This is a genomic window from Onishia taeanensis (genome assembly GCF_900100755.1).
Lineage (GTDB): Bacteria > Pseudomonadota > Gammaproteobacteria > Pseudomonadales > Halomonadaceae > Onishia > Onishia taeanensis.
In genome coordinates, this window is record NZ_FNCI01000010.1 from 1 (window position 1) to 114,651 (window position 114,651).

The 114,651-nt window shown below is 62.5% G+C and carries 106 protein-coding genes, 1 pseudogene and 1 riboswitch (1 of these 108 only partly in view); of the genes and pseudogenes, 62 read left to right on the forward strand and 45 right to left on the reverse strand.

Features of this window, described 5'->3' with window-relative positions; genetic code table 11:
* The 3 genes and pseudogenes from BLR71_RS12105 to BLR71_RS12115 form a co-directional block, all read right to left on the reverse strand.
* Positions 1-445, reverse strand: a pseudogene (locus tag BLR71_RS12105) (IS3 family transposase); the annotation flags it as partial.
* Positions 430-957, reverse strand: a complete 528-nt coding sequence (locus BLR71_RS18115; RefSeq protein WP_092526667.1) for a helix-turn-helix domain-containing protein — start codon at positions 955-957, stop codon at positions 430-432. The pseudogene BLR71_RS12105 and the gene BLR71_RS18115, both read right to left, overlap by 16 nt.
* Positions 958-1,085: 128 nt before the next feature.
* On the reverse strand, positions 1,086-1,796 hold the full coding sequence (locus tag BLR71_RS12115) for a glutathione S-transferase N-terminal domain-containing protein (RefSeq protein ID WP_092526670.1): 711 nt from the start codon (positions 1,794-1,796) through the stop codon (positions 1,086-1,088).
* 274 nt (positions 1,797-2,070) lie between these two features.
* On the opposite strand from BLR71_RS12115, the gene BLR71_RS12120 reads away from it, so the two are divergent.
* Positions 2,071-3,768, forward strand: a complete 1,698-nt coding sequence (locus BLR71_RS12120; RefSeq protein WP_092526673.1) for an L-lactate permease — start codon at positions 2,071-2,073, stop codon at positions 3,766-3,768.
* 12 nt (positions 3,769-3,780) lie between these two features.
* Here the strand turns inward: BLR71_RS12120 and BLR71_RS17930 are convergent, their stop codons facing one another.
* Positions 3,781-6,096 carry a diguanylate cyclase domain-containing protein gene (locus BLR71_RS17930; protein ID WP_245696434.1) on the reverse strand — a complete coding sequence of 772 codons (2,316 nt, stop codon included), beginning with the start codon at positions 6,094-6,096 and terminating at the stop codon, positions 3,781-3,783.
* A gap of 341 nt (positions 6,097-6,437) precedes the next feature.
* On the opposite strand from BLR71_RS17930, the gene glcD reads away from it, so the two are divergent.
* From glcD to BLR71_RS12145, 4 genes are all read left to right on the forward strand, one after another.
* Positions 6,438-7,937 (forward strand): glycolate oxidase subunit GlcD, encoded by a 1,500-nt coding sequence (gene glcD, locus BLR71_RS12130; protein ID WP_092526676.1) that lies wholly within the window; start codon positions 6,438-6,440, stop codon positions 7,935-7,937.
* A gap of 109 nt (positions 7,938-8,046) precedes the next feature.
* The gene (gene glcE / locus BLR71_RS12135) at positions 8,047-9,147 is read left to right on the forward strand and encodes a glycolate oxidase subunit GlcE (RefSeq protein ID WP_092526679.1); all 1,101 of its coding nucleotides are present in this window, start codon (positions 8,047-8,049) and stop codon (positions 9,145-9,147) included.
* A 78-nt stretch (positions 9,148-9,225) separates the two neighbouring features.
* Complete coding sequence (gene glcF, locus BLR71_RS12140) at positions 9,226-10,458, forward strand: glycolate oxidase subunit GlcF (RefSeq protein WP_092526682.1); 1,233 nt, start codon at positions 9,226-9,228, stop codon at positions 10,456-10,458.
* Between the two features lie 49 nt (positions 10,459-10,507).
* The gene (locus BLR71_RS12145; protein WP_092526685.1) at positions 10,508-10,909 is read left to right on the forward strand and encodes a GlcG/HbpS family heme-binding protein; all 402 of its coding nucleotides are present in this window, start codon (positions 10,508-10,510) and stop codon (positions 10,907-10,909) included.
* 116 nt (positions 10,910-11,025) lie between these two features.
* Here BLR71_RS12145 and BLR71_RS12150 read toward each other — a convergent pair whose 3' ends face one another.
* Positions 11,026-11,922: a LysR substrate-binding domain-containing protein gene (locus BLR71_RS12150; protein WP_092526689.1), complete on the reverse strand. Its 897-nt coding sequence runs from the start codon at positions 11,920-11,922 to the stop codon at positions 11,026-11,028.
* A 115-nt stretch (positions 11,923-12,037) separates the two neighbouring features.
* On the opposite strand from BLR71_RS12150, the gene betC reads away from it, so the two are divergent.
* Complete coding sequence (betC, locus tag BLR71_RS12155) at positions 12,038-13,570, forward strand: choline-sulfatase (RefSeq protein WP_092526692.1); 1,533 nt, start codon at positions 12,038-12,040, stop codon at positions 13,568-13,570.
* A 176-nt stretch (positions 13,571-13,746) separates the two neighbouring features.
* Entirely contained in the window at positions 13,747-15,384 is a 1,638-nt protein-coding gene (locus BLR71_RS12160) for a BCCT family transporter (protein WP_092526695.1), read from the forward strand.
* 196 nt (positions 15,385-15,580) lie between these two features.
* On the opposite strand, the gene BLR71_RS17655 is transcribed toward BLR71_RS12160, so the two are convergent.
* A complete protein-coding gene (locus BLR71_RS17655) occupies positions 15,581-15,754 on the reverse strand; it encodes a hypothetical protein (RefSeq protein WP_175491670.1) in 174 nt (57 codons plus the stop codon).
* 281 nt (positions 15,755-16,035) lie between these two features.
* On the opposite strand from BLR71_RS17655, the gene BLR71_RS12165 reads away from it, so the two are divergent.
* From BLR71_RS12165 to BLR71_RS12175, 3 genes are all read left to right on the forward strand, one after another.
* Positions 16,036-16,326, forward strand: a complete 291-nt coding sequence (locus BLR71_RS12165; RefSeq protein ID WP_092526698.1) for a hypothetical protein — start codon at positions 16,036-16,038, stop codon at positions 16,324-16,326.
* A gap of 126 nt (positions 16,327-16,452) precedes the next feature.
* Entirely contained in the window at positions 16,453-17,073 is a 621-nt protein-coding gene (locus BLR71_RS12170) for a flavin reductase family protein (protein WP_092526701.1), read from the forward strand.
* A 222-nt stretch (positions 17,074-17,295) separates the two neighbouring features.
* Entirely contained in the window at positions 17,296-17,562 is a 267-nt protein-coding gene (locus BLR71_RS12175) for a DksA/TraR family C4-type zinc finger protein (RefSeq protein ID WP_092526704.1), read from the forward strand.
* Between the two features lie 53 nt (positions 17,563-17,615).
* Here the strand turns inward: BLR71_RS12175 and BLR71_RS12180 are convergent, their stop codons facing one another.
* Positions 17,616-18,461, reverse strand: coding sequence for a DMT family transporter (locus BLR71_RS12180; RefSeq protein WP_340147972.1), 846 nt, complete (start codon positions 18,459-18,461; stop codon positions 17,616-17,618).
* 376 nt (positions 18,462-18,837) lie between these two features.
* Between BLR71_RS12180 and ftsH the strand changes: the two genes are divergently transcribed.
* The 8 genes from ftsH to BLR71_RS12220 all read left to right on the forward strand — a co-directional run bounded on the left by ftsH (position 18,838) and on the right by BLR71_RS12220 (position 29,645).
* Complete coding sequence (ftsH, locus tag BLR71_RS12185; protein ID WP_092526710.1) at positions 18,838-20,727, forward strand: ATP-dependent zinc metalloprotease FtsH; 1,890 nt, start codon at positions 18,838-18,840, stop codon at positions 20,725-20,727.
* Complete coding sequence (locus BLR71_RS12190; protein ID WP_217629328.1) at positions 20,714-22,450, forward strand: PHA/PHB synthase family protein; 1,737 nt, start codon at positions 20,714-20,716, stop codon at positions 22,448-22,450. Before ftsH ends, BLR71_RS12190 begins: the two co-directional genes overlap by 14 nt.
* A 174-nt stretch (positions 22,451-22,624) precedes the next feature.
* Positions 22,625-24,196: a carbon-nitrogen hydrolase family protein gene (locus tag BLR71_RS12195; RefSeq protein WP_092526716.1), complete on the forward strand. Its 1,572-nt coding sequence runs from the start codon at positions 22,625-22,627 to the stop codon at positions 24,194-24,196.
* A gap of 3 nt (positions 24,197-24,199) precedes the next feature.
* Complete coding sequence (locus BLR71_RS12200; protein WP_092526719.1) at positions 24,200-25,006, forward strand: M90 family metallopeptidase; 807 nt, start codon at positions 24,200-24,202, stop codon at positions 25,004-25,006.
* A gap of 546 nt (positions 25,007-25,552) precedes the next feature.
* Positions 25,553-26,371: a glycosyltransferase family 2 protein gene (locus tag BLR71_RS12205; protein ID WP_092526721.1), complete on the forward strand. Its 819-nt coding sequence runs from the start codon at positions 25,553-25,555 to the stop codon at positions 26,369-26,371.
* Positions 26,368-26,655, forward strand: a complete 288-nt coding sequence (locus BLR71_RS12210) for a lipid-A-disaccharide synthase N-terminal domain-containing protein (protein WP_092526724.1) — start codon at positions 26,368-26,370, stop codon at positions 26,653-26,655. The genes BLR71_RS12205 and BLR71_RS12210 overlap by 4 nt, the downstream gene beginning before the upstream one ends.
* Before the next feature lie 105 nt (positions 26,656-26,760).
* The gene (locus BLR71_RS12215) at positions 26,761-28,545 is read left to right on the forward strand and encodes an ArnT family glycosyltransferase (RefSeq protein WP_092526727.1); all 1,785 of its coding nucleotides are present in this window, start codon (positions 26,761-26,763) and stop codon (positions 28,543-28,545) included.
* Positions 28,542-29,645, forward strand: a complete 1,104-nt coding sequence (locus BLR71_RS12220) for an NAD-dependent epimerase (RefSeq protein WP_092526730.1) — start codon at positions 28,542-28,544, stop codon at positions 29,643-29,645. Before BLR71_RS12215 ends, BLR71_RS12220 begins: the two co-directional genes overlap by 4 nt.
* On the opposite strand, the gene BLR71_RS12225 is transcribed toward BLR71_RS12220, so the two are convergent.
* The gene (locus tag BLR71_RS12225) at positions 29,591-30,454 is read right to left on the reverse strand and encodes a LysR substrate-binding domain-containing protein (protein ID WP_092526733.1); all 864 of its coding nucleotides are present in this window, start codon (positions 30,452-30,454) and stop codon (positions 29,591-29,593) included. The genes BLR71_RS12220 and BLR71_RS12225 overlap by 55 nt on opposite strands.
* Before the next feature lie 139 nt (positions 30,455-30,593).
* On the opposite strand from BLR71_RS12225, the gene BLR71_RS12230 reads away from it, so the two are divergent.
* Together BLR71_RS12230 and BLR71_RS12235 are read left to right on the forward strand one after the other, a co-directional pair.
* Complete coding sequence (locus tag BLR71_RS12230) at positions 30,594-31,775, forward strand: TauD/TfdA family dioxygenase (RefSeq protein WP_092526736.1); 1,182 nt, start codon at positions 30,594-30,596, stop codon at positions 31,773-31,775.
* Between the two features lie 211 nt (positions 31,776-31,986).
* The gene (locus tag BLR71_RS12235) at positions 31,987-32,760 is read left to right on the forward strand and encodes a TVP38/TMEM64 family protein (protein ID WP_092526739.1); all 774 of its coding nucleotides are present in this window, start codon (positions 31,987-31,989) and stop codon (positions 32,758-32,760) included.
* A gap of 160 nt (positions 32,761-32,920) precedes the next feature.
* Here BLR71_RS12235 and BLR71_RS12240 read toward each other — a convergent pair whose 3' ends face one another.
* Positions 32,921-34,261: a glycosyltransferase gene (locus tag BLR71_RS12240; protein ID WP_245696437.1), complete on the reverse strand. Its 1,341-nt coding sequence runs from the start codon at positions 34,259-34,261 to the stop codon at positions 32,921-32,923.
* Between the two features lie 197 nt (positions 34,262-34,458).
* Positions 34,459-35,430 carry a LysR family transcriptional regulator gene (locus tag BLR71_RS12245; protein ID WP_092526742.1) on the reverse strand — a complete coding sequence of 324 codons (972 nt, stop codon included), beginning with the start codon at positions 35,428-35,430 and terminating at the stop codon, positions 34,459-34,461.
* A 111-nt stretch (positions 35,431-35,541) separates the two neighbouring features.
* On the opposite strand from BLR71_RS12245, the gene BLR71_RS12250 reads away from it, so the two are divergent.
* Both BLR71_RS12250 and BLR71_RS12255 read left to right on the forward strand, forming a co-directional pair.
* A complete protein-coding gene (locus tag BLR71_RS12250; RefSeq protein WP_092526745.1) occupies positions 35,542-36,618 on the forward strand; it encodes a tartrate dehydrogenase in 1,077 nt (358 codons plus the stop codon).
* An 82-nt stretch (positions 36,619-36,700) separates the two neighbouring features.
* A complete protein-coding gene (locus BLR71_RS12255; RefSeq protein ID WP_092526748.1) occupies positions 36,701-37,273 on the forward strand; it encodes a lipocalin family protein in 573 nt (190 codons plus the stop codon).
* An 86-nt stretch (positions 37,274-37,359) separates the two neighbouring features.
* Here BLR71_RS12255 and BLR71_RS12260 read toward each other — a convergent pair whose 3' ends face one another.
* Positions 37,360-38,892, reverse strand: a complete 1,533-nt coding sequence (locus BLR71_RS12260) for a methyl-accepting chemotaxis protein (protein WP_092526751.1) — start codon at positions 38,890-38,892, stop codon at positions 37,360-37,362.
* A 353-nt stretch (positions 38,893-39,245) separates the two neighbouring features.
* Here BLR71_RS12260 and BLR71_RS12265 point away from each other — a divergent pair, with 353 nt between their 5' ends.
* From BLR71_RS12265 to BLR71_RS12290, 6 genes are all read left to right on the forward strand, one after another.
* Positions 39,246-40,292 (forward strand): SMP-30/gluconolactonase/LRE family protein, encoded by a 1,047-nt coding sequence (locus BLR71_RS12265; protein WP_092526754.1) that lies wholly within the window; start codon positions 39,246-39,248, stop codon positions 40,290-40,292.
* A 337-nt stretch (positions 40,293-40,629) separates the two neighbouring features.
* Positions 40,630-41,619 (forward strand): succinylglutamate desuccinylase, encoded by a 990-nt coding sequence (locus BLR71_RS12270; protein ID WP_092526757.1) that lies wholly within the window; start codon positions 40,630-40,632, stop codon positions 41,617-41,619.
* A gap of 300 nt (positions 41,620-41,919) precedes the next feature.
* Entirely contained in the window at positions 41,920-42,690 is a 771-nt protein-coding gene (locus tag BLR71_RS12275) for an ABC transporter ATP-binding protein (protein WP_092526760.1), read from the forward strand.
* 28 nt (positions 42,691-42,718) lie between these two features.
* Complete coding sequence (locus BLR71_RS12280; protein ID WP_092526763.1) at positions 42,719-43,423, forward strand: ABC transporter permease; 705 nt, start codon at positions 42,719-42,721, stop codon at positions 43,421-43,423.
* The gene (locus BLR71_RS12285; protein ID WP_092526766.1) at positions 43,423-44,154 is read left to right on the forward strand and encodes an ABC transporter permease; all 732 of its coding nucleotides are present in this window, start codon (positions 43,423-43,425) and stop codon (positions 44,152-44,154) included. The genes BLR71_RS12280 and BLR71_RS12285 overlap by 1 nt, the downstream gene beginning before the upstream one ends.
* 139 nt (positions 44,155-44,293) lie before the next feature.
* Complete coding sequence (locus BLR71_RS12290; RefSeq protein ID WP_422730778.1) at positions 44,294-45,064, forward strand: transporter substrate-binding domain-containing protein; 771 nt, start codon at positions 44,294-44,296, stop codon at positions 45,062-45,064.
* A gap of 76 nt (positions 45,065-45,140) precedes the next feature.
* On the opposite strand, the gene BLR71_RS12295 is transcribed toward BLR71_RS12290, so the two are convergent.
* From BLR71_RS12295 to cadR, 5 genes are all read right to left on the reverse strand, one after another.
* Positions 45,141-46,181: a GlxA family transcriptional regulator gene (locus BLR71_RS12295; protein WP_092526769.1), complete on the reverse strand. Its 1,041-nt coding sequence runs from the start codon at positions 46,179-46,181 to the stop codon at positions 45,141-45,143.
* Between the two features lie 190 nt (positions 46,182-46,371).
* A complete protein-coding gene (locus tag BLR71_RS12300) occupies positions 46,372-47,658 on the reverse strand; it encodes a TRAP transporter large permease (protein WP_092526772.1) in 1,287 nt (428 codons plus the stop codon).
* Positions 47,655-48,086: a TRAP transporter small permease gene (locus BLR71_RS12305; protein ID WP_245696438.1), complete on the reverse strand. Its 432-nt coding sequence runs from the start codon at positions 48,084-48,086 to the stop codon at positions 47,655-47,657. The genes BLR71_RS12300 and BLR71_RS12305 overlap by 4 nt, the downstream gene beginning before the upstream one ends.
* Before the next feature lie 98 nt (positions 48,087-48,184).
* A complete protein-coding gene (locus BLR71_RS12310) occupies positions 48,185-49,192 on the reverse strand; it encodes a TRAP transporter substrate-binding protein (RefSeq protein ID WP_245696439.1) in 1,008 nt (335 codons plus the stop codon).
* Positions 49,193-49,412: 220 nt separating this feature from the next.
* Positions 49,413-49,889 (reverse strand): Cd(II)/Pb(II)-responsive transcriptional regulator, encoded by a 477-nt coding sequence (gene cadR / locus BLR71_RS12315; protein ID WP_092526781.1) that lies wholly within the window; start codon positions 49,887-49,889, stop codon positions 49,413-49,415.
* 339 nt (positions 49,890-50,228) lie between these two features.
* On the opposite strand from cadR, the gene BLR71_RS12320 reads away from it, so the two are divergent.
* The 4 genes from BLR71_RS12320 (at position 50,229) to BLR71_RS12335 (ending at position 54,826) form a co-directional block, all read left to right on the forward strand.
* Positions 50,229-52,394, forward strand: coding sequence for a heavy metal translocating P-type ATPase (locus BLR71_RS12320; RefSeq protein WP_245696440.1), 2,166 nt, complete (start codon positions 50,229-50,231; stop codon positions 52,392-52,394).
* Positions 52,395-52,619: 225 nt separating this feature from the next.
* Complete coding sequence (locus BLR71_RS12325; protein WP_175491671.1) at positions 52,620-53,315, forward strand: YbaY family lipoprotein; 696 nt, start codon at positions 52,620-52,622, stop codon at positions 53,313-53,315.
* A gap of 211 nt (positions 53,316-53,526) precedes the next feature.
* Positions 53,527-53,925, forward strand: a complete 399-nt coding sequence (locus BLR71_RS12330) for a gamma-glutamylcyclotransferase family protein (protein ID WP_175491672.1) — start codon at positions 53,527-53,529, stop codon at positions 53,923-53,925.
* A 91-nt stretch (positions 53,926-54,016) separates the two neighbouring features.
* Positions 54,017-54,826, forward strand: a complete 810-nt coding sequence (locus BLR71_RS12335; RefSeq protein WP_092526962.1) for a TraX family protein — start codon at positions 54,017-54,019, stop codon at positions 54,824-54,826.
* 120 nt (positions 54,827-54,946) lie between these two features.
* On the opposite strand, the gene BLR71_RS12340 is transcribed toward BLR71_RS12335, so the two are convergent.
* Positions 54,947-55,504 (reverse strand): NUDIX hydrolase, encoded by a 558-nt coding sequence (locus BLR71_RS12340; RefSeq protein WP_092526793.1) that lies wholly within the window; start codon positions 55,502-55,504, stop codon positions 54,947-54,949.
* Positions 55,505-55,588: 84 nt separating this feature from the next.
* On the opposite strand from BLR71_RS12340, the gene BLR71_RS12345 reads away from it, so the two are divergent.
* Both BLR71_RS12345 and BLR71_RS12350 read left to right on the forward strand, forming a co-directional pair.
* Positions 55,589-56,308: a CoA pyrophosphatase gene (locus BLR71_RS12345; RefSeq protein WP_092526795.1), complete on the forward strand. Its 720-nt coding sequence runs from the start codon at positions 55,589-55,591 to the stop codon at positions 56,306-56,308.
* Positions 56,305-56,961: a 2OG-Fe(II) oxygenase gene (locus BLR71_RS12350; RefSeq protein ID WP_092526798.1), complete on the forward strand. Its 657-nt coding sequence runs from the start codon at positions 56,305-56,307 to the stop codon at positions 56,959-56,961. Before BLR71_RS12345 ends, BLR71_RS12350 begins: the two co-directional genes overlap by 4 nt.
* Positions 56,962-56,992: 31 nt before the next feature.
* Here the strand turns inward: BLR71_RS12350 and BLR71_RS12355 are convergent, their stop codons facing one another.
* From BLR71_RS12355 to BLR71_RS12365, 3 genes are all read right to left on the reverse strand, one after another.
* The gene (locus BLR71_RS12355; protein WP_092526801.1) at positions 56,993-57,832 is read right to left on the reverse strand and encodes a flagellar motor protein MotB; all 840 of its coding nucleotides are present in this window, start codon (positions 57,830-57,832) and stop codon (positions 56,993-56,995) included.
* On the reverse strand, positions 57,825-58,625 hold the full coding sequence (locus tag BLR71_RS12360) for a MotA/TolQ/ExbB proton channel family protein (RefSeq protein WP_092526804.1): 801 nt from the start codon (positions 58,623-58,625) through the stop codon (positions 57,825-57,827). The genes BLR71_RS12355 and BLR71_RS12360 overlap by 8 nt, the downstream gene beginning before the upstream one ends.
* A gap of 153 nt (positions 58,626-58,778) precedes the next feature.
* A complete protein-coding gene (locus BLR71_RS12365) occupies positions 58,779-59,726 on the reverse strand; it encodes a LysR family transcriptional regulator (protein WP_092526808.1) in 948 nt (315 codons plus the stop codon).
* Between the two features lie 202 nt (positions 59,727-59,928).
* Between BLR71_RS12365 and BLR71_RS12370 the strand changes: the two genes are divergently transcribed.
* A complete protein-coding gene (locus tag BLR71_RS12370; protein ID WP_092526811.1) occupies positions 59,929-60,927 on the forward strand; it encodes an NADP-dependent oxidoreductase in 999 nt (332 codons plus the stop codon).
* A gap of 165 nt (positions 60,928-61,092) precedes the next feature.
* Here the strand turns inward: BLR71_RS12370 and BLR71_RS12375 are convergent, their stop codons facing one another.
* Positions 61,093-61,434: a zinc ribbon domain-containing protein YjdM gene (locus tag BLR71_RS12375; RefSeq protein WP_092526814.1), complete on the reverse strand. Its 342-nt coding sequence runs from the start codon at positions 61,432-61,434 to the stop codon at positions 61,093-61,095.
* A 331-nt stretch (positions 61,435-61,765) separates the two neighbouring features.
* Positions 61,766-62,221 (reverse strand): redox-sensitive transcriptional activator SoxR, encoded by a 456-nt coding sequence (gene soxR, locus BLR71_RS12380; RefSeq protein ID WP_092526817.1) that lies wholly within the window; start codon positions 62,219-62,221, stop codon positions 61,766-61,768.
* 135 nt (positions 62,222-62,356) lie between these two features.
* Here soxR and BLR71_RS12385 point away from each other — a divergent pair, with 135 nt between their 5' ends.
* Positions 62,357-63,562 carry a cyanate transporter gene (locus tag BLR71_RS12385; protein WP_092526820.1) on the forward strand — a complete coding sequence of 402 codons (1,206 nt, stop codon included), beginning with the start codon at positions 62,357-62,359 and terminating at the stop codon, positions 63,560-63,562.
* Here BLR71_RS12385 and BLR71_RS12390 read toward each other — a convergent pair.
* A complete protein-coding gene (locus tag BLR71_RS12390) occupies positions 63,541-64,455 on the reverse strand; it encodes a LysR family transcriptional regulator (protein WP_092526823.1) in 915 nt (304 codons plus the stop codon). The genes BLR71_RS12385 and BLR71_RS12390 overlap by 22 nt on opposite strands.
* An 87-nt stretch (positions 64,456-64,542) precedes the next feature.
* Here BLR71_RS12390 and BLR71_RS12395 point away from each other — a divergent pair, with 87 nt between their 5' ends.
* The 4 genes from BLR71_RS12395 (at position 64,543) to BLR71_RS12410 (ending at position 67,453) form a co-directional block, all read left to right on the forward strand.
* On the forward strand, positions 64,543-64,974 hold the full coding sequence (locus tag BLR71_RS12395; protein ID WP_092526826.1) for a DMT family transporter: 432 nt from the start codon (positions 64,543-64,545) through the stop codon (positions 64,972-64,974).
* A gap of 10 nt (positions 64,975-64,984) precedes the next feature.
* Positions 64,985-65,455, forward strand: a complete 471-nt coding sequence (locus tag BLR71_RS12400) for a DMT family transporter (RefSeq protein WP_175491673.1) — start codon at positions 64,985-64,987, stop codon at positions 65,453-65,455.
* A 152-nt stretch (positions 65,456-65,607) separates the two neighbouring features.
* Complete coding sequence (locus BLR71_RS12405) at positions 65,608-66,171, forward strand: type 1 glutamine amidotransferase domain-containing protein (protein ID WP_092526829.1); 564 nt, start codon at positions 65,608-65,610, stop codon at positions 66,169-66,171.
* Positions 66,172-66,367: 196 nt separating this feature from the next.
* Positions 66,368-67,453, forward strand: a complete 1,086-nt coding sequence (locus tag BLR71_RS12410) for an App1 family protein (RefSeq protein ID WP_340147974.1) — start codon at positions 66,368-66,370, stop codon at positions 67,451-67,453.
* Positions 67,454-67,591: 138 nt separating this feature from the next.
* On the opposite strand, the gene BLR71_RS12415 is transcribed toward BLR71_RS12410, so the two are convergent.
* Entirely contained in the window at positions 67,592-68,005 is a 414-nt protein-coding gene (locus BLR71_RS12415) for a hypothetical protein (RefSeq protein ID WP_092526832.1), read from the reverse strand.
* A 233-nt stretch (positions 68,006-68,238) separates the two neighbouring features.
* Here BLR71_RS12415 and BLR71_RS12420 point away from each other — a divergent pair, with 233 nt between their 5' ends.
* The 4 genes from BLR71_RS12420 to BLR71_RS12435 all read left to right on the forward strand — a co-directional run bounded on the left by BLR71_RS12420 (position 68,239) and on the right by BLR71_RS12435 (position 70,800).
* Positions 68,239-68,574 (forward strand): hypothetical protein, encoded by a 336-nt coding sequence (locus tag BLR71_RS12420; protein WP_092526835.1) that lies wholly within the window; start codon positions 68,239-68,241, stop codon positions 68,572-68,574.
* A 159-nt stretch (positions 68,575-68,733) separates the two neighbouring features.
* Positions 68,734-69,204, forward strand: a complete 471-nt coding sequence (locus BLR71_RS12425; RefSeq protein ID WP_092526838.1) for a copper chaperone PCu(A)C — start codon at positions 68,734-68,736, stop codon at positions 69,202-69,204.
* Positions 69,205-69,225: 21 nt separating this feature from the next.
* Positions 69,226-69,804: an SCO family protein gene (locus BLR71_RS12430; RefSeq protein WP_092526841.1), complete on the forward strand. Its 579-nt coding sequence runs from the start codon at positions 69,226-69,228 to the stop codon at positions 69,802-69,804.
* A 105-nt stretch (positions 69,805-69,909) separates the two neighbouring features.
* Positions 69,910-70,800 carry a DMT family transporter gene (locus BLR71_RS12435; RefSeq protein WP_092526844.1) on the forward strand — a complete coding sequence of 297 codons (891 nt, stop codon included), beginning with the start codon at positions 69,910-69,912 and terminating at the stop codon, positions 70,798-70,800.
* 105 nt (positions 70,801-70,905) lie between these two features.
* Here BLR71_RS12435 and BLR71_RS12440 read toward each other — a convergent pair whose 3' ends face one another.
* The 5 genes from BLR71_RS12440 to BLR71_RS12460 all read right to left on the reverse strand — a co-directional run bounded on the left by BLR71_RS12440 (position 70,906) and on the right by BLR71_RS12460 (position 77,323).
* Positions 70,906-71,679 carry an enoyl-CoA hydratase-related protein gene (locus tag BLR71_RS12440; RefSeq protein WP_092526847.1) on the reverse strand — a complete coding sequence of 258 codons (774 nt, stop codon included), beginning with the start codon at positions 71,677-71,679 and terminating at the stop codon, positions 70,906-70,908.
* A gap of 194 nt (positions 71,680-71,873) precedes the next feature.
* Positions 71,874-72,722, reverse strand: coding sequence for a 3-hydroxybutyryl-CoA dehydrogenase (locus BLR71_RS12445; protein WP_092526850.1), 849 nt, complete (start codon positions 72,720-72,722; stop codon positions 71,874-71,876).
* Positions 72,723-72,875: 153 nt separating this feature from the next.
* Positions 72,876-74,675 carry an acyl-CoA dehydrogenase gene (locus tag BLR71_RS12450; RefSeq protein ID WP_092526853.1) on the reverse strand — a complete coding sequence of 600 codons (1,800 nt, stop codon included), beginning with the start codon at positions 74,673-74,675 and terminating at the stop codon, positions 72,876-72,878.
* A gap of 133 nt (positions 74,676-74,808) precedes the next feature.
* Positions 74,809-76,242, reverse strand: a complete 1,434-nt coding sequence (locus BLR71_RS12455; protein WP_092526856.1) for an MFS transporter — start codon at positions 76,240-76,242, stop codon at positions 74,809-74,811.
* Between the two features lie 424 nt (positions 76,243-76,666).
* Positions 76,667-77,323, reverse strand: a complete 657-nt coding sequence (locus BLR71_RS12460; RefSeq protein WP_092526859.1) for a class I SAM-dependent methyltransferase — start codon at positions 77,321-77,323, stop codon at positions 76,667-76,669.
* Positions 77,324-77,394: 71 nt separating this feature from the next.
* Here BLR71_RS12460 and BLR71_RS12465 point away from each other — a divergent pair, with 71 nt between their 5' ends.
* The 5 genes from BLR71_RS12465 (at position 77,395) to BLR71_RS12485 (ending at position 83,703) form a co-directional block, all read left to right on the forward strand.
* Positions 77,395-77,775, forward strand: a complete 381-nt coding sequence (locus BLR71_RS12465; RefSeq protein ID WP_092526862.1) for a VOC family protein — start codon at positions 77,395-77,397, stop codon at positions 77,773-77,775.
* A gap of 89 nt (positions 77,776-77,864) precedes the next feature.
* The gene (locus BLR71_RS12470) at positions 77,865-78,233 is read left to right on the forward strand and encodes a DUF4870 family protein (protein ID WP_092526866.1); all 369 of its coding nucleotides are present in this window, start codon (positions 77,865-77,867) and stop codon (positions 78,231-78,233) included.
* A gap of 7 nt (positions 78,234-78,240) precedes the next feature.
* Positions 78,241-79,170, forward strand: coding sequence for a lysophospholipid acyltransferase family protein (locus BLR71_RS12475; RefSeq protein WP_092526869.1), 930 nt, complete (start codon positions 78,241-78,243; stop codon positions 79,168-79,170).
* Between the two features lie 531 nt (positions 79,171-79,701).
* Positions 79,702-81,642 carry a glucans biosynthesis glucosyltransferase MdoH gene (mdoH, locus tag BLR71_RS12480; RefSeq protein ID WP_092526872.1) on the forward strand — a complete coding sequence of 647 codons (1,941 nt, stop codon included), beginning with the start codon at positions 79,702-79,704 and terminating at the stop codon, positions 81,640-81,642.
* A 540-nt stretch (positions 81,643-82,182) separates the two neighbouring features.
* A complete protein-coding gene (locus tag BLR71_RS12485) occupies positions 82,183-83,703 on the forward strand; it encodes an OpgD/OpgG family glucan biosynthesis protein (RefSeq protein ID WP_092526875.1) in 1,521 nt (506 codons plus the stop codon).
* Between the two features lie 28 nt (positions 83,704-83,731).
* On the opposite strand, the gene BLR71_RS12490 is transcribed toward BLR71_RS12485, so the two are convergent.
* On the reverse strand, positions 83,732-84,808 hold the full coding sequence (locus tag BLR71_RS12490) for a glycosyltransferase family 4 protein (protein WP_092526971.1): 1,077 nt from the start codon (positions 84,806-84,808) through the stop codon (positions 83,732-83,734).
* A gap of 215 nt (positions 84,809-85,023) precedes the next feature.
* On the opposite strand from BLR71_RS12490, the gene tenA reads away from it, so the two are divergent.
* Positions 85,024-85,692 carry a thiaminase II gene (tenA, locus tag BLR71_RS12495; protein ID WP_092526878.1) on the forward strand — a complete coding sequence of 223 codons (669 nt, stop codon included), beginning with the start codon at positions 85,024-85,026 and terminating at the stop codon, positions 85,690-85,692.
* 68 nt (positions 85,693-85,760) lie between these two features.
* A riboswitch (TPP riboswitch) is annotated at positions 85,761-85,881 on the forward strand.
* Positions 85,882-85,955: 74 nt separating this feature from the next.
* Complete coding sequence (thiC, locus tag BLR71_RS12500; RefSeq protein ID WP_092526881.1) at positions 85,956-87,884, forward strand: phosphomethylpyrimidine synthase ThiC; 1,929 nt, start codon at positions 85,956-85,958, stop codon at positions 87,882-87,884.
* A gap of 191 nt (positions 87,885-88,075) precedes the next feature.
* On the opposite strand, the gene BLR71_RS12505 is transcribed toward thiC, so the two are convergent.
* From BLR71_RS12505 to cyoA, 7 genes are all read right to left on the reverse strand, one after another.
* A complete protein-coding gene (locus BLR71_RS12505) occupies positions 88,076-88,759 on the reverse strand; it encodes a CBS domain-containing protein (protein WP_092526884.1) in 684 nt (227 codons plus the stop codon).
* Between the two features lie 447 nt (positions 88,760-89,206).
* On the reverse strand, positions 89,207-89,818 hold the full coding sequence (locus BLR71_RS12510; RefSeq protein WP_092526886.1) for a Yip1 family protein: 612 nt from the start codon (positions 89,816-89,818) through the stop codon (positions 89,207-89,209).
* A 188-nt stretch (positions 89,819-90,006) separates the two neighbouring features.
* Positions 90,007-90,894: a heme o synthase gene (gene cyoE, locus BLR71_RS12515; protein WP_092526889.1), complete on the reverse strand. Its 888-nt coding sequence runs from the start codon at positions 90,892-90,894 to the stop codon at positions 90,007-90,009.
* 11 nt (positions 90,895-90,905) lie between these two features.
* A complete protein-coding gene (gene cyoD, locus BLR71_RS12520; RefSeq protein ID WP_092526892.1) occupies positions 90,906-91,235 on the reverse strand; it encodes a cytochrome o ubiquinol oxidase subunit IV in 330 nt (109 codons plus the stop codon).
* 1 nt (position 91,236) lies between these two features.
* Positions 91,237-91,866, reverse strand: a complete 630-nt coding sequence (locus tag BLR71_RS12525; protein ID WP_092526895.1) for a cytochrome o ubiquinol oxidase subunit III — start codon at positions 91,864-91,866, stop codon at positions 91,237-91,239.
* A gap of 2 nt (positions 91,867-91,868) precedes the next feature.
* Positions 91,869-93,887 (reverse strand): cytochrome o ubiquinol oxidase subunit I, encoded by a 2,019-nt coding sequence (cyoB, locus tag BLR71_RS12530; protein WP_092526898.1) that lies wholly within the window; start codon positions 93,885-93,887, stop codon positions 91,869-91,871.
* A 3-nt stretch (positions 93,888-93,890) separates the two neighbouring features.
* A complete protein-coding gene (gene cyoA / locus BLR71_RS12535; protein WP_092526901.1) occupies positions 93,891-94,916 on the reverse strand; it encodes a ubiquinol oxidase subunit II in 1,026 nt (341 codons plus the stop codon).
* Between the two features lie 67 nt (positions 94,917-94,983).
* On the opposite strand from cyoA, the gene BLR71_RS12540 reads away from it, so the two are divergent.
* The 6 genes from BLR71_RS12540 (at position 94,984) to BLR71_RS12565 (ending at position 99,857) form a co-directional block, all read left to right on the forward strand.
* Positions 94,984-95,376, forward strand: coding sequence for a hypothetical protein (locus tag BLR71_RS12540; protein WP_139172628.1), 393 nt, complete (start codon positions 94,984-94,986; stop codon positions 95,374-95,376).
* Between the two features lie 87 nt (positions 95,377-95,463).
* Positions 95,464-96,282, forward strand: a complete 819-nt coding sequence (locus BLR71_RS12545; protein ID WP_281241773.1) for an outer membrane protein OmpK — start codon at positions 95,464-95,466, stop codon at positions 96,280-96,282.
* A gap of 60 nt (positions 96,283-96,342) precedes the next feature.
* Positions 96,343-97,611, forward strand: coding sequence for a NupC/NupG family nucleoside CNT transporter (locus BLR71_RS12550; RefSeq protein WP_092526910.1), 1,269 nt, complete (start codon positions 96,343-96,345; stop codon positions 97,609-97,611).
* A gap of 188 nt (positions 97,612-97,799) precedes the next feature.
* Positions 97,800-98,234 (forward strand): cytidine deaminase, encoded by a 435-nt coding sequence (gene cdd / locus BLR71_RS12555; RefSeq protein WP_245696443.1) that lies wholly within the window; start codon positions 97,800-97,802, stop codon positions 98,232-98,234.
* A gap of 207 nt (positions 98,235-98,441) precedes the next feature.
* Positions 98,442-99,428 carry a J domain-containing protein gene (locus tag BLR71_RS12560; RefSeq protein WP_092526917.1) on the forward strand — a complete coding sequence of 329 codons (987 nt, stop codon included), beginning with the start codon at positions 98,442-98,444 and terminating at the stop codon, positions 99,426-99,428.
* A complete protein-coding gene (locus tag BLR71_RS12565; RefSeq protein WP_175491674.1) occupies positions 99,429-99,857 on the forward strand; it encodes a J domain-containing protein in 429 nt (142 codons plus the stop codon).
* Positions 99,858-99,946: 89 nt separating this feature from the next.
* Here BLR71_RS12565 and BLR71_RS12570 read toward each other — a convergent pair whose 3' ends face one another.
* Positions 99,947-102,301, reverse strand: coding sequence for a mechanosensitive ion channel family protein (locus tag BLR71_RS12570; protein WP_245696444.1), 2,355 nt, complete (start codon positions 102,299-102,301; stop codon positions 99,947-99,949).
* A 215-nt stretch (positions 102,302-102,516) separates the two neighbouring features.
* Between BLR71_RS12570 and BLR71_RS12575 the strand changes: the two genes are divergently transcribed.
* Together BLR71_RS12575 and BLR71_RS12580 are read left to right on the forward strand one after the other, a co-directional pair.
* On the forward strand, positions 102,517-103,524 hold the full coding sequence (locus BLR71_RS12575) for an amidoligase family protein (RefSeq protein WP_092526920.1): 1,008 nt from the start codon (positions 102,517-102,519) through the stop codon (positions 103,522-103,524).
* Positions 103,521-104,180: a gamma-glutamyl-gamma-aminobutyrate hydrolase family protein gene (locus tag BLR71_RS12580; protein ID WP_092526923.1), complete on the forward strand. Its 660-nt coding sequence runs from the start codon at positions 103,521-103,523 to the stop codon at positions 104,178-104,180. The genes BLR71_RS12575 and BLR71_RS12580 overlap by 4 nt, the downstream gene beginning before the upstream one ends.
* Before the next feature lie 233 nt (positions 104,181-104,413).
* On the opposite strand, the gene BLR71_RS12585 is transcribed toward BLR71_RS12580, so the two are convergent.
* From BLR71_RS12585 to BLR71_RS12605, 5 genes are all read right to left on the reverse strand, one after another.
* Entirely contained in the window at positions 104,414-104,845 is a 432-nt protein-coding gene (locus BLR71_RS12585) for an OsmC family protein (RefSeq protein ID WP_092526926.1), read from the reverse strand.
* 269 nt (positions 104,846-105,114) lie between these two features.
* Positions 105,115-105,615, reverse strand: coding sequence for a thiol peroxidase (tpx, locus tag BLR71_RS12590; RefSeq protein ID WP_092526929.1), 501 nt, complete (start codon positions 105,613-105,615; stop codon positions 105,115-105,117).
* Positions 105,616-105,714: 99 nt separating this feature from the next.
* Positions 105,715-106,335, reverse strand: coding sequence for a DUF1415 domain-containing protein (locus BLR71_RS12595; RefSeq protein WP_092526932.1), 621 nt, complete (start codon positions 106,333-106,335; stop codon positions 105,715-105,717).
* Between the two features lie 132 nt (positions 106,336-106,467).
* Positions 106,468-107,172, reverse strand: coding sequence for a deoxyribonuclease V (nfi, locus tag BLR71_RS12600; protein ID WP_092526977.1), 705 nt, complete (start codon positions 107,170-107,172; stop codon positions 106,468-106,470).
* A 31-nt stretch (positions 107,173-107,203) separates the two neighbouring features.
* Positions 107,204-107,620, reverse strand: a complete 417-nt coding sequence (locus BLR71_RS12605; RefSeq protein WP_217629329.1) for a DUF1499 domain-containing protein — start codon at positions 107,618-107,620, stop codon at positions 107,204-107,206.
* A 190-nt stretch (positions 107,621-107,810) separates the two neighbouring features.
* Here BLR71_RS12605 and BLR71_RS12610 point away from each other — a divergent pair, with 190 nt between their 5' ends.
* Genes BLR71_RS12610 through BLR71_RS12620 form a run of 3 tightly spaced genes read left to right on the forward strand, consistent with a single transcriptional unit; the run spans position 107,811 to position 113,337 of the window.
* Positions 107,811-109,100, forward strand: coding sequence for an exonuclease SbcCD subunit D C-terminal domain-containing protein (locus BLR71_RS12610; protein WP_092526983.1), 1,290 nt, complete (start codon positions 107,811-107,813; stop codon positions 109,098-109,100).
* On the forward strand, positions 109,097-112,420 hold the full coding sequence (locus BLR71_RS12615) for an AAA family ATPase (RefSeq protein ID WP_092526935.1): 3,324 nt from the start codon (positions 109,097-109,099) through the stop codon (positions 112,418-112,420). The genes BLR71_RS12610 and BLR71_RS12615 overlap by 4 nt, the downstream gene beginning before the upstream one ends.
* A gap of 53 nt (positions 112,421-112,473) precedes the next feature.
* A complete protein-coding gene (locus tag BLR71_RS12620) occupies positions 112,474-113,337 on the forward strand; it encodes an SDR family oxidoreductase (RefSeq protein WP_092526938.1) in 864 nt (287 codons plus the stop codon).
* Between the two features lie 216 nt (positions 113,338-113,553).
* Here the strand turns inward: BLR71_RS12620 and BLR71_RS12625 are convergent, their stop codons facing one another.
* Both BLR71_RS12625 and BLR71_RS12630 read right to left on the reverse strand, forming a co-directional pair.
* Entirely contained in the window at positions 113,554-114,477 is a 924-nt protein-coding gene (locus tag BLR71_RS12625) for a phosphatidate cytidylyltransferase (protein ID WP_092526941.1), read from the reverse strand.
* Positions 114,474-114,651 carry the 3' end of a lysophospholipid acyltransferase family protein gene (locus BLR71_RS12630; RefSeq protein ID WP_092526944.1) on the reverse strand. It continues 461 nt past the right edge of the window, so only the last 178 of its 639 coding nucleotides appear in the window; the start codon falls outside the window, past its right edge; it ends in the stop codon at positions 114,474-114,476. Before BLR71_RS12630 ends, BLR71_RS12625 begins: the two co-directional genes overlap by 4 nt.

Sequence of the window (114,651 nt, forward strand, 5' to 3'; positions counted from 1 at the left end):
CGCCGTTGTATAGATCCATGACCGGTGACAAGTAGAGTTTCTGATCCTTGATCTTGAACTCGGTAATGTCTGTCACCCAACGCTGATTGGGTCGCTGGGCCTGAAACCGACGCCGTAGCGTATTCGGAGCCGCGTAACCCTCGGCTCCTCGATACGCCCGATACCGTTTAGGACGAACCAGGGACTTCAAGCCCAGCTGTTGCATCAGCCGCTGGATGGTCTTGTGGTTGACCATCTCGCCTGCCTGGCGCAACACGGCGGTGATGCGCCGGTAGCCATAGCGCCCTCTGTGGTGGTCATAGATCGCGCGGATACGCGCCTTCAGAGATGCGTACCGGTCGTCAGCGCCCAAGGCCTGAGTCTGATAGTAGAACGTGCTGCGCGGCAGCTCAGCTGCACGCAGCAGCAGAGCCAGAGAATGGTCATGCCTTAATCCTTGGACGGTCTGGGCTTTTTGCCCCGCGTTGCTGCTTCTTGCTCCCGGATTAAGGCATCGAGCTTTTTTAGATAGGCATTTTCCGCTCGCAGATAGGCGAGTTCCTCAAGCAATTCCTTATGAGAGCGCTCATCATCCGGGAGCGGGGAAGACGGTTTCTTGGTCATCGGGGGGCACCCCTTGCGCTTTGGCTCTAGTGCCGTCAGGCCACCACTATGGTACTGATCCGCCCATCTGCCAATGGCGCCGCTCTCGCGGATATCGAATAGGGCCTCCGTCTGACGTCGTGACAATCCCTCTCGCCACATTGTCTCTAGGACCTGTAGCTTGAACCCCGCGCTGCGGTGAGTGTATGACTTGCGTAGGCCCTCCACGCCATGCTGACGGTAGCTCTCCCGCCATGTCCGTACCAAAGAATGGTCCAAGCCATGCTGCCGGGCGACCTCTCTCAAGCTGGTGCCATCGTGCAAGCACTGCTGTGCCACCTGGAGCTTGAACCACTCGTCGTATCGTTTGCTCATAAAAACACCCCGAAGGTTGGATTGGGTGTCCAACTTTCGGGGTGCAGTTCACTCAGAGCGGGGCGTTTTTCTATCCACGCCTGATGGCGTTGCAGTGCTGAGCGCCTCGCCTGGCGCTCGGGGCGGCCTCACTGGTCGTAGGCACCCTGAATATCGACGATGCGCTTGGCGCTGCGACCCAGGCCGCCATGCGTATCCAGCATGCGCTCCATCCAGCCATGCACGGGGTCAGCGTTGGACAGCAGGTCCGCCGTCGACACCGTGCGTGCCCACATGAAGTTGCCAAACAGCAGGTAGTCCGCGGCACCGGGTGCCTCGCCATCCATGAAGTCACTTTCCTCCAGGCGCCCACGCAATGGCGCCAGCGCCTGATCGAGCATGCTCAGACCCTTAGCTGGCGAATGCATTTCCTCCAGGGTGCGCCCGAAGCGCTTCTCGCGGGTAGTACGGAAGTACTCCCGGTCACCGGGGTCAATCGCGTTGTAAAGATCCATGACGATGGTGCGCATCATGCCCGGCGCCAGCGAGCGCTCCGCGTAGTGCTTGAAGAAACGCGCCCTCGCTTCGGCTTCCGGGCTTCCCAGTAGCGGCTTGTCGGGATAGACCCGGTCCAGATAGCGCATGATCTCGAAGCTGTCGCTGACCACCTCATCGCCGTCGACCAGTACCGGCACCAGCCCTTGCCCCGAGAAGGCGATGGCGTCTTTCTCGGCAAAACGCCATGGCCGGGTCTCTGCATCGAGCCCCTTATGCGCCAGCGCATAGCGCACCCGCCAGCAGAAGGGCGAAAAGAGCAGCTCGTCATCTATCCCACACAGTTCATAAAGCACTCGGCTCATGGAGTCTCCTACCTGTCCATTAGTCTAAAAATCGCGCCCCAAAACACCGCAAACTTTTGCAAAAAGGGGCCACACTGAGGAAAACAATTCTTTTATATCAATGGGATGGGCCTACTTATCGAGCCAAATACCCATTGGTCATACCAATTACCCAACAGTAGCCAGCCACGCCATCCGGCCTTATGGTGCCAAGCCGTAGTATCGGTTACTAACCTAACCATCTTATGTCCTCGGCACCTCCCTTCCACCCAACGAAAACAAGGATTGCTGCCTCATGAGTCAAACCCTACTCGCCCTGCTCGCCTTCATGCCACTGCTGTTGGCTGGCGTGTTGCTGATCGGCTTTCGTATGCCGGCACGACAGGCCATGCCCATCGTCTATGTGGTGACTGCCGCCATCGCCCTGTTCGCCTGGGACATGACGGCCAACCGTGTCTTGGCATCGACCCTGCAGGGTTTGATGCTGACGGTAGCGATCCTGTGGATCATCTTTGGCGCCATCCTGCTTCTCAACACCCTGAAGCATTCCGGTGGCATCGCCGCAATCCGCAACGGTTTCTCGGGCATTAGCCCGGATCGCCGGGTGCAGGCGATCATCGTCGCCTGGCTGTTTGGCTGCTTCATCGAGGGCGCTTCGGGCTTCGGCACACCGGCTGCCGTGGCGGCACCGCTGATGGTGGCCCTCGGCTTCCCGGCGCTGGCCGCGGTCATGGTCGGCATGATGATCCAGTCCACGCCGGTCTCCTTCGGTGCCGTGGGCACGCCGATCGTGGTCGGGGTCAGCGGCGGCCTGGACAAAGCCGGCATCACCGAACAGTTGACCGCCAGCGGCGGCAGCTGGCTCGAATATTTCCGGCTGATCACCTCTGAGGTGGCGATCATTCACGGCATCGTCGGGCTCTTGATGCCGCTGCTGCTGGTGCTGATGATGGTGCGTTTCTTCGGCGCCAACCGCTCTTGGAAGGAAGGCCTGTCGATTGCCCCCTTCGCCCTGTTTGCCGGTGCCTGTTTCGTGGTGCCTTACATGCTGGCCGGCGTTCTTCTAGGCCCGGAGTTCCCGTCCATGATCGGTGCCATGGTCGGCTTGGCCATCGTCGTACCGGCTGCGCGACGCGGTTTCCTGCTGCCTCAGGACACCTGGGACTTCCCCGAATCCAGCTCCTGGCCTGACGAGTGGATCGGCAAGCTCGAGATCAAGCTCGATGACGTCACCGGCAAGGCGCCGATGTCCACCTTGATGGGCTGGGTGCCCTACGTGCTGCTGGCCATCTTCCTGGTCGCCTCGCGCACCATCGACCCCCTCAAGCAGGCACTGACCTCGCTGAGCCTGTCCTGGAGCAACATCCTTGGCGAGGCCGGCGTTTCCGGTAGCATCCAACCGCTCTACCTGCCGGGCGGCATTCTGCTCGCGGTGGTACTGGTCACCATCGTCCTGCATCGCATGCGTGGCTCAGAGGTCAAAGCCGCCTTCCATGAGTCCTCGAAGACCCTGCTGGGCGCTGGCTTCGTGCTGCTGTTCACCATTCCCATGGTACGCATCCTGATCAACTCCGGCGTCAATACCGCCGATCTGGCCTCGATGCCGGTGGCCATGGCGCAGCTGGTGGCCGATAGCGTGGGCCATGTCTATCCGCTGTTCGCACCGGCCGTTGGTGCCCTGGGGGCCTTCATCGCCGGTTCCAACACCGTCTCGAACCTGATGCTGTCCGACTTCCAGTTCAACGTCGCGCAGCAGCTGGGGCTGTCCACCGCCATGATGGTGGCCCTGCAGGCGGTCGGCGCCGCCGCCGGCAACATGATCGCCATCCACAACGTGGTCGCCGCCTCGGCAACCGTCGGCCTGCTGGGTCGTGAAGGCATCACCCTGCGCAAGACGATCCTGCCAACGATCTACTACGTGACCGCGGCGGGTCTGATCGGCCTGTTCGCCTTCTATGGGCTACACATATCCGATGGCCTACTGGGCGGTTGATGCCAGACACCGTCAGTGCTGGACCGCGCCGACCTTGGCGCGGTCCATCAAACAGCTGATGACGCGATTACGTCCCTCTTGCTTGGCGCGATAGAGCGCACTGTCCACGGCGGTAACGAAGTCCTCCACTTCATCATCGACTCTCGGCACCATGCTGCCCACCCCAACGCTAATCGTGATGTTGCCTAGCTCCGCCGAGGCGATATGTTCAATCGCCGCTTTATCCACATGCCGCCGACAAGATTCGGCAATGTCCTGTGCCACTTCCGGCCCACATCCCGGCAGCAACAAGACGAACTCCTCGCCCCCATAGCGGGCCAGCAGGCCTTCGGAGCAAGCCTCTCCCAGCAATTTAGCAACCCGCCTAAGGCAATCGTCGCCAGCCAAATGGCCATAGTGGTCGTTGTACTGCTTGAAATGGTCCACATCCACCAGGATGAGTGACAATTGAGAGGCCTCTTTTTGCGCCGCTAGCCATTCATCCATCAGCTGCCCATCGAACATGCGTCGATTCGCAATTTCGGTCAGGCCATCCTGGAAGGAAAGGGTTTCTAAACGGCGCTGCAACGCCAGTCGCTCCTGCTCACCGAGCTTGCGATCATGGATGTCGAACATGAATCCGACCAGCGCTTCTACCTGCCCCTGTTTGTCGCGCACCACATGCACGACGTCACGCACCCAGCGAAAATCCCCACTCTGGGTCAAGGCACGGTAATCCGCTTCATGGTCAATACCTGAGCGCGACTGCATCACGCAATAATCGACGACATCATCGCGGTCTTCAGGATGCATACGCTCGGCCCAGTCCTCTATCGACTCCCAGCTGTCGGCCGGCCACCCCAGCAGCTCAGCGATCTGTGGACCCACATAGGTAAAGCGCAAGGTTTCCCAATCGATACGCCAGGGTATCGCCTGAGTCGACTCGAGCAGCGCACGATAAATGTCGGTGTCGTCATCGAGCAGCGGCGCGAGTGCATCATTGCCACTTTCCTGAGACGGTGAGTCCTCCCTGCCCCAAGACACTGACGGCTCGGCATGACTCGCCTGGGCGCGGCGATAAAGGGCGAGCAGGGTGTCGGGGTCATCATAAAGAAGCGGCGATCCGCGTCGAATCTCGCGACGCATCAGTCGCATCATCTCCAACAGGTGCGAAGCGCCAAAGGTTTCCATTGACTGGCCGGTGACTTCGGCCAAACGCCCCGCGATGACTTCGGTATCACTGACTTGTGGGCAGAGGCGGTAGCGATAGCGTCCGCCGATGCGCTCCGGAGGCAAGTCCATGAATCGCCCATTGCGTTGCCGGAAATCGCTCAGCGGAAGACGGTAGGCGTTGTCGCCGATGATCGGCCAGTCCACGGGTGTATCGCCCTCGAGTTCGCGGCGCAGCGCCCGGGTCAAAGGCAACAGCCGCTCGAGACGAAAGCGCTCACCTAGATGCGGGTTGCCCAAGCGCACAAGATTAGCGATCAGCTCGCTGGAAGAGGCATGCCCGATGACGGCCGCCTGCTTGGAGAGGGCTCCCCAAACACCATCAGCCCCCTTTAGCAACGCTTCAATAGCGGCGGCATTTTCCATGCCGTTGCCTGCATGAAGGTGCACCAGCAATTTTAGAGGGGGAGGCGTGAACGCCCTGGCCATCTCGACGAAAGCGCCTACCTGAAAAGGCAGAAAAGTGCCTCGAGGGTCTTCGAAACTAACGCCCTCGATGGCTTGTCCGGCAAGCCAGTCAAACACCCAACACATGGATTCTGCATCAGTGACAAAGCCGTCACAGCCATCTATCACGTTGACGATGATGCGCGGCGGCCCGCCATCTTCCCCGACGACATTGTCGTGCAGCCAGGCGATAGAAGCCGCCAGGCGTGACGCCAAGGCTTCGCGCTGTTGCTCAGTCTGGCGGCCGCGCCAGCCCAGGGCTAACTGATGCAAGGTATTGGGTACCGCGTAATCCCGCAGTTTGTATTGCGAATGATCGGGCAAGAAGCGGCCATCATCATCCAAGGTGCCCACCTGGGTGAAAGCGAAGCAGCCGCGTCGATCGACATCATGATCACGCAGATAAACCATGAAATCGTCATCGACAGTCGGTTCGTCAGGCATCGCGTAGTCGAGGGTACCCAACAAGATGTCATCGAAGCCGAACTGGCGCAGGCGCGAGAGTATGGTGATTTTCGCATCGAGCGTTTGCCCACGACTGGCGCCCACGGCGTTTTCGCGCAGTGACAAATCGATGAAGAAGGGGCGCATGGCTCGCAACCTCGCGAGCTTTTCCGCCATCTCGCGCTGCACGCCAGCAAGCGAGGCATACAGCTCGGCGAAGTCGGTCATGGGGCGGGCTCATGTTTCACGGTGACAACTCCAAGATAGGATTCATCAAACTGGCCTGTCGATACTCAAGCTAAAAGTACTATCAACGTAATTATCGCAGACCCTCGCTCTGGCACTAGCAAAACCGCTCGACCGCTCACCGCTGCCATGCCGCTATCGGTAGCCAACTATCTACATGGAATTAATTTCCACAATTAGACTAAAGATTGGCCAAACCAATGTACCAACCACTAGACAGTCGACGTCAGAATCCTCAGATTGAGTGATATGCGGCAATAAGCCAGCGGTGGCCCAGACCGGCAAACTCTGTGAGCCAATGCCTGGATGATCGGAGACTGACCATGAACATCCTCTACGATGAACATCTCGACGGCGCGATTGCGCCCCATGACAAGGCCGACGTGCTCGCCGACCTGAGTCGGGCCATTCCGGATCTGACCCTGCTGCACCACGAGGAAGACCTGCGCCCCTTCGAATGCGACGGCCTATCGGTGTACCAGGTGTTGCCCATGCTGGTGGCACTGCCCGAGACCCTCGACCAGGTCGAGACGCTGCTGCGCCGCTGCCATGCGCTGGGTGTGCCGGTGGTCACCCGCGGTGCCGGCACCGGCCTTTCCGGCGGTGCCCTGCCACTCGAACAGGGCGTGCTGCTGGTGATGTCGCGCTTCAAACGCATCCTCGAGGTCGACCCCGAGGCCCGCGTCGCGCGCGTTCAGCCCGGCGTTCGCAACCTGGCGATCTCCGAGGCGGCCGCCCCCCATGGGCTCTATTATGCGCCCGACCCTTCCTCGCAGATTGCCTGCTCGATCGGCGGCAACGTCGCCGAGAACGCCGGCGGCGTACACTGCCTGAAGTACGGCCTGACGGTGCATAACGTGCTCAAGGTCGAGGTCATGACCATCGAAGGCGAGCGCATGACCCTAGGGTCCGAGGCCTTCGACACACCGGGCTTTGATCTGCTGGCCCTATTTACCGGCAGCGAGGGTATGCTCGGCGTGATCACCGAAATCACCGTCAAGCTGCTGCCCAAGCCCGAGACCGCCAAGGTGCTGATGGCCAGCTTCGACGACGTCGAGAAAGCCGGCCGCGCCGTTGGCGAGATCATCGCCGCAGGCATCATCCCTGGCGGCCTCGAGATGATGGACAAGCTGGCGATCCGCGCCGCCGAGGACTTCGTCAAGGCCGGCTATCCGGTCGAAGCCGAAGCCATTCTGCTCTGCGAGCTCGACGGCGTGGAAGCCGACGTCGCCGATGACTGCGAGACGGTGCGAAGCGTGCTCAAAACCGCCGGCGCCACGGATATCCAGCAGGCCCGCGACGAAGCCGAGCGGGCGCGCTTCTGGGCCGGTCGCAAGAATGCCTTCCCCGCCGTGGGCCGCATGTCGCCCGACTACTATTGCATGGACGGCACCATCCCGCGTCGCGCCCTGCCAGGCGTGCTCAAGGGCATCGCCCGGCTTTCCGAGGAATCGGGGCTGCGTGTTGCCAACGTCTTCCATGCCGGCGACGGCAATATGCATCCGCTGATCCTGTTCGATGCCAACCAGCCGGGCGAGCTCGAGCTTGCCGAAGAAGTCGGCGGCAAGATTCTCGAACTCTGCGTCGAGGCCGGGGGCAGCATCACCGGCGAACACGGCGTGGGGCGCGAGAAGATCAATCAGATGTGCGCCCAGTTCCAGCCCGATGAGATCACGGCCTTCCATGCGGTCAAGGCGGCCTTCGACGAGCACCGGCTACTCAACCCGGGCAAGAACATCCCGACCCTGCAGCGCTGTGCCGAGTTCGGCGCCATGCACGTGCACAACAACGAGTTGCCACATCCAGAGCTGCCGCGGTTTTAATCGATAGCTGCCGCGGTTTTAAGCGCACGCTTTCCCGGTTCCGATCAAGGCAGCCACGGCGACTTAGAGGCTAGCACCGCGGCGCAGGCGAGACGCACAAGGACTCATCATGTCTGAACACTACACATCACCCCGCGATCAAGACGCGAGCGCGGAACTCGGCGAGCGCATCCGCCAGGCAGACGCCGCGGGCTCGCCGCTGAGAATCGTCGGAGGCGACACCCGAGGCTTTTACGGCCGAACGGTGGAAGGCACGCCGCTGTCACTGGACGCCCATCGCGGTATCACCCATTACGATCCGGTCGAGCTGATCGTCTCGGCGCGTGCCGGCACGCCGCTTGAGGAGCTCGAGGCGGCACTCGACGCACAGGGCCAGATGCTCGGCTGCGAACCGCCTCGCTTCGGTGCCGCCAGCACCGTCGGCGGCATGGTTGCCACCGGGCTATCCGGCCCACGCCGCCCCTGGTCTGGCGCGGTGCGCGACTTCGTGCTCGGCACCCGCGTGATCGATCGCGCCGGCCGCGAACTGCGCTTTGGCGGCGAGGTGATGAAAAACGTCGCCGGCTACGACCTCTCGCGCCTGATGGTCGGAGCCCAGGGCACCCTCGGCGTCGTCAGTGAAGTGTCGATGAAGGTGCTGCCCAAGCCCGCCGCCAGCGCCAGCCTGCACCTGGACATGCCGCTGGGAAAAGCGCTGGACCGGCTCACCGAGTGGGGCCGCCAGCCACTGCCGATCACCGCCGCCACCTACCTGGAGGGCGCCCTGCACCTGCGTCTGGAGGGCGGTGCTAGCTCAGTGGCCGCGACCCGTGAGCGTCTCGGCGGCGACGAGCTCAAGGATAGCTTCTGGCAGGCGCTGCGAGACCTGCGTTTACCCTTCTTCGCTGGCGATACCCGGCCTCTCTGGCGGCTTTCTTTACCCAACCATACCCCGCCGCTTTCACTGGAAGGCGATACCCTCTTCGATTGGGGCGGTGCCCAGCGCTGGGTGAAGACCGATGCCGATGCCGAGGAGGTGCGCGCCGCCGCCAGCAGATACGGGGGTCATGCCACCTGCCTGGGCGCCAGCGACGCACAGGGCCGCCCCCAAGGTGCGGCAGAGCCCTTCACGCCGCTGGCCCCGGTCATCGCCAAATACCACCGTCGCCTCAAGGCCAAACTCGACCCGAACGGAATCTTTAACCCCGGCCGCCTCTACGGCGACTTCTGAACTCGGTCACCGCTCGAACGGCTCCCGGAAAGCAGCACGCCGGGAACGCCTGATGAGACAGCCCGAAGAGAGAGCCCGATGCAGACGCATTTCAGCCAAGATGATCTCCAGAAGCCGCATATCCGTGAAGCCGACCGGGTATTGCGCAGTTGCGTGCACTGCGGCTTCTGCAACGCCACCTGCCCGACCTATCAGCTGCTCGGCGACGAGCGCGATGGGCCTCGCGGTCGCATCTACCTGATGAAGGAACTGCTGGAGAGCCGCGATGACGACGATCAGGTCACCGAGGAGACCCGGCTACACCTAGACCGCTGCCTGACCTGCCGCAACTGCGAGACGACCTGTCCCTCCGGCGTCGAATACCACAAGCTGCTCGACATCGGCCGCGCCGAAATCGAACGTCGGGTACCCAGAAGCCTGCCGGAGCGCAGCCTGCGCTTCGGGCTGCGCAAGGCACTGGTCGAGCCGGCTCGATTCAAGGCCCTGCTGACCCTGGGCACCGCCTTCAAACCGCTGGTGCCGGGGCGACTCAAGAGCAAGATGCCGCCGGCGCCGGTGGATGCCGGCAAGCGCCCCGAGGGCAAGCGCCATGCCCGCCAGATGCTGATTCTCGAGGGCTGCGTGCAGCCAGGCCTCTCGCCCAATACCAATGCTGCCACCGCCCGGGTGCTGGACAAGCTCGGCATCGGCCTGACCCCGGCACCCGAGGCGGGCTGCTGTGGCGCCATCGATTTCCACCTGAATGCTCAGGACGCCGGCCGAGAGCGCATGCGCGCCAATATCGACGCCTGGTGGCCGCACCTGGAGGCCGGCTGCGAAGCCATCGTGCAGACTGCTAGCGGCTGCGGGGCCATGGTCAAGGAATATGGCGAAGCACTGGCCGACGACCCCGCCTATGCCGAGAAAGCCGCCCGCGTCAGCGCGATGGCCAAGGACCTCGGCGAGCTGCTGGCCAACGAGGACCTGGACGACCTGAGCATTCAGGATAAGAAGCGGCTAGCCTTCCACTGCCCTTGCACCCTGCAGCACGCCCAGAAACTTGCGGGCAGCGTCGAGGGCGTGCTCACCAGGCTAGGCTTCTCGCTCACCCCGGTGCAGGATGGCCATCTGTGCTGTGGCTCGGCGGGTACCTATTCGATCACCCAGCCAGAACTGGCCACCCAGCTGCGCGACAACAAGCTCGACGCCCTGGAGGCCGGCGACCCGGAAATGATCGTAACGGCGAACATTGGCTGCCAGACCCACCTGGCCGGTGCCGGCCGCACCCCGGTTCGCCACTGGATCGAGATCGTCGATGAGGCGCTAACATGAGCCTGCGCCGCTCAACCATCCACTTTCACACACCCCATAGGAGCATTCCATGCAGACCAAATCCGTACTGACCCTCGCCGATGCCAACACCATCCTCGACGCCGCGCAGAAAGAAGCGGAAGCCAACGGCTGGGCCGTGGCCATCGCGGTTGCCGATGACGGCGGCCACCTACTGGCCCTGCGCCGCCTCGATGGCGCCGCACCGATGACGCCTTCGGTAGCCTCCGAGAAAGCCCGCAGCTCGGCACTGGGCGGCAAGGAAACCCAGGCCTTCGAGGAGATGATCAATAACGGCCGCACCGCCTTCCTGTCCGCTCCGCTGACCGCCACCCTGTCAGGCGGGGTTCCGGTGCTACACGACGGCCGCATTGCCGGCACCGTGGGCGTGTCCGGCGTCAAACCAGACCAGGATGTACAGATCGCCAAGGCAGGCATCGCCGCCCTGGGCTAAGCCCCGCCGCCGGACCTACCGTTTCTCCCTTTGCCCCCGCCGCCGAGAGGCCAAGCGGGGGCTTTTTGTTTATGAACAGCGCCCGTGCCCCGATCTTGCTGCTCAGTCACCGATCATCAGTCGCTGGTCAGAATCCACTCCAGAAAGGCCTGCTTGGCCGGGCTTTGATCCTCCGCGTGGATATCGATCACCCCATAGCCGTTGTCGGTGCTCAGGCTGAGCGACTCAAGTCCCACCAGCATGCCGCGCTCGAGCTGGTTCTCAACCATACCCCGCCAGCCAAGCCCCACTCCCTGGCCGGCGATGGCCACCTGCAGCAGAAGCGGATAGTTATTGAAGGTCAGCTCCGAGGGCGCCTGATGCAGCGGTCCTCCCATGCGCTCGAAATACCCGGGCCAATCCAACCACTTCTGGCCCTGGTCGGCGGTCAGCGTCAACAGCGGCACCTCGCCAAGACTCGCCAGGTCATCTATCGGGCCGTACTCGGCCAGAAATCCGGGGCTGCAGACCGGAAAGACCTCCTCGTCGAGCAGCCGCGGTATCCCTTCAAGCCCACGCTGGTCGGCGAACACGATGGCGATATCGACCTCCTGCTCCCGCCAGTCGAAGCCCCCCTGATTGGTCATGATCCGCACGTCGATGTGCGGGTGTCGCTGACGAAAGGCCGGCAGGCGCGGCAACAGCCAATACGAGGCCAGGGAAAAATCGGTGAGTAAGGTAAGGCGCGGATTGCGATGCCGCTGCTGCAGGCGCTCGATCGTGCTTTCGATGGTCGCGAACCCGGCCTGCACGGCCTCGCACAGCGCTTGACCCGACTCGGTCAAGCGGACGCCGCGATAAATGCGATCGAACAGTTGCAGGCCAAGCTGCTCCTCGAGGGCCCGCACCTGCTGGCTGACGGCCGACTGGGTGGAGCGTAGCTCCTTGGCGGCGGCGGTGAAGCTCAGGTGTCGGGCAGCCGACTCGAAGACCCGCAGCCCATTGGGGGATATCCGCTTGCTGGTTAATAACATTGTCTGAACTAATCCCAACCATTAAAAAATAGCCCGTTTACGGGAAATGAGATTAGCATAGAGACTGTCAACCGACCGCAAGCATTCCCCTGCGCCTCTCGGGAGACACCTTTCAATGTCCGATAAAAAGCCGAATATCCTCTTCCTCATGGCCGACCAAATGGCCGCGCCATCACTCGCCTTCTATGGACACCCGGTTACCAAGACCCCGCACCTGTCACGCCTGGCGGAAGAAGGCGTGGTCTTCGATTCGGCCTACTGCAACAGCCCGCTGTGCGCTCCTTCACGCTTCACCCTGATGGCTGGTCAATTGCCCTCCCGCATTGGCGGCTTCGACAACGCCGCCGAGCTGGCCGCCGATACGCCGACCTTCGCCCACTACCTGCGCGACGCCGGTTACCTCACCGCGCTGACCGGCAAGATGCACTTCTGCGGCCCGGACCAGCTGCACGGCTTCGAGGAGCGTCTGACCTCCGACATCTACCCGGCCGACTTCGGCTGGTTCGTCGACTGGGAGAACGTCGAGGAGCGCCCGAGCTACTACCACAACATGTCATCGGTCACCCAGGCCGGGCCCTGCGTGCGCTCCAACCAGCTCGACTTCGATGACGAAGTGACCTTCCGCGCTCAGCGCTTCCTCTATGACTACGCGCGCAGCGACCGGGAGCGGCCCTTCTGCCTGACGGTCTCGCTGACCCACCCCCACGATCCCTACACCATTCCGCAGGAATACTGGGACCGCTACGATCACGACGAGATCGACATGCCCAAGGTGCCCTACTCGCGCGAGCTGATGGACCCGCACTCCAAGCGACTGCGCCAGGTCTATCAATGCGACGAGGACACCATCAGCGATGCGCAGATCCGTAACGCACGTCATGCCTACTACGGCGCCATCAGCTACGTCGATGACCAGCTCGGCAAGGTACTGACGGCCCTGAGGGAGAGCGGCTTAGAAGAGAACACCATCATCGTCTTCTCTGGCGACCACGGCGACATGCTCGGTGAGCGTGGCCTCTGGTACAAGATGAGCTGGTTCGAAGGCTCCGCCCGGGTACCGATGATCGTGCATGCGCCGGGACGCTTCACTCCCGGCCGCGTCAAGCAGTCCGTCTCCACCATGGACCTGCTGCCGACCTTCGCCGAATGGGGCAACGACGGCCAGGCCCCTCAGTACGCGGTGCCCATCGATGGCCGCAGCCTGAACCCGCACCTGACCGGCACGGGCGGCCACGACGAGATAATCGGCGAATACTGCGGCGAAGGCGCCATCGCTCCGCTGCTGATGATTCGTCGCGGCCGCTACAAGTTCGTCCACTCCACCCCGGATCCGGACCAGCTGTTCGACCTCGAGGCCGACCCGCAGGAGCTGACTAACCTCGCCGAGGATCCCGAGCACCAGGACCAGTGCAAGCAGTTCCGTGATGAAATCGCGAGCCGCTGGGACCTCGAACAACTGCACCAGGACGTGCTCGACAGCCAGCGCCGCCGCAAGCTGGTCGCCCGCGCCAACATGAAGGGCAAGGTGACGCCCTGGGATCACCAGCCGTTCTTCGATGCCAGCGTCCAGTACATGCGCAACACCATCGATCTGGATGATCTCGAGGCGCGGTCACGCTTCCCGAGAGTTGGAACCGAGCGAGCCTGACCCCACAGCGACGCCGGGCTTCCGACGGCGCTGCTGGACCTGCCTCACTTTCCCCATGAGGCCACGCCGAAATAGGCTTTGATACGCGGCCGGACCGCCCTGCGTTGAAACGATCCGGCCGACGTATGAGAGACTCTTTCAGTTTTTTCGCTTCCCCTAAGCAGGAGCAGTCTTTCATGAGCGATACACAAGAGCCGGCGCCACCTCCCGTGGCGAGCGACATGCAGACGGACTATACCGTCGGCCAGGACAATATCGAGGGAAGCCTGGGGCCCTTCGGTTTCGACATCCATAACCGCGTCTTCGCCATCTCAGCGCTGTCCTCGGTCGTCTTCATCATCCTCACCCTGGTGTTCCCCGGCCGGGCCGCCGGCATCTTCCAGTCCATCGTCAGCTTCTCCACCGGCACCCTCGACAGCTACTTCATGATCGTGGTGGATTTCTTCATCGTCTTCAGCATAGCGCTGGCCGTGCTGCCCTACGGCAAGGTCCGCCTGGGCGGTCCCGATGCCAAACCGGAATACGGCTACCTCTCCTGGTTCGCGATGCTGTTCGCTGCCGGCATCGGTATCGGCCTGCTATTCTTCGGCGTACTGGAGCCGGTCTACCACGCCAACGTCTCCTCGCCGCTGAACGTACCCTCGCCCTTCGGTGCCGACGGCACCCTGAATCCGGGCGCCATTGCCGACGCCACCGCAATGGGTCTAGCCGGCACCTATCTGCACTGGGGCATCCACGGCTGGGCCGTCTACGTGGTCATGGCGCTGGCGCTGTCGATCTTTACCTACAACAAGGGCCTGCCCTTCTCCATCCGCTCGGCCTTCTTCCCGATTCTGGGCGACCGCGTTTGGGGCTGGTGGGGCCACATCATCGACATCTTGGCGGTGTTCTCCACCCTGTTCGGCCTGGCCACCTCGCTTGGCCTCGGCGCCCAGCAGGCCAACGCGGGGTTGAATTTCGTCTTCGGACTGGAGGTCAACAACTTCACCCAAGTCGCCGTCATCGTGATGGTCACCGCGGCGGCCCTAGTCTCGGTGTGGCGCGGCCTGGACGGCGGCGTGAAGCGGCTTTCCGAGATCAACATGCTGATGGCGGTGGTATTCTTCCTGTTCGTGCTCTTCGCAGGTCCGACCCTGGCGGCGCTCGCCGGTTTCTGGAACGGGCTAGAGGCCTACGTCACCGAGTTCATCCCGCTGTCGGCGCCCTTCGGCCGCGATGACGATGCCTTCCGCCAGTCCTGGACCATCTTCTATTGGGCCTGGTGGATCAGTTGGGCACCGTTCGTCGGCATGTTCATCGCCCGTGTCTCACGCGGCCGTACGGTACGTGAATTCGTGATCTGCGTGCTGCTGATCCCGAGTATGTGCATCTTCCTGTGGATGGGCGTGTTCGGCGCCACGGCCCTCGAACAACTCTATTCCAACCCGGCCGGCAGCCTGGTCAAGGAATACGTGATCGACAACTACAGCCCCGAGCTATCGCTGTTCGGCATGCTCAACGAGCTGCCGCTATCTGGCCTGACGTCGACTCTGGGCATCATCCTGGCGCTGATCTTCTTTATTACCTCGTCGGACTCCGGCTCGCTGGTAATCGATACCATCACCGCCGGCGGCAAGATCGATGCGCCGCGTCCCCAGCGCATGTTCTGGGCCACGGTGGAAGGCCTGATCGCCATCGTACTGCTGCTCGGAGGCGGGCTCTCGGCACTGCAGGCCGGCGTGACCGCCACAGCGATTCCGTTCTCCGTCGTGATGCTAGTGATGTGCTACACCATCGTCAAAGCCTTGAACGGCGAGCTACAACGCATCAAGTAGTAGCTTATAGCTTAGGGCTAACCTAGCCTGCTCCTCCTGGATATCCGACGTCCGTCAGACGAAAAGATACCAGGGGGAGCCTCTACCCCTCATTCCCCCTTCCTGCACGGCCTTCTGCACCGATGATCGCCTGAGCATCACCCATGCAGGCATCGTTCGAGCGTGCCAATCGCAGCCTGCTATCCCGGGATCAGGGTCAGTCGCTCCCGCTGGAACCACCGGCCATCAGCATCAGCCCGGCGCCCAGCCCCGACATCAAGGCCCCCAAGAACGCCAGCCCCGACTGCTCCATAAAATACAGGCCCAAGCCGACTCCCAGCAGCACCGCGCCGCCTAACGTACAGCTTCCCTTGCTTAGCATGTCTCTCATGATCGCCTCCTCGCGCTTCAAGGCATGAATGTGCGCTGATCAAGGACGTCGCGCCGAACCAAGAGCCTTCGCTGACCACCCCTTGATGGTGGAATTCTCACCCGCTCTATTAGTCTTAGACGGTGTGACGCCGAGCGCCATTACCGTGTGCAATTCCGATTATAAAAATCTGTCATGCATGAAAAGGTTGCACGCCACCAAATTTTTGAATAATTTGTGTATAGCATTCGTACAGCAATATGAATGTTTTGAAGTGCCATTCACTGGATGAGAGGTACCTTATGAAACGCATTATGGCCACAGCTTCTGCCCTGACACTCACCATGATGATGTCTGGAGCCGCTCTTGCCGAGCACCATGAAGATGAAATGGCAACCCATAACGGCGTCGACTCCGCCAATGAAGTCAGCGATATGACATCTGAGAGTGACGCAAAGCTTGAAGATGGCCAGATCGTCAAGGATGGTGGCAATGACAGCGCCAATCACCTCGACGAGCAAGACAGCGATGCGATGTTGAAAGACGGCGAAGTCGCACCGGATAGCGGCGTGGACTCCGCTAACGAAGACTAAGCTCTGCCCCCTGCGAATATTTTGACCCCGGCCATGCCGGGGTTTTTTCGTTTTGCCCACCTTGATATCCAGCGGCATACTGACGGCTCGCCTTGAGCTCTATCCGCCCACGCCCGGAGAGGTTCCATGCCCGATAACGTGCATTTCTATCGCCCTGATGACGGCCACGGCCTGCCCCATAACCCCTTCAATGCCATCATCGGGCCGCGCCCTATCGGCTGGATCTCCTCGCAGAGCGCCGATGGCATCCGCAACCTGGCGCCCTATAGCTTCTTCAATGCCTTCAACTACACGCCGCCGATCATCGGTTTCGCAAGCGTCGGCTACAAGGACAGCGTGCGCAACATCGAAGCCACCGGCGAGTTCTGCTGGCAGCTGTCGACTCGCGAACTGGCCGAGCCCATGAATCAGAGCTGTGCGGCGGTCGATGCCGATGTGGATGAATTCACCCTGGCCGGTCTGACTCCGGCGGCTTCTCGGGTGGTCAGCGTGCCCCACGTCGCCGAGGCGCGGGTGGTCTTCGAGTGCCGGCTCAGCCAGCTTGTGCAGCTCACCTCTGCCGCGGGCGATGCCGTCGACACCTGGCTGGTGCTCGGCGAGGTGGTTGGCGTGCATATCGATCAGACTCTGCTCAAGGATGGCGTCTACCAGACCGCCGACGCCGGCCCCATCCTGCGCGGCGGTGGCCCGGCGGACTACTTCGAGATCACCCCCGAACAGCGCTTCGAGATGTATCGCCCGGGATAACAACTCGCCCTAGATAGCGCTCATATGCACTAGCCCCGGGCCGTCGTGCACAGGACAGTGGACGGCGCGCCGGCCCATGGCATGCCGCCGGACGATACGCCAGACTGAAGAAATAGCGAAGGGAAGGCAGCAGCCGATAGCCGCCGTACAAGAACCCGAGAGTCGAAAAATATAGCGCGAGCGAAATATCTGGCCGGCGCAGTCGCGCCGAAGGAGACGAACATGGCCGGTGGATGGTCGAGAGATGGCGCCGTGCAGGAGCAGATCGACAGCACGATAGAAGATGCCCTGGAACGCGCACGCAGTGAGCTTCCCCGTGGGGAAAGCCTCAAATACTGCGAGGAATGTGACGAAGCGATTCCACAGGCACGGCGCGAGGCGGTGCCGGGCGTGCGCCTGTGCATCAACTGCCAGAGCGAGCGCGACAAGCACCGCTCAGCAGTCAGCGGCTATAACCGTCGTGGCAGCAAGGATAGCCAGCTTCGCTAGGGTTGAACGACATAGGCGGCAAGGCAGGCCAAACCGCCAATACCGGGCCGGGGCTAGTCGCCGCCTGACACGGCCTGTCGCACCCTGAGCTCCAATCGCCGCTCATAAAGCCCCTTGGCCACCAGGGTGCCCAGCACCAGGGCGCCGCCGACGAAGGCGATGGGCGTGGGGCGCTCGCCGAGAATGCCCCACGCCCATAGCGTGCCCACCACTACTTCAAGCAGTAGTAGCAGCCCCACCTCGGCGGCGGGCAAGTACAGCGGCCCGCGCTGCAACAGCGTCACGCCCAACGGCACGATCCCCAGACACAGCCCCACGATCATCAATAAGCGCTCGCCATCCGGCAGCGCAAGCTCGCCCCCGGCACTGGCCACCAGCGCGCCACCCAGCCCCACGATCAGCCCCGCGAAGGTCAGCATCGGGCTCATGTCCACGCCCGGCCGGCGGCGACACAGAGTAAAGTTCAGCGCCAGGGTTGTGGCCGCCAGCAGGGCAAAGCCATTGCCCACCAGCGAGCCGGTGCCGGCGTCATCCGCCACGATCATCGTGATGCCTGCCATACACACCCCGATCGCGAGCCAGGTGCGACGCGGCAGGCGCTCCTTGAGGATCACCCAGGAGAGCCCCGCCGCAATGATCGACGACGAGGCGAGAATGATCAGCACATTGCCGGCGCGTGTGTACTGATTGCCGAGCACGAAACCACAGGTGGTCAGGCTGAACAGCAGCGCCACCATGATGCCGGTGCCGCCGCAGCGTCGATAGGCTGCGACCGTATTGCGCCCGTGACGCGCCACCACCAGCAGCAGAAAGCCCAGCGCCGAGATCAGGCCTCGCCACATCAGCATCTGCGCATCCGGCAGGTCGATCAGCTTGATCAGCAGTGCATCAGGGGACATGACCAAGGCTCCGCCGCCCGTCAGCAGCAAGCCCTGTTGGCGGTATGAGAGCCCCGGGTGAACAGGCATGGAAAGACCTCTTGGATTCAGTAAGAAACGCCACTGCAAGGGCGCTCATCACGCCGGCCGTCAAGCCGCAACGACCGTGTCCATTAGTGGCGGTCAGACGGTGGCCGCGTGAAGGAAAGGCCAGTTAAGCGAACCCGCATGTGGATTGCAAAGGCAGTGGCGCGCATCCGACGTGTAAAACCCTGCGCTGGATCAAGCCGGGTGTGCCGTGGCACAGCGTAGGATGACTACACTAAGAGACATTGGCCTGCTAGCGGGGCAGGCTGTCCTGCGACTCGCAGAGCCGCACGGCGTGACGGGGTGTCGCATGGAAAAGAAGCACCAGATCAACCTAACTTACGTGATCGTCGCCTTTCTGGCCGTGATGGCCTTCCAGAGCCTGATCAGCCACCAGCGCACCACGGAGTCGATCCCCTATTCCCGGTTTACCCAGATGCTGGATAACGGTGAGATCGCCACGGTGGAAATTGGCGAGGACCGTATCACCGGCACCTATCGGAATCCGCACGACGATGGCAGCACCGGCTTCAGCACCCGTCCCGTCGACCCGACTCTGGCCGACAAGCTTGCCAAATACGATGTGACCTACACCGGAGCGGCCAAGAACACCTTCCTGACCATCCTACTGTCCTGGATGGTACCCCTACTGTTCTTCATCCTGGTCTGGAGCTTCCTGATTCGACGCATGTCCGGTAGCCAGGGGCTCGGCGGGATGATGACGCTAGGCAAGTCCAAGGCCAAGGTGTACGTCGAGACCGAGACCAGGGTGACCTTCAAGGACGTCGCCGGCGTGGACGAGGCCAAGGACGAACTCAAGGAAGTGGTCGATTTCCTGCGCGACCCGCAGCGCTATGGCCGCCTGGGGGCGCACATCCCCAAGGGCATCCTGCTGGTCGGGCCACCGGGCACTGGCAAGACGCTGCTGGCCAGGGCGGTGGCGGGTGAAGCCGGCGTGCCCTTCTTCTCGATCTCTGGTTCCGAATTCGTCGAGATGTTCGTCGGTATCGGCGCCGCGCGGGTGCGCGACCTCTTCGAGCAGGCCGCCAAGGCCAAGCCCTGCATCATCTTCATCGATGAACTGGATGCGCTGGGTCGGGCCCGAGGGCCGAGCGTGATGGGCGGCCAGGACGAGAAGGAGCAGACGCTGAATCAGCTGTTAGCGGAGCTAGACGGATTCGACCCCTCCGAGGGCATCGTGCTGCTGGCCGCCACCAACCGCCCGGAAATTCTGGACCCTGCGTTGCTACGCGCCGGACGCTTCGACCGTCAGGTATTGGTCGACCGCCCGGAGCGGAGCGGCCGCCGCGCAATTCTCGACGTCCATATCGACAAGGTGCGGCACCTGGCCCCGGACGTGGACCTGGACCATCTCGCCGCACTAACGCCGGGTTTCACCGGCGCCGATCTGGCCAACCTGGTCAACGAGGCGGCGCTGCTGGCGACCCGCCACGACAGCGACCAAGTCAGCATGGAAGACTTCACCAATGCCATCGAGCGCATCGTGGCAGGGCTCGAAAAGAAGAGCCGCTTGCTCAACGCTCATGAGCGCGAAGTGGTGGCTCACCATGAGATGGGCCACGCCCTGGTGGCCTCGGCGCTGCCGGGCATGGATCCGGTCCACAAGGTGTCGATCATTCCACGCGGTGTGGGGGCGCTGGGCTACACCATGCAGCGCCCCACCGAGGACCGTTTCCTGCAAACCACCGGCGAGCTCAAGGACCGCATGACGGTGCTGATGGGCGGCCGCGCCGCGGAGCGGCTGATCTTCGGTGAGATTTCCACCGGTGCCGCCGACGACCTGGCCAAGGCCACCGAGATCGCCCGTCACATGGCGACCCGCTTCGGCATGACCGCTGAGACCGGTCAGGTGGTCTACGAGCAGGAGCGCCAGGCCTTCCTCGGCGACACCTATGGCACCCTGAGCCCGCGCAGCTATTCAGAGGCCACGGCGCGGGAAATAGATCTCGAGGTACGCGCCCTGATCGAGGCCGCCTACGAAGAGGCCCAGCGCATCCTCACGGGACGCCTAGACGCCCTAAAAGAGGGCGCGGCCCTGCTTCTAGAACGCGAGACCCTGATCGCTGACGATTTCCCCGCCATCAAGGCGCAAGGCGATGAGACACCCAAGGCCCAGGCGGCACCGCTGCCGTCCAGGACACTCCGCCACCCCGAGGCGAACCGCGATGTGCCAAGCTGACAGGAAGGCCAGCCTTGAGGAAAGCACCGACCGTTTGATGCGGGCATCGCTGGCGCGGCTGACCTTCGGTCTCTCGCCGGCGGCAGTGATCCTGACCTACGTCGATTGGCTGACCAGCGTGGCGATGTCACCCGGCAAGCAGGCGACCCTTACGCGCAAGGCGTTAGACAAGCAGATTAGGCTGGCGATCTGGGCCAGCCAGTCGGCTCTCGATGCCAAGGCCGCGCCCTGCATTGAGCCTCTGCCTCAGGATCGGCGCTTCCGCGACCCGGCCTGGCGACGCTTCCCCTATAACCTTATCTACCAGTCGTTCCTGCTGCAGCAGCAGTGGTGGTGCAACGCCACCACCGGCCTTGCTGGCCTGTCACCGCACCACGAGCAGGCGCTCGAGTTCGGCGCGCGCCAGCTGCTCGACATGGTGTCTCCCGCCAACTTCCCGCTCACCAACCCGCGGGTGCTGGACAAGACACTGGCAACCGGCGGCGCCAACCTGATCAAGGGGACCGAGCAGTTCCTCGATGACTGGCAACGTCAGCTGCTGGGCCAGGGGCCGGCCGGGGCGGAGCAGTTCGTGCCCGGGCAGGCGGTGGCCGTGACGCCGGGCAAGGTGATCTATCGCAATGACCTGATCGAGCTGATCCAGTACGCGCCCTCAACGGACCAGGTGCACCCCGAGCCGGTGCTGATCGTGCCGGCCTGGATCATGAAGTACTACATCCTCGATCTTTCGCCAGATAACTCGCTGGTACGCTACCTGGTCGGCAAGGGCCATACGGTGTTCATGATCTCCTGGCGCAACCCGAGCGGCGAGGATCGCGACCTCGGGCTCGACGACTACCGGCGCTTGGGAATCGTGGACAGCCTCACGGTGATCGAGGCGGTTTGCCCCGGCGTACCGGTGCATGGCGTCGGCTACTGCCTAGGCGGTACCCTGCTGGCCATCACTGGCGCGAGCCTGGCCCGCGATGGCGATCATCGCCTGGCCTCGATGACGCTGTTCGCCGCCCAGACCGACTTTAGCGAGGCCGGCGAGCTGATGCTGTTCATCGACGACAAGCAGCTCTCCTTCCTCGAGGACACCATGTGGGCCCAGGGCGTGCTCGATACCAAGCAAATGGCCGGCGCTTTTCAGCTGCTACGCTCCAACGACCTGATCTGGTCGCGCCTGGTCAACGAGTACCTGCTGGGCGAGCACCGCCCTCTCATCGACCTGATGGCCTGGAACGCCGATGCCACCCGCATGCCCTACCGCATGCACAGCGAATACCTGCGTCAGCTATTCCTCGATAACGACCTCGCCGAGGGTCGCTTCAAGGTCGCAGGCCGCCCAGTAACGGTCAGCGACATCCGAGTGCCGATCTTCGCGGTGGGCACCGAGTGGGACCATGTGGCGCCCTGGCGCTCGACCTACAAGATTCACCTGCTCGCCGACACTCATGAGCTCACCTTCCTGCTGACCAGCGGCGGCCATAACGTGGGCATCGTCTGTCCGCCCATCGATACCCGGTGCCACTACCGCATGGCCACCGTCACCGAGGGCGACGCCTATGTCGACCCGGAGACCTGGCTTTTTCGCACGCCAGAACACGCCGGCTCCTGGTGGCCCGCCTGGCAGGGTTGGCTGGCGGCACATTCCGGCGCTGCTCAGACACCGCCCTCGATGGGGTCGACCGACTATCCCGCGCTGGACGATGCCCCCGGGCGCTATGTATTGATGGACTAATCATCAAACCGATGTGCAGTGCCCCGGCACACGAAGTTGAGAAATCGAGGGAATCATTGCTGTCGACATGGGCGGGAATAACCTCTGGCGCCCCTGTCCCGCCCCGTTGCATCATGCGCCGTTCGGCCCCATGTTAGACTGCAACGATTTACTCTGGCGGGAGCCCCGGCACACATGTCCTTAGAAGATCTCCACCTGACGCTGCGCAATCTCACCCTGGACGACTACCCTCAGCTCAAAACGCTGATGGACCGCGTCTATCACGACATCGGCGGCGCCTGGCCCCAGCGCACCATAGAGCGGCTAGTCAGCGAATTCCCCGAAGGACAGATCGTCATCGAGGACGACGAGACCCTGGTTGGCGTGGCGCTAACCGCCCGGGTCGACTACGAGGAATTTTCCAACCCGCACCGCTACGACGACCTGATGGATCAGCGGGAGATCATCCTCAACGCCCCCGACGGCGATGCCATGTACGGCCTGGATGTGCTGATCGACCCGGCCTACCGCGGCTACCGGCTCGGCCGGCGCCTCTACGAAGCGCGCAAGGACCTCTGCAAATCATTGAATATGCGCGCCATTCTTGCCGGCGGCCGCATCCCCAACTACCACCAGTATGCAAGCGAGATGGCGCCGGCCGAGTACCTGGATCAGGTCTCGCGCAAGGAGATCTACGACCCGATTCTTTCCTTCCAGCTGGCCAACGACTTTCAGGTCAAGCGACTGCTGCGCAAGTATTTGCCGGAAGATGAAAAGTCTCAGGGCTACGCGACCCTGCTCGAGTGGAATAACATTCTCTTCGAACCTGCGGAATCGGTGCTGGATAGCCGCAAGACCCAAGTTCGGGTCGGGGCGGTACAGTGGCAGATGCGCGAATTTTCCTCGGTGGAAGCGGTCCTGCAACAGGCCGAATACTTCGTCGATGCGCTTTCCGATTACCAGAGCGACTTCGCGGTATTTCCGGAGCTATTCAACGCTCCGCTGATGGGCTTGCAGGACCGCGCCGCCCAGCAAGACCAAATCGAGGCGATCCGTTTTCTGGCCGGCTTCACCGATCGCTTCAAGACCGAGCTATCGCGCATGGCGGTGTCCTACAACATCAACATCGTCGCCGGCTCGATGATCGAGGAGCGGGAAGACGGCAACCTTTATAACATCGCCTACCTCTTTCACCGCGACGGCGACATCGAAGCCCAGGCCAAGCTTCACATCACCCCGCAGGAGCGCCGCGACTGGATCATCGAGGGCGGCGATGATCTGCGAGTGTTCGACACCGACGCAGGACGGATCGGCATCCTGATCTGCTATGACGTCGAGTTTCCAGAACTCTCGCGGCTGCTCGCCGATCAGGACATGGACATCCTCTTCGTGCCCTTCTGGACCGACACCAAGAATGGTTATCTGAGGGTGCGCCACTGCTCCCAGGCCCGCGCTATCGAGAACGAGTGCTACGTCGTGCTGTGCGGCAGCGTCGGTAACGTGCCTTCCATCGAGAACATGGAGATCCAGTACGCTCAGTCCTCGGTGTTCTCTCCCTCGGACTTCGCCTTCCCCCACGACGCCGTGCTGGCCGAGACAACACCCAACACCGAGATGATCATGTTCTCGGATCTCGACCTGAAGCGACTCACGGTGGTACGCAACGAAGGTTCGGTGACCAATCTCAAGGACCGCCGCAAGGACCTCTTCGACCTGCGTTGGCGCGACTGGTCATGGAAGTCCGGATCCCGCCAGGAGGACAGCTGAGCCATGCTCGAACGGTGGCGGAGCTGGCGTGCGGCACGTTTCAACGCCCGCCACCCCTTTCCCGAAGACACCTGGAGAGAGGCCCGGGCAAGGCTGCCCCTGCTGGCGGCCTTGAGCGATCAAGACGCCGAGCGGCTGGGCCAGCGCGCCTGGGGCTTCGTCCATGATAAACGGCTGTCACTGCACCCGGCCCTGGCCGATACGGCGTTTGACGAACCGGCCCGACTGGCACTGGCCGGCCAGGCGTGCCTGCTGACGCTGGGCTGGTCGCAGGCCGAGCATCAGGAAGCCTTCGCCAATGTGCACGAGATCCTGATCCTGCCCGATGCCTTCCCGCGCCACGTCGAAGAAATGGATGAAGCCGGGGTGATGCATGAATACGCCGACCAGCGTGCCGGCGAGACTTCTTTTCAGGGCCCGGTGGTCGTGGCCTACCCCGAACTGATGGCAAGCGGCGACTTCAGCGGCTTCAATGTGTTGATCCATGAGCTCGCCCACAAGCTCGACATGGGCAACTCGAGGGATGCCGACGGCTTCCCGCCGCTGCCGCGGGACATGGCCGCTAGTGAATGGCACCGGATTTTCACTGCGGTATGGGACGATCTTCAGGCGCATCTGGCGCGCGGTGAGGACACCCCCATTGACGACTATGCAGCCAGCCATCCTGGAGAATGTTTCGCCGTCTGCTGCGAGCATTTTTTCAGTGCCCCGGACCTGCTCGACAAGGCCTACCCAGCACTCTATTCGATGCTTTCCCGCTACTTTCAACAGGACCCGCTAGCACGCCTACCGAAACCCTGTCCCCCCTGACCAGCGCTATCATCATGTCGCCGATAGACTCTCGAAGCCGTTCAAAGCGAGTGTTCGGCCAGGACTCAATGGACACCTCACAGCTACGTTGGGAGGCGTCACGGAGGCCAAGGCAAATTGTGGTCTGCCCATTAACGAAGCCTAGAAAATGGTTCGGAAAAACCGTTATTAATAGCGTCCTGTGAGGATGCTTGAAAAGCCCTAATAATCCCCTGATTCAGCCCCCGAGCCCCCCCGAAAAAGCCCTGAGATACTTCCTGTAAAACGTCTCGATGAAAGGCCAGGTTGGCAGCTTGGCAGCGGCACATGCCTCACCACGGGCCTAGTGACTGGCCATATGCTCTTGCAGCTTCTACTTTACGAAAAGCGATGCGGGTCATTGAGGCCAAGGCCGAAAGACAGGGGTGTCCATGAATTCAAGGACCTACTGACCACGTCATACTCACTCTCCTGATGGCTCCGGGTAACCTTAAGGCTCCTTTAAGGAAAAGCGCGCAAGGTACTTAGCCTGCTGCAAAGACTTTACGGAAGCAAAGAGACGTCATCTTGAGTACACCGCTGGTATCGATCGTCATTCCTGCCAAGGATGAAGCAGGCAACCTGCCTGCGCTGCTCGACGAGGTCGACGCAGCTCTCGTCGGCACCGACTACGAGGTGCTGGTCGTCGACGATGCTTCCCAGGACGATTCCTGGGCCATGCTGACTCGCCGTGCCGCCGGAGATTCGCGACTGCGGCCCTTGCACCATGACAAGAGCGCCGGCCAGAGCACCTCCGTCTGGCAGGCCGCTCGCGCCGCCCGAGGCACTTGGCTCGCCACCCTCGACGGCGATGGGCAGAACGATCCTGCCGACCTGCCCAACCTGCTCGAACGCGCCCAGCGCGGCGACGTCACCCTGGTGGCCGGCCACCGCACCACGCGCCGCGACGACTGGCTCAAGCGGCTGTCGTCTCGGGTTGCCAACAAGGTGCGTACAGCCCTGCTCAAGGACGACACCCCGGATACCGGCTGCGGCCTCAAGGTGATCCATCGCGATGCCTTCCTGGCACTGCCCTACTTCAATCACATGCACCGTTTTCTGCCGGCCCTGGTGCAGGCTCAAGGCGGTCGCTGCGTATCGGTACCGGTCAATCATCGCCCTCGCGGAGCCGGCGAGTCCCATTACGGCCTCAACAACCGTTTGTGGGCCGGGCTGCTCGATATCCTCGGGGTGATGTGGCTGCGCAAGCGCACGCGCCTGCCGGCACCGCTGACGGCTTTCGACGCAAGCCCCGGGGAGGTGTCAAAGCCGGCTGCCGCTCATTCAAGTCATCAACGCTTGGGGGCTGACTCTGCCGCGGCTTCCCTGCGAGAAGCCTCACGATGAGCACCGAATGGCTATGGATCGGCATTGGCTTTCTCGGCCAAGCCATGTTCTCGGGACGCTTTCTGGTGCAGTGGTTGGCCAGCGAGCGGGCCAAACGCAGCGTGGTTCCCGTGGCGTTTTGGTTCTTCAGCCTTGCCGGTGGCGTCACGCTGCTGGCCTACGCCATCTATCGCCAGGATCCGGTCTTCATCGCCGGACAGGGCGCTGGCCTGCTGATCTATACCCGCAATTTGATGCTGATCCGTCGCGAGGCCAAGGCTTTGTCGGAGTCCGAGTCGGCCTAGCCCTATCTAGATAGCCCTGATCTAGCGAGCCTTGCTCTAGCTAGTCCTGACCGACTGAGTTCTGAATCACGCCCTTTCGTTTCCATATCTGCCGAGAGTTCCTCGATGCAACGTCCTGCTTACCTGCATGCCTCCTACCGTTACGGGTTCTGGTGGCTAGCCTTAGTGGCCCTGGGCCTGCTGGCTCTCGGCCTTGGCCTGCGCGACCCCTGGCCCGCCGATGAGCCACGCTTCGCGCTCAACTCTCTGGAAATGCTCAAGACCGGCCACTTCTGGCTGCCGCATCGCGGTGGCGAGCTCTATCCCGACAAGCCGCCGATCTTCATGTGGGCCACCGCCGCATCGATCGCCATCACCGGCTCGGTAAGACTCGGCTTTTTGCTGCCGTCACTAATTGCCGCCCTGGGCACCCTGGCGCTGGTCACCGACCTGACGAATCGCCTCTATGGCCGCCGGATAGCACTGCTGTCGGGTATCGCCCTGCTCTCGACCGTGCAGTTCGCGTTGCAAGCCAAGACCGCCCAGATCGATATGCTGGTCACGCTGTGGATTACGTTAGGTGCCTACGGGCTGATGCGACACGCACTGCTCGGGCCGGCAAGAGGCTGGTGGTATCTGGGCTGCGCTGCGATGGGGCTTGGCATCATCACCAAGGGGGTCGGTTTCCTGCCGCTGCTGATGCTACCCGCCTGGGCGCTGCTGGCCTGGCGTGGCAAGGCCACGCCGCTGCGACTGAAGGAGCTGGGGCTAGGCCTGGCGCTAATTCTGGGGGTCGCAGCCCTTTGGGTGGTACCAATGGCGCTGATCACCACCTTCGGTGATGAACCGGGGATGGCCGCCTATCGCGACAACATCCTCTTCAAGCAGACCGGCAAGCGCCTGGCCACCGCCTGGCATCATGTCAAACCCTGGCATTACTACATTGTGTCGGTGCTGCCCTGGGCATGGCTGCCGCTGGTACTGGGACTACCCTGGGTGGTGCCATCCTGGTGGCATCGCCTCCGCCGCCTGGATGCCCGAGTGCTGCTGCCACTCAGCGGCACGCTGCTGGTCGTGGTGTTCTTCTCGCTGTCCCCGGGCAAGCGCGGCGTCTATATGTTACCGACGTCGCCACTGCTGGTGCTGGCCATGGCACCGCTGCTACCGGGTCTTTTGTGCAAGCGAGGCCTGCATTGGCTAGCCACCGGCTTGCTGGCCCTGCTCGGCGCCATCTTCCTGGTGGCCGGGGTGCTGGGTGCCGCTGGACTGCCGGCACTAACCGAGCTTGCCGCCAAGTACGACGTCACGCCCTGGGTCTGGTGGATGCTGCTGGGTGTCGCCGCAGCGGGACTGCTCGTCTGGCTGCGGCCGCGCCGCGGCATGCTGGGGCTGGCCGCCTGGCTGGCAGTCTTCTGGGCGCTGTGGTCCACCTTCGGCTATCAACAGCTCGACCAGACCCGCTCACCCAGGGACATGATGCAGCGGGTGGTTCAGATCACTGGCCCCTCGGCCTGGCTGGCCCAACCCGACTTCGATGAAGAATTCCTGCTTCAGGCTCAACAGCCCAGCGTGCATTTTGGTTTTCACACCGATCAGGATGCCCAATTCCTGCGGGCCTTTGATTGGCTCACCCAGGCCCCCGGCGAGCGCTGGATGCTGATCCCCCAGCGCAAGGAAGACCAGATCGCCTGTGCCGACCTGAGCCAGGTCAACGATCTTGGCCTGCAGAACAATGAGCACTGGTGGCTGATCCCGGGAACGGCCTTCGCATCCTGCCAGGGAGATGCCAGTGCCGCACCGCTATTCGTGGCGCCGACCACGGTCGCAGACGCCGCCACAGCGGGCTACCAGCCGGCGACTCAACAAGATCAGGATGGCGTGACAGCCACACCAGAGGACTCAGGCAAATGAAGGTACTGGTCACGGGGAATGCGGGCTTTATCGGCTTTCATGTGGCACGCGCCCTGCTGCAGCGCGGCGATAGCGTCGTCGGCTTCGACAGTGTCAACGACTACTACGATCCGGCGCTCAAGGAAGCCCGCTTGGCGACACTCGATACCGTCGCCGCACAGAGTGCCGGCAGCTATCACTTCGTGCGCAACAACTTGGCGGATGCCGAAGCGGTTGATGCCTGCTTCGCCGAGCACGCCTTCGATCGGGTCATCCATTTGGCCGCGCAGGCCGGGGTACGCTATTCCATGGAGGCGCCGCTTGCTTACATCGAGAGCAACGTGACCGCCTTCTGCGTGCTGCTAGAAGCCTGTCGTCGCCAGCGGGTCGCCCACCTCACCTACGCCAGCACCAGCAGCGTTTACGGGGCCAACACCCAGATGCCCTACCGCGAGGACCAGGGCGTCAATCATCCGCTACAGCTCTACGCCGCCACCAAGCGCGCCAATGAACTGATGGCCCACAGCTACAGCCACCTGTACCGGATTCCAACCACCGGCCTGCGCTTCTTCACCGTTTATGGCCCCTGGGGCCGGCCGGACATGGCGCTGTTCAAGTTCACCCGCAACATCCAGGCCGGGCAGCCGATTCAGGTCTACAACCACGGCCATCACAGTCGCGATTTCACCTATATCGACGATATCGTCGAAGGGGTCATCCGCGCCAGCGACCAGATCGCCAGCGCCGCCCCCGACTGGAACAGCGATGCCCCGGACCCGGCCAGTAGCGATGCGCCCTATCGGGTCTTCAACATCGGCAACCAGGCCCCGACCAGTCTTGGCGACTACATCACCGCCATCGAGGAGGCGTTGGGCAAAGCGGCCATCCGCGAGTTGCTACCGCTGCAACCTGGCGATGCCGCGGACACCTTCGCCGACAGCTCGGCGCTGGCCCAGGCGGTGGGCTATACGCCCTCGACGCCGGTACGGCAAGGCGTTCGGGCCTTCGTCGACTGGTACCTGGATCGGTATGTGGATCGCTACGCCGAGTCACCGACAGAGCCTTCTCAGAGCCCCTTCGCCAACCAAGTCCACAGCGCCTCGGCAGCCTCTCGCGGCTGACGGTTGCTCGGGCGCACCAGCCAGAAGCGCTCGGCGCTGGGCACCGAGAGTGCAAACGGCTGCACCAGGTCATCGCGGCTCTCGACCATCCAACGATGCGTCAGGGCGATGCCTCCCCCGGCGGCGGCCAGCGTCAGCGTCATGACCTGGGTATCGCAGATCAGCGTCGGGCAGTCATTCTCGATGCCGGCGATACCCGCCCGCTCCAGCCAGGCTGGCCAGCCCACCGCAAATCCCGCCGCGTGCAGCAGCGTTTCACCGGCGATATCTCCGGGCACTTCAAGCCTTGCGGCCACATCTGGCGAGCAGATCGGCACCATCGCCTCATCGCCAAGCGATAGCGCCTCCATTCCCGTCCAGTCTCCCGAGCCGTAGCGAATCTCGAGATCGGCGCCTTCCGGCCCGAAATCCTCCGGCCAGATCGCGCTCACCAGGCGTACCGCCACCTTCGGATGCGCGCGATGGAAGGCCAGTAGCCGGGGCGCCACCCAGTTCTGCTGCATCACCGGCGTGGTCCGCAGGGTCACGGGCGCATTGGGGCTCGGCCCGAATACCTCGGCGGTGCCCTCGGCCAGGCGCGCGAAAGCCTCGAGCACGCTTGGTAGCCAGGCCTGGCCGGCCGGGGTCAGGCTCAGGCTGCGCGGGTGGCGCACGAACAGCTTCTGACCCAGCCGATCCTCGAGCAGGCGGATGCGCTGGCTGATCGCCGCCTGGCTAACGCTCAACTCCTGACCGGCAGCGGTAAAGCTCATGGTCCGGGCGGCAGCTTCGAATGCCTGCAGCCAGATCAACGGGGGCAGCCCCTTCATGTCACAGTTCTCATGGAAAACCTCGTGATAAGCTCAGCTAGGTCTATGGGGCCAGATTAATCGTTTGTCGCAGCGCGGCGCAATCGCCAGCATAGGCGGCCTATTCTCGTCACAGGCCACTGGCCAGCAGGAGCGCCCCATGACCAACGCCACGCTTTCCGAACCCGCCACGCAACGCACCGTCATTGCGATGGGCGAGCTCTCAACCTATGCCGATGCACCGGTACTGACCGATGCACTCGCCAGCGGCGCCCGCGTCACCCTCTGCTGGCGCGATGGCGCTCAAGCGCATTTCCCGTTGATGTGGCTGCGGGATAACTGTGCCTGCCAGGCCTGTCGCCATACGGTCACTCGCGAGCGCCTCTATCTGCCACTGACGCCCATCACCGCTGCCCCGCAGGCCTCGCTTCACGACGGCAATCTGACCCTGGTCTGGCAGGATGGCCATGTGAGCGACTTCGATGCCGGCTGGCTTCACCAGCGCCGCCCGGGCCAGGAGCCGGCGCCGGTCATCCCGGCACGTCGCCCCTGGGCAGCCGACTTTGCCCCCACGTCCGTCAGCCATGCCGACTTCGCGGGCAGCGCCGCCGGCGAGCGTGCCTGGCTCACGGCCCTGCTACGCGACGGCCTGGTACTGCTGGATGAGGGCCCGCTGGCCGATGAGGAGGTCAGCCGCCTGGCCGAGCGCATCGGGCCACTGCGCCCGACCAACTTTGGCGCCCGCTTCGACGTGCGCTCCAAGCCCAACCCTAACAATGCCGCCTATACCGCTATCGGCCTGGCGCTGCACACCGACCTGCCCAACTGGCGCCAGCCGCCGGATATCCAGTTGCTCTACTGCCTGGAGAATGAAGCCGAGGGTGGCGAGTCTATCTTTGCTGACGGCTTCGCGGCGGCCGACACCCTGCGCCGGCAGGATCCCGAGGCCTTCCGTATCCTCAGCGAGACGCCGATCGATTTTCGCTTCCAGGACGAGGAGCAGGACATCACCACCCGCGCGCCGGTGCTGTCGGTGGATCACGACGGCCAACTGATCGAAGTGCGCTTCAACAACTGGATTCGCGATAGCCTGCGCCTGCCGGCCCACGTCATCGATGCCTGGTACGACGCCTATCGCCAGTTCTGGCAGCTGCTGCATTCCTCAGAGCATCAGCTCGAGTTTGCCCTGGTTCCGGGTCAGATGGTCGCCTTCGACAACCGCCGGGTGCTGCATGGCCGCCGTGCCTTCGACCCGAGCACCGGTCGCCGCCACCTGCAAGGCACCTATCTGGATTTGGACATGCTGGAATCGCGTCTGCGGGTGCTGTCTCGGCCCGACTGACGCCGCTCGCCTTGGTACCGACCGGCACAGCGGGGCACGACGAGCACGGCCAGGCGGAACGCGACGTAACAAAGATTGCCTAAGAGGTTCGCGGATCATGGCGTGCATGGCGGTATGATCCGCCGTGCCCGGCGTGTCGCTTTGGCCGCCGGGCGCATTGTCGTATGCTATGGCGTCATTTCGCCTCCCACCTGCCAAGGACCTCACCCGCATGCCCCGCCCCCTCCTGATAATTCTGCTCCTGGTCGTCATGCTGCTGGCGATGGGAGGCCTGTGGCAGTGGCTGGCCATGCACGATGTCTTGACCGTGGAACGGCTGCAGGCCATCGCCGCAGGGTCAGTGGCCTGGAAAGATGCACCCTGGGCGATTCTGGTGGTAGTGGCCATTTACGCGGGGGCGTCGATGGTGATGTTTCCCCTGAGCCTGCTGGTCGCGGTAACGGGCCTGCTCTTCGGCCCCTGGTGGGGCTTCGCCTACGCCCTCGCGGGCACGCTGGCGGCGTCGATTCTGACCTACGGCGTGGGGCGGCGGCTGGGTCGCGAGGCGCTGATGCGCTACGGCGGCCGACACCTCAAGGGGCTATCGCGCTACCTGGCGGGGCGTGGCATTCGCACCATGACGGTGGTCAACCTGCTGCCGCTGGCGCCCTTCACGCTGACCAACATGCTGGCCGGCGCCTTTCACCTGCGTTTCCGCGATTATCTGATCGGCTCGATCATCGGGATCGTGCCAGGACTCGTCGGGGTCACACTGCTGGGTAGCCAACTAGGCCAACTGGTCACCGCCCAGAACAAGGGCGAGATCGCCATTTCCCTTGGCGGCATCGCCCTTGGGGTGTTGGTACTGGTATGGCTCAGGCGCTATGCCTCGCGCCGCCAGCAACGCGAGCCGGCCCGCGCGGCTCAAAGGCAGCGCCCTCGCGAAGAAGCGGACGTCCCAGGCGCCGCCAGGCCGCAGGAACAGGGTGACTCGGCCAACTCATAAGGCGCCACCTGAGCGTTAACGCCAGCGGGCACCGCCCCCTGCCGAGGTCGGTGCCCGCTTATGTGCTTCTCACTACTGGTTGGTGCTCTTCACACTGGGTTTTCACGCTTGGCTTGCCGCTCTAGGCCTTCAAGCATCAGCTAGGCTGGCGACTCGCAGCCTACTTGGGGGCCACTTCCTTCGACTCCGCCTCGTCGTCCCCATGGCCGCGCCCGAGTAGCGGCTGCCAGTCAGCATGCTCCCACTCATCCTGCAAGATAGAGCGCAAGATGCGGCCACGGTGGCGCAGCATGTGCCACTCCGCGCCCAACCGGCTGCGCACTCGATCCCAGGTGCCGTCGTCAGCATGGCTGAAGGGCCCGCCCACGGCGATGGCTTGGCGATAAACCTCTAGGCAGCGCTCGGCGCAAGCCGTTTCATCGAAGGCCTTAGCGGTGGCCAGCGCCCCATCGGCCATCGCCGAGCGGCACTCGGTCTCGCTAAGTGCCACCATGGCATCGGCCATTGCCTCACAGTCATCGTCGGGCAACAGCCGGCCATTACGACCATCCTTGAGCACCTCTCGCACCCCCGGGGCTGCCACGGCCACCACCGGCAAGCCGGCGGCCATGGCCTCGACTACCACCATGCCCTGCGTCTCGCTGTGGGACGCGAAGCCGAAGACATCCATAGCGTGGTAGGCATCGATCAACGACTGGCCCTGCAAACGCCCGGTGAAGTGCAGGCGGGAAGCCACGCCAAAGCGCTCGGCGACCTCTTCCATCGCTTCACGGGCATCGCCATCACCGACGATCAGGCAGTGAGCATCGGGCAACTGCTCGAGCATGCATGACAGCGCCTCGGTGAGAAACGGCAGGTTCTTCTCCTTGGCGAGACGCCCCACATGCCCCACCACATAGGCATCGCTTGGGATGCCAAACTCGCGGCGCAGTGCGGCACCGTCACCCTTCGCGAAACGCTTAGTATCGACGCCGCTGGGCACCACCCAGACATGCGGATTGGCATCCCGTTCGAAAAGCAGCTCGCGGATACTTTCACTGGGCGCGATCACCGCCTCACAAAGTCGCGTGTACTGAGTGGAAAGCGCCACGGCAAAGCGCTGCATGCGCGGGGAATCGCCGGGCACGTAGTGGGTGTAGTGCTCATAGAGGGTGTGGTGGGTAAACACCAGCGGTAACCCGTAGGTCTCGGCGGCCCGTGCTGCCGTATCGCCAAGCAAGAAGGGGTGATGCGAATGCACGATATCCGGATCGAAGGCCTCGATGGCCTCATAGAGCTGGCCGGGAATCGGTACTGGCAACGAAAAGTCGCTGCCATTGAAATGCTGGACGGCGGCGACGCGTACCACGTCATCCTCGTCCTCTGGCTGCCCGGTCAGTTTGGGGGCGACCACCAGTACCCGGTGCCCCTCGGCCTGCAGCCGTGTTTTCAGACGCTGAACGGACTCACTGACCCCGCCCACGATTGGACAGTAAGTGTTGGTGAACATCAGCACATTCACGCCATAGACTCCCTCGTCAGCGTTTTCTGGAGGCGCCGGCCGCCTGTCCTTGCATGGCCTCACCTACCTCAAGATAGGCGATGCAGTAAGAAAACCCAGACGGTATACGACGGCGCAGATCATACACCCCATAAGCGCCTGACCGCACTCGCGATTGTGAAGGCCAGGAGCATGAACAGCGGCCAGCATGACGCCGATCATGACAACCCCGCGCCCTCAGGGGCAAGGGAGCCCTTCGGTGGCATCACAGGATGCTCAGGCAGCGGCAGCACCCGGCCGATCATCGCTTGCTCGAGATAGTCGGTGAAGGCGTGAATCCGCTGGGGCACGTGGCGGCGCTGATCGAAAACGGCATAAAAATCGGCCCTGACACCTTGCCAGGCGGGCATCAGCTCGACCAGCCGCCCCGCCTCGAGGTGCTCATGCACGTTCCACCAGGAACGCAGCATGACGCCATGGCCATCGATCGCCAGCTGCGTGATCGCTTCGCCGTCGTTACTGGCCATCTCGCCGCCGACCTTGACGCTGCGCGTCTGTCCCAGTTCGCCGCGGGGCTCGAAGCGCCACAGCGCGAAGTCGCTGTCATTCTCACGAATCACCAGGCAGCGGTGCTGGCCCAGATCCGCCGGCGTCTCGAGCCGAGGCATGGCCTGGCAATAGGACGGCGCCGCACATAGCAGGCGACGATTGGCGAGAATTCGCCGCGCCACCAGCCGTGAATCCGGCGGCTCCCCGACCCGAATGCCGATATCGAAGCCCTGATCGCTGAGGTTCATCGGGAAGTTGGTCAGTTCAAGCCAAGCGGATAGGGCCGGGTGATGCTGGCAGAACGACGACAGCAGGGGCGCGACATGAGCACGACCGAAGCCGAAGGTGGCGTTGATACGCAGGCGGCCCGAAAGATCAGCACGCCGGTCACCGAGGGTCTCTTCCAGCTCACCGAGCTCGTCGAGAATCAGGGCACCGCGCCGGCAATAGAGCTCGCCTTCGGCGGTCAGCGTCAGGCGGCGCGTGGTGCGGCTGGCGAGCTCCACCCCCAGCCGCGACTCGATCTGCTTGAGCCGTTTGCTGACCGCCGACAGCGACAGGCCTAGCTCACGCGCGGTGGCGGTCAAGCTGCCGCACTGGGCCAGCCGCAGAAAGAAAGCGAGGTCATCGAGTTGGGCCAACAGGCATTCTCCACTTGAGCGCAACAATAACTTGCATCATAGCCTGATTATGCAGCGAACGGTGGCGAGTAGACTGAGCAACTCGCCACTCCCCCTCTTCGAGGAAGCCCCATGAGCCATCGTATCGCCATACTCGCCGGTGACGGCATCGGTAAAGAAGTCATGCCCGAGGGCGTACGCGCTCTCGAAGCAGCCGCCAAGCGCTTCGGTATTGAGCTTGAGCTCGAGCCCTTTGACTTCGCCAGCTGCGACTACTATCTCGAACACGGCCAGATGCTGCCGGACGACTGGCACGCGACCCTCTCCCAGTTCGATGCCATCTTCTATGGCGCCATCGGCTGGCCGGACAAGGTGCCCGACCACATTTCCCTGTGGGGCTCACTGCTTAAGTTTCGTCGTGAGTTCGATCAGTACGTCAACCTGCGCCCCTGCCGCCTGCTGCCCGGCATCAAGAGCCCGCTTGCAGACCGTGAACCGGGTGATATCGACTTCTACGTGGTACGCGAGAATACCGAGGGTGAGTACTCGAGCGTCGGCGGCACCATGTTCGAAGGCACCGACCGCGAGGTGGTGATTCAAGAAACGGTGATGACCCGCCACGGCGTCGACCGGGTACTCAAGTATGCCTTCGACCTGGCCGCTACCCGGCCCAGGAAAAAACTCACCTCCGCGACCAAGTCCAACGGCATCGCCATCACCATGCCCTGGTGGGACAAGCGCGTGGCGGCCATGGGCCAGCACTACCCGGACGTCAACGTCGATCAGTTCCACATCGACATCCTGACCGCCAATTTCGTCCTGCACCCGGACTGGTTCGACGTGGTAGTGGCCAGCAACCTGTTCGGCGATATCCTCTCCGACCTAGGCCCCGCCTGCACCGGCACCATCGGTGTGGCGCCTTCGGCCAACATCAACCCGGAGGGAACCTTCCCGAGCCTGTTCGAGCCGGTACATGGCAGTGCCCCGGACATTGCCGGCAAGCATATCGCCAACCCTATCGGCCAGATCTGGTCCGGCGCCATGATGCTCGAGCACCTGGGCTACAAGGAGGCCGCCGATGCCATCGTGGCCGCCTTCGAGGCGGTGCTCGCCGAGGGGGATACCAGGGTGCTGACACCTGACCTCAGGGGCTCGGGCTCAACTCAGGCGCTGGGTCAAGCGATTGCCGAACGGATCGCCGCCGGCTGAGGCACCAAGGACGTTGGCGGCCCTGGCGCCACATCATGAATCGCTTATGATGAAGGCTCATTATCACCTCCCAGGAGCCGCCATGCCGCTTCACGATCATATTCGCAGGCTCTCGCCTCGCCGATTTGCCGTTGCCCTGCCCCTCGTCGCCGGAGGGCTTCTTAGCGGCTGCACAGGCATCCCCGAAGGCACGCAGGCGGTCACTGGCTTCGATCTGGACCGCTACCTTGGCCACTGGTACGAAATCGCGCGCCTCGATCACAGCTTCGAAGAAGGACTCGACTGCGTTACCGCCGACTACTCCATGCGCGATGACGACGGGGTTAAGGTGGTCAACGCTGGCGTGAACCTCGAGACCGGCGAACCCAACGTGGCCGAAGGCAAGGCGTACTTTATCGGTGAACCGAGCGTGGCCCGCCTGAAAGTCAGCTTCTTTGGCCCTTTCTACGGAGGGTACAACGTGCTGGAACTCGACCCCGACTACCAGCACGCCCTTGTGGCCGGCCCTAATCGCGACTATCTGTGGATTCTGGCCCGTACCCCAACGATATCCCAGGACACCTATCAGGGACTGGTGGAGCGCGCCGCCGAACTCGACTTTGCCGTTGACGACCTGATCAAGGTCGAGCAGGGCCAGACCTGTCCTCCCCACTGATCGCCCCACTGATTTTGCCCCAATGAAAAATCCCCCGGTATTTGCTGCCGGGGGATAGGATGGCGCCGAATCAAGAGGCTTGCGTATCAGGCGTTGGCGGGCACGCGAAAGTGGCCGACCGTCCTGTAGAGATCCGCTGACTGGGCTTCCAGCGAGCTCGCTGCAGCGGCTGCCTGCTGCACCAGTGACGCGTTTTGCTGGGTGACCTGATCCATCTGGCTGACCGCCTGGTTGACCTGCTCGATGCCCGATGACTGCTCATTGGACGCCGCCGAAATTTCCTTCATCAGGTCGGTGACCTTCTGGGCGCTGTCACGGATATCGACCATGCCGGCATCGGCCTGGTCGACCAGCTTCACGCCCGACTCCACCTGCCCCGTCGACCGCTCGATCAGGGTGCGAATATCCCGGGCGGCACTGGCCGAACGACCGGCCAGGTTACGCACTTCGCTGGCCACCACGGCAAAGCCGCGCCCCTGCTCACCGGCCCTTGCCGCCTCGACCGAGGCATTGAGCGCCAGCAGATTGGTCTGGAAGGTGATGTCATCGATCATGGTGATGATGTTGGCGATCTCTTCGGAGCTCTCGCGAATCTCCCCCATCGCCGTCACCACCTGAGAAATGGTCTTCTGGCCGCTAGCCACCGACTCGGTGGTGTGAGAGGACAGCTGGCTGGCATGCCCAGCATTTTCGGCATTTTGTCGAACGGTAGCGGTCAGCTCTTCCATGCTCGAGGCGGTTTCTGCAAGCGATGCCGCCTGCTGCTCGGTTCGCGCGGAAAGGTCATTGTTGCCCTGGGCAATGTCACTGGTTCCCGTATCGATCGACTCGCTGGACTGACGAATCCTGGCGATCATCGCAGAGAGCTCCAGACGCATGCGTTCGATTTCATACATCAGACTGCTTTCATCACCCTGGCGCAGCGCTGTGGGCTGGGTCAGATCTCCTTGGGCAATATGACTCACGACGCTTGCTGCCAGCTTCGGCTCTCCGCCCAGGCTGCGGTATACGCTTTTAATCAACAGCAGAAAGGCGGCCGTAAGGGCACCACCGGCGATCAGAAGAATGATGGTGTATTGGCCTAGCTTCTTGTAGAAGGCCGCCTGGATGTCATCGGTATAGACCCCCGCCGCCATATTCCAGCCCCAGGGCTGGAACCGCTCGACATAGCTAACCTTGGAGAGCAGGGAGGAGCCATCATCTTTGCTACGCAAGGAGTGATAGTGCAAGAAGCCCCCGCCTTGGCCCGCAAGCGTCGCGAGTTCGCGATACACCGCCACCCCCTTGGGGTCCTGATAATCACTCATGTCGGAGCCCGCATCCCGACGCGGGTGGTAGACGATATCGGCCTGCTCATCGAACACGAAAACATAGTTTGAGCGGTTGGCCCCGAAGCGCATGGCATCCAGGTCATCGACCGCCAGTTGCTGGGCCTCACTGGTACTCAACTCGCCGGACTCGACACGCCCGGCGTAGCCGTCTAGCAGGGTGTGCACCATGCCGATGGTGCTCGACAGGGCTTGCTGGCGTTCTTCATACATCACGTCTCGGTTCTGCAACGCCATGCTGAAGACGATGCCAATCATCACCACCCACATCAGGGCAAGCGTCAGCCACATCTTGCGCTTGAGTGTCCACTTCGTCGTTCTGACGGACCTTCCCCTTGATGCCGCTGACGCCCCTGTGTCGGCATGCGACGCATCGTGCAAGGCAACTGCTCCACTCGTACTCATCTCATTGATACTCCCTTTCACCCTGAGCCCGAATGGCTCCTAGTGCTTGCGTCCTAAGGTTTGCTGCAAGAGGCAATATCGGCGCATGGCATAGGGATCTTTAACCTTTCGTCTTACGTGCACTACCCAGCCAACAGATCGCTGACTACACACAATGTCTGACATACGAAAATAAGGATTCAACATACGCTAGAAATGGCACCGGCAACCTCGATTCACTCACAGCAAAGGAACAGCTCATGACACGACTTCTCGGACACCAGCTAGGTAGGCGCCAGTTTCTCACTGGCTCGGCCGCCTTAGGCGCCGCCATGGCCGCCCCCACTCTCATGGCAGGAGGCCTTACCGACGCCCCACCATCGCGCTATCCGATCGAGGCCTGGCAGTCTCTCGATGAGCGCTTCGATCGCTACAAGCTGTTCAACTCACCCCTCGAACGCCATTGGAGCGGCGGACTCTGGCTGGAGGGGCCGGCCTGGAATGCCGTTGGTCGCTATGCGGTGTTCAGCGATATTCCCAGGGCACGCCAAATGCGCTGGGACGAGGCCACCGGCCAGGTCAGCGTACTGCGCTACGAAGTCGGCCATTCCAACGGCAATGCCTTCGATGCCCAGGGGCGACTGGTGGCCTGTGAGCATTCACCCGCGCGGCTAGTACGCTATGAATGGGACGGCAGCGTCAGCGTGCTGGCCGATCAGTTCAACGGCAAGCGCCTCAACGCCCCAAATGACCTCGTGACCCTGAAGAATGGCGGGATCATCTTCACGGATCCGGGATATGGCGCTCACGTCGACTACGAAGGGCATCGTCGCGAACTGGAGCTGGATACGGCCGTCTACTACTGGGAAGACGGCATGGACCAGCCCAAGGTACTGACCACGGAGCTTTACAAGCCCAACGGCATTGCCCTGGGGCCGGATGGCAAGACGCTCTATGTGACCGATACCGCGCCCTCTCACTATCCCGACCAGCCCGCCACCATCAATCGTTTCACCCTCGCCGACGATGGCCAGCGTCTCGAAGACGCGCACCGTCTGGTGGCCAGTGAAAGTGAAGGCTATGACGGCATGACGGTCGATACGGATGGCAACCTCTGGGTCGGCACATCCGGCGGGGAAGGCGTCGATGGCGTCAGCATCTTTGCGCCGGATGGCGCGCTGATCGGTCGCATTCTGCTTCCGGAAGTCTGCGCCAACGTCTGCTTTGTCGGCGATGACCGCAACCGGCTGCTGATGACCGCCAGCCAATCGATCTATACGATCTATACGGGCGCCCGCGGCATCTGAGCGTGAAGCCTGTCATGCCAGCCCCATGATGCAATAGCCAGGCAGTCCGCACAGGACGCCTGGCTTTTCACCCTTCCCCGCCTCGTCTGCAGATCCCTGGGCTTTCACGATCGCACCGGTCATTTTCATCAGCTCGACGTCCGGCCTTGCCGCCATCGCAATGGATTCGGAAGGTGGGCGTTAACTGGCGACCGCCTTATGACGGCTATCATGACAACAACTCGACAAGCAGGCGCCTCAATGACTCTTCACTCGCTCGCTCCCGCGTCTTGTCAGCCGACGCTGACCACTATAAACGCCCTTACCGAGCGCCGTGCTCGCCAAGCGGGATCCCCTTATGCTGGATAACTGGCTCGATCAACTGCTCGATGACGTCGCGCCATCAAGCGACCATGGCCGCCTGCCCTTCGGCCACTATCGGATTCACGGCCCCGGCATTCTCGAGCTCACGCCTAATCAAACGCTGCCCGATGCCCGAGCCTGCGTGCTATCGGCTGCGGTGCACGGCAATGAGACGGCGCCGGTAGAACTCGTCGGTGAGCTGCTCGCCCGGCTCGAGGCCGGGCTGGTTCGCCTTGGGGCACCAGTGCTGATACTGATCGGCAATCCTCCGGCGCTGCGGGCCGGCGAGCGCTTCATCACCACCAACCTGAACCGGCTGTTCAAACGTAACCTTACCGCCAGCGGTGAGGAGCCGGACCGGGCCCGCACCCTGATGGCCGCCGTGGATGACTTTTTCGCCCGCCACGCGACACTGCCAGCGCTTCACTTCGACCTGCATACGGCGATCCGCGACAGCCGCTATACGCGCTTCGCGGTCGAACCCTTCACCGAGCAGGTGACCACCGAGTCCTCGCAGTGGCAGTGGCTGTCCCGGGCCGGCATCCAGGCCGTTCTCCACCAGCACTGTCATAGCTGGACCTTCTCTCATTACTCGCGCCACTATCATGGCACTCAGGCATTTACCCTGGAACTGGGGCGCGTCGCCCCTTTCGGCGACAATGAACTCGGCGCCCTACGCCCCATGCGCGCCCTGCTCGAGGCGCTGACCGAAGGTCACGAGCCGCCGGGGGCGCCGGCCAACGCTATGCACTTCTTCCGTGTCGAGCACGAGCTCATGCGCCAATCCGAAGACTTCGTCCTATGTTTCGATGAGGCCACACCGAACTTCAACGAGTTCTGCCCCGGCGAATGTCTCGCCCGTGATGCCAAGGCCGGTGACTATGTGGTCGGAGAGCACCCGCAGCGGGTAGTTTTCCCCAATGCCAAGGTTGAAATAGGCGCGCGTGCCGCACTGCTGGTCGTCGAGGTGGCGCCGCCCGCATGATCCCGGCCAAAGATCAATGGCCTCGGAATCCAAGCCTGCCGGCGACGACCGATAGGCGGCGACACAAACGCCCGACTCAGAATCGTTAGAATTATATTTATTAAAACAAAAAGTTAGAGGAATTCCCTATGCTCTCCCACAGCCCTCGTCCAGACAAAAGTCGTAGCACGCCAACCGAGATCGGTTCTGAAACGCCGCTCGTAGGCTGGTAGAATCGCCCCTTTTTTCGCGCCAGCCACGCTGATTCCCTGCCCTGCCGTCGTCCCCGGCACGAGGCCCCCTGCACTGGAGCTCGAATCCATGGCCGCTACGCCTATTCCCCTGGAAGTACGTAATATCAAGAAACGCTTCGGTGACACCGAAGTACTGAAAGGCCTGTCGCTCAAGGCCAAGAAGGGCGATGTCATCACCCTGATCGGCGCCTCCGGCTCCGGCAAGAGCACCTTCCTGCGCTGCATGAACCTGCTCGAACAGCCCGACGAGGGCGACCTGATCGTCCACGGCGAGGACATCCGCTTCAAGATGACCAAGCACGGACGCGAGCCGGCCGACTGGAAACAGGTGGTGGGCATGCGCGCCAAGCTGTCGATGGTCTTCCAGAGCTTCAACCTCTGGGCCCATATGACGCTGCTCGAAAACATCATCGAGGCGCCGATCCATGTGCTCGGCAAATCTCGCCAGGAAGCCATCACCCATGCCCGGGAGCTGCTCGAGCGGGTTGGGCTTGCCGAGCGTGCCGACTACTATCCGGCGCAGATGTCCGGCGGCCAGCAGCAGCGCGGCGCCATCGCCCGGGCGCTCGCGATGGATCCAGAGGTGATGCTGTTCGATGAGCCGACCTCGGCACTCGACCCAGAGCTGGTCGGCGACGTGCTCAAGGTCATGCGCGACCTCGCCAAGGAAGGCCGCACCATGATCGTGGTCACCCACGAGATGGCCTTCGCAAGGGATGTCTCCACCGAAGTGATCTACCTGCACCAGGGCCAGGTCGAAGAAGCCGGCCCGCCCGATGAGGTGCTCGGCAATCCCAAGTCCGAGCGCCTCAAGCAGTTCCTGGCACCCAAGCACTGATGCGCCGCCTCGGGACAAGGAGACACACATGATCGACCTGCATGGCTACGGCCCGCGCCTGTTCGAAGGCGCCATGATCACCATCCAGCTAGGGGTGCTGTCGCTGATTCTCTCGGTGATACTCGGCCTGCTCACCGCCAGCGCGAAGATGTCGCGTAGCTGGATCTTGCACCGCATCGGCACCCTCTACACCACCATCATCCGCGGCGTGCCGGATCTGGTGCTGATGATGCTTTTGTTCTTCGGCGGCCAGATCGGTATCAACCAGGTTACCGACTGGCTCTATTACCAGTTCGATATCGACATCTTCATCAACGTCAACGAGTTCGTGGCCGGGGTACTGACCATCGGCCTGATCTTCGGTGCCTACATGGGCGAAACCTTCCGCGGCGCCTTCATGGCGGTCGATAACGGTCAGATCGAAGCCGGTCGCGCCTATGGCATGACCAACTGGCTGATGTTCCGGCGCATTCGCTTCCCGCTGATGATGCGCCATGCGCTGCCGGGCCTGTCGAACAACTGGATGGTGCTGCTCAAGACCACGGCGCTGGTGTCGGTCATCGGGCTTTCCGATATGGTGCGCGTGGCCGCCGAGGCCTCCAAGGCCACCCGCGAGCCCTTCACCTTCATGCTGATCGTGGCCGCCATCTATCTGCTGATCGCCAGCGTCTCCGAGTGGGGCTTCGCTAAGCTGCAGAAGCGCTATGACGTCGGCTTCGGGGAGAGCAACTAATGGAATCGCTAACGCAATGGATCCAGGGGCTGCTGGCCGATAACACCATCTTCACCCTGCAGACCCTCTCCTACTATGGCGAAGGCCTGGTCACTACCGTCCAGCTGGTCTTCCTGTCGCTGGTCATCGGCCTGGTGCTGGCGGTGCCGCTGGCCATCGGGCGCGGCTCGAAACACCGCTGGATCCAACTGCCTATCTTCTTCTACTGCTACGTCTTCCGCGGCACGCCGCTGCTGGTGCAGCTATACCTGATCTACTACGGGGTCGTCTTCATCGACGGCATTCAGGACACCTGGCTGTGGGTGATTCTCGAGAAGCCCTTCGTACCGGCGCTGATCGCCTTCACGCTGAACACTGCGGCCTACACCACCGAGATCTTCCGTGGCGCCATCAAGTCCACTGCCCGCGGCGAAATAGAGGCGGCCCGCGCCTACGGCATGTCCTGGTGGCTGATGATGCGGCGCATCGTGTTGCCCAGCGCCTTCCGCCGCGCCCTGCCGGCCTATGGCAACGAGGTGATCTTCATGCTGCATGCCAGCGCCATCGCCAGCGTGGTCACGATCATGGACCTGACCGGGGCGGCCCGCTTCGTCTATGCGCGCTTCTACGCGCCTTTCGATGCCTTCCTGTTCGTGGCGGCGATCTATCTGTGCCTGACCTTCAGCATCCTCTACCTGTTCCGCTATCTTGAGAAGCGCCTGCTGGTGCACCTCAAACCGTCGGGACAATAACGGCTTAGCGTCAAACAAGCGTTGGAGAGCAGGACGATATTGCGCCTGCTTTCCCCTTCCGGACGCCCCCTGGGTGCGCTATCTTGGGCGGCGGATATCACCCACAAGGTGATTCACTACAATAACGGAGACATCCTCCATGAAGATCCAGACAATCCTCGGCATCAGCCTGATCGGCGCCACTCTCTTCGCCGGTAGCGCCAACGCCGACGTCCGCGACATCCGCATCGGCGTCGACGTGCCCTACGAGCCAATGGAATTCCGCACACCCGATGGCGAGCTGACCGGCTTCGACATCGAGCTTGGCAATGCGCTCTGCGCCGAGATCGGCATTCAGTGCGAGTGGGTCGTGCAGGGCTGGGATGGCATCATTCCCGGCCTGATGGCCCGCAAGTACGACGCCATCATGTCGTCCATGACCATCAACGACGATCGCCGCAAGCAGGTGCTGTTCTCGGACCCGTACTTCACGCCGCCCTCTGCCTGGTTCGCCCCGGCCGCAAGCGACATCGAAATGCCCTACCCGCAGACGCTGGAAGGCATGACCATCGGCGTGCAGCGCGGCACCCTGCAGGACAACTACGTCACCGATAACTTCGGCGACGTGGCCGACGTGAACCGCTACGCCACCGCCGACGACATGGTGCTGGATATGGATGCCGGCCGTCTGGACATCGTCTTCCTCGACTTCCCGGTAGGCAAGGCCACGCTGATCGACAGCAAGGCTGGCGACTACAAGGTCATCGGCGAAATGATCACCGAGCCCAAGGAGTACTTCGGTGACGGTTTCGGCATCGCCTTCCGCCAGCGCGACGAAGAGCTGGCGAACGCCTTCAACGAGGCGCTTGCCACCTTGAAGGACAACGGCACTTACCAAGAAATCTACAGCGACTACTTCGAGGCCAAGTAAGCCTCCGACGTCATCCGTCCTGTGATGCATCGCGGCCCCTGTCAGCAGGGGCCGCTTTCGTTTGGGGCCGGCACTCTCAGTCTTTCCGCGACGCCTTGCGAAAACGCCCGGGAGACATCCCGAACAGCTGGCCGAAGCAGCGCCGAAAGTGGGAGATGCTGACGAAGCCCGTCGCCACGGCAATGTCGGCGAGGTTCCTGTTGGTCTGCTGCACTAGCTGTCGCGCCCGGGTCAGCCGCAGCTCCAGATAATAGCGCGCCGGCGTGGTCTTCAAGCAGTTGCCGAACAGGCGCTCCAGTTGGCGCCTCGAGACCCCGACGCAGGCCGCCAGTTCGCCGACCGGTAGCGGCTCGTCGATATTGTGATGCATCAGCTCGAGCGCACTTTTGAGTGACGGTGGCAGCGTGAGGTCCTGGTCGACGCTGATCGCCGAGATATCGAGCGCCTTCGGGGCCTTGTCACAGCTCAGCACCTCCTCGATGGCGGCGATACAGGCCGCATCACAGTCCCGGCGAATGATCGACAGCATCATGTCCAGCGAGCTGTTGGCCCCCGCGCAGCTCGCCCGCTCGAGATCGACGACATGGTTCTGCGCCGAGATCGTCACGCCAGGAAACTCCTCCGCCATCATGGCTCGGCCATCGGGATGAAAGGCACACTCGTATCCGTCGAGCAGCCCGGCTGCGGCGATGAAGTAGGCGCCGTTCCATAGGCCTCCCAGCAGGCAACCCGCATAGTCCGCGGCCCGCAGCTTGGCAGTGAGACAAGGGTAAGACCGCATGGCGAGACGATAGCCACCGCACAGCATGAGACAGTCAAGCGTCTCCTCGCGAAGGTCGCTCAGGGCCCCATCCACGGCCACCTCGATTCCCAGATCACTCATCGCGCGACGACCGTCGATACTCACGACCATGACGTGGTACTGCACTGGCGCCTTGACCAGGTTGGCCGTCACCAGGACATCCAAGGCGCCGGTGAAGGCCATCAGGGAAAAATGATCGAACAGCACGAAGGCAATGCGTCGCTTGCCGACGATCGCCGCCTCGCCGTCCCCCATGTCAATGAAGGCCCTGTTCTTGCTGATCAGCGGACTATAGAATCTGGCGCTTTTCGCCATGACGTATACCCGACGAGCATTGTCATCTCGAACGGACCTGCGTGTCGTGTAGCTGAAAGGGGGACCGGCGCGGCCGGGCAGGCGACGTCGCAGAGAAACCGCACTGACAAAGACGCCGCGCTGACTAGGAAGAGTGTCGCCGAGTATGGGACTGCGAACTACCCCCGGCGTGTCCGCCGAGGGTATCCGACTACAGCATGCTGGGAAGCCACAGAATCAGCTCGGGGAAGGCGGTGAAGATGCCCACGGCGCCGAGCAGGATCAACCAGTAAGGCAGCGAGGCCTTGGCGGCATCGGGCAGGCTCACCTCGTTGTGCGTGATGGAGCAGAGCACGAACAGGTTGAGCCCGACCGGCGGCGTGATCATCCCGATCTCCATCAGCAGCGTGACGATGACGCCGAACCAGACGGGATCGAAGCCCAGGCTGGTGATCATCGGGAAGGTAATCGGCAGGGTCATCAGCAGCAGAGAAATGCCATCGAAGAAGCAGCCGAGCAGCAGGTAGACCAGCACGATCATCATCAGGACGCCATAGCGATCCAGCCCCAGCCCGGAGATGGCATCGACGGCCGCCCGCGGCAGGCCGAGCAGGCTCACCGCCTGGGACAGAATCACGGTACCGATCAGGATCATGGCGATGGCACCGAACATCATCGACGCATGCTTGAAGGCGCCCCACAGTTTCGGCATGTCGAGATCGCCCCAGGTCAGGCCGAGCACGATGCTGGCCGTCACGCCCAAGGCCGCCGCCTCGGTCGGCGTTGCGATGCCCATATAGATGGTGCCGAGTACGAAGAAGATCAGGATCGGCAGGGGCCAGACCTCCAGCAGGCCACGGCCCACCGCGCCCCAGTCCATCTTCTCTTCCCGCGACGGTGCCACCGGCGAGCCGAGGCTCGCGCGCACCATGATCCATCCGAAGAACGCCAGCGCGATCAAGAGGCCAGGCAGCATGCCCGCCAGGAATAGCTTGCCGATCGAGACGTTCTGGGTCGCCCCATAGATCAGCAGCGCCAGGCTGGGCGGAATCAGCAGCCCAAGGGTGCCCCCCGCCGCCAGGGTGCCCACGATCATGCTTGGCGAATAGCCACGCTTGCTCAGTTCGGGATAGCCCACCGAACCGATCGCCGCCGCGGTGGAGGTGCTAGAGCCGCTGACCGCACCGAACAGGGTGCAGACCGCGATATTGGTATGCAGCAACTGACCGGGAATGCGCCGAAACAGCGGCGTCAGGCCGTTGTAGACCCGGGTGGAGACCCCGCTGGCCAACAGGATATCGCCCAAAAAGATGAACAGCGGCACCGCGCTCAGCGTGAACTCGGTCAGCAGGTTCCAGGCCGAGTTGATCGCCAGCGCCGAGGCACCGCCAGCCTGGAAATGCAGCAGAATGAAGCCGGTCAAGCCCAGGGCCGCCCCCAGAACGGCGCCGCTGCCCAAGAAGACCAGCAGGCCGGCACTCAGAATCGCCCAACTCATGACTGACCCTCCAAGGATGACGCATCGCGGCCAAAGAGGCCGCGTAGCCCGTTTCTCACGACAATCAGAATGCACAGCAGCATCGACAGCGGCATCAGCGCCATCCAGGGCCACAGCAGCACCCCGCTGATCTCGGAACGCGAGCCGATCTGCATGGAGAAGGTCATGAAGTCCCAGGCCTCGTAGGCGAAGATCGCCGCGAAGGCGATGAAGATCCCATTGGCGAAGATATCGGCCGCCACGGCCAGCCGCGGGGAAAGGGTCCGCACCAGCAAGTCGATGCGAATGTGCTGACTGGTATTCAATACGTGGGGAAGCGACAGAAACGAGAGGGACAAGAACAGCAGGCCGGAAAGCTCATCGGAAAAACCGATCGGGCTTCCGGCCAGATATCTCATCAGGGTGCTGACCAGCACCAGGCCGGTCATGAACACCCCTCCACATACGCCTATCAGGAATACCCCGTATACCAGCCTGTCCAACCAGGTAGACAAGACTTTCATCAAATGCCTCTCTCGATGACGGCTTACTGGGAATCGCTCTGGAGTTCACCGGTCACGGTGTCGTAGTAACGAAGGCCTTTTTCACCCGCGTTGCTGGCCATTTCATGCCAGGCTTCCCAGGCCGCATCCACGAAGGTCTGTACGTCCTCGTCCGAGAATGCCGGCAGCACGGTGATACCCATGGCTTCGCGTTCCTCGCGAGCAGCGGCCTCGCGCTCGGGATCCACCGCCTTCGCGCGGGTTTCTTCCCAGATTTCTTCGCCGGCGCGGGTCAGGATCTGTTGCTGCTGCTCGTCCAGGCTGTTCCAGGTCCGATCGCTGACCCCGAACATCCAGGGTGACGCCGCCCAGGGATGCAGGTAGGCCTCGTAGTCGGTCACTTCCTGCAGGGAAACGGTCTTGGCCACGGTAGAGAGATAGTAGGCACAATCCACGACCCCGGTCTGCAACGCCAGATACATGTCGTTCTGTGGAATCACCTGGGCCGAAATACCGAGGCGGTCGAAGGTCTCGACGAGGTGGCCCGACCAGACCCGCACCTTCTTGTCGCGCAGCCCTTCGAGAGTGTTGGCCGGCTCCTTGCAGTGCAGGCCCACATCGAAGACCGGTGCGACGACGCCGCCTACGGTATGAATGCCCCAGTCGGCATAACCCTCGCGATACAGCTCTCGCAGGGTAGGTAGGATGTCGAGGTGCTGCTCCGCTTCGGTGATGGCGCCCTGAGCGTAGACCGAGGCCATTTCCGGCGCATCGCGGTTATAGTACTCCCCATACATCAGGGCCATGTCGACCATGCCACGCTGCATGATGCGCAGCATGTCGGCTTCCTTCAGACCCAGCGACCCTGCATGGTAGACGTCGACCTGCAGTTGGCCATCTGAATACTCATCGACCAGCTCGGCGAAGTGCTCGATCGATGCCGCCTCAGGGCGCGACTCCGCCAACCCGCTGTGAAATTTCAGTGTCCGAACATCCGACCAGGCTTGGGTTGCGGTCGCCATCAGGGCCAGGGAGATGCTTGTCACCATCATTGTTTTTTTCATTTCAGGTTCTCTTGGTTGGCAAACTCTTTTAGAACCTCTCACAAAGCTCGCAGCACTCTGGCACTAAATACGAACAAAAGGGGCCTTAATGCGACAGCTCGTGCACTTTTATCAAGATGAGAGGTCGAATCCTCTCTGTTAGCTACCCGCCGTGCGAATGCAGTCGGGGTGCCTTAATTAGCCAATGCCCTGTCGCCTGGGTAGCCATTCAGACCCTCGGATGCATCCGGGGCGGGTGCGTCCCCGGCACATGAACGCCCCCCTCCCCCGAAACCAACCCCGCCTCGTCTTCCGGTGGCCGAGCCAACTCTTTGAGAATGCCGCATTCACTGGCAGGCCGCTGGCCCTGACAGCGCGCCCGCAGTGCCACGAGCGATTGCTCGAGGGCCTGCAGCTTGGCAATACGCTCTGCCACGTGGGTCAGGTGAGCATCGATCAGGGCGTCGGCCTCGTGGCAAGGCTGCTCCGGGTGGTCGTGGCACTCCAACAGGGCACGAATCTCGTCCAGGGTCATGTCCAGCACCCGGCAATGCCGGATGAAAGCCAATCGCTCGGCGTGGACTTCGCCGTAGGTCCGGTAATTACCTGCCGTACGGGCGGGCTCGGGCAAGAGCCCTTCACGTTCGTAATAGCGGATGGTGACGACGCGACAGCCGCTGCGCTTTGCCAGCTCACCGATCTTCATGGTCAGATTCTCCTGGCTGGAATAAGGGGCTGAAATGAGGGGCCATGATGGGGGCCCCTGCAAGGCTTGACCCTATACTGCCTATAGGGTTTGTCATGGAGCAAGCGATGACCCGAGGAGTTCACGATGCCCAGTGATCACACATATGAACATGACCACCAGCCCGCTCACGGACGTTCTCAAAACCGTTCCCACCAGCATGATCATCAGCATCACTCAGCCCCAAGCCATGGCCATGCCGCTGGCGGCTGCTGCGGGGCGCCAACAGCGGACCAAGTCAGTAAAAAGCCCCCGAGTGCACCGCAAGGCGCCACGACCCTGCGTCTGCGCATAGAGGAAATGGACTGCCCCACCGAGGAGGCGCTGCTGCGCAAGGCACTGGCCCAGGCGCCCGGAGTCGTCGCTCTGGACTTCGATCTGATGGCTCGGGTACTGAGCATCCACCATATGGATGGCGACCCTGATGCCCTGGCAGCAAGGGTTAGTGAGTTGGGCATGACGCCTCAACCCCTCGATGCCGACGGCACCGCTGAGGGCTCACAAGCCGTGCCAGAATCGTTCAGCGCCCGCTGGGGCAAGCTGCTAGTGGCCACCGCTCTAGCGCTGGGAGCGGAACTGGCGGGTTGGACCAGTGCCGCCGCCGCGACCTGGCTCTCAGCGCTGCTGGCGCTTGCCGCCATCGGCCTGGTCGGCCTGCCCACCTGGCGCAAGGGATGGGTAGCGCTTCGCCACCGCAGCCTCAACATCAACGCCTTGATGAGCGTGGCGGTGACCGGTGCGATGCTGATTGGCCACTGGTCGGAAGCCGCCATGGTCATGGTCCTCTTCACCCTGGCCGAACGCATCGAGGCCCACTCGCTAGACCGCGCCCGCCGGGCCATTCGCGACCTGCTGGATACCGCCCCGGACAAGGCGCGATGCCAGATGCCAAACGGCGAATGGAAGACAGTGGCCGCAGACGCCGTCGCCGTGGGTCAGGTGATCCGTGTCCTACCCGGCGAACGCCTGCCTCTGGATGGCGAGATCATACGCGGCCAGCCAACGCTGGATGAGTCGCCGATCACCGGCGAGAGCCTGCCCCGGGACAAAGGGCCAGGCGAAACGGTCTTCGCCGGGACCATTAACCGCCAGGGTGACGTTGACTATCGAACCACTCGGCCGTCCAACGACACCACCCTCGCCCGCATCATTCATGCCGTGGAAGAAGCGCAGGCCAGCCGTGCGCCTACCCAACGCTTTATTGACCGTTTCGCCGCCTATTACACGCCGGCCGTGCTGATCATCGCCGTGCTCACCGCCCTGGCCTGGCCCCTGCTGGGAGTCTTGACCTCCATGCAGGTCACCTGGCTCGAAGGCATCTACCGGGCGCTGGTGCTGCTGGTCATCGCCTGCCCCTGTGCGCTGGTGATTTCCACACCGGTGACCATCGTCAGTGGGCTCTCCGCCGCCGCCCGGTCCGGTATCTTGATCAAGGGCGGCCGCTTTCTCGAGCAAGGCCGCGCGCTTCGCTGGCTGGCCCTAGACAAGACCGGCACGCTGACCCAGGGTCAGCCTCGCCTGACCCACTGGAGCGCAGTGGATGATGATCCGAACGACCAGCCGAGCAGCGGACCAGCCGACACGAACCGAGCACGGTTTGCCTGCCAGGCAGCCAGCCTCGCCGCACGCTCGACGCACCCGGTATCCAGGGCCATCCATGCTGAGCTTGCCGACTATGCCGGGGAGCAGGCTGTCGATGCCTTTCGGGAACGCCCGGGGATGGGCGTGGAAGGTGAACTAGCAGGCGCCTCACTGTGGCTTGGCAACCGTCGGCTACTGGCCGAACGCGGCCTCAAAAGCGACGCCCTCGAAGCTCGCCTGGAGACGCTGGAGCGTCAGGGCGGCAGCGTAGTGATGCTCGGCGACACGACCCGCGTGCTGGCGCTGTTTGCCGTTCAGGATCCCTTGAAACCCACCAGCCTCTCGGCCATTGGCAAGCTGCATGAGCTCGGGGTGCGTACCCTGATGCTATCGGGTGACAACCGCCACACCGTTGCCGCCATCGCCGCCGAAGCCGGTATCGACGAAGCCCGCGGCGAATTGCTGCCCGAAGACAAACTGGCCGCCATCGAGGCTCACGCCAAAGATGGCGTGACCGGCATGGTGGGCGACGGCATCAACGATGCGCCAGCGCTGGCTCGGGCGGACATCGGCTTCGCCATGGGCGCCGCCGGCAGCGACGTGGCCATCGAGACCGCCGATGTGGCGCTGATGGACGACGACCTGGGCAAGCTGTCCACTTTCTTGAAGCTGTCACGGGCCACTCGCGCTGTGTTGATGCAGAACGTCGCTATCGCCCTGGGTCTCAAGGCCGTCTTCATGGCCCTGGCCTTCAGCGGTCATGCGACCCTGTGGATGGCGGTTTTCGCAGACATGGGGGCCAGCCTGCTGGTGGTGGCCAACGGTCTACGGCTGCTTCATGCCGGGCACCGCCCAAGCCTGACGGCCGCCCCAGCCGGGCAATAGCCGAGCATTTGGAGCGATACAGCGCTGACGGCAGCGCCCCTTCTCGCGGACACCCTCGGAACCACTACAGCTGACCGAGTATGGGAGCGGCGAAGTCAGCGTCGCCGCCGGGCGACAGCCGCTTTCACCCTTCCTGCGCATTGCCTTGTTAAGATCATGGTGATGCGGTTGCAGGTATCGCGGCCGACACACCTTTCAAGGTCACCATGCCAAGGGAGAACCACCATGAAGCTGAAACGTTATCTTGTCATTGCAGCGACTCTCACCGGCACGCTGATCCTGGCCGGCTGCGACAGCGGAGACGACAGCGAGCAAGCCGCCAAAAACGAGACGACCAACCAGGCCGAACAGTCCCAGGAGACTGAGCAGGCTCAGGAATCCAAGCAACAGGCCCGCCGGACCCTGCAAGGCAAGCTGGAGTTCTTCGCCACCGAGACGCCGCTGCCAAAGGAAGCGGAGGTAACGGTGAGCCTTCAAGACGTTGCCAAGGCGGATGCTGACCCAATCAGCGAAACCACGGTGATTCCCAAGGCCAGCGAGCCGGTGGAATTTACCCTCGACTACGATGCGTCGGCGGTTAATGCCGACCACGCCTACAGTCTCCAAGCGAACCTGTATGACGCCGACGGCACCCTGCGCTGGACCACCCAGGAGCGCCACGCCATCGAAGTCGGCCCCGATGCCGAAACTAAGCCCATCACCTTGGTGTTGGAGCCGGTATCCAGCGGCACATCCAGCGACGAGAGCCTGCAGGAAGCCCAGCAAGAAATGCTCGAACCCGAGGAGAATGCAGAGCAGAACGCCGAGGCCGAAACGCTCCCGAGCGAGGCCTCGAACGCCAGCCTAGAGGAGATCGACGAGAAAGCTACCGAGATGCAGGAGCCTAGCACCTCGCAAGCGTCTGGCAGCACCACCCAGTAAGCCATCGACGCCCTGGCCGCGCCCGGCGGGATCATCCCGCCGGGCGCAGGTGCAATGCCTTAGTGACCAGTGGCCCAAGGTCGCTTTACGTGCACGCCGACCCGACGGTCGCCGCGACGCAACAGGTGCGCGCCGGTGGCTGACAGGCGTAATATGGATCGGGCACAAGGGCCGCCAGTACATGCTCCACTACGCACAAGGAAGAGCCGCCATGCCTCACCTGATGTTCGTCTACGGAACACTGAAGCGAGGGTTCAGGAATCATGCGGACCACCTCGCCGATGCCGAGTTCGTCGATATTGGCACGACCTGCGATGCCTATCCGCTGGTGCTGCATGGTGAAGACTTTCGGCCGGTGCTGGTCGAAGCCAGGGGCCAGGGCTATCTGGTAGCGGGGGAGCTCTACCGGGTCGATAATCAAACCCTCGATGCACTCGATTGCCTCGAGCGCATCAATGATCACGACGGCTATCGACGTCGCCGGCTGGCGATCACCGACGATCAAGGCCAGCGTCACAGCGCCTGGGTCTACATGAAACCCAGTGCCTGGGTAGACGACGTGCGCAGCGAGCTGATGGCGACCTTCGACGATGAGCGTCACCGTGCCTGAGGATATCCATCGAGCCGCGGACGGTCGGGCCGCGAACAGTCGAGCCACGGGCGGCCAGCGCAGCACTGGGCAAGCACCTGCCGAGCGAGCGATGATGTCTCACTGGACCGGCTGGGGCCAGTGGCTGGCGCTAATCACCATGACCGTGGACCACATCACCCGCTATCTGCTGCCCGACAGCTGGGACGCCGGTTGGGCGAGCTCGTCGATCGGCCGCATTGCCTTCCCGCTGTTTTCCGCCATGGTGGCCTGGCACGGCCTCTTCAACACCAGAAACCCGTTGCGCTATGCAAAGCGCATCCTGATCATCGGCCTGGCCGCCCAGTTGCCCTACATGACCATGCCGCGTGACGGCTTTCAGTTGAACATCTGCTTCACCCTGGCGGCGGGGCTTGCGGCCGGCACCTTGCTCCGTGATCTGGTGTGCCAGAATTCGCCTTTTAACGGTGGAGCCTTTCAGTCCACTACCAGCCACGACAGGCCATTCGATCAGCCTCAAAAAGCCTCGATGCCCACAGGGATTGCGCTCACGATCTTGATCATGCTGGGACTTGCCTGGTGGGTGCTGGGAGACTGGGTAGAATACGGCCACCAGGGGCTGGTGATGATTCCGCTCTACATGCTGGCCTTCGCCGGTGTCGCCCGCTCAGACGCAGGCCGTTTCACCGGCGTGGCGGCGGCGGCATCCGCACTGCCGGTATTGCTCAACGCCGGCCTGATGAACAGCTCCGAGATGGCCAAGGGGGTCACCGTGGCGACCTGCCTGAGCGTGGTACTGCTGGCCGCCGGTGCTTGGCGCTGGGTGCCGCGAGTCATCTACTCAATGCCACGGCGGCTATGGCTTGCCTGGTATCCGGCGCACTTCGCGGTGATCGCGCTGCTGCTGCACTGGCCGGGCTAGTAAGCCCAGGCGAGTGACACCTTAAGTTCGCTGGAAAAGCGCTAAGAAGGACAGCGGATCAGGCCCGCCGCAGGGCCGGCCGTGAATCCCGGCAGGGGTAGCCTCAAGCCCCAACCACGATCAGGCGCTACCAAAGTAACGTTCGCGATCCTCGGGCGTGATATCGCTGATATGCAGCGGATAATGCTCGCCGACCCGGTCATTGAAGTAGTGGTGAAGGGTGCGCTCAATCGTCGGAAAGGCCAGCTCGTCCCAGGGCACCTCGTGCTCTTCGAACAACGCCACTTCCAGGCTCTCGGGGCCGGCACTGAAGCCGCCGGCAAGATCGGCGCGGAAGATCATGAACACTTGGTCGATGTGCGGCAGGTTGATCAGGGTATAGAGATCATGAATCTCGACCTCGGCGTGTGCCTCCTCACGGGTCTCACGGGCCGCTGCCTCAACCGTGGTCTCGGCGTTTTCCATGAAGCCAGCCGGCAGCGTCCAGTAGCCCTTGCGCGGCGCAATGGCCCGCCGGCACAGCAATACCTTGCTGCCACTCACCGGCAGAGTGCCGGCAACGATACGCGGATTCTGGTAGTGGATGGTACCGCAGGCATCGCACAGATAGCGCGGGCGGTCATCGCCCTCGGGGATGGCAAAACGGACATTTTGCCCGCACTGGCTGCAGAAATTCATGACGGTCCTCACGCGGCCTGTGGGATGCCCACTTGACGCTCTGACGGGGGCTGGTTACAAGGAGATAAACCCTGTGGAAGCCCCATGTTAGAGAATCTTCGCGATCGCCTGCAAGCACATGTGCCACAACGGCTGGCCCTCAAGATGCCCCGTGCTGCGGTGCTACTGCCAATCGTGGATCGCCCGGAACCGACGCTGCTGTTCACCCGCCGCGCCGCCCATCTAAAACAGCACAGCGGCCAGGTGGCCTTTCCCGGCGGCAAGTGGGAACACGGCGACAACGACCTGCTGGATACCGCGCTGCGCGAAGCGGAGGAGGAGATCGCCCTGCCCCCTGACCGGGTACAGCTGCTCGGCCGCCTCAGCGATGTCATTTCGCTACACGGCATTCGCGTTACCCCCTATGTGGGGCTGATTCCTGCCGACCTAACGCTGGTCCCTGAACTTGGCGAGCTCGATGCCATCTTCGAGGTGCCGCTGACGCACTTCCTCGAGGACAAGCGTACCCATACCGATGTGATCCGGGTCGACGGACGCGACTACTATGTTCCAAGCTACAGGGTTCCAAGCGATAGAGGGCCGAGCGGCAGAGAACCGAACGACAGAGCGCCCGATGCTGGGCTGCCCAGTGCTCTGGATCCCCGTGAGCAGGAGGCCAAGGACGATGACCACGTGATCTGGGGGCTCTCGGCGATGATGCTGGTGGAGCTTCTAGCGGAAGGCTTCGCGATGCCGATCAGCCTGTTCGAACGCCCAGCGGGAGCGCTATGCTACCGCCCCGAACGTCGTATGAGTGCGCCATGATCTCCGATACCCCCCTGCTCGACCCGGCTGGCCTGACGCGCCTGGTCGATGGCCTGGTCGAGCACGGCTGGTGCGTAGCCGAAGGCTTCATCGACCCGGCCCTTTGCCGTGCATTGCAGCACGAGTTGACTGACCTGGCGGCGCGCGACGCTCTGCGCGACGCCGGCATCGGACGCGGTGAGGCTCATGAACTGCGCCGTGATATTCGCGGGGATGCCATCCACTGGCTTAACCGGGAAAGCCTGCCGCAACGCCAGTACCTCTCTGCCATGAATAGCCTGCAGCACGCCCTGAATATCGAGCTCTACCTGGGATTATTCGAGTTCGAGGCGCATTTCGCCCACTATCCGCCGGGTAGCTTCTATCAGAAACACGTCGACAGCTTTCGCGGCCGCGCCAACCGAGTGGTCTCGACAGTGCTCTACCTGAACTCGGACTGGCCCGACGACGGCGGCGGTGAAATGGCGATATTCGATCCTTCCGAGCCGGGGCACGAGCTTACCCGTATCCGCCCCGAGGCCGGGACCTTCGTCTGCTTTCTTTCGGAAACGGTGCCCCACGAGGTACTGCCGACCCGACTGCCGCGGGCCAGCATCGCCGGCTGGTTCCGCCGCAATGCCTCTCTCAACGGGCTGGTCGACCCGGCCAGCTAGGCAACCGTCTCCTACTGGCTAGCCATAGGGATCAAGCGTCCTGCGACAGGGACTCAAGCTTGGCTCGGCTGGACGCTACGGGAGACTCGCTGAGGTCGATGGTGATCTCGACCCGCCGGTTGCGTGAGTGAGCCTCAGGCGTTTCAGACGTATCCAGCGGACGAGTCGCGGCGAAACCTCGAACCATGAATCGCTCGGGTGCCAACTCGGCGTTTGCTAACAAGGCCGTGGCGACCGACGAGGCGCGGGCGGCGGACAGCGCCCAGTTGCTTTTATAGCGACTGTCGCTAATCGGCACGCTATCGGTGTGACCATCCACTGAAACGATGCCAGGCAGACCGACGAGCGCCGTGGCCATCTCATCAAGCAGATCGCGAAATGGTGGCAAGACGCTAGCTGACCCCGAGGCGAAAGTGCCCTGCTCGTCGATGCGGATGACCACGCGCTGCCGCTCTGTCTTGACCTGCATGCGTTCTTTCATCGCCGAACCCTCGAGCATGGCCTCAACCTTGTTCGCCACCTGCACGGCCTGGCTAGACTCTCGGCCCTCCTGGGAACTGCCCGTGTCGAGGTGACGCTCCCGCGAGGTGGTGCTCTGTTCGATCGTATCGGGCGGCGATGGCGTCGGACGCCCAGGCGAAAACGATTTCAAGGCCGGGCTCGTACCCATGGGGATCTGGCTGGCTGGCACGTCGCGCTGCACCCCGAAGGCTTCGGCAAGCTCTCCGGCCAGCCGTTCGAATCGCTGGGCATCGATTTCCGAGAATGACAGCAAGAGGACGAAGAAGCACATCAGCAGCGACATCAAATCAGCGAAGGTCACTACCCAGCCAGGAACACCGGCCTTCTTGCGTACCGGACGCTCATCCATTGTCGACCGCCTCGATGCTCTCGTCACCAGGCTCTTCGCCGTCGCTCTGTTCGCGACGCTTGGGCGGGAGATAAAGACGCAGCATCTGCTCTACCACGCGCGGATTGCGCTCGTGCTTGATGGCCAGCAGCGCATCCGTCCACAGCGACTGCATCCGGGCTTCCTGGGTCATGCGCAGGGCCAGCTTGTCGGAGATGGGGCTGGCCACCATGGTGCCCAGCATGGCGCCATAAAGCGTGGTGAGCAGTGCCACCGCCATGGCGGGGCCAATGGAGCCCGGGTCGCTCATGTTGGTCAGCATCTGTACCAGGCCAATCAGGGTGCCGATCATGCCCATCGCCGGGGCGACTTCTGCCAAGGCCGAAAACACATTCGCCCCCGACTCATTGTGATCCAGCGTCAGCAGCCTTTCCTTCTTCAAGATCACCTGAATCGTTTCGTCATCGTAACCGTCCGCCAACATCTGCAGGCCCTGCTTCAGGAAGGGGCTACTGACCTCCTCGCTCTCCAGTGCCAGCAAGCCTTTCTGGCGGGCAAGTTTGGACAGTCCGACCAGTTCGTCGATGCTCTGCTCGGTGCTCGGCAGCTTGAACTTGAAGGCGCGGCTCGCGGCCTTGAAGGCATCCTTGAACTCGGACAGGCTGAACTTGGCCAGCACTACACACAGACTGCCGCCGAAAACAATCAGCAGCGACAGCGGACTGAAAAAAATCGACGCTGTCCCGCCGAGTAAGACCGCCAAGCCGACCATCAAGGCGGCCCCTACAAGACCAATTAAGGTTGCCAGATCCACGGTGACTCCTTGTCATTATTTCGTTTTATTAATCTCATGCTCCTGAGAGTATGCGCAGTTGCAACGAAGGGACAAGGCTAAGTCGATCAACGTTTCGCCACGTAGATAGGCATGTGAAGGGGGAGGAAAAACACGCGTGCTTTTCGATAGGCATCATGAAGGATCGAGACGCTCGCTGAGTACTCGGTAGCGCGCCGTCAGGCCATGGAACAGCCGCTCGCGCAGCCAGGCATGGCCGGCATCGGCGTGATGGCGCTCATGCCAAACCAGCCAATAAGAGAAGGCGGACACCTCGAGTGGCAGGGCGCGCAGGGCAAGGGGCCAGTGATCGATCACGCTGGCCGCCAGGCAGCCCGGCACGCACAGCAGCAGGTCGCTGTGCTGGGTAGTAGAAAAGCTCGCCAGGAAGTGCGGCTGTCGCAGGCTGACCCGACGTGCCAGGCCCTCGCGCTCCAGCGCTAGATCCACCGCGCCTCGGTCGTCACCGCCCATGCTGACCAGTTGGTGATCGGCGGCCAGGAAGTCGTCCAGATCTAGCGCTTCCTTGGCGGCCAGCGGGTGCTCCTCGCGCATCACGCAGACGAAGCGGTCGGCGCCGATCTCGCGACCATGCACACTCGCCGGCACACGCTCGCCGGGCACGCTGATCGCAAGCTCGGGGCCGCCCTCGTCCAACTGGTGCTCGATGCTGCCACGATAGCTCTCGACCTCGAGGCGCAGATGCGGCGCTTCCTCCTTAAGCGTCCGCCATTGAGGCGCCAGAAAGGCATGCATGCCATAGTCGGTACTGGCCAGATTGAATCGCCGGGTGGTACTGGCCGGATCGAAGGTTGGCGGCGCCAGCAGCGCACCAAGCTCCTGCAGCAGCTTCGCCAAGGGGGGGCCAAGCGCCTCAGCGCGGGCCGTGGGACGCAGGCCGCGGTGGGTGCGAACGAACAAGGGATCATCAAACGCCTGGCGCAGCTTGGCCAGGGTCCGCGATACCGCTGGCTGACTCAAGTTGAGGCGTTCGGCGGCCCGCGACACACTGCGCGAATCCAGCAGCGCATGCAGGGTAACCAGCGCATTGAGGTCATGACGGGCAAGATCGGCGAGTTGCATGCGAACTCCATGAGGGGGCTGGGGATGGCGCTAGCGGCTTCAAGGGCCAACGATATCACTTAAATGCATAGCATGATTAACCAACATGCATTGGATTGATATGACGACAGTGCACTAACCTGTGGACATTCTTTGGGTGAGCCACAGGCGTTGCCACATGACGCTCGTCACCCTAAAGCGACCACTTTCATGGAGACAGCCGATGCAAAGCCGCTATATCACCATCACCGATCACCCTCAGGGCACCCCGGCGCGGGAGCTGTTCGAGCTGCACGAGACCGAGCTTGCCGCCTTGGCCGACGGCGAGGTTAGGGTGCGCAACACCTGGCTGTCGGTCGACCCTTACATGCGGGGGCGAATGAGCGGCGTGAAGACCTACATCGATCCGTTCGAACTGAACGAACCGCTGCAAGGCGCCGCGGTCGGCGAGGTCATTGAGTCTCGCGACCCGAACTTTCCGGTGGGCGCCAAGGTTCGCCATATGGCGGGCTGGCGCGATATCGCCCAACTGCCGGGCAATCAGCTCGAGCCGCTGCCCGCCTTCGAGGTGCCGGAGCAGGCCTACTTGGGCGTGCTTGGCATGCCGGGCATGACCGCATGGACCGGCCTCAATCGCATCGCCGAGATGCAGGAAGGCGACAACGTCCTAGTCAGCGGTGCCGCTGGCGCAGTGGGCTCACTCGCCGTGCAGTTGGCCAAGGCGAAGGGGGGCACCGTAGTCGGTATCGCCGGCTCCCAGGAAAAGTTAGATTGGCTAGAGTCCAAGGGCGTGAAGGCGGTCAGCTACAAGGGCAAGAATGCCGCCCAGTTGACCGAAGCGCTCAATGAGGCCTGCCCCGAGGGCTTCGATGTCTATTACGAGAACGTCGGTGGCATCTGCCTGGAAGCCGCACTGAACAATCTGAGGGTCGGTGCACGGATCGCCGTCTGTGGCATGATCGCCCGCTATAATGAAGAGGCGCCAAGCGCCGGGCCGGGCAACCTGGCGATGATCCTGATCCGCCGTGCCCGCATGGAAGGCTTCATCGTCTTCGATCACTGGGCGAACTATCCCGCCTTCCTCGAAGAAGTCGGCCCGCAGGTGGCCAGTGGCCAGATCGACTATGAGGAAACCATCGAAGAAGGCTTGGAGCGCACCCCCGACGCCTTCCTCAAGCTCTTCGAGGGCGCCAACCGGGGCAAGATGCTGGTCAAACTCTAAGCGCTCGCCGCTGCTGCTTGGCTAACAAAAAAACCGGCCGGATCCGCTGCGGATCCGGCCGGTTTTTTTATGCGGCTATTTCAACGAGCTATTTCTACACGCTATGTTGGCAGGCCAGGTTAGCAGAGCGGGGCAGCGGGCCCCGGCATGACATGCCGCTGGCGTTCAGGCCTTCTTGACGAACTCCGACTTGAGCTTCATCGGACCAATGCCATCGATCTTGCAGTCGATATCGTGATCGCCTTCGATCAGGCGGATGTTCTTGACCTTGGTGCCGACCTTGACCACCGAAGACGAGCCCTTGACCTTGAGATCCTTGATCACCGTCACGCTGTCGCCGTCTTCCAGCAGATTGCCATTGGCATCGCGATAGACAGGCGCATCATCGCCCGCATCGGCGGAGGCGTCTTGGGCCCACTCATGGCCGCAGCCCGGGCACACGAACATGGCGCCGTCTTCGTAGGTGTAGTCGGCATCGCATGACGGGCAATTGGGAAGATCACTCATGATTCGGTCCTGGTCGTATGGGGCTGCAGTCAATATCGCTTAGAAACGACGTATCACTAGGGCGTGCTATATAAAACTTGGCCTATGGCACTTGGTCAACAAGAGAGGCTCGCCTCAGTCCTGTCCTACTCGCGATAGCACCGAGAGGCCCAAGGGCCGGCAAGCCTACCCGTTTTGGCGCCGCCACTCCACCCAGAACCACATTCATCCCCTGCGGCATGGCGCCGCGCAGGGCACATGAGCGCATGATTCCTTCTTCTCTCTGCAACGACCCGCCACAAGGAAGCCCCCCCCAAGATGACGCTGCTGAAGCGCCCCGCCTTTGCCTTAGTCAGGGCCGGTCTGGCCCATCTGCCACGACCTCTCCCTGGATGTCGCCGGGGTTTCGCAGCGGACAGCTTGCCAGAGACAAACAGCCGCAGCCGATACAGCCATCGAGCTGATCACGCAGCTTGGTTAGTTGTTGAATCCGCTGGTCAAGATCACCGCGCCACTGGGCAGAGAGTCGATGCCAATCGTCGGCGGTGGGCGAGCGCGAGACGGGCAGTGTATCCAGCGCCGCCTTGATTTCCGTCAGTGGCACGCCGGTTCGCTGGGCAATCTTGATGACCGCTACCCGCCGCAAGACATCACGCGAAAAACGACGCTGATTGCCGGCATTTCGCCAGCCCTCTATCAGCCCCTTCGATTCATAGAAATGCACCGTCGACACGGCGATGCCGCAACGCCCCGCCACATCCCCCACCGTCAGGGCCTTCTTGCCCGGTTTCAGTCGCTGACTCGCCATGCCGTGATTACCTCGACCTTGTCTTGACCTCAACTTTACTTGAGGTCTTAGGGTGCTTGCTGAACAGCCGGCAATCAAGCATCAGCACTCCCGCTTCTGCCGGCACGTCATCGACTGACTCGGACAAGGAACCTCATGAAGATCTCACACAGCGGACGTGACGCATCCCGCTCATTCGCCATGGTCATTGCGCTGGCGGTGCTCATTGGCCTGAACCTGCGCCCCTCGATGGCCGCCATTGGGCCGCTGATCGAGCGCATCCAGGCCGATATCACCGCCAGCTACGCACAAATCGCCTGGCTAACCAGCCTGCCTGTGCTGGCCATGGGCCTGGGGTGTTTCATGGCCCTGCGACTGGCCGAGAGGGTGGGCTACGGCAACCTGATTGGCGCTTCACTCCTGCTGATCGCCCTGGCCGATGGTTTACGCCTGACCAGCGCAAGTGTCGCCAGCCTGCTGCTCACGGCACTGGCCGCAGGCATCGGTATTGCCTTCATCCAGGCGTCGATGCCGGCCTTAATAAAGCACCAAGCCAAGCAGCAAACCCCACTGGTCATGGGCTGGTATATCGCCGCCATCATGGCGGGTGCGGCTCTGTCCTCGACGCTGGCCCCACGCCTTGCCGACCTCAGCGGCAACTGGCGACACGGGCTGGCCGTCTGGGGCCTGTTGGCGCTGCTGGCCGCCGCTGCCTGGGGCCTTCGTGGCCAGATACTGCCGGCGCCGGTTATACGTCGGTCTCAGAGTACCCCGCAAGTCTCGCTATACCGCCAGACACGTGTCTGGACCCTGGCCTGTTTCTTCGGCATGGGCACTGCGGGCTACACCTGTGTATTGGCCTGGCTCCCGCCCTATTACATCGGCCTGGGCTGGTCAGACGCCAGCGCTGGGACGCTGCTCGGTTTTCTCACCGCTATAGAGGTCGTCTCGGGCCTACTGCTGCCCGCCTTGGCCCAGCGCCAAGACGACCGTCGGCCGGTGATCTTCTTGGCGCTGATCTTTAGCATGGCGGGATTCGTGCTGTTGGCGCTGGCACCGCTTCGCTGGCCCTATCTGACGGCAGCGCTGCTCGGTGCAGGGATCGGCGGCCTCTTCCCGCTAAGCCTGATTGTGGCGATAGACCATCACAGCAGCCCACAGCGTGCCGGCGCCATCTCGAGCATCGTTCAAGGCAGCGGCTACTTCATTGCCGCTATGTCACCGCTCGCTGCCGGGATGGTGCGTGACCAACTGGGCAACTTCGCCATGGCCTGGGCCAGTCTCGCCGTCATGATGCTGGTGATGATGCGTATCTGCGTGCAATTCGACCCACGCGACTATCAATGGGTGATCCGTGACTGATCAAGGTGTTCAAGGAAGGCGCTGACCTTTGAGGAGCGGAGCCGATTCTCGGGATAGATGGCGTGAATGCCCTGCAGAGTCGGTTCTCCGGCCGCTTCCCAGTCATCCAACACCGGCAACAGACGGCCGGCCTTCAGGTACTGCTGCAGCAACCAGGTGGGAAACAGCACGATGCCTTGGCCCTGCAAGGACGCCTCGACGAGGCTCTCGGCATTGTTGCTGCGAAGATTCCCCCGGACCTTGACGACCCGAAACGGCGTGTTGCTGGCGGCGCGAAAATACCACGGCTGTAAGCCGCGAGTTCCCTTGTAGACAAGACAATTATGCGCGGGTAACTCATCTGGGCTCTGCGGCTCGCCATACGTGGCCAGATAGCCGGGCGCGGCGCAGGCCACAAAACGCTGGGTGGCGAGCTCACGAGCCACCAGGCTCGAATCTTCGAGGGCGCCGATACGAATGACGACATCTGCCCCTTCCTGCACCGGATCAACGAAGGCATCGGTCAATGTCAGCTCGACTTCGATGTCGGGATACCGCGCCTGGAAGCTTGCCAGCAGCGGCGCCACATGGAGACGCCCGAAGGCCACCGGAGCATTGACGCGCAAGAGCCCTTGCGGGTGGCTCGCGGCACCGCTGACCTGTTCGGACGCCATGTCCAGGTTCTCCAGCACCTCGCGAACCTGTTGGAGATATCCCTCGCCGACCTCGGTCAGCCTTACCGCTCGCGTATGCCGATACAGCAGACGTTGGCCGAGGGCCTTTTCGAGGCCGGCAATCCGCCGTGAGACCGACGATGCCGGTAGGCCGAAGTGGCGTGCCGCCTCGGCGAAGCTTCCCGAGGTGGCCACCCGGACGAAGAGTCGCAGCGCGATCAGGGTGACAGAGTTGCTCATATCGCAATAAACCTTTGCCATAAACCGCAATTGTACCCCTTATAGCACAACAGTACTGTGGCGGCTTTTCACACCGAAGGAAACACGATGCAGCAAATCGCCACACTCCTCTTCGTTCTATGTGCGGGTATGGGGCTATCGGTGGAGGCAGGCCTGCTCGGCCCCCTGGGCGAGCAGGTCGGGCACTTGTCGGCCACCCTGTCGATCTTCCTGGTCGGCGGGCTGCTGCTGACCCTCGCCATGGTCTTCATCGGGCGGCCGCCGCTGACCACGCTGTTCCAGCAACCGCGCTGGTTACTCACAGGCGGACTGCTGGGCCCCGTCTATGTGGTCGTGCTGACCATGACCACGCCCCTTGTCGGTGTCGGCATGACCATGGTCGGCATCCTGTGCGGGCAAATCGGCGCCAGTCTGATCATTGACCATTTTGGCCTGCTCGGCAGTGAACGCCGTGCCATCGACGGCTATCGCCTGCTGGCGTTGGCGCTGATTTTTCTCGCACTCTGGTTGATCTACTAAGGAGGTCAGGATGATGCTCACTCTGGTATTCCCGCTGCTCTTGCTGGGGGGCGCCGTGCTCGCCGCGCAGTCCTCCGTCAACGGCCGCCTGGGCGCCAAGGTCGGGGTGCTGTCCAGCGCCTGGTTGACCTTCGTCATCGGCGCGGTCGTCACTTTCCTGCTGATGCTCTTCTTTGAACCAGCGCATTCCGCCACCCTGTTCAGCGTCCCCAAATGGCAGCTTACGGGGGCGCTATTTGGCGTGGTGTACATGCTGGCCATCGTTTTCGCCGTGCCGCGCGTGGGCACCGCTGCCGCTACTGTGGCGGTGATCTCCGGGCAGTTGATAATGAGCCTACTGGTCGATCATTTCGGCTGGCTCGACAACGACCGCCTGCCGCTGGACCCGTCACGCCTAGCTGCTATCGTGCTGCTGGCCGGGGCACTGTTCCTGATTTACCTGAGCAACGCCCAGCGCGAGCGTCAGACTGCCGGCGCCTGACACTCACCCCAATGGCGCGCTGATCATTCTGAACGACCAGGGAGCCCTTGAACTGTCGGCGCGCCATCCCAAGGACATGAGTAGGCCAATACAAGGGCCGGGATGATTTAGCGGCCCGTCATTCATGGCAACATCACGACCTGGAGGTCACGATGGCTCAGCAACTGAACGGAAAACGCGTCGCCATTCTCGCCACCAACGGTTTCGAGGAGTCGGAGCTGTCCTCGCCGAGAGCGGCACTGCAAAGCCAAGGCGTGGAGGTGCATGTCATCACCCCTGACGGCAATGGCATTCGCGCCTGGGCCGAAACCGACTGGGGCGACACCTACGAAGCGGATAAACGCCTAGAAGACGTGCATCACGCGGAATACCACGGGCTGGTGCTACCAGGTGGCCTGTTCAACCCGGACACCCTGCGCCTCAACGAAAAGGCACTCGGCTTCGTCAGAGCCTTTTTCGAAGCCGGCAAGCCGGTGGCCGCCATCTGCCATGCGCCCTGGATCTTGATCAACGCGGGCGTCGTCGAGGGTCGCCGGATGACTTCCGTTCCCTCGGTGGCCCAGGATCTGAAGAATGCCGGTGCCCACTGGTCGGACGAACCGGTGGTGGTCGACAGCGGCCTGGTCACCAGCCGCACGCCGGTTGACCTCGATGCCTTCAACGGCAAGCTGCTGGAGGAGCTGGCCGAAGGGCGCCATCGTCATCAGCACGCCTGATTTCCCCTAATCCACTGCAAAAAGAGTTCACGTCTACAAGCCCATCGCCGCCCCGGCGATGGGCTTTTCGCTGTCAGACTTTTGCAGGATAGCCCTGCACTTCGCATAATGAACCAAGCAACCCAACCGACTCGCCAATACCCCGTCAGTTCCCACCACGAGCGCGTGCTTATTCAAACCACTAGTGAGGCGCCCGTTGATCGCCCAATTGCTGCACTTCACGAAAAAACTGGTACGCCTGTTCACTCGGCCGATGAAAAGCGACAAGGGCCGCGGCGGCGTCATCGTTCAGCCCTATCGGGGCTATGGCTCCCACAAGGAAGCCTTCGTCATGGGGCGAGTCTTTCGTCAGCCAGGTACCGGCAGGCGCTGGGAAGAAGGCGGCACCACACGCGACCTTGTCGATGTGGCGCGACGCATCATTCGTCGCGGCGTGCGTGATGCACGCATCATCATGCGCCTTGGCGATGCCAAGACCATCGTTACTACCGATCGGGATGGCTACTTTTACGCCCATATCGATATCAATCATTCCTTGCCCACGGATCGGGTCTGGCATACAGCCAGCCTTGAGGTGCTCTCGGAAAAAGACGCCATCAGCACCCAGACGGACGTCTATATCCCGCCAACCAACGCCGACCTGATCGTGATCAGCGATATCGACGACACCGTGATGTACACCGGCGTCGCCAACAAGCTAAAGATGCTCTACCGGCTGTTCATGGAAAAAGCGCAGCGCCGCACGGCCTTTCCCGGGGTCGCCGCCTTCTACCGGGCGCTCTACGGGGGAGTCGAAGGCAACCGCAAGCGTCCGATGCTCTACGTGTCGCGGGGCCCTTGGTGCATCTATGAAATGCTCGACCTGTTTTTCAATCTCAACCGGATACCGGTGGGGCCCATCCTGTTCCTTCGCGAATGGGGGCTACGCCTTTCGCGCCCTTGGCCACGCAAGGCCGAAGATCACAAGTCGGACGTCATTCGCAACATGCTGTCGCTCTACGCCGACCTGCCGTTCATTCTCATCGGGGATAGCGGTCAGCGGGACCCCGAGGTCTACACCGAGATCGTCAAGGAGCACCCCGAGCGAGTGCTGGCGATATACATCCGCAAGGTGAAAGACGACCCCGAGCGCGATGCGGCCATCGAGCGATTGGCCGCCGAGGTCAGCCATACCGGCTGCACCCTGGTACTCGCCGATAGCAGCCTCAGCATGGCCGAGCATGCCAAGGCACAAGGCTATATCTCCGAGGAAGGGCTAGCCGCCGTTCGCGAAGATCAATGACGACGCAGCCGTTGTCGGCCGCCCGTTGCCATGCTGCCAAGGGTTCAGGCGCGTTGCGCCACCACTAAAATCTGATGCGTTCCTGAGGGGGAATTGAAAGTGACGCTTAGCGATCTTGGCAAACGGCGCTTGGCCCAGTTAGCCAAACGTAGCGCTCAGGTCGGGCTTCATCGTCGGACAGTACCGAGCCAGCGCCCAAGCCAAGGCGATGCCCGCGAAGGTCAGGCCAACCGGCGACCAGCTGAACGCTACTCCGGAAGAGAAATACAGCAACAGAAAGAACACACCCATCACACCACCACCCAGCATGCGGCCGAACTTCACGCCGGTGATAAAGACGCTTGCCAGCACGCCGGCACAGGGAATCAACAGGCTGGACAGGTCGATAACCACGTCCCTGCCGCTTGCCGCGACGTTGGGCAACACCCAGCGTGCCACCGCCTCCCAGACGACCAGATAGAGAGCCGCCGGCGCAGCGAAGCCGCCCAGCAGGCGCAGCATGGTGCGGACAGTCTCGTCGTTACCGGGCGAGGAAGGTGGAGAGGTAGACATTGGCGGCATCCTGAAGAGATTGAAAAGGCGCGATCAAGGTACGCTTAGCAAGGTGACTCGCCGTGCGGCGCGGTCACAGAGCGTTATTGAATCATTGACGCTAGGTGATTGCACAGGCAAAGCATGCGCCTTACTCGCCTAACGGCGCCTATCATGACGAACCCTCAGGTAGGACAATCCGCCGCATAGCCGACGCTTGCCCGACATGCTGGATTCTCCATAAGATATTCGCCATGACTATTTCACGCCCGTTTCTACTCATGATCATCGTCCCTGTGCTCGGCATCATTGCACTCGCAGCGATGATCTTTGGCGGCCAGGCTCTGTCCGACGAAAGCCTCGACGGCGAAATCCAGCAGGCGCTGGCCACCTCTCTCGACACCTCGAGTGCGATCGAACTGCAGAACCTGCAAGAGGTGCAGTATGGCTATGGCATCTGCGGCGCCTACAAGACGGCAGACGGCGACGGCTTTGCGTCCTTTTTCTACGACACCAGCCGTAAGCGCCTCACCCTGGACGTGAACTCGCGCGAATACACCTCGAACTGTGGCCTGTCGGCTATCTGCTGATCAAGAAACAGGCACTCGACTCGACGATAGGCCAGAGCGCCTTGCCCGGCCCGCCCGACTGAATCTGCCAGTGGCCGATCTGGCATGGGGGCGAATATCCCTTCAAGCGCCGTGCCAGCTTGCCATGGCGTTGATATCACAACAGCGGAGAACATCCTGATGGCGAACAAACTGAGAACCGGCGCGATGACGCGAGCAGGTGGCAAGTGGGCCTGCGGGCTCTTGGCGCTCTTGCTGTCAGGCGGCGTGGCACAGGCACAAGACCTTTCCCTCGAGAATGCCCGAATCAGTCTTCTGCCGGGTGATATGCCGGGTGCCGGCTACTTCAGCCTGCAAAACGACGGCGCTGAAGACGTCACTCTGGTGGGGGCTCAAAGCGATGCCTTCGAGAATACCGAGATCCACATGAGCATGGAAAAGGACGGCATGGCCAGCATGCACGCCGTGCCGGAAATCGACATTGCCGCCGGACAACGCTTCGAGTTTGCACCGAAAGGCTATCACCTCATGTTCATGCATCGCGCCGCGCCGCTGGAAGTGGGTGATGATGTCGAGGTGGTGCTGCACTTCGCCGACGGCCAGCAGTTGCCTGCCACCTTCGAGGTCGTTTCGCCCACGGCCATGCACTGATCACCGCTCAGGAGTCTCCCGATGCTCAAGTGGCTTTCGCCGATCATCCTGTCAGCGCTACTGGCGGGGTGTGAAGACCCGAACTGGCACACCTCGGACATCTCCGACATCATGCCGGATCTTGATTTGAGCCTGGTGGACGAAAACGGTGAGCAGGTCGAAGAAGACGCCTACACCGGTAAGACTACCCTGCTCTACTTCGGCTATACGCACTGTCCGGATGTCTGCCCGACTTCCCTGGCGCGGATGACGGCTGCCATCAAGAAGCTGGATGAATCCGCTCGCGACGATATCCAGGTGCTGTTCGTGTCCGTGGACCCAGAGCGCGATACCCCAGCGCGGCTACGCCAATACACCGACGTATTCGGCCCTCAGTTCATCGGCCTGACCGGCAACACCGAACAGCTCGATGAGTTGACCAACCGCTACCGGGTCAGCTACGGCTACGGCGACAAGGACGCAAACGGCAACTATGACGTCTCGCACTCCAGCGGCATTTTCGTCTTCAACGCGCAAGGCGACGCGCGGCTGCTGATGCGCAACAGCGACCCGATTCCTTCGATGGTTAGTGACCTCAAGCGCCTGATGGCGCGGGGCTAGGCGGGGCCGCCTTAGGTCGCCGCATCGCTTTGGTCGAACACGTCTTCCGTTAGCCCCCTATCGGTCGTAACCTGCATCCTCGCTTCGCCAATGCAAGGATGCAGGATGACACCCGCCGATACGCTTCGCCTCATCATTCTCTCCAGCCTGTGGGGCATGTCGTTCATCTTCATGCGGGTGGCCGTGCCGGAATTCGGTCCGGTGCCTTTGATCCTGGTGCGAATGGGCGTGGGTGCCCTGCTGTTGGTTCCCCTGCTGCTCGGCGTGGGCTACCTGAGGCTGGTATGGGACAACAAAGGCCGCCTGCTATTGCTGGGGCTTGTGAACCATGTGCTGCCCTTCTGCCTGCTGGCCCTGGCCACGACCCGGCTGGAGGCAGGCTTCACCTCTTTGATCAACGCCACCACGCCCATCTTCACCGCCTTGCTGGGCGCGCTGTTCTTCACCACACCCGTACAGCGTCAGCAATACCTCGGCCTGGCCCTGGCCTTTTTCGGGGTTTACGTACTCTCGGCGAACCGGCTGGATTTCGCCCTGGGCGGCGACGGCTGGTTCATTCTCTCGGCCTTGGGGGCGACCTTCTGCTATGGCATCGCCACCAACTATTCGAAGACCTATCTGTCGCACCTTCCTGTGCGCGTGCTGGCGGCGGGCAGTACCGCCATGTCGGCGCTGATACTGCTGGTGCCGGGGCTGCTGCTGTGGCCGGCGGAGCCGATCAGCGCCGTGGCCTGGGGCAACGGCCTGGCACTGGCGGCCTTCAGCACCACGCTTGCCTTCCTGTTGTATTTCGGCCTGCTCTCGAGTGCCGGGGCCACCGCGACGTCGACCGTCACCTTCCTGGTACCGGTCAGTGCGCTGCTATGGGGCTATCTGCTGCTGGACGAGGTGCTCAGCCTGCAAATACTGGTCGGCATGGCGATCACGCTGATCGGCACTGCCATTGCGACGCGAATGATCCGCTGGAAGCGCGCCGCGACCCCGCAAAAGCCGTGACCGACAGCGGCCTGGCCAGCACAACGCTCAGAACATGAAAAACGGCCGTGGCGGCATCACCACGGCCGTTAACGATGGCAGAGAAGCGTGCTGACTAGGCTTTGCCTAGAAACTTGGCTTGCGCTTCTCAAGGAAGGCGCTCATCCCCTCGCTCTGCTCGCTGCCGGCAAAGCTCAGCGCAAACAGGCTGGTTTCCAGAGCCAGCGCGCTGTCGAGATCCTGATCCATACCGTCATGCACGGCCTGCTTGGCACTGCGAACGGCCTGCGGGCCGTTGCCACCGAGCTGCTTGGCCAGTGTCTCGGCGTATTGCTCGAGCTCGGCCTGGAACATCACCTGATTGACCAGGCCGATACGCAGAGCCTCCTGAGCATCAATCTTGCGCCCGGTGGTCACCAGATCCAGGGCCATGGCGGGTCCCACCCGACGCGGCAGGCGCTGGGTGCCGCCGAAGCCGGGAATCACGCCGAGCAACACTTCGGGTTGGCCGAACACGGCATTGTCGCTGGCCACCGCCCAGTCGCAGGCCAGCGCCAGCTCGCAGCCGCCCCCCAGGCAGAAACCGTTGACCAAGGCGACTACCGGCACCGGCAAGCGCTCCAGACGCTTGATAGTGGTCAACGCTTGGCTGGCGAAGGCGCGCGCCTCATCGGGGGTCTTGTCGCGCATTTCGGCGATGTCGGCACCAGCCACAAAAGCCTTCTCGCCTTCGCCGGTGATCAGTACCGCCCGCAGGTCATCGCGAGACTCCAAATCATCGAGGATGCTGGCAAGCTCGCTGAGCAAGGCGGAGTTAAGGGCATTGAGGGCCTTGGGGCGGTTCATGGTCAGGCGAGCGATACCGGCGTCGATGGCCAGATGGATCGGTGCGTCGTTCATGATGACTCCTGTGTGCTGGGACTCGCCCCCGGACACCGAGGGCCGATGCTTGCCAACCTAGCAAGCGCTCGGTTGGCAAACGATTCCACCTTTGTCTTGGGCTAGTGCCTTGAACAAGCGAAACGTCGGCTACACTAGACCACCGCTTGCGCCGAGCCGACTTCGCGCGGCCCAGCAGCCGCGCGTCAGTAACCCTAGTCGTAGAGGTGGAAACCGCGGCCGCTCTTGCGGCCCAGATAACCCGCGGCCACCATCCGCTTGAGCAGCGGGCAGGGACGATACTTGGGATCGCCAAAGCCCTCCTGCAGCACCTCCATGATGGCCAGGCAGACATCCAGACCGATCAGGTCGGCGAGTTTCAGCGGGCCCATGGGGTGAGCGGCACCGAGCTGCATGGCCTCGTCGATGGCCTCTGGGCTGGCGGCGCCCTCCTGCACCAGGAAGGCGGCTTCGTTGATCATCGGCACCAGCAGGCGGTTGACCGCAAATCCCGGAGAATCGGCGATGGCCACCGGCGTCTTGCCGAGCGCCTCGGTCAACTGCTCGATGCTGGCCACGGTGGCGTCACTGGTCTGCTCGGCGCGAATCACCTCGACCAGCCCCAGCACCGGCACCGGGTTGAAGAAGTGCATGCCCACGACCCGCTCAGGGCGCTCGCAGACCGCCGCCAGACGCGTGAGCGACAGCGAGGAAGTGTTCGAGGCGAGAATCGCCTCAGCGTTCAGCTGACTCAGTTCGCTGAAGAGCTTCTCCTTGAGCGCCGGGTCTTCCGGTGCCGCTTCGATGATCACGTCGCGATCACTCAGGCTGTCGAGGCTAGTGGTCAAGGAAAGGTGCTCGAGCGCCGACTCACGGTCACCGGCGCTTAGCTTGTCTTTGTCGACCAGCCGGGTCAGGCCCTTGCCGATCTTCTCCTTGGCCTTTGCCAGGGCATCATCGCTGACATCGTAAAGCGTGACCTGGTGGTGACTGGTGATCAGCACCTGAGCGATGCCCTGGCCCATGGTACCGGCGCCGACGACGCCAATGCGGGAAATGCTCATATCGAGAGTCTCCGGGGTATCGCCCTGCGGGCAGCCATGGCTGGCCCGCAGGGCCGACGATAACGAGAAGCCGAGCGATGCGTCTTACGCCGCCCGGTCTCGTCTAGCCTACCCTGCTCGGGAAAATGCTGCAGTGCCAAATATTGCCGGCGCTCAGTGATCGAGCCCCACCGTCGCCAGGCTCTCGAGCCCCGCCTCGATCACCGTGCGGTTGGCACGCCCCACTGGCAGCCATTGGCGCAGGGCGAAGTCGGCACTCGCCAACTTGCCGCGATAGAAGGCCTGATCGTCGCTCCCGTCAGCGAGAGCGGCCTCAGCGGCCAGCGCCGCGCGCCCCATCTGCCAGGCGCACAGCACATGCCCCGCCAGTTGCAGGAAGGGGGTCGCGTAGGCCTGAACGGCATCCGCGCCCTGAGCCGGGTCACGACCGGCCGCCAGCACCACGGCCATGGCGGCTCGCAGATCATCGGCACCGGCACTGAGTGCCGCGCCCTGGGCGCTGAGCGCCAGCTTGTCGGCAAGCTGACCGGCGGTGGCGTCTACCTCATCGAGCAGAGCCGTAAGCGCGGCCCCCTCGTCCCTGGCGAGCTTGCGTCCAGCGAGATCCAGCGCCTGAATGCCGTTGGTGCCCTCATAGATCGGTGCGATGCGGGCGTCGCGCCATAGCTGGGCGGCACCGGTCTCTTCCACATAGCCCATGCCGCCATGCACCTGTATTCCCAGCGAGGCGATCTCCACGGCTTGGTCAGTAGAGAATGCCTTGACTACCGGGATCAACACATCGACACGCGCCTGAGCGGCGTCGCGAGTCGCTGCATCGCCGTGATGGCGGGCAATATCCATCTGCGCTGCACAATACAGCGCCAGGGCGCGCAGGGCGTCGGTGCGCGAGCGCATCGACAGCAGCATCCGGCGCACGTCGAAGTGATCGATGATCGCGGCCGGCTGACCGCCACGCGACCCCGGCGCTCGGCCCTGACTGCGCTCGGCGGCATAGGCAAAGGCCTGTTGGGTGGCGCGCTCGGCAACGCCGATGCCCTGGATGCCGACCTTGTGGCGTGCCTCGTTCATCATCGTGAACATGTGGTTGAGCCCACGGCCGGCCTCACCGACCAGGTAGCCGATAGCGCCCTCGCCTTCGCCGAAGCTCAGGGTGCAGGTGGGCGAGCCGTGAATGCCGGCCTTGTGCTCGATAGAGGCACAGGTAACGTCGTTACGCGGCCCCAAGGCCCCGTTGTCATCGACCAGAAACTTGGGCACCAGGAACAGCGAGATACCCTTGTTACCCTCGGGGGCATCCGGGGTGCGCGCCAGCACCAGATGGATAATGTTCTCGGCCGCCTGGTGCTCGCCCCAGGTGATGTAGATCTTCTGGCCGTGCAAGCGATAGTGATCGCCGTCGGCGCTGGGAATGGCCTTGGTGCGAACCCGAGACAGATCCGAACCGGCCTGGGGCTCGGTGAGGTTCATGGTGCCGGTCCAGGCGCCCTCGACCAGCTTTGGCAAGTAGCGTGCCTTGAGGGCCTCACTGCCGTGATGCGATAGCGCCTCGATGGCGCCGGCAGTAAGCATCGGACACAGCCCCAGTGCCATGTTGGCACCGTGTAGCATTTCCTGCACCGCACTGGCTGCCACCTCGGGCAGCCCTTGGCCCCCCATAGCCTCGGCGACGCCGATGCCGTTCCAGCCGCCCTCGGCATAGGCCTGATAGGCCTCGATGAAGCCATCGGGCACCGTCACGCTGCCATCCGGCTGGCGGCGGCAGCCCTGACGATCACCGGAGAGGTTGAGCGGGGCCCAGACCTCACCGGCCAGCCGGGCGGCTTCGTCGAGCACGGCATCGAGCAGCTCGGGGCTGGTATCCTCGAAGCCCGGCAGGTCCAGAGAAGTGTGCCCGAGGAGTTCCTCGAGCACGAAGCGAGTGTCGCGCAGCGGAGCGTGATAAGGGGTCATCGCAGGCATCTCTTGAGAAAAGGGTAACCGCGATAGTAGGTTGGCGGCCGTGGCCTAAGCCATTAGGCGAAAGCCGCAGCGCCTGTCTGGGGCCCATGCTGCCGACCTCAGGCGTCGATTTCCGCCGTTGAGCTCAAGGCGGGCTCGCTACGGACCGGCCCGGCCCAGCATCACCGGATGCTCCAGGCGGCGTTGTCTCAGGTGCGACTTGCGGCTCGGCATCGACATAGTAGGCGATATGCGCCTCATCGGCCGGCGGTGGGCCAATGATCGGTTCGGCAACGGCGACATCCGGCACCGCCGCAGAAAGGTCCTCGAGGTATTCGTGCTCGGCGGCTCCCTGCACCTGCTCATCGGTGACGCCCAGCTCAGCGCCTACCAGGGTTTGCGCCTGGGTTGCCACGAAGGGCGCCGTGGGCAGCGGCGCGGGCCGTACGCTGCGTCGCCAGGTAAAGTAGCCCGCCAAGCCAAGCCCCACGGCCCCCATCGACCAGAACAAGCCTGCGTCGCCGAAGGTTGCCATCACCGGCGTGATCAACGGTGGGCTGACCGTCGACCCTAACGCATTGATCAGCAAAAGGCCCTGGCTCATGCGCACCAGGGCGCCGGCCGGGGCTCGGTCGGCGGCATGGCTGACCGCCACCGGATACAGAGAAAAGACGCCACCGCCCAGCAAAAACAAAAGCCCACCCAACAGCCAGGGCTCACCCGGCACCAGTAGCAGCGTCACCGACAGCCCCGCGATACAGGCACCGATGATGATCAGCACCAGCTGACGGTCGTGCTTGTCCGACCAGCGCCCGATCGGGTATTGCAGCAGCATGGCCCCGAGCACCACGACGGCCATCATCTGGCCGACCTGCGCCACTCCCAGACCGCTGCGCTGCAGATAGAGCGGCAGCAGGCTATAGATCGCCGCCACGACCAGCCCCGAGCCGAAACAGCCCATCACCCCGGTGGGCGTCAGCGTGATCAGCCGCAGCGGCGACAGCGGCTCGGCGTGCTCGATCAAGGGCGATACCCGCGGAATCATCGCCATCGGCAGCACCGACAGCGAGGCCAGCATGCCGACCACCATGAAGGGCGCGGCATCGCTCATGGCGTTGGTGGCGCCGAGCAGCAATTGGCCAATCACGCCAGCAGCGTAAAGAGAGATCATGTACATCGCCAGCAGGCGACCGCGCACCTTGGTATCGGCGCTGGCCAGCAGCCAACTCTCGATGACCAGGTAAACGCCTACCGTTGCCCAGCCGCCAATCAAGCGCAGCACAAACCAACTGATAGGATCGAGCCAAAGGCCCTGTAACAGCACCGTGACCGCGACCAGCGAGGCAAAGCAGCCATAGGCGCGGATGTGCCCGATACGCAATAGCAGGCGGTCATTGAATAGCGCCCCCAGCGCCAGGCCGATGAAGTAGGCCGACGAGACCCAGCCAATCACCACCGCAGACTCACCCGCCGCATCCAGGCGCAGCGTAATCAGGGAGGACAGAAAGCCATTGCCGATGCAGAGAATGAAGAGCCCCAGCAAGGGTGCCAAGGCCAAGGAAAGCAATTGTCGGGACATGAGATGCCTCGCATCGACGAGAAGAAAACACCCAGGAGAAACACCGCCGATCCTGGCGCAGGAGCTGCGATCATCAGCTTGCCGGCAAAGCAGGTTTAGCGCCTCGTCATCAGCCTAGGCAATGTCTGAAAAGTACTGTGCTCGCCCATACGGCGTTAAAAATCGGCTCAAGGTGCTCATTTACACCCCCGTAAACTCCGCTCTTTCGCCAATTTTTGCCTTGTCTGGCCTTCGCTCGTCGACTTTTCAAACACAGCCTAGAAGCCGTCTATCAAGGGTGCAATGCGGGCAATCGCGCGGCGAATATACGCCTGGCCTAACGTATCGCCAAGCGCTATTTACGACGTCGCTCATACGCGGTCATGGCGCCGGGACCACCGGCGTAATTGGCCTATTTCAGCCCTGCATCGCACCCCGCAGCGCATCAGTGCGCCTTATTCGAGCGTCTTAGCAGCACGACGTCGTGATCGGCAAAGCTCAGCTCCATGTCGAGTCGCTCGGCCAGCCAGCGAAAGCTCGCCTCGCTGAAGAAGCAGACATGGGTGGGATCGAGAATATAGTGCCAATCGGTAAAGGCCTGGTGGCTGGTAACACGCTTGGTCATCAGCCCCAACCAGCCACCAGGACGCAACAACCCGGCCAGGCGAATCAGCTCGTCGCCGGGAGCCGCCATATGCTCGACCACCTCGGTGGCGGTGATGAAGTCGTAGCGCCGTGACAGCGGCGTCGGATCGGGTGCGTAGTAGGGGTCGAAGATGGCCATCGGATGGCCCGCTTCCTCAAACATCACCGACAGGGTCGGCCCGGGGCCGCTGCCGATATCGAGCCCCTCGGCGCCGGGCGTCAGCCGCTCGAGCAGGGGTGCCTGCAGCCGCGACAGGAAGCGCCGATAGCCGGCATCTTGCGGCGAATTCCGGTGCTGGTCGTAGACAGCACGCTCGGCATCGGCATCCAGGTGCTGGTGCGCCGGCACAAAGACCAGCGTGCAGACCTGACACTGCAGATAGTCGCGCCGCGCATCCCGATGGTAGGCAACGGCGCCAGGCGCGTTGCACAGCGGGCAGGACAGGGGCTGGGTCATCGTCGTATGCTCATGAAAATATTCGCCGCCAAGCCTACTCCGATCATCCAGGCGGCCCAAGGAGGAACCCTATGCTGTCAGCTCTGGATCATCTGGTGATGTACGTCGATGACCTGCCGCAAGCCGTGGATTTCTACAGTCGCGTCCTGGACATGGACGCCAAGGAGCAGGACGCCGGCCATGCTGACCTGCACTTCGGTAACCTGACACTGCGCCTGCAGCTCGCCGACAGCGCCGCTGAGCCCAAGGCAACCAGGCCCGCCACCGGCGGCATGGAGCTGTCTTTCGCCAGCCGCCTGCCGCTCGAAGAAGTCGAACGACACCTGGCCGCCCTTTCCATTCCGGTGGAGCTTGGCCCCGTGGCCCGCGCGGGCGGCAAGGGGCCGGTGGAATCGCTCTATCTGCGCGACCCGGAGGGCAACCTGCTGGAGATCACTCGCCCAAGGCGGTGATGGCAACATCTGTCTTGGCAGGTATCATATTGCCCAGGCTCGCTTTTTCGCCTACTGCGACTCAAACCGATTGATTCAAGGATGATGCAATGACCCAGACGCCCGTCCCCGAGACGCCTCCTTCCCCTCAGCAAGCGGATACCACCATGGCCATGGTGGTCTACGGCCTCTATCTGGCTGGCATGGTGATCGGCTTCACGCCGCTGGTCGGCGTGATCATCGCCTATGTCTACCGTGGCAAGGGGCCTGACTGGCTCGAGGCACACTATCGCTACCAGATCCGTACCTTCTGGATCGGCCTGCTTTACGGCCTCGTCGCCATGCTCCTGACGCTGGTGGTGATCGGCGTCCCACTGCTGATCGCGCTGGCGGTATGGATGATCATCCGCTGCGTCAAGGGCTTCAAGGGCCTGCAGGAGCAACGTCCACCCACCAATATCACCACCTGGCTGGTCTAAATTGCCGATGAGTGAAGACACATCCCGCCGCGACCGCCTTCAGGCCGGCGCCATCGCCACCCTGTGGCGCAGCCTGGCCGGACGCCGGCTGAGCACCCTCTGGCGGCTGTCGAGGATCGCGGGCCCGCTTGTACACCGCTTCAGCAAGCGCGAGCGCCAGATCACCGAAACCAATCTGGCGATCGTCTATCCCGAAGTCAGTGAGACCAAGCGCCGCCGGCTAGCAAGAGAGAGCCTCACTCACTCCACCGCCACCATGCTGGAACTGGGCTTTGCCTGGATGGACGATCCCGAGCGGGTCGAGGCGTCGATCGTCGAGGTCCATGGCCGCGAGCTGCTTGATGAGGCCCGGGCCGAGGGACGGGGCGTCATCGTGCTGGCGCCCCACTTTGGCAACTGGGAAGTGCTGAACTTCTGGCTGTCGGGCCATTTCCCGTTCACCGCCATGTACGAGCCGCCCAAGATCGCTCCGTTGGACCCGATCATTCGCCACGGCCGCGAACGACGCGGTGCCGAGCTGGTGCCGACCAATCCGCGCGGGGTGGCGGCATTGCTCAAGGCGCTGAAGCGCTGCGAAGCCGTTGGCATCCTGCCTGACCAGGAGCCCGACTGGGGCAGCGGTGTCTTTGCCCCCTTTTACGGTCGCCCCGCCTACACCGCCACCCTGCTGCCGAAACTGGTGGCCCGCACTCAGGCCAGGGTCGTCACCGGGGTCGCCAGGCGTTTACCCGGGCGCGGCTTCGCGCTGCACTTCTTGGCCGCCGATGAACGAGTCTTCGATAGCGACGAAACCGCCTCGGCCAGCGGCGTCAACGCAAGCGTAGAGGCCGCCATCGCCCTGGACCCGGCCCAGTACCAGTGGGAATACAAGCGTTACCGCAAGACGCCCGAGGAAGCCGCTGGCGATCCAGACTTCCGCCGTGCGCGTATCTACTGATGCCGAGAGACATCATGACGGCGCGATCGGCCCCAAGGCCATGCGAGCCGATCAGGCATCGCTAAGCCCAGCAGTGAGTTATGGTAATGAGACGGCCTTGAACGTGCAGAAAAAACGCAAAAGTGAAGGCCTCTCCCGCATCGGGAAGATGCGATGCTCAATCCCGTCTAAAGTATAATGATTGCAATACCTGAAGAGGTTTTGTACCAAGTCTGATAGACCCGTCATCTGGGCAGAAAAAGAACAGCCAACGTCATAGCAACGCTCGCTCAGATGCTGACTCAACTCTCCTCCCCGGAATGCGCAGGGACTGCCGGCGGGGGCCAATGGAGAACGACGGAACGTGATGATGATACTACGACACCCGCTGTGCGGCGCAGGTAGGCCCCGGACAGCAGGTGTTCAGACACCCCCACTTGCGACTCGCCGAGCGCCTTCGTACAGCCCTGGATCACGGATCAGCCATCCCCTGGCATCTGGCCGTACACTGCCATCTTGTGACCGTCCACTGCCGTGCAGCGTGGTAAGCCGATGAGTGCTTTCGATGAACCTCACCGCGCCTCGACCAGGTCCCACTCTTCCCACGATGCCGATCGCCTGCAGTTCAGGCCGCCTTGGCGGCGAAGCCGGCGTGCCCTCTTTGCCGGACTCTTCGCCAGCACCGCTGCGCTGGGCATCTGGGCCATGTTTCAGATCCTCTATGTGGGAGGTATCACGCCGCTGGAACTGGTCATTCTGGGGCTCTTCGCCCTGACCTTCAGCTGGATCATCATTGCCTTCTGGAGCGCCGTGATCGGCTTTGTGCTGACACTGTGTCGCCGTGACCCAGTGACGCTGGCCCGACTGCAGCCGGCAAAGCCGCCCAGCGACGCGCAATCGAGAACCGCGCTGGTGATGCCGATTCACAATGAAAACATCGACGGGGTCATCACCGGGCTGGAGGCGACCTGCCGCGACTTGCCCGCCGACACCCCTCAGCGCCAGCTGGAAGTCTTTGTCTTGAGTGACAGTACAGACGACGCCATTGTCGAGCAGGAGCATCTTGCGATCGGCGCCCTGCAGCGTCGCCTGGACGGCGTCTGCCAGTTGCATTACCGGCACCGGGACAGCAACAGCGGCCGCAAGGCCGGCAACCTCGGCGAGTTCTGCCGCCGCTGGGGAAAACGCTACGACTTCATGCTGGTGCTGGATGCCGACAGTGTGATGAGTGGCAGCACGGTGTCGGCCCTCATCGATGCCATGGAGGCCAACCCGCGGCTGGGTCTCCTTCAGACGGTGCCCATTCCCGTGCACCAGCAGAGCCTGTTCGGTCGAGCCAACCAGTTTGCCGCCTCGCTCTACTCGCCGATGCTCGCCGCCGGCCTGAGCTTCTGGCATGCCGACGCTGCCAACTACTTCGGCCACAACGCCATCATGCGCACGGAAGCCTTCATGGCCCACTGCGGCCTGCCGCAATTGCCCGGCTCACCGCCGCTGGGAGGCGACATCCTCAGCCATGACTTCGTCGAAGCGGCGCTAATGCGGCGGGGTGGCTGGCAGGTACAGATGCAGACCGATCTTGACGGCAGCTTCGAGGAAATGCCCAGCCACATCCTCGACTACGCCAAACGGGACCGGCGCTGGGTGCAGGGCAACCTGCAGCACCTGCGTCTGCTGGGCGGGCATGGCCTGCATCCACTTAGCCGGCTGCACTTCCTGTTCGGCGCCTTTGCCTACATTTCTTCACTGGTCTGGCTATCGATCCTGGTGATCAGCACCGCTGATGCCTTGATTCGTGCCATCGCCGAACCCAATTTCTTCACCTCCAACGCCCAGCTGTTTCCCGACTGGCCGATTGCGCCACCGCCCCTGATCATGCCCCTGCTTGGCGGCACCCTGGCCATGCTGCTGATGCCCAAGGTACTGGGCATGTGCATCGCCATGATCCGACGCCCGCGCGCCTTTGGCGGCCGCGGGCGGCTGGCCATCAGCGTGCTGCTCGAAAGCCTGTTCGCGATGCTGATTGCGCCCCTGATGATGGTGTTCCACAGCCTGTTCGTGATCAACGTCCTAAGCGGGCGCACCGTGGCCTGGGACCCGCAATCCCGGGAAGGGCGCGCCGTGGCGTGGCGAGAAGCATGGCGACATACCTGGCAGGCCAGCCTGGTCGGACTTGCCTGGGCCGGCGTCACCTGGTGGTACACCCCGGTGTTCTTCTGGTGGCTGACTCCGGTATGGCTGGGCCTGATGCTGGCCGCGCCGCTGATCCGGTTCAGCAGCAGCCTCAAGTTTGGCCGCCGCCTTCGCCGGGCCGGCCTGCTGCTGGTGCCCAGCGAGACCTCCCCTCCCGAGGTGCTGCGCGCGCAACTCGCGTGTGAAGGCGTGGCAGATGGCGAGCGGCCCTGGCCGCCTCCCCAGGAGCAGCCTGGTGAAATGCCGGAGCAGAACTTCGGCGCTCCTCGAGGCGACACCACCGCCCGAGGCATGTCATAGAACCCCGCCGGCAACGGCCAAGCCTCAGCCCATCGCAGGCGAGACGTCTGCACAGCGAACATCGTTGTCACTTCTATCCGAACCGCTTGGAGCCATGGAATGCTGATACAGCGTAGGACGTTAGAGCGAGCCCGCCGGGCTCGCCAAGAACAGGCAGGGCGTTTTACGACGCCCCGTGCGAACACCACCCGACTCTGGACAGGGCTCACCTGCCTGGGGCTTGGGCTCGGCCTTGGGCTAGGCATAGCGTCTACGGCCTGGGCCGAAGCGCCAGCAACCGATGCCGCGGCGGAGCCCCATATCGAAGCGCAAGGCGCTAGTGGGCAGGGCGCTAATGAACATAGCGCTGATCTAAAGAGCTCTGACGCACAGGACTCTGATGCACAGGACTCTGATGCACAGGGCTCTGATGCACAGGGCTCTGATGTAAAGAGCGCCGATGCTCAGAGTCCTGATGAGCAAAGCCAAGGTGGCCAGAGCCAGCAATCCCCGCGTCCTGATACCGCCACCGGCCAGCCCGGCCCCGGCGATCAGACCAGCATGGCATCATTGGACGCGCTGTATGACCAGGTGACCGACCAGGCCAAGCAGCTCGCTCAGTCCCCCTACGAAACGCCTGAAGCCCACCTGCCTGACGCCTTGCAGGACATGGATTACGATCGTTACCGACAGATTCGCTTCCGTCCCGATAAGGCCCTGTGGCGCGACCAGTCTCTCTTCGAGGTGCAACTCTTCCATACCGGTTTTCTCTACGATCACCCGGTAGACATCAACCTGGTCGAGCCGCACGACGACAGCGGCGAGGTCGAGGTGTCGCCGCTGCCCTTCGATCAAGGCTATTTCCGCTATGACGATGCGGCGGCCCCCATCGGCGAGGCGTTGGCCGAAGCATCCAGCGACGACCAGGCCAGCCACGATATCGGCTATGCGGGCTTTCGCCTGCATTACCCGCTCAACCGCGGCGACTACCGTGACGAATTCGTCGTCTTCCTCGGCGCGTCCTATTTCCGCCTGGTTGGCCGCGACCAGAGCTACGGCCTATCGGCACGCGGGCTTGCCATCGACACCGCCTCGCCACAGGGCGAGGAATTCCCGGCATTCACGGACTTCTGGCTGGTCAAGCCGGCCCCTGATGCCACCCATATCCAGGTGCTGGCACTGCTCGACAGCCCCTCGGTCAGCGGCGCCTACCGCTTCGACATCACCCCCGGCGAGTCCAGCACCGTCGATGTCGAAGCACGCCTCTTTGCCCGCGAAGACGTGAAGAAGCTCGGCGTTGCCCCGCTGACCAGCATGTTCTGGCATGGCAGCCTCGAGCGCATGCGCGACGATGACTACCGGCCCCGCGTCCATGACTCGAACGGCCTGTCCATGCACACCGCCAAGGGGGAGTGGATCTGGCGCCCATTGAGCAATCCAACTCAGCTGCATATCTCCTCGCTGCGCGATGACACGCCCCAAGGCTTCGGCCTGGTGCAGCGTCCGCGTGCATTCGACGATTATTTGGATATGGAGGCGCGCTATGACCTGCGCCCCAGCCAATGGGTAACGCCACAAGGCGGTGACTGGGGATCCGGTGGTGTGGAACTGGTGGAGATTCCTACCGAGAACGAGACCAACGACAATATCATCGCCTACTGGGTGCCCGATGCGCCCTTCAACGCCGGCGAGTCCCGTATCTACCGCTACCGCACCTCGACGTTCGGCGCCTATCCGCCGAGTCTCGAGCTTGCCGGCGTCGTCCATACCCGCCAGGGCTGGGGAGGCGTACCGGGCCAGGACGATCCTCCGCCGAGGAGTCGGCGTCACTTCATCGTCGACTTTCGCGGCGGCGAGCTCTCGAGCCTGGATGCCAGCCAGCCCGTGGAAATGACGCTGAGCACCTCCAGCGGCGAGCTCCTTACCGAGCAGGTGCAGCCGCTGCCCGACGGCGAGACATGGCGGGCGAGCTTCCGCCTCCAGCCCGACGGCGACAAGCCAGCCGATATGCGGCTATCGCTGACCCTGCGCGGCCGGCCGCTGACGGAAACCTGGAACTATGTCTGGTATCCCCAGCGCTAATCGCGCTCGGGGCGGCACCATTAGCCTTCTAGCCTTCGCCGAGCGCCACGGCGAAGGCTTTGGCTGCGCTGTGCCAATCCTGCTGCTGGCGCCTGGCTTCCACCGCCCCTCGGCTTAACTGGGCCCGCAGCTCGCCGTCTTCGAGCCAGCCACGCATTGCAGATGCCAGGGCCTGGGCATCGCCCGGCTCCACGGCCACACCCGCGCCCTCGGGCAGGGTATGGCGCAATGCGCCGCCGGTGGTGGTAATCACGGGCAAGCCCCGAGCCAGCGCTTCGGTCACCACCATACCGTAGCCTTCGTAGTAGGACGGCAGCACGAAAAGATCCGCCTCTGCGTAGTATGCGGAAAGCGCCTCAGGCGAGCGGGTGCCCAGCAAGCAAACCCGTTCACCTAGCCCTTTTTCCTCGATCATTGTCTCGATTCGACTCGCGTGATCGGGATCGAGATCCAAGCCGCCGATGCAATCGCACTGCCAATCGAAATCCGAAAGCTCGGAGAGCGCCTCGATCAGCACCCCATATCCCTTGCGGGGTGTCAGGCTCGCCACGCAAAGCAGCCGCGTTGGCTCAGTGCCCTCGACGTGGCGTTCGACGCTGTTCGCCAGTGGCGCCGGCGTGACGCCCGGCTCGACCACGTGAATTCGTGATGGCAGCACACCGAAACCGGCAAGTCGTTCGGCAGTGAAGAGACTGGTGGCGATGACCCGGTGCATCGACCTTAGCGCCAGCGTCTCGCTAAACAAAAAGCCTTCCCGCTGGCTCTCGCTCAGGCCGGTCTCGTCGGCCTGCGGATGATGCATCAGGGCGGTGAGCTCGAGCCGATCGGCATGACGCGCGACGACCTCGGGAAGTCCGGCCATCACCATGGCATCGAGCACCACCCGAGCGCCCTCGGGCTGTCGGCTCAGGGCGTGCTCTAGACTCTCGTTTGCCTGCTGATCGGGGGTTGGAAAGCGCCCGGCGAGCCCCTCGACCTCGACATCCCAATCGCGTTGACGCAGCGCTTCGGCGATACGGGCATCATAGACATGGCTGCCGGTACGCTGCTCAGGGTCGCCGGCAACCAGCAGGGTCAAGTCGGGGGGGCGGGAAGTGGCTGACATCATCCGTGACATCCTCATTTCATTAAAAGAATCGTGATGCGGCATCAGGCGCGATCAGGGCCCAGGCTGGCGAGGAAATAGCAAACTGCTAGACTGTCGCCACTCGCTTTACGGGGTGCTGGTGATACCGGCCGAAACCGCCCAACGCCATGGCAGTGCAGGCGACAGGGGGCCCGTTTAACCTGATCCGGATTACGAACATCACCGGAGGCCAGATGGGCTACTGCTTCAAGGATCTCACCGCCACCTGCCAAGAGGACTGGCGCCGCTATATCGAGCACGATTTCGTGCGCGCGCTAGGCACCGGCACTCTCGATCAAAACGCCTTTCGCTGCTATCTACAACAAGACTACCTGTTCCTCATTCACTTTGCCCGTGCCTACGCCCTGGCGGCCTACAAGAGCCGGACCCTGAGCGACCTGCGCCAGGCCAAGGCGGGGCTTTCAACCATTCTGGATACCGAGCTGGAGCTCCATATCGGTTTCTGCCGTGAATGGGGCATTTCGGAGACCGATCTGGCCGCATTGCCCGAGGCCCGCGAGACCCTGGCTTATACCCGCTATGTGCTCGAGGCCGGCCACCGCGGCGACCTTCTGGACCTGCACGTGGCCTTGGCTCCCTGCCTGATCGGCTACGCTGAAATCGCCGCCTGGCTCAATGAGCAGCCCACCACGGTGCGTGGCGCGGCCAACCCTTTCGATGCCTGGATCACCCTCTACGAAGGCCCCGAGTTCCAGCAGGCCATGTTGGATGAGATAGCCTGGCTCGATGCGCGCCTGGCGGAGGTCGGGCCACGACGCTTCCAGGAATTGAGCCAGACCTTCAGCGAAGCCACGCGACTGGAGGTCGACTTCTGGCAGATGGGGCTCGATCAGCGCGGCTAAGCCCACTCTCGGCCGCTTGACCCCTCACCGCCCCTGGCCCAGACTGCTCCCTGCGCGCCTTGGGCGCGCAACGCTTGACGGGGTGCCGGTGGAACCGGCTGAGATCACCCTATGCCCACGGGCATCAAGGTGGATCCCGATGAACCTGATCCGGCTAGTACCGGCGTAGGGATCAAGCGAAGGATTCGCCTGCCCGTTCCCCTTACAGGCCCCTTCCTGCCTACGCTGTGCGCCGACTTGACCGCGTCATACGGAGCACAACCATGACCCGCACGACCCTGACTCAGAACGCCCTGGCCGAGACCGCTCGCGTCGACGCCGCCGCCGTTGCGCCGCTGCCCGGCTCACGCAAGATCTTCGTGGAGGGCTCGACGCCCGATATCCGCGTTCCCTTCCGCGAGATCAGCCTGTCGCCGACTCGCACATCCGGCGCCGACGAGCAGAATCCACCGCTGTTGGTCTATGACACCTCGGGCCCCTATACCGATCCCGAGGCGGAGATCGACCTGCGTCGAGGCCTGGCTGAACTGCGCCGCGACTGGATCGAGGCCCGAGGCGACACCGAGTTTCTCGACGGCCCGACCTCCGAGTACGGCCGGCGCCGCGCCAACGATCCCATGCTTGCCCACCTGCGCTTCGAGCTGACCCGCAAGCCGCGTCGCGCCAGAGAAGGCAAGAACGTTACCCAGCTCCACTATGCCCGCCAGGGCATCATTACCCCGGAAATGGAGTTCATCGCCATTCGGGAAAACCAGAAGCGCCAGGCGCTTTCTACCCAGTACTCTGGCTCCGACGAGGTCGAGCGCATCCTCGGCCACCAGCACGCCGGCCAAGGCTTCGGCGCCCGACTGCCTGAGGAGATCACGCCAGAGTTCGTGCGCGACGAGGTAGCCGCCGGCCGGGCGATCATTCCCTGCAACATCAACCACCCGGAATCCGAACCGATGATCATCGGCCGCAACTTCCTGGTGAAGATCAACGGCAATCTGGGCAACTCGGCGGTGACGTCCTCCATAGAGGACGAGGTCGACAAGATGACCTGGGGCATTCGCTGGGGCTCGGACACCATCATGGACCTGTCCACCGGACAGAACATCCACGAGACCCGCGAGTGGATCATCCGCAACGCCCCGGTACCGATCGGCACCGTGCCCATCTACCAGGCGCTGGAGAAGGTCAACGGCGTGGCCGAGGACCTGACCTGGGAGGTGTTCCGCGACACCCTGATCGAGCAGGCCGAACAGGGGGTGGACTACTTCACCATCCACGCAGGCGTTTTGCTGCGCTACGTGCCGCTGACCGCCAAGCGCACCACCGGCATCGTCTCGCGCGGCGGCTCGATCATGGCCAAGTGGTGCCTCTACCATCACCGCGAGAGCTTCCTCTACGAGCACTTCGAGGAGATCTGCGAGATCTGCAAGCGCTATGACGTCGCCTTCTCGCTGGGCGACGGCCTGCGTCCTGGCTCGGTGGCCGATGCCAACGACGAGGCACAGTTCGCCGAGCTCGAGACCTTGGGTGAGCTGACCCGCATCGCCTGGCAGCACGACGTCCAGGTGATGATCGAGGGCCCGGGCCATGTGCCGATGCACCTGATCAAGCAGAACATGGACAAGCAGCTCGCGGAATGCGACGAGGCCCCCTTCTACACCCTGGGCCCGCTGACCACCGATATCGCGCCGGGCTATGACCACATCACCTCGGGCATCGGCGCGGCGATGATCGGCTGGTACGGCTGCGCCATGCTCTGCTATGTCACCCCCAAGGAGCATCTGGGCCTGCCGAATAAGGACGACGTCAAGACCGGTATCATCACCTACAAGATCGCCGCTCACGCCGCCGACCTGGCCAAGGGCCATCCCGCCGCTCAGCGCCGGGATAATGCCCTATCCAAGGCACGCTTCGAATTCCGCTGGGAGGATCAGTTCAATCTGGGGCTGGATCCGGACACCGCCCGTGAATACCACGACGAGACCCTACCCAAGGACTCGGCCAAGGTGGCTCACTTCTGCTCCATGTGCGGGCCCAAATTCTGCTCGATGAAGATCAGCCAGGAGGTGCGCGACTCAGTCTTCAAGCGCAGCGCTGCAGACAAGCACCCCGCCGATGACCCGGAAGCGGTAAAAAAGGGCCTGAAGGATCAGGCCCAGGCTTTCCGGGATGCCGGCGCCCAGCTCTATCAAGAAGTCTAAAAAGCATCCACGCGCAACCCGAGAAAAGGCCCCGCCATGTGCGTCATCGGCGGGGCCTGACTGTCGCGCTGGCGCCATGCCGCTGGTTCAAGCAAGCGTCGGCCGGCATCAGAAAAGATAGCTGGCACCGAAGCCGGAGCCGGCGAAGAAGACATTGCCTTCACCGAGATAGCCCCCATGCGCGAAAGACACTAAAAGGCGCCAAACCCCTGCGGCATACGGCTCATATTATTCTCAACCCGTTTGACGCCGGGCTGACTCTCGGCGGCCAGCTGTACGGCCTTCATCTCCTCATCGCTGGCAACCAGGCCCCACAATTCGACGACACCGTCCTTGACGATAACGTTAACGCGCACGCTGTTGAGCTTTTCCTCGATCTCCTTGCTGAGCGCCTCACGCAGGCTGCGGTCATCGACACTACCCTCACCGTCTGGTGGGGTGATAGCCAGGCCTTGCAGCAGATTAGAGCGACTGACGATACCGACCAACTTGCCGTTCCGGGTCACCGGTACGCGTTTGATATGGCGCTTCTCGAGCAGCCGGGCAATTTCGGCGACGCTGGCGTCTTCCTCCACGTCGACCACCGGATGAGACATGATGTCGCGTGCCGCATGGCCGTGTGTCTTGATGTAGCTGGCCGCCGTTTCCGGTCCTGAGGACAGTAGCGCCAGCCACCACGGCGTGGGCTTCTCGGCTTGGTTCTCGGCGCGCCCCATCAGGTCGCCTTCACTGACCATACCCAGCAGGTGCTGGTCACCATCGACCACGGGTACCGCACTGATGCGGTGATCCAGCAGCAGGCGGGCAATCTCCTGAACACCGGTTTCGGGGGAAACGCTGATAACCGTCGGCGTCATGACATCCACAGCACGCATGGCACATCCTCCTGATGAATGCTGATCGCACAAAGTAGCCTGGCAAGCCTCGCCCTCGGCACTGCATGGATGCGGCTTGCGCAAGAGGGATTATTTTGCCAAGGCCTATTTAAACTCTAGTGCCGGCCTGAGATAGCCACAAGGTAGGATGGCGACATGCCGCCTCCTTCCCATGCTTCAGTAGCGCTCAGGCCATGGCCGTCAAATAGCGACTCGGTGGCTCGCCTAGGGTTGGGGTTAGCGTTGGGGTTGGCACCGCCAAGCACACTCCCTGAATGAGTGAGCCTTAGCCGCCAAACATATCGAAGGGCCAACGCAGGAACAGGACGATTGCCCTGCCTGCATCCGGGTGTCGTTAGCTCTGAGTCTGCAAGTCGATAGTCGTGGGCCGCGTATCACCGCTTCTGTGGCGTAGATATGGCGTAGACACGCGGCCCACTGGCTACGTCAGCTTCCAAGCAGCGTCAGGATGATGCGCTCCCCGTAGCCCCATAGCAGGACCGTTAGGCCCAGCAGCACCTCGAGCAACAGCACCCCGATGCCGAGGGTGGAACTCGAAACGATGAAACCTTCCTCGCGGCTAATGCCGAGAAAGGCCGGAATACCCAGATAAAGCAGATAGGCGGTGTAGCAAAGGCCAAGCACACCGGCCAGCAGGCACAACCAAACAATGGGATAGACGGCCACCAGGCCGCTGAGGAACATCGGCGTGGCCACATAGCCAGCGAACACGATGCACTCACTCTGTTTAGGCGGCTTGTCCGTGAAACGCTTGGCCATGGCGCGAATCACCTTGCCCACCACATACACCGCCGCCAGCATCACCAGATAGAAGACGATGCCCGCACCCAAGGCATCCAGGTAGCTAAGCTGTATTGTGGTCTCGCCGCCTAGCCCCCACCCCACCTGGGTGGTGCCGATATAGGAGCAAACGACCGGAATGGCGGCCAGCAGCAGCACGTGATGCTCGTAGAGGTGGGTAAGCGTCTCCCGCTCGCCCTTGATCTGTTTCCATTCGCGTTGCGGATGGGCCATCAGGCCCCAGACATGCGTCAGCATCCGGATACCTCCATCTATCAGCAGGAGAGATCGTCACGAACCGACCCCAAGCACACACATGAAGTGTGCCTTATCAACAGTATAGTCAGAAGGAAGGGGGAAGCGTCGACGACGGTTATCACCGTCGTCTCAACGCTTTGGGTTTTTCAGAGAGTTCAGAGAGAGCTCAGAAAGAGCCCTGGGTAAGATCAGCGCAGCGAGGTCCACAGGAGCGGCGCATTGGGAAGGGCGGCATCCAATGACATCATCAGGCTCAGCGCCGTGATGGTGAGAATGGAAAAGCCGAACACGCTCTTCGCCCAACGTTCCTCATCCTTGGCACCATAGCCCTTGCACGCTAGGTACAGCCAATAGACACCCATACCGAGAGCAACGATAAAGTAGCCGGGGCCGGCATAGCCAGCGATGCTCAGCGCCAGGGTCGCCGGAATGAACGCCAGGATATAGCCGAGGATGTGATGCTTGGCACGGTGAATGCCCCGCACCACCGGCAACACCGGAATCGATGCCGCGCGGTAGTCTTCCAGACGGAAGATGGCTATCGCATAGGAATGCGGCATCTGCCACAGGCAGAAGATGGTCAGCAGCGTCATGGCACCGGTATCGAAGGTGCCGCTGACGGCACAATAGCCAACCACCGGCGGAATGGCCCCAGAGAGGCTACCGACCAGGGTGCCGTACTCGGAATGACGCTTCATCCACAGGCTGTAGACGACGACATAGATAACGAAGCCGAAGGTGGCCAGCCCAACCGTCAAGGCGTTGGTGCCTAGAGCCAACAGAGCAAAGCCAGCAAGCCCCAGCGCTGTGGCGAACCACAGCGTAGCACCAGCGGTGACCCGCCCCTGTACCAGCGGGCGGTTCTGGGTGCGCCGCATCACGCGATCGATATCTTGATCGATGACGTTGTTGAAGGCACATCCAGACGCAATCACCAGCGCCAACCCCACCACGGCGGAGAGAAACAGCGGCAGGTCGAACCCGCCCTGGGCGGCTAGGAAGTAGCCGCCCAGAACGGAGATCAAATTACCGCCGATGATCCCCGGCTTGGTGAGTGTCAGGTAGTCCTTGAGCATGGAAGGCTGCGTTATCCGATCATCATGTTGAGGTTTAGATGATGCATGATCCACAGAGAACCTCCGATGACTAGGACCAGAATCGCCACAGCGAAGACGAACGACGTCAGGTTCCAGCCTTCGTCAGTCTTTGAGCTCATATGCATGAAGAGCACCAACTGAACCAGCACCTGCAGCACCGCTGTCACGGTGATCACGCCGACCATCGCCCCAGTGCTGAAGTCGCCGCTCATCACGACCCCGAAGGGTATGACGGTCAGTACGATGGACAGGATCAGCCCAGTCACATAGGACTTGACGCTGCCATGGCTGTTGTCGTGAGACGTGTGTGAGCCACTCATATCACAGGACTCCCATCAGGTAGACGAAGGAGAATACGCAGATCCAGACGATGTCCAGGAAGTGCCAGAACAGGCTCAAGCACATGATCCGCGGACGGGTAACGTCGGTCAGGCCCTGCTTCTTGAGCTGAACCAACATCACCAGGATCCAGATCAGGCCGAAGGTCACGTGCAGGCCGTGGGTGCCGACCAGCGTGAAGAACGCCGACAGGAAGGCACTGCGGTCCGGACCGAAACCTTCATTGATCAGGTGATGGAATTCGTAGACTTCCATCGCGACGAACGCAGCACCCAGCGCGAAGGTGATCCACAGCCAACGACTGACCTTGGCCGTCTGGTTGGCATTCATCGCCAGCACGGCCATGCCGTAGGTAAAGCTCGAGAACAACAGCAGGAAGGTCTCGACCAGCACGAACGGCAGCTCAAAGATCTCATCCGGGGTGGGACCACCCGCCGTGCCCGTGAGGAGCACAGCGTAGGTGGCGAACAGTGACCCGAAGATCACCAAGTCGCTCATCAGATAGACCCAGAAACCGAACAGCTTAGTGCCGGCGGTATCGTGATGATCGTCGTGGTGATCGTGGTCATGCCCGTGGGCATGACCTTGGTTGCTAAGAGTATCGGTTGCCATGATTAGCTCTGCGTCTCCAGCCGAGTTGAGTGCGCGAGATCACCCTTCTGCTTCAAGCGCTGACGATGCTCGCGCTCGATGCGCTCCACTTCCGCCGCAGGGACGTAGTAGTCGACGTCATCGTTGAAGATCCGCGCCATGAAGGTTGCAAACATACCGATGCCACCGACGATTGCCAGCCACCAGATGTGCCACACGAGAGCAAAACCAAAGATGGTGGCGAAGAGCGCGATAATCGGACCTTCCCAAGTATTCTTCGGCATGTGGATATCTTGGTAGGGCGGCTCGGAAATCGGCGGCACGCCACCGTTGGCCTTCTTGGCCTCCCAGAACCCATCCACACCGTGTACTTCAGGCAGGTGTGCGAAATTGTAGAACGGCGCCGGCGAGGAGGTCGCCCACTCGAGGGTACGTGCGTCCCACGGGTCGCCAGACACGTCTTCGTTCTGCTTGCGATCACGGATACTGACGTAGAACTGGATCAAGGTGCAGGCAATACCCGCCGCAATGATTAGCGCGCCCACCCAGGCAACGATCATCAGCGGTTGCCACTCGGGGTTGTTATAAGACTGCATGCGACGCACGGCACCAAAGAAGCTCAGCACGTACAGCGGCATGAAGGCCACATAGAAGCCGGTGATCCAGCACCAGAAGGAACGCTTGCCCCATTTTTCATTCAGGGTGAAGCCGAAGGCCTTCGGGAACCAGTAGGTCAGGCCCGCCAGCATGCCGAATACCACGCCGCCGATGATGACGTTGTGGAAGTGGGCGATAACGAACAGGCTGTTGTGCAGCACGAAGTTCGCCGCCGGCAGCGACAGCATCACACCGGTCATGCCACCAATGGTGAAGGTGATGATGAAGCCCAGGGTCCACAGCACCGGAGAGGTGATCTCCAGACGACCGCGGTACATGGTGAACAGCCAGTTGAAGATCTTCACACCGGTAGGTATGGCGATGATCATCGTCATGATGCCGAAGAAGGCATTGACGTTGGCGCCTGCGCCCATGGTGAAGAAGTGGTGCAGCCAGACCACGAACGACAGGATGGTGATCGCCACCGTCGCCCAGACCATGGTGTTATAGCCGAACAGGCGCTTCTTGGCGAAGGTCGCGATGACCTCTGAGAAGACACCGAAGGCCGGCAGGATCAGGATGTACACCTCAGGATGGCCCCAGGCCCAGATGAGGTTGACGTACATCATCATGTTGCCACCGAGGTCGGTGGTGAAGAAGTGCATGCCCAGATAACGATCGAGCGTCAGCAAGGCGATGGTGGCGGTCAGGATCGGGAAAGACGCGATGATCAGCACGTTGGCGCACAGTGAGGTCCACGTGAAGATCGGCAGACGGAACATCGTCATGCCCTTGGTACGCATCTTGATAATCGTGACGAAGAAGTTGATCCCCGTCATGGTCGTGCCTATACCCGATATCTGCAACGCCCATATCCAGTAATCCACGCCGACCCCGGGACTGTAATCGAGTCCCGATAGTGGCGCGTAGGCCAGCCAGCCAGTCTTGGCGAACTCCCCGACAAAGAGTGACACGTTGACCAGGACCACGCCCGCCGCGAACAACCAGAAACTCAGGTTGTTGAGGAAGGGGAAGGCTACGTCACGCGCACCGATCTGCAGCGGTACCACCAAGTTCATCAGGCCGATGACCATGGGCATGGCCACGAAGAAGATCATGATCACGCCGTGGGCGGTGAAGATCTGGTCGTAGTGCGAGGGCGGCAAGAAGCCCTCAGCCCCGGCTGAGGCCATGGCCAACTGGGAACGCATCATGATGGCGTCGGCGAAGCCGCGCAGCAGCATCACCAAGGCAACAATGAAGTACATGATGCCGAGTTTCTTGTGGTCGATGGAGGTGATCCATTCCTTCCACAAGTAGCCCCACTTCTTGAAATAAGTGATGGCGCCCGTTAACGCGAGACCGCCCAACACGATGGCCGTAACGGTCACCATGATGATCGGCTCGTCGTACGGAACCGCCTCTAGACTGAGTTTTCCGAACATAATTTACTCCGCTGCCTCCGCGCTCATGGGCTCGCCATGAGACTCGTCCGATTCGCTGTGACCGTCATCGCCGTGGGCTTCGTCACCATGGTCACCATGACCGGCACCGTGACCGAAATCATTGGCGTAGCTGTCAGTGAACTTCGCCACACGCGCTGCGTGATCACCGCCGGCATGGAAGCTCTTGATGATGCTCTCGTAGAGAGCCGGGGATGTCTCAGAGAAGTACTGGATCTCGTTGTTCTCGCTGGGAGCAGCGAGATCGTAATACTCATCGGGGAAAGTCAGTGACTCGGACGACTCACGCACCTTGGACACCCAGGACTCGAAGTCCTGCTGAGAGCCGACGTGGGCGTCGAACGTCATTTCCGAGAAGCCCGCACCACTGTAGTTAGTGGAACGACCGGGGTAGACGCCTTGCTCATCCGCCACAAGGTGAACGTCGTTATCCATGCCGGCCATGGCGTAGATCTGGCTACCCAGACGCGGAATGAAGAAAGAGTTCATGACCGAGCCGGAGGTGACGCGGAAACGCACCGGCGTGTCTACGGGGAATGCCAGCTCGTTGACCGTGGCAATACCCTGTTCCGGATAGATGAACAACCACTTCCAGTCCAGAGAGACCGCCTCGATGACGATCGGCTCATTGGCATCGTCGCCTTCGGCCTGAATGGGCTTATGTGGATCCAGGCTATGTGAGGTGTACCACGTCAGCACCGCCAGGAAGGCAATGATCACGCAGGGCACGAACCACACCACCGCTTCGACCTTGTTGGAATGGTGCCAGTCGGGACTATAGGTGGCATTCCGGTTGCTGCGACGATAGCGCCAAGCGAAGGCGATAGTCATCACGATTACCGGAATGACAACGATCTGCATCAGACCGAACGCAGTCAGAATCAGGGTTCGCTGCTCTTCCCCAACCTGCCCCTTAGGATCCATCAATGCCGAATCGCACCCTGTCAGTAACAGGGCAAGCGACGCGAGCACCAGCGGACTCAGCACACGTAAGTACTTCTTTCTTCTCATCCTACGACCTCGTCAGGGCACGAAATCAGGCTAACCTTGCACGGATTGAAAATTAGCCGGCTAATGTATGCGCACAACAAATGCCACAGCCGTCGCGTCTTGGGTCCATATCCATGACCGCAAGCAGCATCCGATGCAGCAAAGAGTTAACACGCATCGCAACAAGACCTATGAGCAAATACTCAAGGAGGAAATGCTCAGCTACCACAAAGGTCTGGCTACACTGACCGCGTATCGTCTGAGAAATACCCCCCACGCAACAGTGACGATTTGTCGCAGGGGTGTCGCAGATAGCGCACAGGTGAGGCGACGCGAGGTGCCGAAAAGTGTAACACGAAGCGCCACCGGGTGGGATGGGGATGAGGAGGGTGTTAAGCACACCCTGGCAGTGGTGCAAAAAATTGTCAGTTCAGACACGGCCTTTGATACCATTCCGGCCAGCAGGTTCCTGCTTCTCTGAATGCTCCAGCATTCTTAACACCAGTGTCCCCAATCGACGCTTTCCAAAACACGCACTCTCAAAACAAAACTCAAGGCAATGGTTCTCATGTCCACCCTTTCCCCGCGCCGAGCCTCCACTCTACTTGGCACCAGCGCCCTTATGGCTATGTGCAGCGCGCCGCTCCAGGCCGCAGACATGGACCCGGTCTGGTCTTTCGCCAATGTCTCGGTGAACTACCTCGACTGGTCCGCCGGCACAGAAGATCGCACCTCGACCAACGCTGCCAAGAGCGACTTCACCTTTCTCGAGCTCGAGGGCGGCGCCGGCTTCTCCTGGGGTGAGTTTTACGGCTTCTTCGACCTGGAGAATCCGGGCAACGATCAGTTCGACGAGAAGAGCGGCGGCAAGGACAACTTCCGTACCGCCGGCAAGCTCACCTCTCATATCTATCTGGGTGACTCGCCCTTCACGATCTACGCCCACCTCTATGACTTCCGCGACTATGGCTACAACGGTCGCGAGCAGGACCAGGTGCTGGGCGTCGGCTACATCCACACCTTCGACAACGGCCTGTGGTTCAAGCCTTTCCTGGGTGCGGCGCGCGTGCAAAGTGATGGCTATACCGGCATGAACGGTTACATGGCCGGCTGGGTGCTGGGCTACGGCTTTGAGACGCTCGGCCAGCAATTCAGCATCACCAACTGGCACGAGCAGACCTTAGCCCGCGACGACGACTACCTCACCCAGAACTATGTCGGCGACAAGGCGGAAAGCGTTGGCACCAATGGTGCAGTTTCATTATGGTGGCACCCGATTTCGAGCCTGACTGCCGGCGTTCAGTACCGTTACTCGGATAATAAGCTGGGCACTCCAGAGGACTATCAGAACGCCATCATCTACACGCTCAAGTACAACTTCCTGTAATGCCCAGGGCCCGAGCCAGTTCCCGGCTCGGGCCGCATTCGCTGCCATGAAGGACTTCCCATGACCATAATCATGAGCCTGGTGGGGATGGCGACGCTCATCCTGATCGCCCTCGTGTTCTCCACCAACCGACGCGCTATCCGCTTGCGCACCGTGGGTGGCGCCTTCGCCATCCAGGCCGGCATCGGCGCCTTCGTGCTCTACGTGCCTTTCGGACAGGCCGTCCTCAAGACCATCTCGGATGCTGTCAGTCAGGTCGTGAGCTATGCCAACGACGGCATCGACTTTCTGTTCGGCGGGCTGGCCGACCCTTCAACGGCAGGCTTCATCTTCGCCATCAAGGTTCTGCCGGTCATCATCTTCTTCTCGTCGCTGATTGCCGTGCTCTACTACCTGGGCATCATGCAGTGGATCATCCGTCTGCTCGGAGGTGCACTGCAAAAGGTCCTTGGCACCTCACGCACCGAGTCGCTGTCAGCCACCGCCAATATCTTCGTTGGCCAGACCGAAGCACCGCTGGTGGTACGCCCCTTCATCAACAACATGACAGCCTCGCAGCTATTTGCGGTGATGTGTGGCGGCCTGGCTTCAGTGGCGGGCTCGGTGCTGGCGGGCTATGCCGCGCTGGGCATTCCCATGGAATACCTCGTCGCGGCCTCCTTCATGGCGGCACCGGGTGGCCTGCTGTTCGCCAAGCTGCTGATGCCGGAAACCGAGACGCCCAAGGATGACGACGCCGAGGCGATTCAACGCGTCGAGGACGAAGACCAGCCGGCCAACGTGCTGGATGCGGCCGCCTCCGGCGCTAGCTCCGGCATGCGCCTGGCGGCTAACGTCGGCGCCATGCTGCTGGCCTTCATCGGCCTGATCGCGCTGGTCAACGGCATCCTCGGTGGCATTGGCGGCTGGTTCGGCCTAGAGTCGCTGAGCCTCGAACAGCTGCTGGGCTGGCTATTCTCGCCGCTGGCCTTCCTGCTGGGCATTCCCTGGCAGGAAGCCACCCTCGCCGGCTCCTTCATCGGCCAGAAGCTGGTGGTCAACGAGTTCGTCGCCTACATCAACCTGGCGCCCTATATCGAAGGCGAGCAGATGGTCGCCGCCACCGGCGCGGCCATGTCATCGCATACCGTGGCGATCCTATCCTTCGCCCTGTGCGGGTTCGCCAACCTGTCCTCGATTGCCATCCTGCTCGGTGGCCTGGGCAGCCTGGCACCGGGGCGCCGCCACGAGATTGCTCGCTTCGGCGTCAAAGCCGTGCTGGCGGGCACCCTGTCCAACCTGATGTCGGCCACCATCGCGGGCTTCTTCATCGCCTTGGCTGCCGGCTGACGTCCGGCCCTTCGCCTCTTTACCGCCCCGCGCTCCAGGCCGGGGCGGTTTTGGTTGGCGTGCGCCATCGCCATGTCTCGTTGGCGAGATGCTGCCTGCTCGGCGATAGTCTGGAAAAGCGCACCCAGCCGGCGCGCCCTGCCCCGATGAAGCAGCGCCTAACGCGAACTGCCAAGAGAGCCTCTCCCATGCCCGACACTTCCCCCATCCTCGATGAGTCGCTGCGCGAGCAGTTGGTCGCCACCCGCGATCGCGCCTATGCGCCTTATTCCCAGCATCCGGTAGGTGCTGCCTTGCAAACGCCCGAGGGCGAATGGTTTTTCGGCTGTAACGTCGAGATAGCCAACTACAAGGGGCTATGTGCCGAGGCCTCGGCGATTGCCGCCATGGTCTCTTCAGGCACCCAACAGATCGCCACGCTTTACGTGATCGGCCCGGGCGAGCACTTGTGCACCCCCTGCGGCGACTGTCGTCAGCGCATCCGCGAATTTGCCTCCCCCGCCACGCGCATCCATGTGCTTAACGCTGCGGGACAAGTACTCAAGAGCTACGACATGGAGACCCTGCTGCCCGATTCTTTTGGCCCTGAAAACATCGGCAAGCCCTCGCCGATGAGCGGCTGACGAAGCCCCGGGCCTGGAAAGCGCCTTCCCCCGCGACGTAGCATGCCGACAGAGCCCTTGGACGAATTAAAGCCCCGGGGCCTGACGCCGATACTCCTTGGATAAGCATTTAGTGATCGGTATAAGTAGTCCCCGGCTGTCGACGCCTCACGGCTGCAGATGCCACACCATGACAATGATCGTCCCGTGAGACACTTCGGAGCCAGAATGCCCAGCGGTCGCTTCACCCCCTTCGAGACACTACTGCTGACCAGCCGTAGCCAAGCCGATACCGCCGGACTACTGCTGCTCGCCTGGGTGATGGCCTCGCGGGGACCTCTCACTGAAGCACAGCGCCGCCAACTCACGTCACTTGCCAGCGAATGCCGCCATGGCCATGAGCTGACCCCGATCTTCGACCTGGCCAACCGCCAGGACTTCGACGCCATCCAGCTCGCCGCCGAGGTGATGCAAAAAGACCGTGGCGGCGAACAGGCCTACCCCTTTCTGCGCCAGGCGATCGCCTTGTCCGTCATCGACGGCGAACCCAGCATTGCTCAGCATCATGTGCTGCGCTTTTTGGCCGACCTGCTGGGCGTCATCCCCTCCTTGTTTGCCACCCTCTATGCCGAACAGGCAGGCCGCCCCTACGCCGTGCCCGAGGACCCCAGCCGTCGAGATTACTGGCTGGCCAAGGAGCATCAGCGACAGCGGGAAGAGGCACGGCAACAGGAGCAGGATGAGAGGCGCCGCGAGCAGGAAGCGCGCGAGCGACAGGAAGAGGCGCTGCGCCGGCAGCGCGAGCGGGAAGCGCGAGAGAGGCAGGAAGAGGCGCTACGCCGACAGCGCGAGCGACGCGAACAAGAAGCCCGCGAGCGCGAAAGACAGCGCCAGGAGCAAGCTCGCCGGGAAAGAGCGCAGCAGGATCAGGAGAGAGCCAGACAGGAGAGGGCCCGCCAGGAACGCCATAACGCAGACCAGAACCGGCGCTGGCAACAGGCATCCCCCAATGACCCACGCGCCCACCGCGCCCTGGCGGTGCTTGGCTTGCCTCCCGGTGCCAATCGTGCCGAGATTCGCAAGGCCTATCGCCGCATGGCCCAAACGCACCATCCCGACCGTTTCTACGCCCAGGGAGAGGCCCGCATGGCGACGGCGTCTCAGCGTTTCCAGCGGATCAAGAACGCCTATGAATACCTGATGCGGGCTAGCTGAATGCGGGACCTCTATCAGCGACTGGGACTGCCCAATGATGCCAGCGATAAAGAGATCCAGCGGGCTATCGAAGCCTGCCAACACAACGCCCTCAAGGCCGATGCCGAGGTCGTGCTGGGCGACCCCGAGCGCCGTGAGGCCTACGATGCATTGCACGTCACCCTGCGCGATATCGGCCTGCTGCGCGCAAGGCTCGGGCTGACCCACGGCCCCTTCTGGCAGGACAATACCGCCAACGACTTCTCGCTGCCGCCGGACAACACCGGTGCCCGCCACGACCTGCTAATAGCACGGGTCGAGCGCGCCGTCGGCTTGCATAACGGTTGGCGCAAGTGGCGAGCCCCCTGGCTGCTGGCGGTACTGCTGACGGGCGCTACGCTGCTCGGCGCGGCAGCGGGTGCCGCGCTCTACCACTACTGGCTACTTTGAACGCCCACCACCGCCAGCCCCAGTCGCTCATCTCGACCAAAGCCACTGACCCTTAGCCGTTCTTCCAGCGCCCCACTCACGAAGCCTTGCTAGCTGTCTCCAGGCGACCCCTGATGGCGAGGCGCGCCGGGCGCCCTGCCCCGACCTGCCTCGCCCGCCGAACGCCCTAGCACATCACGTGCAGAACCTTCGCTCGCGCCCTCGGTTTCGGCCTCAGATTCGGGCGCCTGCTCATCGAGCGCCTCGCCGCCGCGACCTTCCATCTGCACGCTCAAACGCGGCATGGCGAGATCCAGGCCATCTTCTTCCAAGCGCTGCTTGAAGCGCAGATTGAAGGCACGCGCCACGTCCCATTGCATGACTGGGGCCGTACGCATACGCATGCGCAGCACCGCAGCGCCCTCCTCGAAACGTTCGATGCCCTGCATCTCGAGCGCCGACCAGATGTGATGACGCATCAGCGGATCATGGCGAAGGTCGTCGGCGACTTCCCGCACCAGGGTGATGCCATCATCGATCTTCATATCGTGGGGGATGCGCAGGCGCATCAAGGCGATGCCGAACTGGCGCGACATGTTATGAATCGACTTGATCTGGCTGAAAGTGATGGTGTGGACGATGCCATCGAGGTCGCGCAGTCGCACGGTGCGCAGGGTCAGCCCCTCGACGGTGCCCAGGTGTCCGCCCAAGTCGACGAAGTCATCAATGGCCAACGAATCCTCGACCAGGATGAAGATCCCCGTGATCAGGTCCTGCACCAGCGTCTGTGCACCGAAGCCGATCGCCAGACCGATCACACCAGCACCGGCCAACAGTGGCGTGACGTTAACCCCCAGATTGGCCAGGGCAACGATCGAGGCGATCACCACGATGGTCGCGAAGACCACATTGCGAACCAACGGCGTGATGGTCTGCGCCCTGGCGCTGTTGACACGCCGCCCCCGGGAGCGGGCCGAACTCGACAGCGCCCGCTGAATGGCGGTATCGGCAAAGATCCAAGCCAGCCAAGCAATCAGCAGAGTGAACCCGATGCTGATCAAGGCATGACCAATCCGTGCGCCGGCCGCCTCCTGGCCGACCCCCAGCAGCGAACCGCCCCATACGCGTATGGATAGCTCAGCGAAGGTCAGCCAACACAGCATATGTGCCAGGGCATACCCGAAGCGCTCGAGGCGGCGCCGGTACTGGGAAATGCGCCTACGCCCTTCTAGCGTCGCGCCGTAACGGCGCAGCAGCCCGTTGACCACCAGCGTCAGAATCAGCAGTGCCGCAGTGCCAATCGCCCGTGGCAAGGCACCACCAGCATCGCCGACGGTGATCAACAACGCCACCAGCGAAACGCCGACCAGCAGCAGGGCGGGCACATGCCACAGGCCGCCGAGTACCCGCACTACGTAATTGATCGTGCTTTGCGCCTTGCGCTGCGAATAAGGACGATTGCGAATCAGGTGTTTGATGGGCTGCTTGAAACGCAGAATGAAGATACCGCTCATCATTGCCGCCAGCAGATTGGTGACGATCGACAGAAACCCCGCCAGATCGCTTCCCAACTGAGCAACCAGCTGAGCAGAATCTAGCGCGTCACCCAGCGCTATAAATGCCCCGATCAGGAAGAGTCGCCGCAATGCCCTAGCCCGCAGGTAGCGCACCGCGATATAACGATGCCCGCGAGTGAACGCCGAGAACACCACCTCGCAGGCCGATGCCAACAGTCGTCCACACAGCGACACATAGGCGGTAACCAGTGCCAGGCTGACCGCGGCATTGGGTTCCACGAACTGCGATAGCGCCAGCATGATGGCAAAGGCGACCGCCCAGGGCAGCAGGCGGCGCAGGAAATGCACGCCCAGCAGCCAGGCCTTGGGTTCTCGCGGCAGTTCCAGCGGCACGCCAAAGCGGCCCACTAGCAAACGGGCAAGCGCCATAAGCGATAGCAGCAACCCAACCCACACCGACAGCAGCACGGCGGCTTCAACGGCCAGGCGCAGCAACGCCGCGTTACCGGCACTACTGGCAAGCTCTCCCACATCCTGCCAGGCCTGAATCAATCGCCGCTGCCACATATCAAGCGGCGACTTGCCCTCATCGGCCTGCTCCCCCAGCTCGTTGAAGGTGTCCGCCAAAGCCCCCAGCAATCCCTGAGGCCCGGCATCGGCACTCCCCCCTTCGACCTGAGCAGTGCTGTCGCGCAGCGCCTTGAGTTCCTCAAGCAGCTTGCCGCGCCGCTCCGCGTTGTCGAGCGTTGCGATCACGGTATCCAACGACTCGACCACGGCCTTGGGATCTGGCTGACTGCTGGACGAGTCACCGGAAAGTCCCGTTAGCCCCATGCCCGGCGCCTGTGCCTGCGCCATCGGTGGCACCAACAGCATCGTCAACAGGACCATCAGCCCCCATATCAACCGATGGCTGACAAGCGAAGAGCGTGGAGCAGGCTCGCTCATGAAGACTCCCTAGGTGTCTGATAGTGAAAAGAAAGCGAGAACCAAAAGAAGGCCTGTCATCGAAAAGGCCCATATTGCCAGGTCGTCAGAGTAAAGGAATGCCGGCGCCGAGGCATCCCGCGACCGCCTACCGAGTCAGCACCAGCGCCCCTGGTGGGTCGCCGGTCGAGGTATGATAGGCTTGCGGAGCCAATTCAGGCTTACGGGAGTGTGGCATGGATCCGCAATCGCCCCCTGTTACCACTACCGGGGAAGGCAAGCTCCGTCGTGTCGGCGTCGAGATAGAATTTGCCTGTGTCTCGCCAGCCGCCGCGGCGAATCTGGTGGCAGAACATGTTGGCGGCCAAGTCATCGCACTCAGCCCACATCGCTGGCGTGTGAAAGACACCCGCTGGGGAGAGTTCACCATCGAGCTCGATGCCAAGATGGTGCACCCGGACGACAAGATAACCGCCGCCCCACCGAGCAGCGACGACGAATGGGCCCGCCAGCGGCACCAGTGGCATATCGAGCTTCACACGCGCTCGCGTGAGTTGCTGGGCGACGTGGTGGCCGGCCTGGTACCGACCGAAATCGTCTGCCCCCCCGTGCCCTGGAATGAGCTCGGCGAGCTCGACACGCTGTTCGACGCCTTGCGCCGCCACGGCGCCAAGGGCACCGATGATAGCCTGCTCTACGGCTTCGGGTTACACCTCAACCCCGAAGTGCCGGGCACCGATGTCGACAGCCTGCTCGCTCACCTGCGTGCCTATCTGCTGCTGGCGCCCTGGCTGCGCGATCAGATCGACATCGACATCACTCGCGAAGTGCTGCCCCACGCCAACCCTTTCCCCAAGGCCTATGCCCTCAAGGTGCTCGATCCCGACTATTCGCCGGACCTCGACACCCTGATTGCGGACTACCTGCACCACAATCCGACCCGCAACCGCGAGCTCGACTTCCTGCCGCTGTTCGCCTGGCTGCGGCCTGACCACTCCAATCCCCTGCTTAAGACCGAGCTGGTCAAGCCACGGCCGACGTTTCATTATCGCCTGCCCAATGCCCATCTCTCGGCCAAGAACTGGGGCTCGGTGGTGGAGTGGAACCGCTGGCTTACCGTGGAGCGTCTCGCCGCAGACCCCAAGCGACTCGCCGAACGCGCCAATGACTTCCTTACCCATCATGCCCGCTCGTCCATGTCACGCTGGCTCGACAAGCTCAAACACTGGATGAAGGACGAATGACCCGGCCACTGATCGGTATTACCACCTCGGACCGCAAGAGTCGCCTCGCCTGGTTCTTCGACTGGCTGGCGGTCTGGCGTCACGGCGGCCGGCCACTGAGGCTATCGCCGTCGCGGCCGGTGCCGGAAACACTCGACGGCCTGATCATCGGCGGCGGCGACGACATAGAGGCGCACCTCTACGGCGGCGAAGTACGCTTCGGCGTCCGCGTCGACCCGGAACGCGATGCCCTGGAGCTTGAGCTACTGGAGCGCTTCATCCCCAGCCAATGCCCGGTGCTCGGCATATGCCGGGGTGCCCAACTGATCAACGTCTATATGGGCGGCACCCTGGACAGCGACATATACACCACCTACGAGGGCCTCAAGCGAAGGCGCACCGTGCTGCCGCGCAAGACCGTCGATATCGTCGCCGATAGCAAGCTGCACCGCATCCTCGACGTCAGCTGGTGTCGCATCAACAGCCTCCACCACCAGGCAGTGCAGGAAGCCGGTCGCGGCATCGAAATCGTCGCAAGGGATAGGGACGGTCTGGTGCAGGGCATCGAATCCCGGGAGCACGACTTCCTGATGGGCGTGCAGTGGCATCCCGAATGGCTGATCTTCAACCGTCCCCAGCAGCGACTAATCCGGGCACTGGTCGACGCTGCCAGCTGACCGCTCGCCAGGCAACTTCCAAGGCGCTGTCTGCGCATTCTTTCTATACGTTCTTGCTGCAAGGACTTACAAGAAAGGCTTATAGGAAAGATTTACAGTAAGTCCCGCCGAAACGACGACGGCCATCCCGGTGACCCCGGGATGGCCGTCGTGTGTTTGAGCGCTAGCAGACGCTCATGACTCGCTAACCTAGGCTAGCGCCTGGCGAGCCAGGGTGGTGGCTGGTCTAGGCGTTAGCTTTCCAGGCGTGCATCCAACGTGATCTCGGCATTGAACAGCTTCGAGACCGGGCACCCTTCCTTGGCCTTGTTCGCGGCATCGTCGAAGGTGGCCTGATCGGCACCAGGAATCTTCGCCACGCAGCTCAGGTGGATGGCAGAGATGGTGAAGCCGCTGTCGTCCTGATCGAGGCTAACGGTGGCCTCTGTCTTGATGCTGTCTGGCTCGAGGCCAGCCTCGCCAAGCATCATCGAAAACGCCATGGAGAAACAGCTGGAATGGGCGGCGCCAATCAGCTCTTCAGGGTTGGTACCGGCCTGGCCCTCGAAGCGCTGCTTGAAGCCGTAGGGGTTGGACGAGAGTGCACCGCTTTCTGTCGAAACCGTGCCCTTGCCCTCTTTCAGGCTGCCTTGCCATTCTGCAGAACCTTTCTTCTTGATGCTCATACTGTCTCCTTAGTACGTATCATGAGTACGTATCATGGGCACGGATAGGTAAGTATGGACCGTGCGACTCGTGAAGGGACTGATTTACCGTTTGAAGGTGCTGGCTGGAGCGACAGCTCAGGCGACTTACTCGATCAACTTGCAGCAGATACTCACTCAAGGTAGTCGCTCCACATACTTACTCAAAGCATTCGCTTAGAGTGCTTGCTCGAGGCGCCCGATCAGGGCGCGCAATGCGTCACTCCCATCAGGCGCCAAGGGCGAAGCCCTTATCCCAGGGCATCCATGGCCGCTTGGTAGTCTGGCTCGTCTTTTAGCTCGCCGACCAGTTGGCTGTGGATCACTTGGTCGTGTTCATCGATAACCACGACCGCACGCGCGGTAAGCCCGGTCATCGGCCCGGAAGAAAGCGCCACGCCATAGGCCTTATGGAAATCGGGATGACGAAACGTCGAGAGCGTTTCGACGTTGTTCAGACCCTCGGCGCCACAGAAGCGCTTGGCGGCGAACGGCAGATCCGCCGAGACCACCAGCACCACGGTGTTATCGAGCTGGGAAGCGTATTCATTGAACTTGCGCGTCGAGGTGGCGCAGGTCGGCGTATCGACGCTCGGGATGATATTCAGCACCTTGCGCTTGCCCGAATAGTCACCAAGGGTCACGTCCTCAAGCGCCTGATTGGTCAGGGTAAAAGCCGGCGCTGACTGGCCGCTCTGGGGAAGGTCACCATCGACCTCGACGGGGCTACCGGCACGGGTGATCTGCGTCATGTCACCTCCTATGGAGTAAGGCCCTCGGGATGAAGGCCCGTAAAACAGCATCTACCCACATCAATGGCGACGATGGTGGCGCTAATCAAGTGCCGTCTTTCAAGTGCGTGGCTCACCCGTCTTCATCAATGCCGCCAGCTTGCTTGCCAGCGCCTCGCCACCCAGCGCTGTCATGGCTGCAGCATTACGCTCAGGGATAGCCTCGGGGTCGGGATAGTGGCTTAGTGCCTCGGCGATGGCGTCTTCGCGCAGGAGATGCAACATCGGCCAAGGCGAGCGATTGGTGTAGTTGGCCGGATCGTCTTCCGCGACGCCGTCGAAACAATAGTCCGGGTGAAAACTCGCCAACTGATAGACGCCCTCGTAGCCCTGCTCCTCGAGCAGCGCCTCGGCAACGCCGAGCAGGTCCAGGTAGTCATCGAAGTCGTTTACCCCGTCGCTCAATACCAAAAGCGTGGTGGCAAGGCTTGCGTCCTCGTCCAGTCGCTGGCACTCGGCCAGCAGCGCACCCAGGGTCTCGCTCCAGTCATGGGCCGACACCGCCACGTAGCGAACGGTATCGCGCTGCACCTCGCGACCGGCGAAGGGGCACAGGTTGTGGCCGACTACCATGGTTTCGACCCAAGCACGGGAGGCGGCGATGGCCTGATCGGCAAGGGCACGGTTAGCAAGCGCATGCTCACCGATAACGGTAGTGGACGATAAAGAAGCGGAGGACATCGGCGGCTCGTCGGCAGGAAAGTGTCAGGAAAATGTGAAGAACCCACATTGTAGCCGATCGGCCTTCTTCAAGCGTGACGCATCATGAATGAGGCCTGGCGCAATATGGCGAGACACGGCGCCCGTTCAAGCTCAAGTCTGACCGCTGCCTGACTTCCGACCTCGCCGCGATGCCAGGCGGTCAGCCAGTCGCGTTGGCTCGGGAAGCTTGGTGCGCCCCAGGCAAGCCACCGTCCACTCGACGGCAGATGCCAGCGACAGCCGATGCCCCGGCGACACGTATACCGGTTTGACACCCACACGCGAACGCAGCACCGCGCCGATGACCTCATCGCCATCCAGCAGCGGCGTCCAGTCGCCGCGCGTATCAGGCACCTCGCCATGGCGGCCGCAGAGTCGCTTCTTGGCGATACCCAGGGTGGGCAGGTCGAGCCACAGCCCCAGATGGGCGGCGATACCGAGCCGTCGCGGGTGAGCAATCCCCTGGCCGTCTACCATCACCAAATCAGGGCGCCTTGAAAGCCGGGAGAACGCAGCCAGTGCCGCGGGTAATTCACGAAAGGCCAGCAGCCCAGGCACATAGGGAAAGCGCGTGGGCTCGCGATGCACGACCTCTTCGAGCACCGCAAGCCCGGGCCAGGCCAACACGACGACGGCGGCGCGAGTGATCGCACCGCCGTCCTCGAAACCGATGTCCATACCGGCGATGCGCTCTACCTCTGGCCGTTGGCCCTCTCGGGGTAGTCGGTCCGCTGCTTCAAGTCGAGACGCCAAGCGCTTTTGTAGCGCGATGGCTTCGCGGGGTTCCAGTGACCAATCGTGAAGGTCGGCCGTCAGTGGCCAGCGCCGTGTCGTAATATCATCTGAATTAATCGCAGAAACCCCAGCCCTCGAGCAACATGCGTATTTTCTCGACCCGCGCTCGGTTTTTGCCAAGATCGGTCACACCGAGACGCGAGGCACTGCGCACATGGCAGACGCCCTCTTCATCCGACCAGAAGAATTCCAGGTCATCGATGAACCCCAGCGGTGAATGGCATTCGGCATACAGATATGTGTCGGTAACCGTGATGACCTCGGCCTGTTCGCAGCCGGCAAGCGCCGTCTGCAGGCGCTTCATCAACTGTGCCGTGGTCCGGTCGCCCGGCTCCAACGGCGCGATATAGTGAGCCTTATCTTCCGCCTGGCTTGAAACGCTGCTTCGGCGTTTATCGCAACTGGCGAGACGCCCCTGGTGAATACCTAAGTTGGTGGGCCGCTTGCTGGTTAGCGGGTTAGTCATCATAGGCTGCATCCTTAGGCTTTATCCTGAAGTCCAGTTCAGATCCCCCACCTTTGCAAGTCGGCACAGGGCCCCTTCCCCCCAAGCGCTGAACGCTGAATCCACGTACACCAATCCGCGATGGCCCCTGCAGCGGCTTGCCCATTGGCAGTATGATGGTGCCCAGCCATTCATGGACGATGCGGAGTCCGCCTTGAAGCTGATTCACACCTCGGACTGGCACCTCGGCCAGACCTTTCACGGCCAGGAGCGCCACGTCGAGCACCGGGCGTTTCTCACCTGGCTGCTCGAGACGCTGGAGGCCCGACACGCCGATGCCCTGCTGGTCGCCGGTGACCTCTTCGATGTGGTCAATCCCTCGCTGAAAGCTCAGGAGCTGCTTTACGACTTCATCGTCGAAGCTCACCGGCGTCTGCCGTCGCTTGATATCGTGCTAATCGCCGGCAACCACGACAGCGGTAATCGGGTCGAGCTGCCCGCCCCGCTGATGCTTCGCCTCAACACCCATGCCCTGGGCCGCGTGCACTGGCAAGACGACGGCCAGCTCGATGCCGAGCGCCTGCTCGTTCCTCTCACCGATGCCGCAGGCGAAACCCGCGCCTGGTGCCTGGCGCTGCCCTTCCTGCGCCCTGCCGAGGTCACCGGCCGCACGGGCCTGACGGCGAACGAGGGCGAGCGAAAGGACGCCAATGGTGCTGTACGCAGTAAAGAGAACCGCAATGACTACGTCGCTGGCATCAGCGCCGTCCATGAACAGCTGATCGCTGCCGCACGCGACAAGCGCCAGCCGGATCAGGCCCTGGTCGCCATGAGCCATGCCCACCTGCGCGGCGCCGCCGTGTCCGAGGGCAGCGAGCGGCCGATCGTGATCGGCGGCGAAGAATCGCTTTCAGCGAGCCTCTTTCCCGACGATATCGCCTACGTAGCACTGGGCCATCTGCATCGGCCCCAGCAGGTCGGCGAAGCGCGCATCCGCTACAGCGGCAGCCCCATTCCGCTCGACTTCAGCGAAGTCGACTACCCCCACCAGGTGGTCGAAGTCATTCTCGACGGCGAGACCCTCGCCGCTACCGAGACGCTGCGGATTCCCCGCAGCGTCGAGCTCAAGCGCCTGGGCCCCGCCGACCTTGAAAGCGTGCTCGCCGAGCTCGATGCCCTTAATGACGACCCTGATCTCGCCACTGAGCGCTGGCCGTGGCTCGAACTGCGTATCGACCTGGATGGCCCACAGCCCGATTTACGCGGCCGGGTCGATGCCGCCCTGGAAGGCCGCGCACTGCGCCTGCTGCGCATCCATACCCGCTACCCCAAGGCAGGCGGCGAGGCGGCCGGCTCGCGCCGCGACACGCTGGATAGCCTGGGGCCCCAGGCATTGTTCGCTCGCGCCTGGGAGGAAGAGTACGGCGAACCCGCCGATGACCAGGTAAAACGCGACTTCGCGCTGCTGATGCAGGATGTGATGGACGCGGAGGCTGACACATGAAGATTCTCGCCATCCGCCTCGAAAATCTCGCCTCGCTTTCCGGCAGCCAGGAACTCGACTTCACCGCCGCGCCCCTTAGGGACGCCGGCCTGTTCGCCATCACCGGCCCCACCGGTGCGGGCAAGAGCACTCTGCTCGATGCCCTGTGTCTGGCCCTATATGGCAACACCCCGCGGCTGCGCGGCGCCCGCCAGGATCAGGCCCGGGTGCCGGACAGCGGCGACACCGATATGACCAGCTTCGACCCCCGCACCCTGCTGCGGCGCGGCACCAGCCAGGGCCATGCCGAGGTCGACTTTCTAGGCCGCGATGGTCGACGCTACCGCGCCCGCTGGGCGGTCCGCCGTGCTCGCGGCAAACCCAATGGCCGCCTGCAAGGCGCGGAGCAATCGCTTACTGACCTCGACGACGACCGCCTGCTGACCGCTCAGAAAAATGAATTCAAGGACCTGCTGCCGGAACGTCTCGGGCTCAATTTCGACCAGTTCACTCGCGCCGTCATGCTCGCCCAGAGCGAGTTCGCCGCCTTCCTCAAAGCCGACGACAATGCCAGAAGCGAGCTACTCGAAAAGCTCACCGACACCGCCGAGTACTCGCAGCTTTCCATCGCCGCCTTCCAGCGCGCCAAGGTCGCTAATCAAACCGTCGCCGAACTGAACACCCACCTCGCCGACGACCTGCCCGCCGAGCCCGACGCCCGCGCCGAGCTGGAACGCAGCGTGGATGCCGCCGAACGCGAACTGGATGCAAGGCTGCAAGAAGCCAAACGCCTGGAGGCCCGCCAGCAATGGCATAGCGCCGATGAGCGACTGAACGCGGCCTACCGGGAAGGCCGCCAGCAGCAGCAAGAGGCTGAAAGCCGCTGGCAGGCGCTCGGCCCCGCTCGCGCCGACCAGGCATGGCGACGCCTGATCGCCCCCAAGCGCCACCGGCTTGCCCGCCAGGCCGAACTGCCCGGCGAGATCGACCGGCTCGACAAGGCCCTTGCCAGCACCCGAAAGGCACAGGCAGACGCCCAGGCGGCGCAACAAAGCGCCACTCAGGAGCACACTAAGGCCCAGCAAGCACTGACGGCGGCCAGCCAGGCACGCAAGAACGCCGAGCCATTACTGCGCCAGGCCCGGGAGCTGGCCCAGCGACGCGACAGCCTGAACCAGCGGCTGGCGGATATTGAGTCGAGCCACGAGCAGTACCAACGTAAGGCGAATCAGACCAATGAGGCCCGCCGCAAGGCCGAGGCCCAGCAGCAGGAACACCGGCGCCGGCGCGACGAATGGCAGGCAAAGCTACGGGAACTGATGGGCGAGCACAGCCAGCTAAGCGACGCCCGTCAGGCGGCCCAGCAGGCCCACGACCAGGCCGCCAAGCGCCAGCTTTCATTGAGCACGCTGCACAGCCGCTGGCAGGAATACCTGCAAGCCCTTGATGCCCGGCAATCGCTGGTAAAGCGCTTGGAGAGTGACGAGGCGCGCAAGGCCCAGCTCATGGAAAAGGGCAAGGCCGCACGGCAACGGCTCGATGAGCGACACCAGCATCACAGCAGCGTGCAGGCCTTTATCGAACGCAGCCGCGCCGTGCGTAGCGAGAGCGTAATCAAGCTGCGCGAGAGCCTTAAGGAAAACACGCCCTGCCCGGTATGCGGCGGCCACGATCACCCCTGGCGTCACCAGCCGCCGGCAACCCCCGAAGCCGCACAGCTTGCCGCCCAACAGGCCGACGAAGACCGCCAACTCAGCGAAGCGCAGAGCGACTGGGAGCAGGCTCAGCAGGCCCGCGATGAATTGCTCGGCCAGTACCGCGCTCTGGAAAGCTCGCTTGAGCAGCAGCGCCGTGACCTTCAGGCCGCCGAGCAGCGCCTGACCGCTGCACAAAAGACCCTCGCCGAACAGCCGCTAAGCGCCGAACTCGAGGCCATTGATGCCGACGAGCGCGAGACCTGGCTGAACCAGCAGCGCCAAAAAAACGACAGCGCCCGCCAGCACCATGAACAGGCACTCGAGGCACTGACTCGCGCCGAAACCGAACTGGCACCGCTTCAGGAAGCATTACGACAGGACGAGCTAACCCTGACGCAGTTGGACACCCAACGGAAAAGCGTCGAAACGGAGCTTCAGGCGCTCTCCGAACGACTGCCGCCCCTCAAGCAAGAGCGCGACGAGGTTGCCCGCGAACTCAACGAACGGCTCGGCGAACATGACAGCGCCGATGCCTGGCAGCAGCGGCTCGATAATCGGCAGGCCAGCGCCCAGCAGGCACTGAATAGCGCCCTGGCAGCCCTGCATGAGGCAGAGCGCCGCCAGGGCGAGCTGACACAGCAAGAACGCCACGAAGCCGCCCAGCTAAAACGCCTTGAAGAGGAACGCGAGCCCCTGGAGCGAGAGCTTCAAGAATGGCGCCAGGCGAACCCAGAGCTGGATGATGACACCCTCGCCCGCTTGCAGGCCCAGCCCGAGGATGAAGCCAACCGCCAGGAGCGGGACATCCGCGAGGCAGAGCAAGCCCTTCAGCGCAGCGATGCTAGCCTGAACGAGCGCCGTGAGTTGTTACTTACACACCGCAGAGGTCAAGCGCTGGTAGATGAAGCCAGCAGCGAAGACAATGACCTAGCAAACAGTGCGCTGCTGAGTGACGACACCGCAACGACAATTCAGCAGCGCAAGGCAGGGCTTACCGAAGAGCTCGCCGAGCTAACGCCCAAGCGTGAGGCCGCACAGCAGAACCGGGATGACGCCGTTCACGCCCTGCGCTACGACGACCGCCGCCGCGCCCGCCAGCAGGCCGCTCAGGCCGAGCTCGATGCCGCCCGAGCCGAGCAGCAGCGCTGGGGCCGCATTAGCGCCCTGATCGGTTCCGCCGACGGCAAGGCCTTCCGGCGCATTGCCCAGGCCTACAATCTCGAACTGCTGCTCGACCACGCCAATGCCCACCTCGGCAACCTCGCGCCCCGCTACCGGCTGCGCCGGGGTGGCAGCCCGCTCGGGCTGCTGGTCGAGGATCACGACATGGCCGACGAGCAGCGCTCGGTGCATTCACTCTCCGGCGGCGAGACCTTCCTGGTGTCGCTGGCCCTGGCCCTCGGACTTGCCTCGATGGCCTCCGGCGAACTCGCCATCGAATCGCTGTTCATCGACGAAGGCTTCGGTAGCCTCGACCCTCAGTCCCTGGCGCTGGCCATGGAAGCGCTGGATGGCCTGCAGGCGCAGGGGCGCCGAGTCGGCGTGATCTCGCATATTCAGGAAATGCACGAACGCATCCCCGTCCAGATACAGGTCAATCCGCTGGGTAACGGCGCTAGCCGCCTGACACTGGTGGGAGACTGAGCATGACCAGTAGTGAGCAATCACATACCGGAATAAGCAACCAGGAGCAACGGATGACACAGGCCCCAGACACGGCGGCAAAGAGCATACTGATCACCGGGTGCTCGAGCGGCATCGGCCAGGCCGCAGCACATGCCCTGTCGAAGCGCGGTTGGCGAGTGTTCGCTACGGCGAGAGCCGAGTCCGACGTTAAGCGGCTGGAAGAGGAAGGCCTTGAGGCGCTGGTGCTGGATCTAAATAGCAGCGACTCGATTCAGGCCGCAGTGGAAGCGATAAAAGAGCGCACCGGCGGGCGACTGACGGCGCTGTTCAACAACGGCGCCTACGGCCAGCCCGGCGCGGTGGAAGACTTGAGCCGTAATGCGCTGCGCGAACAGCTCGAGACCAACCTGCTCGGCACCCACGAGCTCACTACCCTGGTGCTGCCGATGATGCGCGCCCAGGGACACGGCCGCATCGTACAGAACAGCTCGGTACTCGGCATTGCCGCCCTGCCCTATCGCGGCGCCTACGTATGTTCCAAGTTCGCTCTTGAAGGCCTCACCGATACCCTGCGCATGGAGCTCAAAGGTAGCGGCATTCATATCAGCCTGGTCGAGCCCGGTCCCATCACCAGCCGGTTTCGCGAGAACGCCTACCGAGCCTTCCAGGCGCATATTGATACCGCCGCGAGCGCCCATGCCGACACCTATCAGAAGGTAGAAGCACGGCTAGCCGGCAGCGACAGTGGCGGCGCCTTCACCCTCGGCCCCGAGGCCGTGGTGAAAAAGTTGATCCACGCGCTGGAAAGCCCGCGCCCGCGACCCCGCTATGCAGTAACGGTGCCTACGCACCTGTTCGCGGTGCTGAGGCGGCTACTGAGCACCCGCGGCATGGACCGCGTGCTGCTGCGCTCCACCAAGAGTGAGCGGGAGTGAGCTCAGGCACTCATTCAGGTGCTCATTCAAGTAGTCATTCAGGTGCTCATTTTCAAGTACTCATTCAGGGACTAAGGCCAGCACCCGACTTACTGCTTGGGCGGATGAAACTCTCAGTGCAGCAACATCGGCGCTCAAGCCCCTTCAATAGCGTTAGGCGTTGAAGTGGGTGTCCCGCTTTCCGGTGGCGGTGCAAAGCCTAGAGTGGTCAAACGTTCACCCCCACCAGTAACGCACCACATGGAAGAACACAGGTGCTGCGAAACAGACTGAGTCGATACGGTCGAGCATGCCGCCGTGGCCTTCTATCATATGGCCCCAATCCTTGACCCCTCGATCACGCTTGATCGTCGACATCACCAGGCCACCGGCGAAGCCCAGCAAATTAACGAGCAAAGCGATCAGTGCCGCCTGCCAAGGTGAGAAAGGAGTTATCCAGTACAGGCCAGCGCCTACCATCGTCGCTAGCAGCACACCACCCAGCAAGCCTTCAATGGTTTTGGATGGCGACAGCTTGGGTGCCACCTTGCGTTTGCCGAATAGCTTCCCGCAGCAATACTGCAGCACATCAGATAGCTGCACCACGAGGATAAGCCAGGCGATAAGCATCAGGTTATGCCCTTCAAAGCCTTCTATCTTCAGTGTCATCAATGCTGGGACGGTTGAGACGCAGTAAACGGCGATCATCAGTCCCCATTGAACTTTGGCAGTGCGCTCCAGGTAATGGGTGATATCGCCGCCGAAAGAAGACAGAATCGGCATCAAAAGAAACACGTATACGGGGATCAAGATACTGAACATGCCGTACCACTGTAGGCCTATCAGCAGATACTGTGCCGGCAACGCAAAATAGAAGGCAGCAACCAGGGCCAGGTAATCACCATCCCGCGTTGGCGTCAGGGTCAGAAACTCTCTCAATGCATAAAAAGACACCAGGAAGAACAGCAGAATCACGCCATATAGACCGAACATGAAGGCGATGCCGATGGTAAGAACCATCACCCACCATGCATTGATCCTGGCGTTGAGGTTGTCGATGACAGCATTGCGGCCCTTACGCCAGGCAAGCAGCCTACCTATCAGAGTCGCTAATACCAGGAGCAAGCCGATACCGGCAAACAACCACATTGTCTGGCTCATACATCCTCCCGTGACATATCAAGGAGTGCCAAACGTAGTCGTTCAAGGAACTCCATCTTGGTTTCCTCATCCTGGAGTGTGATCGGTGCGCCAAAATGCAACGTAGATAGCAGCGGCAAGGGCAGGTAGCGCCCCTTGGGCATGACGCGATTCAGGTTAGTAATCCAGACAGGT

Coding starts and splice junctions, on each gene's coding strand:
- BLR71_RS12570 (WP_245696444.1), bottom strand. CDS start 102,301: ATGAGCGAGCCTGCTCCACGCTCTTCGCTTGTCAGCCATCGGTTGATA.
- BLR71_RS12145 (WP_092526685.1), top strand. CDS start 10,508: ATGCAGACCAAATCCGTACTGACCCTCGCCGATGCCAACACCATCCTC.
- BLR71_RS12550 (WP_092526910.1), top strand. CDS start 96,343: ATGACCATAATCATGAGCCTGGTGGGGATGGCGACGCTCATCCTGATC.
- BLR71_RS12625 (WP_092526941.1), bottom strand. CDS start 114,477: ATGAGCCAGACAATGTGGTTGTTTGCCGGTATCGGCTTGCTCCTGGTA.
- BLR71_RS12595 (WP_092526932.1), bottom strand. CDS start 106,335: ATGTCCTCCGCTTCTTTATCGTCCACTACCGTTATCGGTGAGCATGCG.
- BLR71_RS17930 (WP_245696434.1), bottom strand. CDS start 6,096: ATGACCGACTTCGCCGAGCTGTATGCCTCGCTTGCTGGCGTGCAGCGC.
- BLR71_RS12465 (WP_092526862.1), top strand. CDS start 77,395: ATGCTGTCAGCTCTGGATCATCTGGTGATGTACGTCGATGACCTGCCG.
- BLR71_RS12370 (WP_092526811.1), top strand. CDS start 59,929: ATGCAAAGCCGCTATATCACCATCACCGATCACCCTCAGGGCACCCCG.
- BLR71_RS12575 (WP_092526920.1), top strand. CDS start 102,517: ATGGATCCGCAATCGCCCCCTGTTACCACTACCGGGGAAGGCAAGCTC.
- mdoH (WP_092526872.1), top strand. CDS start 79,702: ATGAGTGCTTTCGATGAACCTCACCGCGCCTCGACCAGGTCCCACTCT.
- BLR71_RS12215 (WP_092526727.1), top strand. CDS start 26,761: ATGCAACGTCCTGCTTACCTGCATGCCTCCTACCGTTACGGGTTCTGG.
- BLR71_RS12450 (WP_092526853.1), bottom strand. CDS start 74,675: ATGACCCCTTATCACGCTCCGCTGCGCGACACTCGCTTCGTGCTCGAG.
- BLR71_RS12455 (WP_092526856.1), bottom strand. CDS start 76,242: ATGTCCCGACAATTGCTTTCCTTGGCCTTGGCACCCTTGCTGGGGCTC.
- BLR71_RS12310 (WP_245696439.1), bottom strand. CDS start 49,192: ATGATGGTGACAAGCATCTCCCTGGCCCTGATGGCGACCGCAACCCAA.
- BLR71_RS12505 (WP_092526884.1), bottom strand. CDS start 88,759: ATGCGTGCTGTGGATGTCATGACGCCGACGGTTATCAGCGTTTCCCCC.
- BLR71_RS12260 (WP_092526751.1), bottom strand. CDS start 38,892: ATGTGGCTGACGCTTGCCCTGATGTGGGTGGTGATGATTGGCATCGTC.
- BLR71_RS12375 (WP_092526814.1), bottom strand. CDS start 61,434: ATGAGTGATCTTCCCAATTGCCCGTCATGCGATGCCGACTACACCTAC.
- BLR71_RS12230 (WP_092526736.1), top strand. CDS start 30,594: ATGACCAACGCCACGCTTTCCGAACCCGCCACGCAACGCACCGTCATT.
- BLR71_RS12255 (WP_092526748.1), top strand. CDS start 36,701: ATGCCGCTTCACGATCATATTCGCAGGCTCTCGCCTCGCCGATTTGCC.
- BLR71_RS12220 (WP_092526730.1), top strand. CDS start 28,542: ATGAAGGTACTGGTCACGGGGAATGCGGGCTTTATCGGCTTTCATGTG.
- BLR71_RS12265 (WP_092526754.1), top strand. CDS start 39,246: ATGACACGACTTCTCGGACACCAGCTAGGTAGGCGCCAGTTTCTCACT.
- BLR71_RS12385 (WP_092526820.1), top strand. CDS start 62,357: ATGAAGATCTCACACAGCGGACGTGACGCATCCCGCTCATTCGCCATG.
- ftsH (WP_092526710.1), top strand. CDS start 18,838: ATGGAAAAGAAGCACCAGATCAACCTAACTTACGTGATCGTCGCCTTT.
- BLR71_RS12435 (WP_092526844.1), top strand. CDS start 69,910: ATGACACCCGCCGATACGCTTCGCCTCATCATTCTCTCCAGCCTGTGG.
- BLR71_RS12415 (WP_092526832.1), bottom strand. CDS start 68,005: ATGTCTACCTCTCCACCTTCCTCGCCCGGTAACGACGAGACTGTCCGC.
- BLR71_RS12565 (WP_175491674.1), top strand. CDS start 99,429: ATGCGGGACCTCTATCAGCGACTGGGACTGCCCAATGATGCCAGCGAT.
- BLR71_RS12195 (WP_092526716.1), top strand. CDS start 22,625: ATGTCCTTAGAAGATCTCCACCTGACGCTGCGCAATCTCACCCTGGAC.
- BLR71_RS12460 (WP_092526859.1), bottom strand. CDS start 77,323: ATGACCCAGCCCCTGTCCTGCCCGCTGTGCAACGCGCCTGGCGCCGTT.
- BLR71_RS12295 (WP_092526769.1), bottom strand. CDS start 46,181: ATGGCGAAAAGCGCCAGATTCTATAGTCCGCTGATCAGCAAGAACAGG.
- BLR71_RS12225 (WP_092526733.1), bottom strand. CDS start 30,454: ATGAAGGGGCTGCCCCCGTTGATCTGGCTGCAGGCATTCGAAGCTGCC.
- BLR71_RS12470 (WP_092526866.1), top strand. CDS start 77,865: ATGACCCAGACGCCCGTCCCCGAGACGCCTCCTTCCCCTCAGCAAGCG.
- BLR71_RS12475 (WP_092526869.1), top strand. CDS start 78,241: ATGAGTGAAGACACATCCCGCCGCGACCGCCTTCAGGCCGGCGCCATC.
- BLR71_RS12430 (WP_092526841.1), top strand. CDS start 69,226: ATGCTCAAGTGGCTTTCGCCGATCATCCTGTCAGCGCTACTGGCGGGG.
- BLR71_RS12200 (WP_092526719.1), top strand. CDS start 24,200: ATGCTCGAACGGTGGCGGAGCTGGCGTGCGGCACGTTTCAACGCCCGC.
- cadR (WP_092526781.1), bottom strand. CDS start 49,889: ATGAAGATCGGTGAGCTGGCAAAGCGCAGCGGCTGTCGCGTCGTCACC.
- BLR71_RS12190 (WP_217629328.1), top strand. CDS start 20,714: ATGTGCCAAGCTGACAGGAAGGCCAGCCTTGAGGAAAGCACCGACCGT.
- BLR71_RS12395 (WP_092526826.1), top strand. CDS start 64,543: ATGCAGCAAATCGCCACACTCCTCTTCGTTCTATGTGCGGGTATGGGG.
- BLR71_RS12545 (WP_281241773.1), top strand. CDS start 95,464: ATGTCCACCCTTTCCCCGCGCCGAGCCTCCACTCTACTTGGCACCAGC.
- BLR71_RS12510 (WP_092526886.1), bottom strand. CDS start 89,818: ATGCTGACGCATGTCTGGGGCCTGATGGCCCATCCGCAACGCGAATGG.
- BLR71_RS12250 (WP_092526745.1), top strand. CDS start 35,542: ATGAGCCATCGTATCGCCATACTCGCCGGTGACGGCATCGGTAAAGAA.
- BLR71_RS12445 (WP_092526850.1), bottom strand. CDS start 72,722: ATGAGCATTTCCCGCATTGGCGTCGTCGGCGCCGGTACCATGGGCCAG.
- BLR71_RS12390 (WP_092526823.1), bottom strand. CDS start 64,455: ATGAGCAACTCTGTCACCCTGATCGCGCTGCGACTCTTCGTCCGGGTG.
- BLR71_RS12340 (WP_092526793.1), bottom strand. CDS start 55,504: ATGAATTTCTGCAGCCAGTGCGGGCAAAATGTCCGTTTTGCCATCCCC.
- cyoD (WP_092526892.1), bottom strand. CDS start 91,235: ATGAGTGGCTCACACACGTCTCACGACAACAGCCATGGCAGCGTCAAG.
- BLR71_RS12325 (WP_175491671.1), top strand. CDS start 52,620: ATGAAGCTGAAACGTTATCTTGTCATTGCAGCGACTCTCACCGGCACG.
- BLR71_RS12175 (WP_092526704.1), top strand. CDS start 17,296: ATGGCCGGTGGATGGTCGAGAGATGGCGCCGTGCAGGAGCAGATCGAC.
- glcD (WP_092526676.1), top strand. CDS start 6,438: ATGAACATCCTCTACGATGAACATCTCGACGGCGCGATTGCGCCCCAT.
- BLR71_RS12525 (WP_092526895.1), bottom strand. CDS start 91,866: ATGGCAACCGATACTCTTAGCAACCAAGGTCATGCCCACGGGCATGAC.
- BLR71_RS12620 (WP_092526938.1), top strand. CDS start 112,474: ATGACACAGGCCCCAGACACGGCGGCAAAGAGCATACTGATCACCGGG.
- BLR71_RS12560 (WP_092526917.1), top strand. CDS start 98,442: ATGCCCAGCGGTCGCTTCACCCCCTTCGAGACACTACTGCTGACCAGC.
- soxR (WP_092526817.1), bottom strand. CDS start 62,221: ATGGCGAGTCAGCGACTGAAACCGGGCAAGAAGGCCCTGACGGTGGGG.
- BLR71_RS12420 (WP_092526835.1), top strand. CDS start 68,239: ATGACTATTTCACGCCCGTTTCTACTCATGATCATCGTCCCTGTGCTC.
- cyoB (WP_092526898.1), bottom strand. CDS start 93,887: ATGTTCGGAAAACTCAGTCTAGAGGCGGTTCCGTACGACGAGCCGATC.
- BLR71_RS12165 (WP_092526698.1), top strand. CDS start 16,036: ATGAAACGCATTATGGCCACAGCTTCTGCCCTGACACTCACCATGATG.
- BLR71_RS12320 (WP_245696440.1), top strand. CDS start 50,229: ATGGACTGCCCCACCGAGGAGGCGCTGCTGCGCAAGGCACTGGCCCAG.
- BLR71_RS12235 (WP_092526739.1), top strand. CDS start 31,987: ATGCCCCGCCCCCTCCTGATAATTCTGCTCCTGGTCGTCATGCTGCTG.
- BLR71_RS12615 (WP_092526935.1), top strand. CDS start 109,097: ATGAAGATTCTCGCCATCCGCCTCGAAAATCTCGCCTCGCTTTCCGGC.
- cdd (WP_245696443.1), top strand. CDS start 97,800: ATGCCCGACACTTCCCCCATCCTCGATGAGTCGCTGCGCGAGCAGTTG.
- thiC (WP_092526881.1), top strand. CDS start 85,956: ATGACCCGCACGACCCTGACTCAGAACGCCCTGGCCGAGACCGCTCGC.
- BLR71_RS12585 (WP_092526926.1), bottom strand. CDS start 104,845: ATGAGCATCAAGAAGAAAGGTTCTGCAGAATGGCAAGGCAGCCTGAAA.
- cyoE (WP_092526889.1), bottom strand. CDS start 90,894: ATGCTCAAGGACTACCTGACACTCACCAAGCCGGGGATCATCGGCGGT.
- BLR71_RS12400 (WP_175491673.1), top strand. CDS start 64,985: ATGATGCTCACTCTGGTATTCCCGCTGCTCTTGCTGGGGGGCGCCGTG.
- BLR71_RS12210 (WP_092526724.1), top strand. CDS start 26,368: ATGAGCACCGAATGGCTATGGATCGGCATTGGCTTTCTCGGCCAAGCC.
- BLR71_RS18115 (WP_092526667.1), bottom strand. CDS start 957: ATGAGCAAACGATACGACGAGTGGTTCAAGCTCCAGGTGGCACAGCAG.
- tpx (WP_092526929.1), bottom strand. CDS start 105,615: ATGACGCAGATCACCCGTGCCGGTAGCCCCGTCGAGGTCGATGGTGAC.
- BLR71_RS12405 (WP_092526829.1), top strand. CDS start 65,608: ATGGCTCAGCAACTGAACGGAAAACGCGTCGCCATTCTCGCCACCAAC.
- BLR71_RS12285 (WP_092526766.1), top strand. CDS start 43,423: ATGGAATCGCTAACGCAATGGATCCAGGGGCTGCTGGCCGATAACACC.
- BLR71_RS12300 (WP_092526772.1), bottom strand. CDS start 47,658: ATGAGTTGGGCGATTCTGAGTGCCGGCCTGCTGGTCTTCTTGGGCAGC.
- BLR71_RS12150 (WP_092526689.1), bottom strand. CDS start 11,922: ATGTTATTAACCAGCAAGCGGATATCCCCCAATGGGCTGCGGGTCTTC.
- BLR71_RS12120 (WP_092526673.1), top strand. CDS start 2,071: ATGAGTCAAACCCTACTCGCCCTGCTCGCCTTCATGCCACTGCTGTTG.
- glcE (WP_092526679.1), top strand. CDS start 8,047: ATGTCTGAACACTACACATCACCCCGCGATCAAGACGCGAGCGCGGAA.
- BLR71_RS12305 (WP_245696438.1), bottom strand. CDS start 48,086: ATGACCGGCCTGGTGCTGGTCAGCACCCTGATGAGATATCTGGCCGGA.
- BLR71_RS12440 (WP_092526847.1), bottom strand. CDS start 71,679: ATGAACGACGCACCGATCCATCTGGCCATCGACGCCGGTATCGCTCGC.
- BLR71_RS12425 (WP_092526838.1), top strand. CDS start 68,734: ATGGCGAACAAACTGAGAACCGGCGCGATGACGCGAGCAGGTGGCAAG.
- BLR71_RS12275 (WP_092526760.1), top strand. CDS start 41,920: ATGGCCGCTACGCCTATTCCCCTGGAAGTACGTAATATCAAGAAACGC.
- BLR71_RS12280 (WP_092526763.1), top strand. CDS start 42,719: ATGATCGACCTGCATGGCTACGGCCCGCGCCTGTTCGAAGGCGCCATG.
- BLR71_RS12115 (WP_092526670.1), bottom strand. CDS start 1,796: ATGAGCCGAGTGCTTTATGAACTGTGTGGGATAGATGACGAGCTGCTC.
- betC (WP_092526692.1), top strand. CDS start 12,038: ATGTCCGATAAAAAGCCGAATATCCTCTTCCTCATGGCCGACCAAATG.
- cyoA (WP_092526901.1), bottom strand. CDS start 94,916: ATGAGAAGAAAGAAGTACTTACGTGTGCTGAGTCCGCTGGTGCTCGCG.
- BLR71_RS12335 (WP_092526962.1), top strand. CDS start 54,017: ATGATGTCTCACTGGACCGGCTGGGGCCAGTGGCTGGCGCTAATCACC.
- BLR71_RS12290 (WP_422730778.1), top strand. CDS start 44,294: ATGAAGATCCAGACAATCCTCGGCATCAGCCTGATCGGCGCCACTCTC.
- BLR71_RS12350 (WP_092526798.1), top strand. CDS start 56,305: ATGATCTCCGATACCCCCCTGCTCGACCCGGCTGGCCTGACGCGCCTG.
- BLR71_RS17655 (WP_175491670.1), bottom strand. CDS start 15,754: ATGAGAGACATGCTAAGCAAGGGAAGCTGTACGTTAGGCGGCGCGGTG.
- BLR71_RS12580 (WP_092526923.1), top strand. CDS start 103,521: ATGACCCGGCCACTGATCGGTATTACCACCTCGGACCGCAAGAGTCGC.
- tenA (WP_092526878.1), top strand. CDS start 85,024: ATGGGCTACTGCTTCAAGGATCTCACCGCCACCTGCCAAGAGGACTGG.
- BLR71_RS12485 (WP_092526875.1), top strand. CDS start 82,183: ATGGCATCATTGGACGCGCTGTATGACCAGGTGACCGACCAGGCCAAG.
- BLR71_RS12170 (WP_092526701.1), top strand. CDS start 16,453: ATGCCCGATAACGTGCATTTCTATCGCCCTGATGACGGCCACGGCCTG.
- BLR71_RS12270 (WP_092526757.1), top strand. CDS start 40,630: ATGCTGGATAACTGGCTCGATCAACTGCTCGATGACGTCGCGCCATCA.
- BLR71_RS12345 (WP_092526795.1), top strand. CDS start 55,589: ATGTTAGAGAATCTTCGCGATCGCCTGCAAGCACATGTGCCACAACGG.
- BLR71_RS12365 (WP_092526808.1), bottom strand. CDS start 59,726: ATGCAACTCGCCGATCTTGCCCGTCATGACCTCAATGCGCTGGTTACC.
- BLR71_RS12355 (WP_092526801.1), bottom strand. CDS start 57,832: ATGGATGAGCGTCCGGTACGCAAGAAGGCCGGTGTTCCTGGCTGGGTA.
- glcF (WP_092526682.1), top strand. CDS start 9,226: ATGCAGACGCATTTCAGCCAAGATGATCTCCAGAAGCCGCATATCCGT.
- BLR71_RS12490 (WP_092526971.1), bottom strand. CDS start 84,808: ATGTCAGCCACTTCCCGCCCCCCCGACTTGACCCTGCTGGTTGCCGGC.
- BLR71_RS12605 (WP_217629329.1), bottom strand. CDS start 107,620: ATGATGACTAACCCGCTAACCAGCAAGCGGCCCACCAACTTAGGTATT.
- BLR71_RS12330 (WP_175491672.1), top strand. CDS start 53,527: ATGCCTCACCTGATGTTCGTCTACGGAACACTGAAGCGAGGGTTCAGG.
- BLR71_RS12180 (WP_340147972.1), bottom strand. CDS start 18,461: ATGTCCCCTGATGCACTGCTGATCAAGCTGATCGACCTGCCGGATGCG.
- BLR71_RS12160 (WP_092526695.1), top strand. CDS start 13,747: ATGAGCGATACACAAGAGCCGGCGCCACCTCCCGTGGCGAGCGACATG.
- BLR71_RS12540 (WP_139172628.1), top strand. CDS start 94,984: ATGCGCACAACAAATGCCACAGCCGTCGCGTCTTGGGTCCATATCCAT.